Raw genomic sequence first — 86367 nt, 5'->3', positions numbered from 1 at the left:
CTGGCGGTCCGGGCATCATCCCCTGTCGCGACGTGAATCGCACCGACCAAGCTAGCGGCAAGCCCGAGGGTGCCGCAACCGAACTATCGGCTTGACAGGTGCTTTGGTCCGCGAATCTGTGGCAGGGATGCATCTCTTTTATGAACTCAATGAAATCAATATCTTATCAGGAATCGTGACGCTGCGGTGCAGAATGACAAAGGGCGCCCCGAAAGCCGGAGCGCCCTTGCAGAGCCATGCGGTTCGTGCCTGATCAGACGGCCGACAGCGCCTTCACCCGCGCCGCCAGGCGCGACACCTTGCGCGCCGCGGTGTTCTTGTGGACGACGCCCTTGGTGACGCCGCGCATCAGTTCCGGCTGGGCTGCCTTCAGCGCCTCGGCCGCGACCTGCGGATCGCCGCCAGCGATCGCTTCCTCGACCTTCCGCAGATAGGTGCGGATGCGCGAGCGGCGGGCTTTGTTGATGGCAGTGCGGCGCTCGGTCTGGCGGGCGCGTTTCTGGGACTGGGGCGTGTTGGCCATGTGTGTTTGTCTCTATCGGTCAGTTGCGTTCATGTCGTCGCGCAAAAGACCCAAGACAGCCGATCCCCGGAAGGATCGGTCCTGATTCTTGCCTAAGCGGGCCCACGCGCATGTAACCGTGGGCCTATAGAGGCAAAGAACAGAAAGGGGAAGCCCCGATCAGCGGTCGCGGAACTGCGCCTCGCGCTTTTCGGCGAATGCGCTCATGCCTTCCTTCTGGTCCTCGGTCGCGAACAGCGCATGGAAGGCGCGGCGTTCATAGAGCAAGCCTTCCCGCAGTGTCGTCTCGTAGCTGCGGTTCACGGCCTCTTTCGCGACCATCGTGGCGACGGCGGATTTCGAGGCGATCTTTTTCGCCGCGCCCATCGCCTCGTCGATCAGCTTGTCGGCAGGCACCACCCGGCTGACGAGGCCCGAGCGTTCCGCCTCGGCCGCGTCCATGAAGCGGCCGGTCAGGTTCATGTCCATCGCTCTCGACTTGCCCACGAAGCGCGTGAGCCTTTGCGTCCCCCCGATGCCCGCGATGACGCCCAGGTTGATCTCGGGCTGGCCGAACTTGGCGTTCTCGGCGCAGATGATGAAGTCGCACATCATCGCAAGCTCGCAGCCCCCGCCCAGCGCATAGCCCGCGACGGCGGCGATCACCGGCTTTCGGATGCGCTGGATGGCTTCGATCTCGGGGCCGAACAGGTCGTCCGTCAGCACGTCCACATAGGATTTCGACGCCATCTCCTTGATGTCGGCGCCGGCGGCAAAGGCCTTCTCGCTGCCGGTCAGCACGATGCAGCGGACGTTGTCGTCCTTGTCCGCCGCGGTCATCGCCGCGGCGAGTTCCGAGACCAGCTCGCCGCTGAGCGCGTTCAGCGCCTCGGGGCGGTTGAGGCGAATCAGCGCGACATGGTCGGCGATTTCGACGATCAGGGTCTTGTAGGCCATGTGAGCATGCTCCGCGCAGCGATTGCGATTTCACAATGGCTTAGCAAAGCGGCGGCCCCGGTTCCAGCGTCACCGCTGGCAGTCAGGGCAATACCAGGTGGATCGCCCCGATTGCACGATCCGCCGCACCGTTCCGCCGCAGCCATCGCGCAGACAGGGCTGCCCCTCGCGCCCATAGACGCGGAAACTGTGCTGGAAATAGCCAAGCTCGCCCGAGGTCTGGCGGTGATCGCGCAGCGATGAGCCGCCCGCCTCGATGGCGAGCAACAGCACCTCGCGGATCGCGACATGCAGCCGGGCGATGCGCTCGGGTCCGATGCGGCCCGAGGCCCGTGTCGGGTGGATACCCGCCCGGAACAGCGCCTCGCAGACATAGATGTTGCCCAGACCTGCCACGATCCGCTGATCCAGCAGCGCCGCCTTGATGGGCGCCTTCTTACCGGCAAGCGCCGACACCAGCCGCGCCGGCGTGAAATCCTCGTCGAAAGGTTCGGGGCCCAGTGCCGCCAGCAGCCGGTGGCTGCCCTCGCGCACAAGATCCACCGCGCCGAAGCGGCGGGCGTCGTTCAGGGTGATTGTGGTGCCATCCTCGGTCGTCAGCACCAGGTGATCGTGCCGCGTCAGGATCGAGGGGTCATGGTGGAAGCGGCCCAAGGCCTCGCCCTCGATCCTGATCCGCCCTGACATCCCCAGATGCAGCAGCAGGCTCGCGTCGCGGTCCAGATCGGCGAGGATATATTTCGACCGCCGCCGCAGGTCCGTCACAAGCGCCCCCGTCAGCACCTGCACGAGGTCCGGCGGCATCGGCCAGCGCAGGTCGGGGCGGCGCTGGTCCACCCGCACGATGCGGCGGCCCACCAGATGCGGCGCAAGACCGCGACGTACCGTTTCCACCTCTGGCAGTTCTGGCATTTCCCGCCCATCCGCTGCATGGTGCCGCCCTGACCGGCGACTGGATGCTCAGCTATGATCGACACCCCCCCGAAGCAAACCCATTTCGGCTTCCGCGACGTGCCCGAGGGCGAAAAGGCGGGGATGGTTCACGGCGTCTTCTCACGCGTGGCGTCCAAATACGACGTGATGAACGACCTGATGAGCGTGGGCGTCCACCGCCTCTGGAAGAACGCCATGATGGACTGGCTCGCGCCCCGCGACGGCCAGCACCTGCTGGACGTGGCGGGCGGGACCGGCGACATCGCCTTCCGCTTCCTTCAGCGGGCGCCGGGCGCGCGGGTGACGGTCTGCGACATGACGGAATCGATGCTGGTCGAGGGCCGCAAGCGCGCCGAGGCTGACCGTCTGGCCGACCGCCTGTCGTGGGTGACGGGCGATGCCATGGCCCTGCCCTTCGCGGACGCCAGCTTCGACCGCTACACGATCAGCTTCGGCATCCGCAACGTCACCCGCATCCCTGATGCCTTAGCCGAGGCCTTCCGGGTCCTGAAACCCGGTGGCCGCCTGATGGTGCTGGAGTTTTCCCAGCTTCCCGTGCCCATGCTGCAATGGGCCTATGACCGCTATTCCTTCAATGTGATCCCGCCCTTGGGGCAACTGGTCGCGGGCGACCGCGACAGCTACCAGTATCTCGTGGAATCCATCCGCCGCTTTCCCGACCAGGACAGCTTCGCCGGAATGATCCAAGACGCGGGCTTCGAGCGGGTTCAGTATCGCAACCTCTCGATGGGCATCGCCGCGCTGCATTCGGGCTGGAAGATCTGAGATGCGCGGCCCCCACAACATCTGGCGCCTGATCCGCACCGGCGCGACCTTCCAGCGCACCGGCGCCATGGGCGCGGCGCTGGACGCCATGAACGCCCCGCCCCGGCTGCGGGTGGCCGCGCGGCTGCTGGGCTGGCCCTTCGCCTGGCTGGGCTACAAGGGCGACCCCGCGCTGCCGCCGGTGACGCGGGCGATCACCGCGCTCGGCCCTGCCTATATCAAGTTCGGCCAGATCCTCTCGACCCGTCCCGACGTCGTGGGCGCCGAGATGGCGGGCCACCTGCGGATACTGCAGGACAGCCTGCCGCCCTTTCCCACCGAGTACGCCCGCCAGCAGATCGAGGAGGACCTCGGCGCTCCGGTCGAGACGCTCTTCACCGACTTCTCGCCCCCCGTAGCCGCGGCCTCGATCGCGCAGGTCCACAAGGCCCGCCGCGCCGATACCGGCGCTGAGGTCGCGGTCAAGGTCCTGCGCCCCGGCATCGCCGCCGCCTTCCGCCGCGACATCGACGCCTTCCACTTCGCCGCCGGCCTGATCGAGCGCCTGTCCCCCGCCAGCCGCCGCCTGCGCCCCCGCGACGTGATCGGCCATTTCGAATCCACCGTCATGGGCGAACTGGACCTGCGGCTGGAAGCCGCCTCGGCCTCTGAATTCGCCGAGAACACCCGCGAGGACCCCGGCTTCTCGGTCCCCCTGCCGCACTGGGATCTCAGCGGACGGCGGGTCATGACCAGCGACTGGGCCGAGGGCATCCCCATGGCCGACGTGCCCGCGATCCGCGCCGCCGGACACGACACCGCCCGCATCGCGGAACGGATGCTGCAGATCTTCCTCAGCCACGCGCTGCGCGACGGCTTCTTCCACGCCGACATGCACCAGGGGAACCTGCGCGTCGCCCCGAACGGCGACATCGTCGCCTTCGATTTCGGCATCATGGGGCAGATCGACGAATACACCCGCCGCGTCTATGCCGAGATCATCTACGGCTTCATCCAGCGCGACTACGCCCGCGTCGCCCGCGTCCATTTCGAGGCGGGCTACGTGCCGCCTGACCGCGACATGGCCCAGTTCTCGCGCGCCCTGCGCGCGGTGGGCGAGCCGATCTTCGGCGCCGACGCCAGCCGCATCTCGATGGCGAACCTGCTCGCCTATCTCTTCGAGGTGACGGAACGCTTCGGCATGGCCACCCGGACCGAGCTGATCCTGCTGCAGCGCACCATGGTCGTGGTCGAGGGCGTGACCCGCACGCTCGATCCCCAGATCAACATCTGGGCCGCTGCCCGCCCGGCGGTCGAGCTTTACATCCGCGACAACCTCGGCCCCCGCGCGGCGATCCGCGACGGGCTGAAGGTGGTGCAGGCGCTCGGCCGCCACGCCCCCCTGCTGCCCGAGGTCGTGGACCGCCAGTTCGACCGCCTGTCCCGCCCCCAGGCGACAACGATCATCGTCGAGCCGACAAGCCCGCGCTGGCCGCTTGCGGTCGCCCTGCTTGCAGCAGGCGCGGTTCTGGGTGCGCTGCTGTCATGACCGCACCGGCCATCGGTGCGGACCGCAAAGGCCACGTTGCTCCGCAGCGAACCCGAGCCGCAGCCCTGCAGCCGCCATCACCCTGACCGGCAGCCACGGCGCCGACAACCGGTTCCCGACCGCCGCGTCGTCCTCCCGGCGGCAGCACCGGCGCGTCCAGTGCTTGCAATGCGAGGTGCCCCGCAAGAAAGCGTAAAGCGCTAACCTCTCGTGACCACCATCAGAGCATGACTGGCAGTCGCTAACACCGACAGCCGGTTCTCGCCTGCAGCGTCGTCCTTCCCGAAGGCGCAGGTGCGTGAGATGCTTGCCTGGTGAAGTGCCCGGAAAGAACCAGAAAGGAGACGTGAAGCACTGCCGTCCCGCGGCCACCAGCAGAACCTGACCGGCGGTTCCTAACGCCGACAACCGGTTCCCGCCCGCAGCGTCGTCTTCCCCGAAGGCGCCGACGCTTGTGTTGTGAGGTGCCCTGAGAGGAGCCGTGAAGCGCCGCGTCATCTCTGCCTCGGGCTTGGGGAAGCGCAGCAATCCGATCCGCCCAAGCCCCCCCTCCGGCAACATCCAGCCCCCATGTCAGCCCTCCTCGGCCACTGACGCCAATCCCCGCCGATCTGACCCACCCCGCGGCATCGATGCGGCGAGACGGCTCGTTCACCTCCCGCTCGACAGCAGCACCAGCGCCGCGTTGTATGAGGATTGCGCCGGGCTGATAGCCTGCGCCCGGACCAGGAACCGCTGGATCAGCTTTTCCACGTTGGAGGCTTCGGCGAAGACCGAGGGCGAGTCGGACCCGAACAGCTTGCCGCTTCGTGTCTTCATCTCGGCAAGTTGCCGGTCGATCGGCAGCTTGCCGAAATCCGCTCCAAGCCCCAGCCCGCCTTCGACCACCTTCCGCAGCGGCGCCGAGCCAAGGATGTTGTACCATCGGGTGTTGTCAGATGATGCCGACGCCCCCAGGGCCTTCAGCTCGCGCTCGGCGCTCATTGCCAGGCGCAGGTTTCCGTCGATCGTGCCGACCCTGCGTTCCAGCTCGGCCGAAACATGGCGTCCGACGATCTCGCCGGCAAGATTGGCCGAAGGGCTGCCGCCCGAGCCGAAGCGGAATGCCTCGGCCATGGCGCGATAGCGCTTGTCGCTCAGCCGGTTGGCCAGGCTTTTCGGATCGCTCAGGTCCGATTCCAAGACCTTGCGGATGAAGAAGCGGTTGTTCGCATCCCCTTCCAGCCCGAAGGCGCTGAGAGAGGTCCGCAGCAGGCGGAAATCCGACACCAGCTCCTCGGCGCTGCCGACCTGGCCAAGCTTCGCGCGGACATGGGCGGTGTCGCGCGCCACTTGCGGATCGCGGGCGACCAGTGCCTTCTGCGCCTCGCCGGTCCGGGCGAGCAGCCGCCAGCCCGCATAGCCGCCCTGCCCCACGAGCGGCTGGAAGCTCATGCGATCTGCGCGAAGATCCGCGCCTCTCGGGGCAACAGGCTGCGAAGCTGGCGCAGCGCGCGATAGACATTGCCGCCGATCACATCGGCCGTTGCGCCGTCCAGCGCGGCCCGGCTGTCGCGATCGTCGAAGACCCGGGACAACTGCTCGATCCCGCGCAGCAGGTCGCGCCGCCCCTGCGCGGGATCGGCATCGCCCGACAGCAGAAGCTGCGCGTTGTAACAGACCCGCGCGACGGGGGACGCCACGTCGTCTGGGTGAATGGCGTCCTTGAGCCGCAGGATGCTTGCGTTCGGGGTCTTGATCGCGATCCTGCAACGGCGGTCGCCGTTTTCGATGACCGCGCCGTTGATCAGCACGCGCTCACCGGGTGCGAGCTTGAGGATGAGTCCGGTCATGGGATATCCCTGCTGGAGCCGCTGCCGGCGGCCTGATTGCGGAGGTCTGTCAGGCGGGTTTTTTGGGGGAAGCTGCGTCAGCCGGGCGGCTGTTCGAACAGCCCGCGGGCGACAGCGCGGTTGATCTCGACCAGCGCGGCGGCACTCGTCTCTCCGGCGAGGATGCGGGAGGTTTCCTTTTCAACAAAGCCGGCGATCGACAGAAGTTGTGCCCGCAGCGGCACCGGAAGGCTGTTGCCTTCGCTCGTAAGATCTTCAGCGGCTATGCGCCAGAACCTGCGGTTCTCGTGCACGGCGGCGGGCATGGCGGCAAAGCTGCTGCCGGGCTCCGAGGCGCGGATCATGCCGGCGGCCAGTTTCGAGAGGATGAGGGCCTCGGCCCGGCGGGGGTCGGCCTCGACCGAGGCGGCAGTGCCATAGCCGTATGGAACCTGTGCGTTCACGAACGCTCCTTTCCAGATCGCGTGAGGTCAGTCGGAAGGTTGAACCGGGGCCTTGCAGCCCCGGTCCGTGTCATCAGCCGCGGAACAGCGACAGCAGCGACTGCGGCGCCTGGTTGGCGATCGACAGCGACTGGGTGGCCAGCTGCTGCTGGACCTGCAGGGCCTGCAGGCGGGCCGAGGTCTCCTCCATGTCGGCATCGACCATCGAGCCGATGCCGGATTTAAGCGAGTCCGCCAACTGGCCGACAAACTCGGATTGCCCCGTGATCCGCTTGCCCGCAGAACCCAGCGATGCCGCGCCTTCGACCGCAGTGTTGATCAGTGCCTCGATCTGGCCGATCGCCGTTTGCGCGGATGCCTTGTCGGTGATTGCAGCGACTGTGCCACCGACGATGTCAGCCTCGAAATCGACAGAGGTCACATCGATCATCCTGGCCGTCGTCGTCGCGGCGGTGCCGCGGTCAAGCGATGCCAGGACCGAGAAGGTGGGGCCGCCATTCCCGATATCGGTTTTCAGCAGGTTGATCCCGTTGAACTGCGAGGCATTGACGATGGACTCGATCTCGGCCCGTTTTCCGAGGATGTCGGTGTTCACCTTGCCATGGTCTGCCGTGTCGTTGGACGCCGAGGCCGCCAGGTCGCGCATCTCGCCCAGCAGCTTGGTGATCTTCTCGGCGCCTGCGCGGCCCGTGGCGACCGTCGACTCGGCGACGTTCAACTGGCTGCGGATGGCCTTGAAGGACGATTCGTCGGTTTCCATGATCTTGGCCGTGGCCCAGATCGCGGCATTATCCTTGGCATTGGCGACCGACTTGCCGGTTGAGATCTCGCTTTGGGTCTTGGCCATGTTCGAGTTGATCCCCTTCAGGGTCTGCAACGCGACCATTGCGCCATTGTTGGTCAGAATGCTGGACATTTTATCCTCTGGTGTTTCGGGACGGATCATTCCGTCCCGCGTTTCAGATATTCCGGCCTTCTGACCAGCGGGCTATTCCCGGCGTCCTCTTGACGCGATCACCTTCCTAATCGGCAACGTCTAAGTGTCACATCCCGTGTGATTATACGGCTGTTTCCTGAATAGCTCTGGTCTTTCGTGATGCCAGACCTTGAGGGCATCGATGGGTGTTCGACCTTTGAGGACAGACTGGGGCAGCTGGCCGTTGTAGAGGCGGACATAGCGCAGGATGGTCTGCTCCAGGTCCTCGCCACTGCGGAAGCGGTGGCTCTGCAGGATGTCCTCGATCCGGCCATTGAACCGCTCGACCATGCCATTCGTCTGCGGTCGCATCGGCGGCGCCAAGCGGTGTTCGATGCCGAACTCGGCGCAGAGCCGGTCGAACTCGTGGTTGCCGGTGGCGGCGCGGCGGCGCAACCCGAAGAGCCGGTCGGTGAACTCCTTGCCATTGTCGGTCAGCACCCGGGCGATCTTCATCGGCGCCGCGCGCTCCAGATCACGAAGGAAACGGCGTGCGTTGGCAGCCGTCTTCGCCGGGTAGACGCGCACGAAGACCCATCGGGTGGCGCGGTCGATCGCGACGAAGAGGTAGCGCCGGCGGTCCTCGTCGGCCATCTGCGGCAGGTATTTGACGTCGATGTGGAGGTAGCCGGGCGCATAGGCCTTGAAGGGCTTGTGCGCGGGCTGCGGCGCGGCAGGCTTCAACTCGCGCAGGTTGCCCGCCCCGTGCCGCCGCAGGCAGCGGTCCAGCCCCGAGCGCGAGACGTCCGGGTTGAGGAACTCGCGCACCACCGAGAGCAGGTCATCGAGCGGCAGCAGCAGGGACCTGCGCAGCGCCACCGCCACGGCCTCCTGCGCCGGCGTGAGCGTGGTCTGAAGCCGGTGCGCCGTGTGGCTCAGGTCATGGACGCTGTCGCGCTTGCGCCATTTCCAGACCGTCTGCTCGGAGATGCCGTAGCGCTCCGCCACTATCCAGGCCGGCTCGCTGCTCGCCTGGATCGCAGCCCGGATCCTCGGTGTCGTCGTCGCCTGCTTGTGCAGAGAGATCAGCATGCTCGCCTCCCGTCCCGGACGTCTCGCAGGATCGATCTTGCCATGAAGAGGGCGGTCCGGCGAGGGTCTATGTGATCGTCCGGGATGGGACATCTAAGGAATAGTGAACGCGGCCCCGCCCGGCAAAACGACAATCGGCAGCATTTTACTAAAACCGGTGCGTGCGGGCGGAGAGATCGGTTCCGACCCGGTGCCGCCCCGCGCGGTCGTAAACGTCCAGCCCGCCCAGCACCGCCGACAGGTCGCGCATCCAGTTGCGCGCCTGATCCAGCCCTTCAAGCGCGGACTGCGCCAGCTCGCGCAGATGCGAAAGCTGGCGTTCGCAGGCCGCGCGAAGCGCATCATCGGGCGGGTTCGCGGCGATTTCCTTGTGGAAGATGTCCAGCATGGCCTGGCAGGCCTCGGGTTCGCCGCGAATCATGGCGCGGCAGGCATCCCGCAGGATCGCTTCGGGATCACGCATGGTCGGCCAGCCGGGTCACGAGGTTCAGGTCCAGACGCGAGGCCATGGCGGCCGCGTGCCGCTCGGTCAGGAAAGAGGCGAACTGCGACTCTCCGATCCCGCCGCCGAATGCGTCCCCGCCGCCGTCCGGCATTGCGATCTTCAGCATTTCGGCCAGAAAGGCCGCTTCAAGCTTGTCGGCGCTGCGTGAAAGATCAGTTCGAAGGGGTGGATGCAGGCGCGCTCCCTCGACGTTCACGATCATCTCCATTTTGACCCATTTTTTCTCGTATATCGGCTGGCGGTAAATATTCGGTAACCGGATGCGCCTATCCCGAAGAAGGTGATTCCGAAGGTTCATGTCGATGCAGGTTCAATCGCACAACTGGCCGGTGGCCTGCCCCCCGGCTCTCGCATCGGGCGGGGGAAAGCCCGCTGCTGCAGAGGGCGGGCTGTTCGAGGCGGTCCTTGACGCGCCCGACTGCGAGCCGCCACCGCCCGGCACGACCCCAAAGGAACCTGCAACCGAGCCTTCGTCAGCCGCCGGGAACGAGGAACCGGCCGAGGACGAGCCGGATGTCCCCGCCGGGTCCGAGGCATGCGGGATGACGCTTCCTCCTGCCGTGAACGAAGCCTTGCCGCGCGGGCGCGCAGCGGATGCCGCGCAGGCGGCCCTGTCCGAAGAAGGCGCTTCGCCGGGCAGCGTGTCCGGCCTGCCCGCCCCCGGTCCGGTGCCGCAGCAGGACCGGGCGCCGCCTTCGCAATTCGATTCGGACCGGCAGAAGCAGGGGGCGGCCAGCTTCGACGAGGCCAGCCGACCGCAGACTGTTGAACGCTTGGAAACGCAGGTGCAGCCGGGTGCAAGGCGGCCGCGGCCGGCTGATGTCGGGCCACGGGCAGTCTTCTCCCCCGCCGAGGGCATCGGCCCTGACAACGCGCCCGAAGGAACGGCATCGCCGGTCCCTTCCGCATCCCCTCGTCCGCCCGGCGCGGAAGCGCCGCCGCCTGCCCCTTCCCCGGATGCCATCACGCTGCCACCGGAAACCCTGCAGCCCAGCGACACCCGACTGCCCGAGGCGCTGGTCCCGCCCGCCGAGATCCGCGAGGCTCCGCTGCGCATCGCCGAGGCCCCCGCCCTGCACCGTCCCCCGCCTGCCGAGCCGCACCGTCAGATCGCCGATGCCATTGTCCGCACGCGCGACGGACAGGTCGAACTCATCCTGAACCCGGTCGAGCTTGGCCGCGTCACCGTTCTTCTGGGGACCGAGGGGAACCCCGGCCATCTGGCGATGTTCGTCGAGCGGCCCGAGACGCTGGACCTCATCCGCCGCCACGGCGAGCAACTGCTGCGCGAGTTGCGCGATGGCGGGATGTCCGATCCCAGTCTCGACATCCTGCAGCAGGACAGCCACGATTCTCCCCAAGACAGGAACCGGCGCAGCGGAGAGAACCGGGCCGCCGCCGGCCTGCGCATCCCCGAGGGCCTGCAAGAGGCCGCACCCTGCGCCGTCCCGCTTTCCCGCCTCGACATCCGGCTTTAGGAGCATCCCTTGACCAGCATCGCCCCGACCGCCGCCGCCACCGCTCCCTCCCCCGGTCCGGCGCCTGCCGCCGCGGCCTCCTTCGCCGGCGGCGATTTCGAGACCTTTCTCAAGATGCTGACGACGCAGATCAGGAACCAGGACCCGCTGAACCCGATGGAGGGGTCAGATTTCGCCGTGCAGCTTGCGACCTTCTCGGGGGTCGAGCAGCAGGTGCGGACGAACCAGTTGCTCGAACAGCTTGCGGGCGGGCAGCTTGGGGGCCTGGGGCAGCTTGCCGACTGGATCGGGAAGGATGTCCGCACCACCGCCCCGGTCGCCTTTGACGGCCAGCCGATCACGCTGGACATCCGGCCCGAGAACGGTGCGGACAAGGTCGAGTTGGTGGCGCTGGACCGGAACGGACGCGAGGTGCTGCGCGAAAGCATCGGCCTTGGGGCGGGCGAGGTCGACTGGGCAGGCCGGACGGCCGAGGGGCCGCTCGCCCACGGCATCTACAGCTTCAAGCTGGTCAGCCACCGCGGAGAGGAGGTGCTTTCGACGACAGCCGTGGGCGCCTTTGCCCGCGTCACGGGGGCCGAACTGACCGCCGAGGGCGTCAGGCTGTCGCTGCCAAGCGGGGCAAGCGCGTTGGAAAGCGAGGTGACGGCGCTGCGCGAATCGCGCTGAGTTCACGCCGCGTCCGGCCCGCGCGCCCTTGCGGAAGCGCCGTCGCTGTCTATAACCCCCGACGATTTGCACGCCGACAATCGCCCGGGGGAAAGCCATGCCGAAAAGAACCGATATCTCCTCGATCCTCATCATCGGCGCCGGACCCATCGTCATCGGCCAGGCCTGCGAGTTCGACTATTCCGGCGCCCAGGCCTGCAAGGCGCTGCGCGAGGAAGGCTACCGGGTCATCCTGGTGAACTCGAACCCTGCCACGATCATGACCGATCCCGGCATGGCGGATGCCACCTATATCGAGCCGATCACCCCCGAGATTGTCGAGAAGATCATCGCCGCCGAGCGTCCCGACGCGCTGCTGCCCACCATGGGCGGGCAGACCGCGCTGAACACGGCCTTGGCGCTGGCCGACATGGGCGTGCTGGAAAAATACAACGTCGAGCTGATCGGCGCCCAGCGCGCCGCCATCGAGATGGCCGAGGACCGCAAGCTGTTCCGCGAGGCGATGGACCGGATCGGGCTGGAGAACCCCCGCGCCACCATCGTCGCCGCGCCGAAGCTGGCGAACGGCAAATACGACATCGCCGCAGGCATCGCCCAGGCGATGGAAGCGCTGGAGGACATCGGCCTGCCCGCCATCATCCGCCCCGCCTATACGCTGGGCGGGACCGGGGGCGGCGTCGCCTACAACCGCGACGACTACGAGGCCATCGTGCGATCCGGCCTCGACGCCAGCCCCGTCGCGCAGGTGCTGGTGGACGAAAGCCTGCTCGGCTGGAAGGAATACGAGATGGAGGTGGTCCGCGACCGCGCCGACAACGCCATCATCGTCTGCTCGATCGAGAACGTGGACCCGATGGGCGTCCACACCGGCGATTCGATCACCGTGGCGCCCGCGCTGACGCTGACCGACCGCGAATACCAGCGGATGCGCTCGGCCTCGATCGCGGTCCTGCGCGAGATCGGGGTGGAAACCGGCGGTTCGAACGTCCAGTGGGCCGTGAATCCCGCCGACGGCCGCATGGTCGTGATCGAGATGAACCCGCGCGTGTCGCGCTCCTCGGCACTGGCGTCCAAGGCCACCGGCTTCCCCATCGCCAAGATCGCGGCGAAACTCGCCGTCGGCTACACGCTGGACGAACTCGACAACGACATCACCAAGGTCACGCCGGCCAGCTTCGAGCCGTCCATCGACTATGTGGTCACGAAGATCCCCCGCTTCGCCTTCGAGAAATTCCCCGGCGCCAAGCCCGACCTGACCACCGCGATGAAGTCGGTGGGCGAGGTCATGGCCATCGGCCGCACCTTCCACGAATCGCTGCAAAAGGCGCTGGCCTCGATGGAAACCGGCCTTTCCGGCCTCGACGAGATCGCCATCGAGGGCGCGGCCGAGGAAGGCAAACCCGCCTTCATCAAGGCCCTGTCGCGCCAGACCCCCGACCGCATCCGCGTCATCGCCGAGTCCATGCGCGCCGGCCTGTCGGACGATGAGATCCACCGCGTCACTAGCTTCGACCCCTGGTTCCTCGCCCGCATCCGCGAGATCGTCGAGGCCGAGCACGAGATCCGCCACCACGGGCTGCCCTCGGACGCCCATGGCCTCAGCCGAGTCAAGATGATGGGCTTCACCGACGCCCGACTTGCCCACCTGACCGGCCAGACGGAAACCGCCATCCGCCGCGCCCGCCGCGGCATGGGCGTCCTGCCCGTCTTCAAGCGCATCGACACCTGCGCGGCCGAGTTCGAGGCCCAGACCCCCTACATGTATTCGACCTACGAGACCCCCGCGATGGGCGACGTGGAAGACGAGGCCCGCCCCTCGGACCGCAAGAAGGTCGTTATCCTCGGCGGCGGCCCCAACCGCATCGGCCAGGGGATCGAGTTCGACTACTGCTGCTGCCACGCCTGCTTCGCCCTGACCGACGCGGGCTATGAGACCATCATGGTCAACTGCAACCCCGAGACCGTCTCGACCGACTACGACACCTCGGACCGCCTGTATTTCGAGCCGCTGACGCTGGAGCACGTCCTGGAAATCCTGCGCGTCGAACAGGAAAACGGCACCCTCCACGGCGTCATCGTCCAGTTCGGCGGCCAGACGCCCCTGAAGCTGGCGCAGGCGCTCAAGGACGAGGGCATCCCGATCCTCGGCACCACCCCCGACGCCATCGACCTGGCCGAGGACCGCGAACGCTTCCAGAAGCTGCTGAACGACCTGCGGCTAAAGCAGCCCGTCAACGGCATCGCGCGCAGCGTCGACGAGGCCCGCGAGATCGCGCAGCGCGTGGGCTTCCCGCTGGTCATCCGCCCCTCCTACGTCCTCGGCGGCCGCGCGATGGAGATCGTGCGCGACACCGACCACCTCAACCGCTACATCACGACCGCCGTGCAGGTCTCCGGCAAGAACCCCGTGCTGCTCGACAGCTACCTGTCCGGCGCCATCGAGGTGGACGTGGACGCGCTGTCCGACGGCCACACCGTCCATGTCGCCGGCATCATGGAGCATATCGAGGAAGCCGGCGTCCATTCGGGCGACTCGGCCTGCTCGCTGCCGCCCCACACGCTGGACGCGGCCACCATTCAGGAACTCAAGGTCCAGACCACCGCCATGGCCCTGGCGCTGAACGTCGTCGGCCTGATGAACGTGCAGTTCGCCATCAAGGACGGCGAGATCTTCGTGCTTGAGGTCAACCCCCGCGCCTCGCGCACCGTGCCCTTCGTCGCCAAGGCCACCGACAGCGCCATCGCCTCGATCGCCGCGCGGCTGATGGCGGGCGAGCCGATGGCGAACTTCCCCCTCCGCCCTGCCTATCCCGCGGGCGTCGGCCCCGACACGCCCCTTCCTTACGCCGACCCGATGACGCTGGCCGATCCGGTCACACCCTGGTTCTCGGTCAAGGAGGCCGTTCTGCCCTTCGCCCGCTTCCCCGGCGTGGACACGCTGCTGGGGCCGGAGATGCGGTCCACCGGCGAGGTCATGGGCTGGGACCGCAACTTCCCCCGCGCCTTCCTCAAGGCGCAGATGGGTGCGGGCACGCATCTGCCGGAAGGGGGCCGCGTCTTCGTCTCGGTCAAGGACGCCGACAAGACGCCCGAGATGGCCGCCGCCATGCGCGACCTTTCCGCCATGGGCTTCACCCTGATCGCCACCCGCGGCACGGGCGATTTCCTGCGCGGCGCCGAGGTCCGGGCCGAGCTGGTCAACAAGGTCTACGAAGGCCGCCCGAACATCGTGGACCGCCTGAAGAACGGCGACATCGCGATGGTCCTGAACACGACAGAAGGCGCGCAGGCCATCGCCGATTCCCGCGACATCCGCTCGGTCGCGCTCTACGACAAGATCCCCTATTTCACGACCGCGGCGGGAGCGATCGCCGCCGTGGCGGCGATCAAGTCACGCGAGGAGGGGGACGTGGGGGTCAGGACGTTGCAGGGGTGAGAAAATTTCGCCTTTTGCACTTGCAACCTCATCCTGCAGCCTTAACTCAACTCTGCCCGACGCGCGAGGCGTCGGTGAGTAGTGTTAAGGACCGCAAGCGCTATTCGCGCCCAGCGGCACCGGGTCGGGATCGGCATGATCGCCATCATCTCGCCTCCATTGCACGACGTGGTCACAGCGTACCACGCCAGGTTGAATCCCGCGCCCCTTGTAGAGAGGGTGAAGTTAGGTAACATAAGTCCGGACATTAGACGAACGGAGTCACAATGTCCGGACTAGACCTACTTCGCGAAGGGGAATTTGACCCCTCAACTAGCGATCTAGTTCATAAGTTTCAGGCTCGCGAGAGGAAGTACCTTCACTTCGACAATCGGTTAACTGAACGTCGAAGAGAGATTAGTTATGACTTCGAGATTGAGGAAACCCCTCACCGGTTTTATCCTTTGCTCGGGTATACCAAGCTTGTTCGCCGGGTAACGTTGAGCGCATCAGGCGAACCGCAGGTCGTTCCTAAGCCTAGGGAAATAAAGTACGCCTCCCATCGAGACTCTGCCTATCTCGAGGCATATTCCTCTTGGCTGTCGCTCGCATATGAAGCTGAGCTAAAGAAATCCAACCTTGATAGGTGCGTGCTTGCGTACCGCAAAGGAAATGCTACCAATATCCATCATGCAAAGGCGTTGTTCGATGAGGTCGCCCATCGCGCCGACTGCGTTGTGACGGCCTTGGACATCAAAGGGTTCTTCGACTCTCTTCTCCATCAGCACCTTAAACACGAGTTACTTGAACTATTGGATGCTGGGCGCTTGGAGGGACATCATTGGACGATATTTAAGAACGTCACTCGCTATTCATGGGTGGAGCAAGAGGCACTAGAAGTTGCCCTTGGACCCAAAAGGAAAAAGAAAGGACGCATTTGCACTGCGGAAGAGTACGTCACAAAGGTCCGCGGAAAAGAACATAACTTGATAAGAGTAAATAAAAACCCTTGGGGGATTCCACAAGGCACCCCTATATCGGGCCTTTACGCCAACATCTACCTTCTTTCATTTGACCGGCGTATGCTCCGGTATGCCAATTCAATCGGCGGAACCTATCGAAGGTACTCGGATGACATAGCCGTTGTAGCACCACCCCACATCAGACCAGAGGACGTGGTACAAGAAATCGAACGTGCTATTTCCAGCTATGGCCTTCAACTATCAACTCATAAGACTGAGCTTTCAGTGTTTTCCCGAGGCCTATGCCAAAACGAAAACCGGCCACTTCAGTACCTCGGATTCACGTACGATGGCAGAAAAGTCTTTATTCGCACCGCGTCAATGCTTCGCTATCAAAAAAAGATGCGGCAGGGCATAAGAGCAAAGCTGATTGCAGCGAAGGCCCAAGGAATACCTTCGAGAAACGTCTACCAGAGACAGCTACTGAGTCGATACACTCACCTTGGAAAAGGCCGAAACTTTGTGAAGTATGTGTCCCATCCCGGACGATCACATAGACCCTCGCCGGACCGCCCTCTTCATGGCAAGATCGATCCTGCGAGACGTCCGGGACGGGAGGCGAGCATGCTGATCTCTCTGCACAAGCAGGCGACGACGACACCGAGGATCCGGGCTGCGATCCAGGCGAGCAGCGAGCCGGCCTGGATAGTGGCGGAGCGCTACGGCATCTCCGAGCAGACGGTCTGGAAATGGCGCAAGCGCGACAGCGTCCATGACCTGAGCCACACGGCGCACCGGCTTCAGACCACGCTCACGCCGGCGCAGGAGGCCGTGGCGGTGGCGCTGCGCAGGTCCCTGCTGCTGCCGCTCGATGACCTGCTCTCGGTGGTGCGCGAGTTCCTCAACCCGGACGTCTCGCGCTCGGGGCTGGACCGCTGCCTGCGGCGGCACGGGGCGGGCAACCTGCGCGAGTTGAAGCCTGCCGCGCCGCAGCCCGCGCACAAGCCCTTCAAGGCCTATGCGCCCGGCTACCTCCACATCGACGTCAAATACCTGCCGCAGATGGCCGACGAGGACCGCCGGCGCTACCTCTTCGTCGCGATCGACCGCGCCACCCGATGGGTCTTCGTGCGCGTCTACCCGGCGAAGACGGCTGCCAACGCACGCCGTTTCCTTCGTGATCTGGAGCGCGCGGCGCCGATGAAGATCGCCCGGGTGCTGACCGACAATGGCAAGGAGTTCACCGACCGGCTCTTCGGGTTGCGCCGCCGCGCCGCCACCGGCAACCACGAGTTCGACCGGCTCTGCGCCGAGTTCGGCATCGAACACCGCTTGGCGCCGCCGATGCGACCGCAGACGAATGGCATGGTCGAGCGGTTCAATGGCCGGATCGAGGACATCCTGCAGAGCCACCGCTTCCGCAGTGGCGAGGACCTGGAGCAGACCATCCTGCGCTATGTCCGCCTCTACAACGGCCAGCTGCCCCAGTCTGTCCTCAAAGGTCGAACACCCATCGATGCCCTCAAGGTCTGGCATCACGAAAGACCAGAGCTATTCAGGAAACAGCCGTATAATCACACGGGATGTGACAAGTATGCTTATAGAGCAGCAGAGATCATGAACGCCCCCAGCATACGTCATCAGATCAAGAACCATCCCCGGTGGTTTCAGCGAGCTTGGCACAAAGAGGTGATAAGAGCTTACGGCGACTTGGTTACTTCCGCATGAAGTCCTTGCGGTAGTGCCTTTATGCACTGCAACACCGCCCGCTACCTCCCCCTCAGCCACGCCATCGTATCCGCCCGAGCCGAGCGCTTCTCCTCGTCCAGCGGCACCCCCGGCTCCTCGCTCATCAGCCGGGCGGCGTCAGGGCCGAGGTCCTCAAAGTCCTTCTGCGCCTCGCCCCAGCCCGGCTTGCGGCCGTCCAGCCCCTCGCCCTCGCGCCGCGACAGGTAGTCCATCGTCTCGCCCCCGCGCAGCAACCCCGCCAGCCGCGCGTGCATGAAGGCGCGCAGCACCGCGTTCATGCGCGGGCCATAGCCCTCGCCCATGCCGCGGAAGAAGCGGACCACGTCCTCCTCCAGCGCGATCGTCACCCGGATGCGCTTGGCCTCGCCGCGCTCCCGCGCGATCTCGTGCCAGGCCTCGGGGATGCGCCCCTCGGTCAGGACCTTCTGGTGCAGGTCCCATTCCAGCCGCCGCATCGCGTCGGCCATGTAGTGATAGTTGATCCGCCTTGCCGTTTCGGCCTTCGTCTCGCCCATGCGCGCCTCCTGCCCTTTGGCCGCAGTCTGGCGGAACGGGGTTAACGCCCCCTCAACGGGGCGTTCGCACGGGTTGTGCATGGATCGTGCATCCCCCGTGCATCGGATGTGCAGGGCGTTCTCCGGGGAAATCCCGCCCCGGACAGGCAGGGGCCGGAGTTCCGAAAGCGCGCCCCGTTGCGCCCCGCACGCGGCCCCCGTATGCCGTCGCAAAGGGGTTTTCCGCATGAGCGTCAACAGCTTCGGCCGCATCTTCACCGTCACCACCTGGGGCGAAAGCCACGGCCCCGCGCTCGGCGCCACCGTGGACGGCTGCCCCCCCGGCATTCCCCTGAATGAGGCCGCGATCCAGCCCTTCCTCGACCGCCGCCGCCCCGGCCAGTCGAAGATGACCACGCAGCGGCAAGAGCCTGATTCCGTTCGAATTCTTTCGGGCGTTTTCGAGGGCCGCACCACCGGCACCCCCATCCAGCTGACCATCGAGAACACCGACCAGCGCAGCCGCGATTACGGTGAGATTGCCCATGCCTTCCGCCCCGGCCATGCCGACATCACCTATCACCTGAAATACGGCCACCGCGACTATCGCGGCGGCGGCCGCTCCAGCGCCCGCGAAACCGCCGCCCGCGTCGCCGCCGGGGGGGTCGCCCGTGCGGTCCTGCGCGAATTGGCGCAACACCTGACCATTACAGGTTATATGGTGCAGATGGGCGATCTCACGGTCGACCGCGCGCGCCTTGACCTGAACGAAATCGACCGCAATGACTTCTTCCTTCCCGATCCTGCGGCAGTCCCCGAATGGACCGACTACCTGTCCCGCATCCGCAAGGAACAGGACAGCGTCGGCGCGGTCGTCGAAGTGCTGATCCAAGGCTGCCCGCCGGGCCTCGGCGCGCCGGTCTATGGCAAGCTCGACACCGACCTTGCGGCGGCGATGATGTCGATCAACGCGGTGAAGGCGGTCGAGATCGGCGAGGGCATGGGTGCCGCCCGCCTGAAGGGAACCGAAAACGCCGACGAGATCCGCATGGGTCCGAACGGGCCCGAGTTCCTGTCGAACCACGCCGGCGGCATCTTGGGCGGCATTTCCACGGGGCAGGACATCGTGCTGCGCTTTGCGGTCAAGCCCACAAGTTCGATCCTGACCCCGCGCCGGACGATCAACCGGGCGGGCGAGGAGATCGAGCTTGTCACCAAAGGCCGCCACGATCCCTGCGTCGGCATCCGCGCGGTGCCGGTGGCCGAGGCGATGGCGGCCTGCGTGATCCTCGACCACCTGCTGCTGGACCGTGCCCAGACAGGCAGCAAGCGAGGGGTGATCGGCTGAACGCCCGCCGCATGGCGCCGCCTAAGCGGCCTCGCGCAGCGGCTCGACGACAAAGGGCGTGATGGTCACGGCCTCGCCCTCGAAGACGCAGAAGGAGCCGGGCGGCACTTCCAGCCAATCCGCCTCATCCGCCTCCAGCGGTTCGGAGACAATGGCCCGACCCTGCCGCGTATCCGACCATCGATGATACAGGGTCGGCGCGAGGTCATCGGTCGCGTAGCGCACCGCATAAAGCCGCTCGCCATCCGAAAAGGCGCAAGTGAGCCGCACATGAGGAGTCGTGCCCCGCTGGCGCGCAAGATCCTGGAATCGCGCCGTGGCGCGAGCGAGCGCGGCATTCGGATCATGATCGAGCCCCTCGCCCAGGGCGCAGAGAAACAGCGCCTCGCTGTCGGTCGCGCCCTTTCGATGCGGGTAAAGCTCGTCGGGAATCAGCACCTCGGCCGCGCGGCGCCATGTGTTGTAGCCGCCGAACTGGCCGTTGTGCATGAAGGACCAGGGGCCGACCGCAAAGGGGTGGCAGTTGTTGCGGCTGGTCGCGGTGCCGGTCGAGGCGCGGACATGGGCCATGAACAGATGCGAGCGCACCGTGGCGGTCAGGCTGCGCAGGTTCGGGTCGGACCACGCGGGCATCACGTCGCGATAAAGCCCCGGCTCGTCCCGCTCACCATACCAGGCGAGGCCGAAGCCGTCGGCGTTGACCGGATTCTGGCAGCGGATGGCGCCATGGCTTTGCCGGACCAGCGAATGGCCGGGAAGGCTGACGATATCCTCAAGATAGATCGGCCTGCCGAGATAGGCCGCCCAGCGACACATTCTTGTCCCCCGCATTGGTGTTTGCGGGGAAACTAGCAGCAGCCGGGCGGAATATCAGCAGATTCCTTTGGCCTCGCGCGAGGCAGTTGATCACAATCCGCGCCAGGCTGTCGGTTAAGCAGCGTCGGCGATCACCTTCTCAACCGCCGCAATGGCCTGATCGAGCGCATCGAGCGAAGGTGCCCCGCCCTGCGCCCGGTCGGGACGGCCGCCGCCGCCCTTGCCGCCAAGGGCCGCGACCGCCGCCTGCACCAGCGAGACCGCGCTGACCCGCTCCGCCAGATCGGGCGTCACCGTTGCCGCCACCGTGGCCTTGCCGTTGTCCTCGGTCATGACGACCACAGCCCCGGTCGAAAGGCCCGAGCGCATCTGGTCGGCCAGCGCGCCCAGTTCCTTGCCCGAGACGCCCTCGACCCGCCGCGCGATCACCTGCACGCCGCCGATGTCCTTCGGCGCGGCCTCGGACCCGCCGCCCATCGCCAGTTGGCGCTTGAGTTGCGCGATCTCGTTCTGCATCGCCTTGCGGTCGTCAGCCAGCGCCTTGACCCGGCCCACCACGTCGCCCGACTGCGCCTTGAGCAGCCCCGCGATCTCGGACAACTGCCGCTCGGCCTCGCGCAGATGCGCCAGCGCCGCCTGGCCGGTCAGCGCCTCGACCCGCCGCACTCCGGCAGACGACGCGCTGTCCCCCAGCAGAACGAAAGCACCGATGTCGCCGGTGCGGCTGACATGGGTGCCGCCGCAAAGCTCGATCGAGTAGATGTCGCGGCTCAACCCCTTGCCCGAGCCCTCGCGCCGGCCCATCGAGACCACGCGCACCTCGTCGCCGTATTTCTCGCCGAACAGCGCCTGCGCGCCCATGTCGCGCGCGTCGTCGGGCGCCATCACCCGCGTCTCGACAGGCGAGTTCTGGCGGATGACCGCGTTCACCTCGGCCTCGATCCGCGCCAGTTCCTCGGGCGTCAACGCCTTCCCGTGGCTGAAGTCGAAGCGCAGCCGGTCCTCGGCATTCAGGCTGCCCTTTTGCGCGACATGCTCGCCCAAGGCATTCCGCAGCGCCTCGTTCAGCAGGTGCGTGGCCGAGTGGTTGGCCTGGATCGCCCCCCGCCGGTCGATGTCCACCGACAGCGTGGCCCCCTGCCCGCGTGAAATCTGGCCCAGTGTGACTTCCGCGAAGTGGACGAACAGGCTGCCGGATTTCTTCGTGTCCGTCACCTGCGCCGCGCCGGTCTCGGTCTTGATGAGGCCGGTGTCGCCCACCTGACCGCCGCTCTCGGCATAGAAGGGCGACTGGTTGACGACGATCTGGACCTGCTGGCCCTCGCCCGCCGTCTCGACCTCGGAACCGTCCTGCACCAGCGCCAGAAGCGCGCCCTCGGCAGCTTGGGTGTCATAGCCCAGGAACTCGGTCGCGCCGTGACGTTCGGCCAGGTCGAACCAGATCGCGGCGTCCCTGGTCTCGCCCGAGCCAGCCCAGGCGGCGCGGGCCTTGGCCTTCTGCTCGGCCATGGCGGCGTCGAAGCCCGCGACCTCGACGCCCCGGCCCTGCTCGCGCAGCGCGTCCTGCGTCAGGTCCAGCGGGAAGCCGTAGGTGTCGTAAAGCTTGAAGGCCGTCTCGCCCGGAAGGTTCGCCCCTTCGGGCAGGCGGCCGACCTCGTCCGACAGCAGCCGCAACCCTCGGTCGAGCGTCTGCTTGAAGCGCATCTCCTCGCCCCGCAGCGTTTCCTCGATCATCGCCTGACCGCGGCTCAGTTCCGGGTAGGCCGCGCCCATCTGTTGCACCAGCGCGGGCACCAGCCGGTGCATGACCGGATCCTGCGCGCCCAGCATATGCGCATGGCGCATGGCACGGCGCATGATGCGGCGCAGGACATAGCCGCGCCCCTCGTTCGAGGGCATCACGCCATCCGCGATCAGGAAGCTGGTGGACCGCAGGTGGTCGGCGATCACCCGGTGATGCACCTTGCCCGGCCCGTCGGGGTCCGAATTGGTGACATTGGCCGAGGCCTCGATCAGCGCCCGCATCAGGTCGGTGTCGTAGTTGTCGTGCTTGCCCTGCAGCAGCGCGCCGACCCGTTCCAGCCCCATGCCGGTGTCGATCGAGGGGTTCGGCAGCGGCTTCATCGAGCCGTCCTCGAACTGCTCGAACTGCATGAAGACAAGGTTCCAGATCTCGACGAAGCGGTCGCCGTCCTCCTCGGCGGAACCGGGCGGGCCACCCCAGATTTCCGGCCCGTGGTCGTAGAAGATTTCCGTGCAGGGGCCGCAGGGTCCGGTCGGGCCCATGCGCCAGAAGTTGTCGTCGGTCGGAATGCGGATGATGCGGTCGTCGGTCAGGCCCGCCACATTCTTCCAGATCTCCGCCGCCTCGTCGTCGGTGTGATAGACGGTGACCAGCAGCTTGTCCTTGGGCAGGCCGAAGTCCCTGGTCAGCAACTCCCAGGCATAGGGGATCGCGTCTTCCTTGAAATAATCGCCGAAGCTGAAATTCCCCAGCATTTCGAAGAATGTATGATGCCGCGCCGTGTAGCCCACGTTGTCGAGGTCGTTGTGCTTGCCCCCCGCCCGCACGCATTTCTGCGCGGTGGTCGCGCGGGTGTAGTCGCGCGTCTCAAGGCCCGTGAACAGGTTCTTGAACTGGACCATCCCCGAGTTCGTAAACATCAGCGTGGGGTCGTTGCGGGGCACGAGGGGCGAACTGTCCACGCGCCGGTGGCCGTTCCGTTCGAAGAAGTCGAGGAAGGTCGAGCGGATGTCGTTCAGGCTGGCCATGGCGTCTATCCCGGGGAAATGCTGCCGCGCAGAGATAGCGATGCCCCCGCCCGCTGTCCAGAATGACACAAGACGCGCGGCGCGCCCCTGAACAAGCAAACGGCCGCCTTGCGGGGCGGCCGTCCTGTCAATTGACGCTTACTCCTCGGTCAGCGCGTCGTCGCCATCCTCGGTCGCGGTGAACTCCAGCCCATGACTGGCGCGGATTCGGTCCTCGATGGCCAGCGCCACCTGCGGGTTGTCGCGCAGGAACTGCTTGGCGTTCTCGCGCCCCTGCCCGATCCGCTCGTCGCCATGGGAATACCAGGCGCCTGACTTTTCCACCACGCCGGCCTTGACGCCCAGATCGATCAGCTCACCGACCTTGGAAATCCCCTCGCCATACATGATGTCGAACTCGACCTGCTTGAAGGGCGGCGCGACCTTGTTCTTGACGACCTTCACCTTGGTCGAGTTGCCCACCACTTCGTCGCGGTCCTTGATCGAGCCGGTGCGGCGGATGTCCAGGCGCACCGAGGCGTAGAACTTGAGGGCATTGCCGCCCGTCGTCGTCTCGGGGTTCCCGAACATGACCCCGATCTTCATGCGGATCTGGTTGATGAAGATCACCATGCAGTTCGACCGGCCAATCGAGGCGGTCAGCTTCCGCATCGCCTGGCTCATCAGGCGGGCCTGGCTGCCCATCTGCATGTCGCCCATGTCACCCTCGATCTCGGACTTGGGCGTCAGCGCCGCGACCGAGTCGATCACAACCAGGCTGACCGCGCCGGACCGGACCAGCGTGTCCACGATCTCCAGCGCCTGCTCGCCCGTGTCGGGCTGCGAGATCAGCAGCTCGTCCAGGTTCACGCCCAGCTTGCGGGCGTAAAGCGGGTCCAGCGCGTGTTCCGCGTCCACGAAGGCGCAGACGCCGCCCTTCTTCTGTTCCTCGGCCACGACATGCAGCGTCAGCGTGGTCTTCCCCGAGCTTTCCGGCCCGAAGATTTCGATGATGCGGCCCTTGGGCAGGCCGCCAATCCCCAGCGCGATGTCCAGCCCCAGCGAGCCGGTCGAGGTCGACTCGATCTCGGCCACCGGATTGTCCGCGCCGAGCTTCATGATCGAGCCCTTGCCGAACTGGCGTTCGATCTGCGCAAGGGCGCTGTCGAGCGCCTTCTGCCGGTCCGCGCTGCGTTTGTCGTCCATCTTCAGGATGCTCGCCCCAGACATTTTCACCTACTCTATTGCAGCGCGGGACCGTGCACAACGATGCAGCGCAGCCATTCTTTGTTCACCTGATGTTCTGCACGCCATCTGGTGATTTTGGTGCCTGACCACAAGGACATGCCGCCCTCGAATCGCACTCTGCAGAAAGAATCTTAACAAACCGTTGAGTGGCTTCTGCAGGCCCGCTTGTGGCCGGATTTCGGCGCGGTATTCTCGCGCCATGCACCTTCCACCGCCCCTGCCCGCCGGGTTCCGGCGATGACCCCCGCCGCCCGCGCCGCCGCGGCCATCCAGATCCTCGACGCGATCCTGCAGGGAGAGCCTTCCGAGGCGCAACTGACCCGCTGGGCCCGTGCCAGTCGCTTCGCCGGATCGGGCGACCGCGCCGCGGTGCGCGACATCGTCTATGACACGCTGCGGCGCCGGCGCAGCCGTGCTGCCTTGGGAGGCGCGGACAGCGGACGTGGCTTGGTCCTCGGCGCCCTGCGCGAGACCGGCACCAATCCCGACACGATCTTCACCGGCGAAGGCCACGCGCCCGCACCCCTGACGGTGGCGGAACGGGCGGGCGGGCGGGCGCCGACGGAAGCAGAGGTGACTGACCTGCCCGACTGGATCGCCGAGACAATGAAAGCCGATCTCGGCAGCGGGTTCGTTCCGGTCGCGGCGGCGCTGCGCGACCGCGCGCCCGTGTGGCTGCGCGCGAACCTTGCCCGGACGACCGCGGCCGAGGCCCGGCAAGCGCTCGCAGCCGACGGCATCGCCGCCGAACCCGATCCCCGCTGCGGCACGGCCCTGCGGGCGACGGAGGGCGAGCGGCGCATCCAGGGCTCGGCCGCCTACAGGGAGGGGCTGGTCGAGCTGCAGGACCTGTCGCCCCAGATGGCCTGCGCCGCGCTGCCGATCGCACCAGGGACCACCGCGCTTGATTTCTGCGCCGGGGGCGGGGGCAAGGCGCTGGCGCTGGCGGCGCGCGGCGCGCGGGTGACGGCATGGGACGCCGCGCTGGGACGGATGCGCGACCTTCCGGCCCGCGCGGCCCGCGCCGGGGTGAGAGTCAGGATCGCGGAGGTGCCGGATGGCCTTCATGATCTCGTGCTGACGGACGTGCCCTGTTCCGGCTCGGGAACGTGGCGGCGGACGCCGGAGGCGAAATGGCGGCTGACGCCCGCGGATCTGGACAGGCTGGCCGAGACGCAGGCCGCGATTCTCGACCGCGCCGCGCGTCATGTGCGGCCGGGCGGGATGCTGGCCTACATGACCTGCTCGCTTTTCGCCCGCGAGAACGAGGATCAAGTCGCGCGTTTCCTTGAAACGCATCCTGATTTCACGCTCAGGCGCGCGGCGACCCTGACGCCGATTTCCGCAAGCGACGGTTTCTTCCACGCGCTGCTTGTCTGTTAAACGACGGTTAACCTCCGGCCCGCTATGGTCGGGCGCGAATCGGGTGACGAGGCGGGAATGAAGCAGGGCGGGCTTTTGTCCTCGGGCAGGCTGGCGGCGGTGCCGGTCCTGATGCTGCCGGTGGTGCTCGGGGCGCTGTGGCTGGCGCTGGCGCCGGCGGCGGTGCCCCCGCGCGTTCTCGTGATTGCAGGCACGGTGGCAGTCGCCTGGTATCTTCTGGGCGGGATGATCGCGGGGCGGCGGCTGCTGGATCAGCTTTCGGTCGCCCGGCAGGTCCGGGCGGCGCGTGTCACCCTTGCGGACGAGCCGGGCTGCGCTTGGATCGTCGATTCCGAGGGCGCGATCCGGGGCCAGTCAGCACCGGCCGGACGGCTGCGGGACCTGACGGGGCGCGATGCGGCGGCGCTGCTGGCCGGCCACCGCGCGAACCCCGCGGCGGCTGCGGCGGCGCTGCTGGCGCGCGTCGCCGACGGCAGGCCCGTGCAACTGCCACTTGGCGATGGCTTGATCCTGGACGCGCGGCGCATTCCCGACAGCACGCTGCAGTTCTGGCGCATCGAGACGCCGCAACCCGAACCTGCCGCGACGGCTGCGGGCATCGGCCTCGATTACCGCACGGTGCCCATTGCCCTCCTCGACCTCGACCCGGATGGCCATGTGCTGACCACCAATCTGGCGGCCGAGGCGCTGCTGGGTCCGATCGCCCCCGGAACCTTTCTCGGGGACCTGCTGGAGGGGCCCGGCCGTCCCTTGGGGGACTGGCTGGCCGAGGTCCGCGAGGGCCGCGACACCGGGCGCGGCGAGGTGCTGCAGACCCGCACCGGCGATGTCGAACGCGCGCTGCAGGTGACGCTTGCCTCCAGCCCCGGCATCGACCGGATCGTCGCGGTGCTGACGGACGTGAGCGCGCTCAAGACGCTGGAAGCGCAGTTCGTGCAAAGCCAGAAGATGCAGGCCATCGGCCAGCTTGCCGGCGGCATCGCGCATGACTTCAACAACCTTCTGACCGCGATCACCGGCCATTGCGACCTGTTGATGCTGCGGCGCGACAACACCGATCCCGATTACGCCGACCTGCACCAGATCTCGCAGAACGCCAACCGCGCGGCGGCGCTGGTGCGGCAGTTGCTCGCCTTCTCGCGCAAGCAGACGCTCAGCCCCGAGATCATCGACCTGCGCCATGTCCTGTCGGACCTCAGCCACCTGCTCAACCGCCTGGTCGGAGAGCGGATCATCGTCACCGTCACCAACGACCCCTCGCTGCGGCCGATCCGGGCCGACGGGCGGCAGTTCGAACAGGTGCTGATCAACCTCGCCGTGAACGCCCGGGATGCCATGCCGAAGGGCGGCGAGATCGCGATCCGCAGCGAGAACGTCAGGCTCCGCACCGGGCTGACGCTGGAAGGGGCCAGCATCCCCCAGGGCGAGTATGTCCGCATCACCGTCTCGGACCAGGGCTGCGGCATCCCGCCCGAGACGCTGGACAAGATCTTCGACCCCTTCTTCACGACCAAGAAACAGGGCGAGGGCACTGGCCTTGGCCTTTCGACCGTCTATGGCATCGTCAAGCAGACCGGCGGATACATCTTCTGCACAAGCACTCCGGGCGAAGGCACGATCTTTGCGCTGTATTTCCCGGCCCAGCGGCCGCGTCCGGCGGAAAGGCCCGCGCCGGCCGCGGCAAGCCCGGCGTCCCCGCGCAGCGGCGAGGACCACCGCCGCACCGTGCTGCTGGTCGAGGACGAGGCCCCGGTGCGCGCCTTCGCGGCGCGCGCCCTGCGGCTGCACGGCTTTGACGTGATCGAGGCGGACAGCGGAGAACGGGCGCTTCAGATCCTGTCGGATGCGGCGCTGCGGGTGGACATCTTCCTCACCGACGTGGTCATGCCGGGCCTTGACGGCCCCGGCTGGGTCCGTATGGCCCTGCAGGCGCGCGAGGGCACGCGGGTGATCTTCATGTCGGGCTACATGGACGCGACCCTGTCGGACAACAACATGGCCATTCCCAACGCCCTGTTCCTGCCGAAGCCCTTTTCGCTGTCAGAACTCGTCGCAACCGTGGAAAGTCATCTCGCCGGCAGCATGGCCCCGGCCCGGCCCACCGATGGCGCCCCTCCCGACGCCTAGGGAGCCAGCCGGTTCAATGCGGGGCTGCGATCACTGCGGCCAGGCAGGACGGCTGTTGGCCGGGAACGGCGCGGCCGCTCAGAAGCCGCTGGACAGGTTCCCCGCCCCATCGTAGGGAAGGGCAAAGCCGCCGCTGGCTTATCCGCGAGGCCCTGTCGCATTCCTGGATCGGCCTTCGCGTTCTGAACATACCATGACAACCACGCGCCAGACCTTGCTGATGTTGTGCGCGGTTTTCGTGACTCTGACGCTTGGCATCGGCCTGACCGCCTTTACTGTCCGGCTGGAAAACCGGGCGGCCGTGCTTCGTTTTGAACGGCTTGCCGATCTGGTGTCGGGCCGGATCGAGCAGCGGATGATCCAGCATGTCGCCCTGTTGCGGGGCACGCGCAGCTACTTCGACGCGCAGGACCAGCCGGTTTCCGTGGAAGAATTCCGCCGCTATGTCGAAGGGCTGGAACTGCAAAGCGATTATCGCGGCATCCAGGGGATCGGCTTTGCCGCGCTGCTGCCGGCGGACCTCCAGCGCCCGGCCCTTGAGCGGATCTCTGCCAACCACGGCTGGCCGGCGGTTGCGCGTCCGGGCAGCGACCAGCCGCTTGTCGGCCCCATCACCATGCTCGAACCCATGGACGCTCGGAACCGGCAGGCGATCGGCTATGACATGTTCGCCGAATCCGTGCGCCGCGAGGCAATGATCGCCGCCCTTGAAAGCGGCGAGGCGCAGGCGACCGGGCCGGTGGAACTGGTGCAGGAGATCACCGCCGAAAAGCAGGCGGGTTTCCTGATCTACATCCCCACCCGGATCGGGCTGTTCGGGATGCGCGAGGGCCGGGACGGCGGCTGGGTCTATGCGCCCTATCGCGCCGGCGACCTGCATCACGCGGTTCTGGCCGAACTGCCGGACCTGCCCTTGTCGCTGCGGACGATGGACCGGCAGGCGCCCGGCCAGCCGCTGTTCGACAACATCCCCGAGGATGCGCCCGCCCGCCTGCTGAACCGCGCCGCCACGCGCGAGATCGCCATCGCCGGGCGGAACTGGCAGTTGACGATGGTTCCCGCCCCCGGCTTTCTGGGGCTGGACGATCGCACGGCCAGCCTGATGGTCGGGGCATTGTCGCTGCTGCTGCTGATCGCGGTGACCGGCGCCACGCGCAACTTCATGCGCGCGCTGCGCGAGGCAGAGTTGCGCGCCGTTCAGTCCGCCCGCGAGGCCGATGAGCGCACGCTGCTGCTGCGCGAGATGCAGCACCGGATCAAGAACCACCTGGCCCGCATCCAGGCGATTGCCCGGCAGACGATGCGCTCGGCCCCGGACCTGCAGGAATTCGGGCGCGTGTTCGGGGCGCGGCTGTCGGCGATGGCCAAGGCGCAGGATGCCGTGAACCGCACCGATCAGGGATCTGCGGAACTTGCCGGACTGCTGCGGGCCGAGGTCGGCGGCGTCGTTGCCGCCGCGCAGGCCGAAGGGATGCTGAACGGCCCGCCGGTGCGGCTGAACGGGCGCGAGGCGCAGGCCTTGGGGCTGGTCGCCTATGAGCTCAGCACCAACGCGATGAAATACGGGGAAAACTCGGACGACCTGACGATCCGCATCGACTGGACGGTTGAACGGCGCGCCGGCGCCGACTGGCTGGTGCTGAGGTGGAACGAACCGGACGCCAGCCCGGCGCCCGGCCGTGAGGACCAGAACGGAAATGGCGGCTTCGGGTCGCAACTGATCCATGCGCTGATCGAGGGCGACCTGAACGGCGCGTTCGCCCGCGCCTTCGGGTCCGACGGCATGGTCGTCACCATCGCCTTTCCCCTGGCGCTGGCGGGTCACAGCGGCTCGGATGGCGCCTCGGCCTTTGGTTCCTCCGGCCCCTGACCCATGGCCAGCAGGCTGCCCCGGCTGCTGCCGATCAGCGGGCCGCGCCCGCGCCCCACCACCGCCAGCGATCCCGGCGAGCCGGTCCTTTCCGACCCCACCGGCGCGCCCAGCAGCGTCAAGCGTTGCCGCGCCCGCGCCACCTTTTCCGGCGCGACCGGCGCGGCCATGGCGAAGCTGTTGTAGGTTTCCGGCGCGCCGGTCATCCCCTGGAACCCCTGCGCCTTGAATGTCGCCCGCAACTCGTCGAAGCGGGCGAGATAGCGGTTCGCATGGACCGTCGTGCGCGAATGGAACGCGCCCGCCGCCCGCCGCCAGTCGCCCGTCTCGGCATGAAGGTCGCGGACGAAGCGGGCGGCGTAGCGGGCGTTTTCCAGCGGGTCGAACATCTCGACCACGGACGGGAAGTTCTCGCCGTGCCAGCGGTAGTTCAACTGAAAGCAGCCGATGTCGAGGTTCACCCGCCCCTGCTCGATGCGGTCCTGCGCGAAGGCCAGCGCCTCGGCCGGATCGTCGAACCAGCTTCCCGCGCCTTCGGCATTCACGCTCCAGGCCCAGGGGCGGACGAGGTCGCCGCGCCGCCGCCCCGTTTCGGTCAGGGTCAGCGCGCCGAGGATGTCGGGCGGCACCCCCATCTCGGCCGCCGCCGTCATCGCCGCCCATTCGCAGACCGCCGCCGGCTGATCTGCCGGGCCGGGCGCGGCAAGCGCCGGCGCTGGCAGGAACAGCAGCGCAAGAACCCAACCCAACCGCATCAGCCACCCCCGAATATGAGGAGGGGATAGCAGGGCAGGCTTAAGAAACCGTTGTCAGGCGAACAGCTCGCGGCAGAATTCCAGCCCCGAAACGAGGGCGTCCACGTCCTCGCGGGTGTTGTACATGGCAAAGCTGGCGCGCGCCGAGGCGGCAAGGCCGTAGTGCTGCATCAGCGGCATGGCGCAATGCGTCCCCGCCCGCACCGCGATGCCGCGCTGGTCGAGGATCGTGGCGATGTCATGGGCATGCGCCCCTTCCATGGTCATGGAAAAGATCGCGCCCTTGCCCGGCGCTGTTCCCTGAATCTGCAGCCAGTTCAGCCCGCCCAGACGTTCCACCGCATAGTCGCGCAAACCTGCCTCATGCGCGGAGATGTTGTCCATCCCCAGGCCCATCAAGTATTCCAACGCCGCGCCAAGGCCGATCTGGTTGACGATGCCGGGGGTGCCGGCCTCGAAGCGCAACGGCGGGTCGGCGTAGCTGACCGCATCGCGCGACACCTCGCGGATCATGTCGCCACCGCCGAAGAAGGGGCGCATCTCGGCCTGCCGCTCGGCCCGTATCCAGATCGCGCCGGAACCCGAGGGGCCGTAAAGCTTGTGCCCGGTGATGCAGTAGAAATCGCAGCCGAGCGCATCCACGTCCACCGGCATATGCACCGCCGCCTGACTGCCATCGACCAGCACCGGCACGTCCGTCCCCCGCGCGATGGCGCCCACGTCCACCACCGTGCCGGTCACGTTGGACATATGGGTGACGGCGATCAGCCGCGTCTTCGGTCCCACCGCCGCCAGCACCTTTTCGGGCGGAAGGCTGCCGTCGGGCTCGGGTTCGACCCAGCGCAGGACGACGCCCTGGCGTTCGCGCAGGAAATGCCAGGGGACGATATTGGCGTGGTGTTCCAGCACCGACAGCAGGATCTCGTCGCCGGGCTGCAGGCGCGGCGCGGCCCAGCCGTAGCTGACGAGGTTGATCCCCTCGGTCGAGCCGCTGGTGAAGACGACCTCGCTTTCATCCCGCGCGTTCAGGAAGCGGGCGATGATCCCGCGCACCCGTTCATAGTTGTCAGTCGCGAGGTTCGACAGGAAATGCAGGCCACGGTGGACGTTGGCGTATTCGCCCGCATAGGCCGCCGAGATCGCGTCGATCACCACCTGCGGCTTCTGCGCGCTGGCGCCGCTGTCCAGGTAGACCAGAGGCCGCCCGTTCACCTGCCGCGACAGGATCGGGAAATCGGCGCGGACGCGGGTGATGTCAAAGCTCATGTGGGCGCTCCCGGCAGGACCCCGAGGGTGGCGGCGAGGATGGACAGAAGAAAGCTGGTCAGCATGATCGTGCCAAGAATGCCCATCACCACCATCAGCGCATTGCGGAAGCCGTGCACCGCCATCGTCAGGGCCACCATCAGATAGGCGGCCAGCAGCAGCGTCGCAATGCCGACCAGCGCGCCCAGCGGCGGCAGGATCAGGGTGACGGCAAGCTGGATGGTCTGCAGGGCGACCATGATCGCCTCGATCCAGCCGACGGCCAGCAGCGCGTCGGCGAACTTGCCGGTGCCGCCGAAGATGCGGCCGACCTCGGCCAGCAGATAGGCGCCGAAGGCGGCCGAGACGACCTGCACCGAGGCCATCGAGATCGGCGAGGCCGTGAGCATCCCCAGCACCCCCGCCCCGCCCTCGGGTCCCGACATCAGGGCCGCGCCCATCCAGGACAGCACGGCCGAGGCCGCGGCGGTCGCGAAGACCAGCGCCCAGCGGTCGCCCGGCCCCCAGGGCCTGGCTTGCAGCATCCGGAATCCCGTCTGCGGGTCGCGGACGGTCAGCCTCATCAGTTCTATCATGCAGGGTGCCTTTTGCGGGACAGGGCGCGAAGCCCGGCGATCCAGAACACCAGAAACGCCGCGCCCGCCAGCAGGTTCACCACCGTCAGGGCGGGCCCCGGCCCCACGAACCCCTGCGTCAACCCTTGCAGCAGCATGACGGGCGAGGCCGCGGCCAGCGCCCAGACCAGCGCAAGGCGGGATTCGAAGCCCTCGATCCGCGTGCCGAAGGCGCGGAGGAGAAGCTGCACCACCAGCGCCGCCGTCATGACGACCAGCGGCATCAGGAACAGCGTCGCCAGCAACGCACCGCCCAGCCGCGCCTGCAGCGGCACCGATGGGTCCAGCGCCGCCGCCCGCGCGTGCGCCGGCCATTGCGCGACGAAATAGACCGCCATCGTGCCCAGCAGCAGCGCCAGCAGGCCCGCTTCGGAAATGCCGGCCATCCCGCGCACCGCCGCGCCGGGCCTGCGCCAAGTCTGCAGGATGCGCGGGACCAGCGCCACCTCAGCGCGCCTTCGCGGTCAGCCAGTCTTCGAGCCTGCCGGAGATCTCGGCGCGCAGCTCGTCGTTCTCGACCTCTTCCAGCGCGTCGGCAAGGAAGCTGAGGACCAGCAGCACCACCGCCCGTTCCTGCGGAATCCCGCGCGAGCGCAGGTAGAACAGCGCGGTTTCGTCAAGCGCCCCGGTGGTCGAGCCGTGCGAGCACTTCACGTCGTCGGCGTAGATTTCCAGTTCGGGCTTGGCGAGGAACTGGCTGGTTTCATCCAGCAGCAGGGCCTGGCTGATCTGGTAGCCATCGGTCTTCTGCGCCCCCGGCTTCACGAGGATCTTGCCTTGGAAGACGCCGGTCGCGCCGTTCTTCAGCACCTTCTTGAAGACCTGCCGGCTTTCGCCGCGCAGACCCCCGTGGGTGATGAACACGGTGTCGTCATGGCGCAGGTTGTCACCATCGCCCAGCACGGCGGCGGCGACATGGGCCACGGCATCGTCGCCCGCAAGCTCGATCACCGATTCCGACCGCATGTGGCGGCCGTCGACCGACAGCTCGAAGCTTTTCAGCGAGGCGCCCTCGGCCACGCGCGAGAACAGGTGGCTGTTGAAGACGCGGGCGATCCCGGCGCGGTGGGCCGAGATGTGGTGCAGCTTCGCGCCAGGGGCGAGGTCAGCCTCGATCACCACGTTGCCGCGCGCGCCGACAAGGCCATTTTCCAGCAGCGTCAGGTCCGCGCCTTCCTCCACCCGCAGGATGTGATGCACGATCACATCCGCCGCCGGGTCCGAAACGCGGTAAAGGACCTGCACCGGCCGCGCAGCCTGTCCGGTGACGCGGATCACCACACCATCAGTAGCCACAGCCGTGTTCAGCGCGGCGAAGGCACGCGCGACGGGCTTTTGCCCCTGCGCTTCCAGCTTGCCGTAAGCCTCGCCAACCCAGTGGCCGGGCTGCGCGTCGGCCTGGGCCAGCGTGGCGATCTCGATTCCCGACAGCTTCAGGTCGTCCGAGGCGGCGGCGTCGAAGCGGCCATCGGTGAAGACCAGCCGCAGCTTGTCCACATCGGCGAACAGCGTCGGCTCGCCGCCGATGGCCTCGGCCGGCAGAGGCTCGGGGAGGGCAGCGTTGAAGAGCGCGGGGTCGGTATAGCGCCAGTATTCATGGCGCGGGCCGGGCAGGCCCTGCGCCTTCAGTCGCGCCAAGGCATCGGCGCGGGCAGCGGCAGTGGTGCCGGTCATCGGCGCAGGCGCGGCGTCAAGCCGGGCGGCGAGTTGAACGTCGGCGGGCGCGGAACGCGGCGCGCCCTCGATCACGGGGGTCTGGATGGTCATGGTCGCGGCCTCAGGCATCCGCCACCTCGGCGAGGATGTCCCCGTAGCCGTTGCGTTCCACTTCCAGCGCCAGTTCCGGGCCGCCCGACTTCACGATCCGCCCGTCATTCATGATATGCACCACGTCCGGCACGATATGGTCCAGGAGCCGCTGGTAGTGGGTGATGACAAGGAAGCTGCGCTCGGGCGAGCGCAGCGCGTTCACGCCATCCGCCACCAGCCGCATCGCGTCCACGTCGAGACCCGAGTCCGTCTCGTCCAGGATACACATGCGGGGTTCCAGCATGGCCATCTGCAGGATCTCGTTGCGCTTCTTCTCGCCGCCCGAAAAACCCACGTTGACCGGGCGCTTCAGCATCTCGGCGTCGATGTCCAGCGCCTTGGCTTTCTCGCGCACCAGCTTGAGGAACTCGCCCGCCGACAGCTCCTCCTCGCCGCGCGCCTTGCGCTGGGCGTTCACCGCCGTCCGCAGAAAGGTCATGTTGCCGACGCCGGGGATTTCCACCGGATACTGGAAGGCCAGGAACAGGCCGGCAGCGGCGCGTTCTTCCGGCTCCATCTCCAGCAGGTCCTTGCCGTCCAGCGTGGCAGTGCCACCCGTGACCTCATAGCCTTCGCGGCCCGCAAGCACATAGGAGGTCGTGGACTTGCCCGAGCCGTTGGGGCCCATGATCGCATGAACCTCGCCCGCAGGCACGGTCAGCGTGACGCCCTTGAGGATCGGCTTGCCCTCTTCCTCAAGCTGCACGTGAAGGTTTTCGATTTCCAGCATGTTCATCTCCTTTATTCTTGTTGGGCCAGACTAGAGCTGGACGGCACTGCTGACAGCTTCTGGCAAGGTGTGACTGGCAGTTGCTTGACGGAGTTGAGTAATGGCGCTCTGCAAAGCCTGGTTCTGTGCATCGCTGACCCCGAAAATCGCCATGAGACGCTCGATTTCCGCCGAGACAGCAGCCTCGTGCTTGAGGATGCTTTGATCCTCGCAGTCATTCCGGTTCATCTGCTGGTAGAACTCGGCATTGTGCCGCTTGTTGGCCTCCCCAGTCTGCGACGCCGCCCATCCGCGACCTCTGATACGCTTCATAGCGAAGTATTCCGGGGTTCTGACGCAATAATGGTTGATCTGTGCAACTTCATAGCTCAGTTCATTTGCCGGAATTCTGGATGCCCGTGATCGATTCAGACCTTCGACCCACTTTCGGTGAACCCTGTTATGCACCGGCAGGCTCTGTCCATCGCATCCGGCGAAACTCTGGATAGGCAGAGATCCTGCCAGAAGCGGCCGATGAACAGAGTGACCTGACAAACCAACGACAGCATCACTCATTCTGAAGAATGTCTTGACCTTCAGATTGACTTCCGAGTCTTGGCTTGCCGCCAGCATGAAGCTTTCAGAAATGAAACGTCCGGGAAAGGTTTCATTTCCTCCATCCCCAAAAATGCGCCACGGAATGATGATCGCTTGGCGTGGGCCGAGATGATTGACCAGATCAGCGACGGTGCCGTCGCCGATATGGATGTTCAGGAACTCGTCCGCATCCAGCCAGATTGCCCAATCTCCGGAGCGGATATAATTTTCCGCATTTGCGATTTCGGCAGCGGCAGCCTGCGGAGCTACGCCATCCGAAACCGCAGTCACGGTGTGAATGATCTCGCCGGCAGCAGCGAGGCAGTCCAACAGCTCATTCGTCATGTCGTTCGAAGGATTGGAGACTATAGCAATCCTGTCAAAGCCGATGACCTTGTGGTAGGCAATCCATTCCAGAAGGAACGGTGCCTCATTCTTTACGGCCGTGAACAGCGTAGCGTGCAGCTTATCATCCGCATCGACTTCCTGCGTCACCCCACCGAACCTTCCAGCGAGATCGCGACCAGGCTCTGCGCCTCCATCGCGAATTCCATCGGCAGGGCCTGCAGCACGTCGCGGCAGAAGCCGTTGACGACCAGGGCTACCGCTTCTTCCTCGTCCATGCCGCGGGCGCGGCAGTAGAACAACTGGTCCTCGTCCACCTTGGAGGTGGTGGCCTCGTGTTCCACGCGCGAGGAGCTGTTCTTGACCTCGATATAGGGCACGGTATGCGCCCCGCACTGGTCGCCGATCAGCAGGCTGTCGCACTGGGTATAGTTGCGGCTGTTGGTGGCGCGCGGGTGCATCGTCACCAGACCCCGATAGGTGTTCTGGGCCTGACCGGCGGAGATCCCCTTGGACACGATCCGCGAGCGGGTGTTCTTGCCGAGGTGGATCATCTTGGTCCCTGTGTCGGCCTGCTGGGCGTTGTTGGTGATGGCGATCGAGTAGAACTCGCCCTGCGATTCATCGCCGCGCAGGATGCACGAGGGATATTTCCAGGTGATCGCGGACCCGGTTTCCACCTGCGTCCACATCACCTTGGCGCGGGCCTCGCGGCAGTCGGCGCGCTTGGTGACGAAGTTGTAGATGCCGCCCTTCCCTTCCTCGTCGCCCGGATACCAGTTCTGGACGGTGGAGTATTTCACCTCGGCGTCTTCCAGCACGACGATTTCCACCACCGCCGCGTGCAACTGGGCCACGTCGCGCTTGGGCGCGGTGCAGCCTTCCAGGTAGCTGACGTGGCTGCCCTTGTCGGCGATGATCAGCGTGCGCTCGAACTGGCCGGTGTTTTCCGCGTTGATGCGGAAATAGGTGGACAGTTCCATCGGGCAGCGGACGCCCGGCGGGATATAGACGAAGGATCCATCCGAGAAGACGGCCGAGTTCAGCGTCGCGAAATAGTTGTCCGAGGGCGGCACGACCGAGCCGAGGTATTTCTTCACCAGTTCGGGATGCTCGCGGATCGCCTCGCTGATCGAGCAGAAGATCACGCCGGCCTTCGCCAGCTCGTCCTTGAAGGTCGTCCCCACGCTGACCGAATCGAAGACGGCGTCCACCGCGACCCGGCGCGCGTCGGCGGGCGTCGCATCAGCCCCTTCGACCCCGGCCAGGATCGCCTGTTCCCTCAGCGGGATGCCCAGCTTTTCATAAGTTGCCAGCAACGCGGGATCGACCTCGTCCAGCGACTTCGGTTTCACCGCCATGCTTTTCGGGCGGGCGTAGTAATACTGGTCCTGATAGTCGATGTCGGGATAGTTCAGCATCGCCCAGCGGGGTTCGGTCATGCCCTGCCAGCGGCGGAAGGCGGCCAGACGCCACTCGGTCATCCACTCGGGCTCGTCGTTCTTCTGGCTGATCAGCCGGACGATGTCTTCGTTGACGCCCTTGGGGGCGTATTCCATCTCGATCTCGGTTTCCCACCCGTATTTGTAGGACCCCATGTTGGCGACGGTCTCGACCGTCTCACGGTCGACGCCTTCGCGGACTTCGATCTCGGGCATGTCCAGAGCGGCCATCGGTTACCTTCTTCCCTGCTTGCTTCGCCATCGGTCGCGGGCGGCAAGCCACGCTTCGGCAAAGCGGTCCAATTCCTCAACCGTCGTCGTTCCCCCGAACGAGACGCGCAACGCGCAAGCCGCATCCGCCTCGGCCACGCCCATCGCGCGCAGCACCCCGCTGGACCGGACCTTGCCGGAACTGCAGGCCGACCCGGCAGAGACGGCAAAGCCGGCCAGGTCCATCTGCATCACCTGCGTCTCGCCCTTCCACCCCGGCGTGAGGATGGACAGCGTCTGCGGCAGGCATCGGGATACGCGCCCCGGAAACATAGTGTTTCCCTCGGCATCTTCCAACCTCTCGCGCAGATGTTCTCGCATCCCGGCAAGTCTTTCGGGGATTCCGGCGGCAAGATCACGCTGCGCGGCCTTCGCGGCGGCAGCAAAACCGGCGATGGCGGCAAGGTTTTCCGTGCCTGCCCGGCGTCCGCTTTCCTGCCCGCCACCGCGCAGACGCGCGGGCCGATCCTCGCCCTCGGCAAGGATCAGCGCGCCGATACCGCGCGGACCGCCCAGCTTGTGGGCGGTGACGAAACCCGCCCGCACCCCCAGCCAGTCGAAGGCCATCGGGATCTTCCCAAAGCCCTGCGTCAGGTCGCTGACCGCGAGCCCCTGCGGCAGGTCCTGGATCACCCCCGTCTCACTGTTGGCTAACTGCAGCGTCGTGCGGGCCGGATCGTGCACGGTCACGCGGCCACTTGCGTCAACCGCCAGCTCCTCCTCGCCCCATGCCCGCACACAGTCATGCTCGACGCCTGCGCAGGCAAGCCCCTGCCCTTCCAGCGCCAGCGCGGCGGCCTCGGTCGAGCCCGAGGTGAAGACGATATCGGCGCGGGACGCGCCCAGCGTCTCGGCCAGTTCCTCGCGCGACCGTTCCAGCAGCATCTTGGCGGCCCGCCCCTCGGCATGGACGCTCGACGGGTTACCGATGATGTCGAAGGCCCCGGCCATTGCCGCCCGCGCGTCGGGCCGCAGCGGCGCGGTGGCGTTCCAGTCCAGATAAACGCGGCTCATTCGCTGCCCGCGCCGCTGCCCAGCCGGTCGGCGATGCGGGCGGCCAGACGGCGGCCGACCTCCTCCTTGGGCAGTTGCGGCCAATGCTCGGTGTTCGTCTCGGTGACGAGGATCACGCTGTTCTCGGTCCCGCCCATCACCCCGGTCGCGGGGCTCACGTCATTCGCCACGATCCAGTCGCAGCCCTTGCGGCGGCGCTTGGCGGTGGCATTCGCGACCACGTCATCCGTTTCCGCCGCGAAACCCACGACCAGCCGCGGACGCGCCTGGGCCCGGCTGATCCAGGCGAGGATATCGGGGTTCTCGGCCATCTCAAGCGCCGGCGGACGGCCCGAGCCGTCCTTCTTGATCTTGCGGTCCGAGGGGCTGGTCACCCGCCAGTCGGCCACCGCCGCCGCCATCACCGCCGCATCGGCGGGCAGAGCCGCCTCGACCGCGGCGCGCATCTCTGCCGCGGTTTCCACCCGCACCACCTGCACCCCCGCAGGCGGCGGCACGCTCGCCGGTCCCGTCACAAAGGTCACGCGCGCGCCCAGATCGCGCAAACCCGCCGCAACGGCTGTGCCCTGTGCCCCCGAGGATCGGTTCGCGATATAGCGCACCGGGTCGATCGGCTCATGCGTCGGCCCCGAGGTGACGACGACATGCCGCCCCGTCAGCGGCCCCGCCGTCAGACCCGGCACCACGACCGCCTCGGGCGGAAGCCGCAGCACCCCCGTCAGCCGCAGCGGCCGCTCGGCATCCGCATCCTCCAGCGCATTGCGGATCGCATCGAAAATCGCCTCCGGCTCGGCCATCCGGCCCTCGCCCCATTCGCCGCAGGCCATGTCGCCCTCGTCGGGACCGACGAACAGCACCCCGTCGCTGTCCAGCGCCACGCGGTTGCGCTGCGTCGCCGGATGCTCCCACATCCGCACGTTCATGGCGGGCGCGATCAGCACCCGCTTGTCGGTCGCCATCAGCAGGGTCGAGGCAAGGTCGTCCGCGTGCCCCCCCGCCATCTTCGCCATCAGGTCGGCGGTCGCCGGCGCCACCACCACCAGATCGGCGGATCGCGACAACTGGATATGCCCCATCTCGGCCTCGCGGGTCAGGTCCCATAGGGCGGTGTGGCAGACCTCGTTCGACAAGGCCGACAGCGTCAGGGGCGTCACGAACTGCGCGCCTCCTTCAGTCAGAACCGTGGCGACGCCCATGCCTGCGCCTTTCAGCAGCCGCACAAGCTCGGGGATCTTGAAGGCGGCGATGCCGCCCCCCACGATCAGCAGAACGCGCTTTCCCTGCATCCCTTGTTCCTCGTCCCTGACTTGGCTGGCAGTTGCGACGAGACTTAGAAGACCGGACCCCACGGGGCAAGGAAGCCCGCAACATACGACCTTCCAGAAAGCAGCCTCCGGCAGCTTCTTTCTGGTTCAAATACCTATGCGGCAGCGACGCTCGCGTGATCCCGCCGGTTACGGCACAGCCGCAAAGCCGGCACCTGATGGGTCCTGCGACCCGGAACCATGCCCATCCGACCCTTGGCGGGATCTTTCCTCACACCCCTGCCGCAAACGGCAGCCGATACCCGATCGCCTCGGCGATGTGCGGCGCGCGCACATCCCCGGAATGGTCGAGATCCGCGATGGTGCGGGCCGTCCGCAACACGCGGTGATAGCCGCGGGCGCTCAGGCCCAGCCGCTCGGCTGAACGATGCAGCAGGCTGCGCCCCTCGCCGTCGGGCGCGGCGATCTCCTCCAGCACCGGGCCCGAGGCATCCGCGTTCACCCGCATTCCGGGATGCCGGGCAAAGCGATGCGCCTGCCGCTCGCGCGCCGCTTCGATCCGCGCCGCGACAGTGGCCGAGGTCTCGCCTCCGGGCTGCCCTTCAAGATCGCTGACGGCCACCGCGGGCACCTCGATCCGCAGATCGAAGCGGTCCATCAGCGGCCCCGAGAGTTTGCCCATGTAATCCGCCCCGCATTGCGGCGCCCGCGCGCAGGCCCGCGCCGCATCCGCCAGATGCCCGCAGCGGCAGGGGTTCGCCGCCGCGATCAGCAGGAAGCGGCAGGGATAGCGCACATGGGCATTGGCCCGCGCCACCACGACCTCGCCCGTTTCCAGCGGCTGGCGCAGGGTTTCCAGCACCTGCCGGGGAAATTCGGGCAGTTCGTCCATGAACAGCACGCCGTTATGGGCAAGGCTGATCTCTCCGGGCTTTGCCCCCCGCCCGCCGCCGACGATGGCGGCCATCGAGGCGGTGTGATGCGGATCACGGAACGGCGCCTCGCGCGAAATCCCGCCTTCGGTCAGCATCCCCGCCAGCGACTGGATCATCGAGGTTTCCAGCGCCTCGACCGGCGTCAGTTCCGGCATCAATCCCGGCAGCCGGGCAGCGAGCATCGACTTGCCCGACCCCGGCGGGCCGACCATCAGCAGATGGTGCCTTCCGGCAGCGGCGATCTCCAGCGCCCGCTTGGCGCGTTCCTGTCCCTTGACGTCGGCCATGTCGGCCAGCCGGGGCGTGCGCACCACCCGCCCCGGCTCGGAGGGCGCCACCGGCGCGCGGCCGGTCAGGTGATCGACGACCTGCCGCAGCCCCTTGGGCGCGATCACCGGCACCGCGCCGACCCATGCCGCCTCGGGTCCGCAGGCGGGCGGGCAGATCAGCACCCGCTGCTCTTCGGCGGCAGCCATCGCGGCCGGCAAGGCGCCCGCGACCGAAACCAGCCGCCCGTCCAGCGCAAGTTCCCCCAGAGAGACAACGCCCTCAAGCTCATCCGCCGGCAGCACCTCCAGCACCGCCAGCACCGCAAGCGCGATGGGCAGGTCGAAATGCGAGCCTTCCTTGGGCAGGTCGGCAGGCGACAGGTTCACCGTCACCCGCTTGTTCGGCATCGCCACCGACATGGCGCCGAAGGCTGCGCGGATACGTTCCCGCGCCTCGCTGACCGCCTTGTCGGGCAGGCCCACGATGGTGAAGGAGGGCAGGCCGGGCGAGACCGCCGCCTGCACCTCGACCAGTCGCGCCTCGATCCCGTCGAAAGCGACGGTATAGGCGATCGCGACCATTTTCCCTCCGTCCGGTTCGGAACCGGCTTAGGGACAAAGCCTTTCAAAATCGTTAAAGGCCGGCGTTGATCGGCAAGAATCGCCTGAAAATCATCGAGGCTCGTCAGCGTCGGCCCGGTCACGATCTGCCCGCTGGGCCGGAAAGCAGAGATGCCGCCGCGGCAATTCCGATGTCGCGTGGGGACGGACACGGATGTGGCGGGTGATGACCCGCCCTTCGCACGAAGCTCACGTTGGCCTCCATGGGTTCTGCCATCCACGCGCTGACCTTGTGCACACCACGATAACGCGGCCGGGCGGGCAGAAAGGCGTCAAGGCGCGGTGTCGGGCCGGTGGCGGCAACCATCCGCTTGAACAGTGCGGAGCAATGGCGCCGCGACCTTTGTTACCTTTCAGATCAGGCGGCGTCATCGCCGGAGCGCCGGGAACCCCCGATGCCGGCTGGCGCCTTTGCGTTGATCCCCGTCAGCCGGCCGGGACGCCATGCCGATCACGGCGCGGCTGGGTCTGCACCACCCCGCATCCTCGTCCGGCGAGTCGTCAGGCTTGCCGCGCAGAGGCGCGGCGGCGCTCGATCGCCTCCCAGATCAGGGCGGCGGCGTTGATGCCATCGAAACGCTCAAGCTCCTGGATGCCGGTGGGCGAGGTCACGTTGATCTCGGTCAGCCAGCCGTCGATCACGTCGATGCCGACGAAGATCAGCCCCTTCTCACGCAGGACCGGGCCGATGGCGGCGCAGATCTCGCGTTCGCGCTGTGTCAGGCCCACCTTCTCGGGGCGGCCGCCGACATGCATGTTGGACCGCGCCTCGCCCTCGGCCGGGATGCGGTTGATCGCGCCGACCGGTTCCCCGTCCACGAGGATCACGCGCTTGTCGCCCTTGACCACGGCGGGCAGGTATTTCTGCACGATCACCGGCTCGCGGCTGAGGCCGCCGAAAAGTTCGAGCAGCGCCGAGAGGTTGGCATCGGCCTGCGGCAGGTGGAAGACCCCCGCCCCGCCGTTGCCGTAAAGCGGCTTGATGATGATCTCGTCATGGCGCTGGCGGAAGGCGCGGATCGCCTCGACGTCGCGGGCGATCATGGTGGGGGGCGTCAGGTCGGGGAAATCCAGCACGAACAGCTTTTCCGGCGAGTTCCTGACCCAGAAGGGATCGTTCACCACCAGCACGTCAGGGTGGATGCGGTCCAGCAGATGCGTGGTGGTGACATAGCCCATGTCGAAGGGCGGGTCCTGGCGCAGCCAGACGACGTCGAACTCGGTCAGGTCGGCCGTGCGCCATTCGCCGAAGGTGACGTGGTTGCCCTGTTCCCGCCGCAGGGTCACGTCGCGGCCGCGCGCGGACAGCCGCCCTTCGTCGAAGATCAGCGCGTCGGGCGTGTACTGGAACAGGCTGTGGCCCCTCGCTTCGGCTTCCAGCCCGATCCGGAACGTCGAGTCGGCCGAGATCGAGACATTCTCGATCGGGTCCATCTGCAGGGCGACCTTGAGGGGCATCGTCGGCTCCGGGGCTGGGGTTGAACTCGCCCGGTTCTGGCGCGGGCGTCCGGGCGATGCAAGCACAGGGTCAGTTCAGGCCGAAGGCGTTCTCGACGATCTCGACCCGGCCGGAGGCATCCACCAGGGCCGCGTCGAAGCGCATCTCGGTCAGCGATCCGCCGGGCAAGCGGTCGGAATACAGCAGCGCAGCCCGGCAGATCCGGTCCATCTGCCGGCGCGAGATGCGCTGGGCGGCGATGTCATGGGTTCCGGATTTCTTGACCTCGACAAAGACGATGGCGGCGCCGTCGCGCAGGATCAGGTCCACCTCGCCCGCCGGGCTGCGCCAGCAGCGTTCCAGGATCTCGCAGCCGCGCCCGGCATAGCGGTCTGCCACCAGACGCTCGGCCGCATGGCCGCTGGCCTGGGCGGCGATCCCGCGCGCCACGCGGCCATGAGCGGAACGGCGCGGCGCAGGCCTTGCGGCATCAGTCCAGGGCATCAGCACCGTCATCGTCCCGTTCCTCCTGCATGGCCAAGGCCATGCGATACACATCCTTGCGCGGGCGTCCGACCGCAACTGCCACCTCGGCCGCTGCGTCCCGCATGGTCATCCTGCCCAGCCGACAGGCAAGCGCGGCACGAACCGCCTCGTCGCCCGCTACCACCTCGCCAGCCGGCGCCATCACCACCACGACCTCGCCCCGCAAACCCTCCTCGGGGATCGCCTCCATCACCGTCCGGGCGGGTCCGCGCAGAACCTCTTCGAACTTCTTCGTCAGTTCCCTGCAAACCGCGATATCACGGTCCCCGTCGATCTCGCAGAGATCTTTCAACATATCCTTAACGCGCCGCGGGCTTTCGAATATCACCACCGTCGCATCCAGTCCCGCCTGCCGTTCCAGCCAGCGCCGCCGCGCCCCCTTCTGCGACGGCGCGAAGCCCGCAAAGAGAAAGCGGTCCGTCGGCAGCCCCGCCACCGTCAGCGCCGCCAGCAGGGCCGAGGCGCCAGGAACGGCATGGACCCGCCCCCCTGCCTCCGCCACGTCCCGCGACAGCCGGAACCCCGGATCGGCCACCAGCGGTGTGCCCGCGTCCGAGCAATAAGCGACCGAAAGCCCCTCATTGATCGCGGTCAGAATCGAGGGCCGGGCGCGGTCGGCATTGTGGTCGTGATAGGCAAGGATGCGCCGCCCGCGCAGCGGAACCCCGTGGATCGACATCAGGTGGCGCAGGGTGCGGGTGTCCTCGGCCGCCAGCAGGTCGGCGGCGTTCAGCACGTCGAGCGCCCGCAGCGTAATGTCCCGCGCGGCCCCGATGGGCGTTGCGACAAGGTAAAGCCCCGGATCAAGTCGCGAGGCGAGGACCGAGGCCGCGAGAACGCGCGCAGGCTCGGCCCCTGGAGGAACCGCCTCGTGGCGGCCGGATCGTTCGTCTTCGCGCATCAACGGCCTTTCGTCCGGTCGGGGCGTCAGGTTGCCACGGCGGAAGGACTGTGGCTACCCTTCCGCCCGAACCGGCATTCCAGAACAAGGGAATCACCCGATGGTCTCCATCCCCCTGCGGCCCGCCTCGGCGTCTTGGCGCCGCCCTCTGATGCGCGTGGCGGCGCTGGTCTCGGCACTGGCACTTGCCGCCTGCGAGCCGGTGCAGGAGCAGGCTTCCGGCCCGCAGACCGGCCCGGTCATCGACCCGTCACAGCCGGTGCAGGTCGCGCTGCTGGTGCCGGGCGGCTCGGGCGATCCGAACTACGACTACATGGCGCGGTCGATGGCGAATGCGGCGCGGATGGCGGTGGCCGACGCGCAGGGCGCCCGCATCGACCTGCGGGTCTATGAAAGCGGTGACGACGCGGCCCGCGCGGTGCAGGAAGCGAACCGTGCGGTCGGCGAGGGCGCCAAGGTCATCGTCGGACCGTTGCATGCGGAGTCGGCCAATGCAGTGGGCAATGCGGTGCGCGGGCGGGTGAACGTCGTGTCATTCTCGAACAACGCCGACATCGCCGGCGGCAACCTGTTCGTGCTGGGCAACACCTTCGCGAACACCGCAAACCGGCTGGTCTCCTATGGAGTGGACCGGGGCCTCAGCCGCTTCCTCATCGTCCACGAGACGGATGTCGCAGGCCAGATCGGCGGCAATGCCATCGAGGGCGCCATCGCCCGCAACCGCGCGACCACCGTCGGCAAGACCGGCCACGGGCCGACGCGGGCCGAGATGGACCGCATCGCCCCCACCATCGCCCGGGCGGCGGCCGCCAACCAGGCGCAGGCGATCTTTCTGACCGGCAACAACGTGGCCGTTCTGCCCGAGATCACCGGCGCGCTGGCGGATGTCGGGCTGAGCGGGCAGTCGATCCAGTTGATGGGCCTGACCCGCTGGGACATCCCGAGCGACCGTGCCGGCCTGCCGCAACTCCAGAACGGCTGGTTCGCGGTCCCCGACCTGCCTCGCATCGCCGAGTTCAACGCCCGCTACCGCGCCGCCTTCGGCGAGCAGCCGCATGAATTCGCGACGCTGGCCTATGACGGGGTTTCGGCCATCGCGGCGCAGGTCCGCGCCGGGCGGCGCGATGCCGTGACCACCGCCGGGCTGACCCGCGGCAGCGGATTCGCCGGCATCCAGGGCGCCTTCCGCCTGCTGCCCGACGGCGGCAACCAGCGCCAGCTTGCGGTCGCCACCCTGCGGAACGGGCAGCTTGTCATCATCGACCCGCCCAGCCGCAGCTTCCGCGGCGCCGGTTTCTGATCTTGATCCGATCCGCAGAGGACGGCGCCGCCGTTCAGCCGATCCAGAGCGCCCCGGCCCTGCCCGGGGCGCATCCGTTGTTCGACAGCGAATCCGCGATCATCGGGCTGGACGCCGCGCTGCAGGGGTTGACCGACCCGCGCGAGATCCGTGCCCGCACCGTGGCGCTGCTGTCCACCGCCCGCGCCGAGGCGATGGCCGACATCGTCGCGGGCCTTGCCAGCCACCCCCGCAAGGGGCGAGAGACGGTCCGCGCCATCGCGCAGCTGACCGATGCCACCGTCCGCGCCATCCACCATGTCGCCACCGTGCGCCTGCATCCGAACCTCGCGCCGACCGAGGGCGAGCGGCTGGCGGTGCTGGCCGTCGGCGGCTATGGGCGTGGCGAGATGGCGCCCCATTCCGACGTGGACCTGCTGTTCCTGCTGCCCTGGAAACCCACCGGCTGGATCGAAAGCGTCATCGAATCGATGCTCTACATGCTGTGGGATCTCAAGCTGAAGGTCGGGCAGGCCACGCGGTCCATCGACGAATGCATCCGGCTGGCCGAGGCCGACATGACCATCCGCACCAGCCTGCTGGAACACCGGCTGGTCTGCGGCGACGCCCTGCTGGGGCAGACCCTGCGCGAACGCCTGTGGCCGGAACTCTTCGAGCGCACGGTGCCCCAGTTCATCGAGGCCAAGCTGGAGGAGCGGAAGGAGCGCCACCGCCGGCAGGGCGGCCGACGCTATGTGCTGGAACCCAACGTCAAGGAAGGCAAGGGCGGGCTGCGCGACCTGCAGACGCTTTACTGGATCGCCAAATACATCCACCAAGTGGACCGCGCGATCGAGCTGGTGGACGCCGGCCATTTCACCCGCGCCGAGCACACGACCTTCTGGGCGGCCGAGGATTTCCTGTGGGCCGTCCGCTGCCACATGCATCTGGTCGCCGGCCGCGCAGTCGAAAAGCTCAGCTTCGACATGCAGGTCGAAGTGGCGGGCCGCATGGGCTACCGCGACGCGGGCGGGCGGCGGGGGGTCGAGATCTTCATGCAGGATTATTTCCGTCAGGCCACCCGCGTGGGCGAGTTGACCCGCGTCTTCCTGACCGGGCTGGAACAGCGCCACCTGTATCGCGCAACCCTTCTGGAACGGTTCCGCAAGCCAAGGGTCGCCGCAGGCTTCAGGGTGGAAACCGGGCGCCTTGCCATCGCCGATCCTGACAGCTTCTTCGCCGATCCCCTGAACATCCTGCGCGTCTTCGAGGAAGCCCTGCGCAGCGGCATCCTGATCCACCCCGAGGCGATGCGGCTGGTGGCGCAGAACCTTTACCGCATCGACGAGCCCATGCGCGCCGACCCCGAGGCCGCGCGCATCTTCCTCGACCTGCTGCTGAAGCACGGCAACCCGGAACGCGCCCTGCGCCGGATGAACGAACTGGGCGTGCTGGGCGCCTATATTCCCGAATTCGAGCGCATCGTCGCGATGATGCAGTTCAACGTCTATCACCACTACACGGTGGACGAGCACCTGATCCAATGCGTGGCGGCGCTGGCGCAGATCGAGCGGGGCGAACTGGTCGAGGACCTGCCCATCGTCAGCGCCGTCATGGCCGAGGGCAAGCTGGACCGGACGGTGATCTACCTCGCCACCCTGCTGCACGACATCGGCAAGGGACGCCCCGAGGATCACTCGATCATCGGGGCGCAGATCGCCCGGCGGGTGTGCCAGCGCCTGGGGCTGGACCCCGCGCGGATCGAACTGGTCGAATGGCTGATCCGCAACCACCTGCTCATGTCGGACGTGGCGCAGAAGCGCGACATCTCGGACCCGCGCACGCTGCGCGATTTCGCCAAAGCGGTGCGCTCGCGCCAGAGGCTGGACCTGCTGGCGGTGCTGACCGTCTGCGACATCCGGGGCGTGGGGCCGACCACCTGGAACAACTGGAAGGCCGAGCTTCTGCGCAAGCTGCACCGGCTGACGGCGGACGTGCTGGAAAACGGGCTTGAGGATGTCAACCGCGAGCAGCGCGTGGACGAGGCGCGCCGCAGCCTGCGCCACCTGCTGACCGCCCAAGGCTGGGCGCCCGCCGACATCCGCGCCGAGGTCAGGCGGCATTACGACAGCTACTGGCAGGGGCTGCCCACGGACACGCAGCAGGTCTTCGCCCGGCTGCTGAAAGGCATCTCGGCCGACGAGATCCGCATGGACCTGGACCCCGACCTGCGGCGGGACGCGACGCGGGCGGCCTTTGTCATGGCGGACCATCCAGGGCTGTTCTCGCGTCTGGCAGGGGCGCTGGCGCTGGTCGGCGCCAACGTGGTGGACGCGCGGACCTATACCACGCGCGACGGCTATGCGACCGCCGTGTTCTGGGTGCAGGATGCCGAAGGGCGGCCCTATGCGTCCGACCGCCTGCCCCAGCTCAAGCGCATGATCTTCCGCACGCTGGCCGGAGAGGTCGTGCCCCGCGACGCCCTGACCGAGCGCGACAAGCCGAAAAAGCGCGACCGCGCCTTCCGCTTCCCGACCCATGTCACCTTCGACAACGAGGGGTCCGAGATCCACACGATCATCCAGGTGGACACCCGCGACCGGCCCGGGCTGCTTTACGACCTGACGCGGACGCTGGCCGCGAACCACATCCAGATCGTCAGCGCCGTGATCGCCACCTACGGCGCGCAGGTGGTGGACAGCTTCTACGTCAAGGACGCCTTCGGGCTGAAGCTGACCCAGCCCGCGAAACGAGAGGCCCTTGAACGCAGGTTGCATCAGGCGATACGCGAAGGCGCGGAACGAGCGGAGGCCTGAATTCATGCGTGGCGGACTGGTGCGGGGGTTCATCTCCGTGGGCCTCTGGACCTTCATGTCCCGGCTGACGGGTTTTGTGCGCGACATCCTGATGGCCGCCTGGCTGGGCACCGGCGCCCAGGCTGAGGCCTTTCTGGTGGCCCTGTCGCTGCCCAACATGTTCCGCCGCTTCTTCGCGGAAGGGGCCTTCAACACCGCCTTCGTGCCGATGTTTTCCAAGAAGCTGGAATCGGGCGAGGACCCCCGGCGCTTCGCCGCCGACGCCTTTGCCGGGCTGGGCTTCGTGGTCGCGGTGTTCTCGGCGCTCGCGATGATCCTGATGCCGGGGCTGGTCTGGCTGATGGCGGCGGGCTTCGCGGGCGATGAACGCTTCGGCCTTGCGGTGGAATACGGGCGGATCACATTTCCCTATATCCTGCTGATCTCGCTGGCCTCGATGATCTCGGGCGTGCTGAACGCCCATGGCCGTTTCGGGGTCGCGGCCGCCGCACCCGTGCTGCTGAACCTGCTGTTCATCCTGGCCATGCTGCTGGGGCGCTGGCAGGGATGGGATCTGGGGCTGACGCTTTCCTGGGCGACGCCGCTCACCGGGGTGGCGCAACTGGCGCTGGTCTGGTGGGACGCTTCGCGCACCGGCTGGCGCTTTGTGCCCGGCAGGCCGAGGCTGACCCCCGACATGCGCCGGCTTCTGTCGATCGCGCTGCCGGCGATATTCGCGGGCGGCGTCGTGCAGGTGAACCTGCTGGTGGGGCGGCAGGTCGGGTCCTTCTTCGAGGGCGCGATCGGCTGGCTCAGCTATTCCGACCGGCTGTATCAACTGCCGCTGGGCGTGGTCGGGGCGGCGGTGGCGGTGGTGCTGCTGCCGGAACTGTCCCGCCGCCTGCGGGCGGGCGACGAGACGGGCGGCCAGTCGGCCCTGTCGCGGGCGACCGAGTTCGGGATGTTCCTGACCCTGCCCGCCGCCTTCGCCATCGCCGTGATCGCGGTGCCCATGGTGGCAACGCTGTTCGAGCGCGGCGCCTTCGACGCCCATGACACGGCAATGACCGCGCGGGCGCTGGTCGTCTATGCCTTGGGCCTGCCCGCCTTCGTCCTGCAGAAGATCCTGCAGCCCCTATATTTCGCGCGCGAGGATACGCGGACACCCTTCCGCTATGCGGTTCATTCGATGATCGTGAACGCGGTTGTCGCGGTGGGGCTGATGCCGCTGATCGGCTTCGTGGCGGCCGCGCTGGGCACGACCGTGGCCGCCTGGGTCATGGTCGGACAGCTCTGGTGGGGCACGCGCGGCATGGGCCTTTCGGCGCGGCTGGACCAGCGGCTGCGCGCCCGGCTGCCGCGGATCATCCTGTCCTCGGCGTTGATGGCGGCAGGGCTGTGGGTGGTGCGAGGGTGGCTGGCGCAGGACGGCGAGGGCGACATACCCGACCTCGCCATCCTCGTTTTCGGGGGTGCTGCGGGTTATTTCGCGCTGAGCTTCCTGACCGGCGCAATCAGCCCGGCCGAGTTGCGCGCCAATGTCCGGCGGCGGCGCTGAGGATCAGTGTCGGGCCGGGGTTCTGCCCCATCGTCGTATAAGACGATCCCAAGATAGCCGGACGAAGAAGAACCAGCGCGAACAATCTCCGCAAGTTCTTCTTCGTCGAAATATCCCACGGGGGCGCGGGGGTGTGAAACCCCCGCTGGCGACGGTGCAGCCGCAGCAGCGCGACATGATCTACCGCTGGCGGATGCGCCGACGCACTCGCCCCACGCCGCCAGGGATCAGCACAAAGGACAGCCCGAAGCCGATCACGAAGCCCGAGACCTCGGCGATCCAGTTCTTGCCCGCGCCGCCAAAGGCGATGCCGAACACAAGCTGGAACAGCAACAGCACCCCGATCAGGGTGAAGGCGCGAAGCTGGTTGGCGTTCTCCTGACCCAGCCGGGTCCACAAAAGGAAGGTGAAGGCGCCGAGCAGTCCGTAGACCGGCGCATAGCCCCCCACCAGGGGGTCGAAGCGGAACAGCGGCAGCATCCCCGCGGCAACCGAATAGACCGCCGCGCCGCCGATGGCCGAGGCGAAGAACAGCGCCAGCACCGCCCAAGGCCGGAACGACCGCGCCACCATGTTGCCCAGCGCCAGCAGGAACACCACGACGAAGATCGCGTGGGTCAGAGAGTAATGGACGAAGGGATAGGTGAGCAGCCGGTAAAGCTCGGCCCCCGCGACCGAGGAGCGGCCGAAGGCGCGGACCAGGAACTCGGGGGCGAAGGCGGTCTGCTCGACCATGATCTGGCGCGCGGCCTGACCGGCGTTGACGCCGCCCGCAAGGAAGCCCAGGCGGCCGAGGCCGAAATACGCCTCGGCCGCGGCGATGGGGGCCACCAGCATCCACAGCACGGCGGGCAGGCTGTTGACGGGGCTTTCGTTCATTCCGACGCGCATCGCGGTCCTTTCCGGCGCGGTTGCGCCTGTCAGGGGCAAGGGGTATCCCGACGCCGACGGATTTTCCAGCAGGCAGCAGCATGGCACGCGTTCACACTCCGCGCATCTTCTCGGGCATCCAGCCGTCGGGCGGTCTGACGCTGGGCAACTACCTCGGCGCCCTGCGCCGCTTTGCCGAAAAGCAGGGGCAGGTCGAGACGATCTACTGCCTCGTGGACCTGCACGCGATCACCGTCTGGCAGGAGCCCGAGCGGCTGCGCCAGCAGACGCGCGAGGCGGCGGCGGCCTTCCTTGCCGCGGGGATCGACCCGGCGCAGTCGGTGCTGTTCGTGCAAAGCCATGTCCCCGCCCATGCCGAGCTTGGCTGGATGCTGTCCTGCGTGGCCCGCTTGGGCTGGATGAACCGCATGACCCAGTTCAAGGACAAGGCGGGCAAGAACGCCGAGGCCGTCAGCCTTGGCCTTTATGCCTATCCCGCGCTGATGGCGGCGGACATCCTTGCCTATCACGCGACCCATGTGCCGGTGGGCGAGGACCAGAAGCAGCACGTGGAACTGACCCGCGACATCGCGGCCAAGTTCAACCACGACTACGGCACTGATTTCTTTCCCGCACCCGAGCCGGTGATCGAGGGCGCTGCGACCCGCGTCATGTCCCTGCGCGACGGGACGAAGAAGATGTCCAAGTCCGACCCCTCGGACGCCAGCCGCATCAACCTGACCGACGACGCCGACGCCATCGCCCAGAAGATCCGCAAGGCCCGCACCGATGCCGAGCCGCTGCCCGGCGCGATGGAGGGGCTGAAGGACCGGCCCGAGGCGCGGAACCTCGTTAACATCCACGCCGCCCTGTCGGACGAGACGCCCGACGCGGTGCTGGCACGCTTCGAGGGCCAAGGCTTCGGCGCCTTTAAGCCGGCGCTGGCCGACCTTGCGGTGTCGGTGCTGGCGCCGATCACCCGGCGGATGAACCAGTTGATGGGCGATCCTTCCGAGATCGACCGCATCCTGCTGGAAGGGGCCGAAAGGGCAAATGCCATCGCCTCGCCCATCGTGGCGGAAGCGCGCGAGATCATGGGAATGATCCGCGGGGCGCGCTGAGGCCGGGGCTGCCGCCCCCGCTGCGTTCCGCAGCTCCCCCGCGGATATTTGAGCGAAGAAGAACGGGCAGCCAAGCGCCCTGCAGCGTCAGGCGGGCGACCCGCCATCCTGCGTCGAAGGCGCGGGCGGGTTGGCCATGATCTCGAAGACGCGCTCGGGTGGACGGCAGAGGCGGGTGCCGAGCGATGTCCGCACGAAGGGACGTTCCAGCAGGATCGGATGCGCCACGATCGAATCGAGAAGCTGGTCGTCGGTCAGTTCGGGATCGCCCAGGCCGAGGTCGTGATAGGGGGTGTTGCGCTGCCGCAGCCCCTGCCGGACCGTCAGCCCGGCGTTGGCTGTCCATTGCCGGATCGTCTCGCGGTCGGGCGGGGTCTTGAGATATTCGATCACCTCGGGATCGTCGCCGCTTTCGCGCAGCGCGGCCAGCACCTTGCGCGAGGTCGAACAGTTCGGGTTGTGCCAGATCACCGTCATGTCTTCAGCCTGCCCTGACTGTCAGAACAGCGCAAGCTGGTCGCCGGGGCGCGGCGGCGGGGCGAAGCGGCTGGCGTCCAGCGGCGGGCTTTCGCCGTCATAGCCCAGGCGCCTGCGGGCAAGGCGGAAACGCTGGTGCATCAGGTCGGCCTCGGGTCCTTGGCCGCGCATCCGGTGGCCGAAGCGGGGATCGTTGTCGCGCCCGCCGCGCATGGCCCGGATGCGGGACATGACATGGGCGGCGCGCCCCGGATGGTGGCGGTCCAGCCAGTCGCGGAACAGGGGCGCGACCTCGTGCGGCAGGCGGATCGGGATCATGCTGGCGGTGGCCGCACCCGCAGCCCGCGCGGCGGCAAGGAGCGATTCGATCTCGTGATCCGTCAGGGCGGGGATCATCGGCGCCAGCATCACCCGCACCCGCACGCCCGCCTCCGCCAGCGCCCGGATCATCTTCAGGCGCGTTGCGGGGGCAGGCGCGCGCGGCTCCATCAAACGGGCAAGCGCGGGGTCGAGTGTGGTCAGCGAGACGCCCACGAAGACCTGCCCCCGCGCCGCCATCGCCCCGATCAGGTCAAGGTCGCGCAGGATGGTACGCCCGCGCGTTACGATGCTGAGCGGGTGGTTCCAGTCGTGCAGCACCTGCAGGCAGCCGCGCATGATCCCCAGGCCCGCCTCCGCCGGCTGATAGGGGTCGGTGTTGGTACCGAAGGCGATGGGGGCCACGGCATAGCCGGGCCGGGCGATCTCGGCTTCCAGCAGCCTCGGCGCGTCCGGCTTAGCGATGATGCGGGTTTCGAAATCGAGGCCCGGCGACAGACCCAGCCAGGCGTGACTGGGCCGGGCGAAGCAGTAGATGCAGCCATGCTCGCAGCCCCGGTACGGGTTCACCGAACGGTCGAAGGGCACGTCTGGCGAATCGTTGCGGGTGATGATCCGGCGCGGCACCTCGGTCGTGACCTCGGTCCGCAGCAGGTTTTCGTCAGAGGTCGTGTTCCAGCCGTCATCCTCGTGCACAAGCCGGTACGGCTCGAACCGGGCGGCGGGGCGATGCGCGGCGCCACGGGCCTTGAGGATCTCGTCCGGGTTGCGGGGCGGCAGCATGGGCGAAGATTGGAACACAACAGGAACATTGGCAAGCCCGCGCATGGGAACAATTCGCGCCATTCGCGGCTTTCCATTTCAGGCAGCGCGCCACATATTCAGGCCGTGAAGGAGAAAGCGATGCCCCTGCCCCATTTCCTGATGCTGGTCCTGGCCGTGATCGTGGCGGCGGGCGTCACGCTGGTCGTGGCCGTGTCGCTGGGGATTCCCCTGCCGGTGCTGGCGCTTGGCACGGTGATCGCGGCGGCGGTCGCGCATCTGTCGGCGCGCATCGGCAACGGGCCGCGCCATACGCCGGACGCCTGAGCTTCAGCTTTCCAGCTCGGCGTCCCAGTAAAGATAGTCCATCCAACTGACATGCAGGTGGTTCGGCGGAAAGCGCCGGCCCATGGCGTGCATTTCCTCGGAGGTAGGGCGGCGGGGCGCACGGGCCAGCCGCAGGCCCGAGGCGCGCAGGCTCTTGTTCGCCTTTCGCAGGTTGCAGGGCGAACAGGCGGCGACGACGTTTTCCCAGCTTGTCACGCCGCCGCGCGACCGGGGCACCACGTGGTCGAAGGTCAGGTCGCCCCTGGACCCGCAATATTGGCAACAGAAACTGTCCCGCATGAAAAGATTGAAGCGCGTGAATGCCACGCGCTTCCTGGGTCTGACATAATCCCTCAGCACCACGACCGAGGGGATGCGTATCGCTTCCCTCTGGCTTCGCACGACCTCCTCGTATTCGGCGAGGATGGTGACGCGGTCCAGGAACACCGCCTTGATGGTTTCCTGCCAGGGCCACAGCGACAGGGGATAGTAGCTGAGGGGCCGGTAGTCCGCGTTCAGGACCAGCGCCGGGTTGCGCCGCAATGACGCAGGGTCGCGCACGAACTGGGTGCGGAAGTCAGTCTCGACATGTGGGTCGTCAAGCATCCGGGTGTCCCCGCCATCACGCCTCAGGACTCGCCGCCGACTATATTGGGCGGCGCGACCATGACAAGGCTCTACATGTGGCGGGGTATCGGGGATGCGCGTAAATGCGGCATGACGGCAAGGCGACGGTTCAGCGACGCCGCGGATTTCACTTCGCGCCCAGTACCTTGCGGATAAAGCTCAGCGCCGCGCCAAGGCCATCGGGCGAGATGCCATGGCCGGTGCCAGGCATCACATGGGTGGCAATGTCGAAGCCGGCCCCCGCCAGCGCCCGTTCCGCCAGCCCCATGTCGGCAAAGGGCACCATCGGATCCTGGTCGCCGTGCAGCAGCAGGACCGGGGGGCGAACCCTTGCCTCGCCCACCAGTTCCGGCGCCAGAAGCCGGCCCGAGAAGCCGACGATCCCCGCCACGGCCTTGTCCCGGCGCGGCAGGACATGCAGCGCCATCATCGTCCCCTGCGAGAAGCCGACGACCACCATGCGGTCGGCCTGCAGCCCCTCACGCGCCAGCACGTTGTCAAGGAAGGCGTTCACATCGTCTATGGACTTCTCCATCGAGGCGCGGGCCTGCGCCTCGGTCGAGCCGTCCAGCCAAGGAATCGGAAACCACTGGAAGCCGAAGGGATTGTTGACGCAGGGCTCGGAGGCGTTCGGGGCATAGAAGACGGTGTCGGGCAGGTAGCGGCCCAATGGCTCGGCCAGACCCAGCAGGTCGGCGCCATCCGCGCCGTAGCCGTGCAGGAAGACGATGACGGAACCGGCTTTCTCAGGCCCCCGGCGATCCGATTGCAACTCGCGCGTCATGTCACCCCCTCGCGTCCCTTGGCGTGGTGGTAATAGGCCCAGAGCCCGCGCGCGGCAACCGCGCGCCACGGTGCCCAGGGCCGCGCGAGTTCGGCCAGCGCCTTGCCACGCGGGCGTTCCGGCAGCCCATACATGATCCGCGCCGATTCCTGCAACGCAAGGTCGTCGGGGGCAAAGGCATCGGCGCGGCCGAGGGCGAAGATCAGATACATCTCGGCCGTCCAGCGGCCGATGCCGGGCAGCGCGGTCAGGGTGGCGCTGACCTCCTCGTCGGGCATCTGCCGCAGGGCGGCGAAGTCGATATCGGCCCCGGTCAGCGCCCGCAGGTAGCGGACCTTCTGGCCCGACAGCCCGCAGGCGCGCAGGGCCGCGTCCTCGGCCGCCGCGATGGCATCCGGCCGATCCAGCCCCGCCGCAGCCAGCCGGGCCGAGATGGAGGCAGCCGCCGCGACCGAGATCTGCTGCGAGACGATGGCCGACATGAGCGCGCCGAAGCCGTCCTCGCGCCGGCGCAGCGGCAGGGGACCAAGCTCGGGCAGGACACGCGCCCAGACGGGGCAGACCGCCGCCAGATGCGCCACGCCCTCGGCGATGTCGCCCTCGGCCTCGATCAGGCGCAGGCTCACTTGCGGCCCTGCTCGATGGTGCTGGCCCAGGCGCGGGCGGATTCCATCAGCCGCGTCTCGAAGGCGGTCGAGATGTGGTTGCGCAGCGCGTTTTCCGCCGCGTCCCCGTCGCCCGAGGCGATGGCCTCGACGATCTCGCGATGCTCGGTCAGCGACCGCTGGCCCCGCCCTTCGGCGGCCAGCGAGGTCCGCGCCATCAGCGCCATGGTCCGGTGCACGATGTCGAGTTGCTGCACGAGATAGCGGTTGTGGGATGCGAGGTGGATCTGGTGGTGGAAGCGCCGGTTCGCGCGGCTGAGCGCCTGCGGGTCGTCCACGATGCGCAGGTCGTCGTCCACCATCTGGCCCAGCACCCGCACCTCCTCGCGCGTGGCATGGCGGGCGGCAAGGCGGGCCGCCAGCGCCTCAAGCTCGGTGCGGACGGTGTAAAGCTCGGCCAGCTGGTTGTGGTCCAGCGTCGCCACGATCAGGCTGCGGCCGTCGCGGGTCAGCATCGACTGGGTTTCCAGTCGCTGCAGCGCCTCGCGCACGGGGGTGCGGCTGACGCCGAAGCGTTCGGCCAGTTCCGATTCGACCAGCCGGTCGCCGGGACGGTAGGTGCCGTCGTCGATCGCTGACAGGATCAGGCTGTATGCGTCTTTCATCGGGGCAGAGTTGGACGGGCCTCCCGGCGATTGCAAGGCCGCGCCGCCCGCGCTACCCGTCGCTCATGGATATGCCCCCACGCCCCCTGCGCGACATCGACACGGTGGCCCTGCAAGCGGAGTTTGCGGACGTCGACGCCTGGATCTTCGATCTGGACAACACGCTCTATTCCGCCGACCTGCGGCTGTTCTCGCAGATCGAGGCGCGGATGACGGGTTATGTCCAGCGCCTGCTGGGCGTTGACGCGCCCGAGGCCGACCGGCTGCGCGCCCATTACTGGCGCGAACACGGCACCACGCTGGCGGGCCTCATGGCCCATCACGGCATCGACCCCGAAACCTATCTGGCCGAGGTCCATGACATCGACTTCACCGCCCTGACGCCCGAGCCTGCCTTGGCGGAGGCGATCCGGGCGCTGCCGGGGCTGAAGATCATCCATACCAACGCCGATTCCGCCTATGCGGGGCAGGTGCTGGCGCGGCGCGAACTGGCGGTCTTCGACGCGATCCACGGCATCGGAGAGGTCGGCTACCACCCCAAACCCGACCCGCGATCCTTTGCCGCAGTCCTTGAGGCGCACCGCCTCGACCCCGCCCGCTGCGCCATGTTCGAGGACGACCCGCGCAACCTGGAAGTGCCGTTTTCCTTGGGAATGCGGACGGTTCTGGTCGGCGCGGGCCGCCATGGCCCCGACGAGCTGGCCGAGGACCACAGCCACGGCAGCCATATCCTGTGGCACACCCGCGACATCGCGTCCTTCGTCGCCGCGCTTGCCGCGGCCCTTGCGGACGTGGCAGACTCGGGGCCGACCCTGACAACAGCCGAGGCCCGATCATGAGCCGCACCGACACCTCTGCCGACGACGGCATCGCCAGCGCACTCAGCGGCGATGCCGAACTGCAGACCCGGAAGGAACGCATCCTCGCCGCCCGCATCCTTGTCATCCTCGCCATGGTGGTGGTGCTGGTGATCGTGGTGGTGGCGCTGTTCGGCCTGCCCGCGCTGACCATGGTCGCGCTGCTGGCGACGGTGGTCGTCATGGGCCTGCTGATCGCCTACGCGGCCGGGTTCTAGGTCCCTGATGCCGGATCGCGTGGATGTGCTGGTCTCCGGTGGCGGCGTCGCCGGGCTGACGGCGGCGGCGGGTTTCGGCGCCCGCGGCTTCAGCGTCCTCTGCGTGGACCCTGCGCCTCCGGTGACAGAGGAGGGCGGCGCGGGCGCCGACCTGCGGACCACGGCCTTCCTTCAGCCCTCGGTCGATCTGCTGGCCCGGATCGGGCTGTGGGACCGGCTTGCGCCCCATGCAACGCCCCTGCAGGTCATGCGGATCGTCGATGCGGGCGGGGCCGGGCCGGTGGCGCGGCTGACGCGTGCCTTCGACGCCTCGGAAATCTCGGACAAGCCCTTCGGCTACAACCTGCCCAACTGGCTGCTGCGGCGCGAAATATCGGCCCGTCTGGCGGAACTGCCGAATGTCGAGTTCCGCCCCGGCACCGGCACCGCCGGCCTGACCGTCCGCGACGACGCAGCACTTGTGGACCTGTCGGACGGCGGCCGCATCCGTGCCCAGCTGGTCGTGGCGGCGGACGGGCGCAACTCGCCCGTGCGCGAGGCTCTGGGGATCGGCACCCGCACCATCCGCTATGGTCAGAAGGCGCTGGCCTTCGCCGTCACCCACGAGATCCCGCACGGGAACGTCTCGACCGAGATCCACCGCTGGGGCGGCCCCTTCACGCTGGTCCCCCTGCCGGACCGTGAGGGCAAGCCGTCCTCGGCGGTCGTCTGGCTGGAACGCGGGGCCGAGATCGCCCGCCTGCGCGCGCTGCCCCGCGAGGCTTTCGAGGTCGAACTGAACGCCCGTTCCGCCGGCATCCTCGGGCACCTGACCCAAGCCACAGGCCTGACCGAATGGCCGATCATCAGCCAGATCGCCGACCGCTACACTGGTCCCCGCACGGCGCTCATCGCCGAGGCCGCCCATGTCGTCCCGCCCATCGGCGCGCAAGGGCTGAACATGAGCCTCGCGGACCTCTCGGCGCTGCTGGACCTGATGGGCACCGATCCCGGCGATGCAACGGCGCTGGAACGTTACGCCCGCGCCCGCCGCCCCGAGGCGCTGGTCCGCCTGATGGGCATCGACGCGCTGAACCGCGCCAGCATGTTGACGCCGCGCCCCCTGCGCGACCTGCGGGCGATGGCGCTGGGGGGGCTTTACGCGCTCGCCCCCGTGCGGCGGACAATGATGCGCGCCGGGCTGGGGATGCGCTGAGCGGCTGATCCCGCCCGGCGGAAAGCCCCGGTTTTCCCGAGATTGCGCGGGCCGGCGTTCTGGACACCCAAAGATGCGCGGTGTAGGCCCTTGCGCGAAACATCGGGAACCACGAGGGCAGAAAAGATGCGCGTGTATTATGATCGCGATTGCGACGTCAATCTGATCAAGGACAAGAAGATCGCGATCCTCGGCTATGGCAGCCAGGGCCACGCGCATGCGCTGAACCTGCGCGATTCCGGCGCGAAGAACCTCGTCGTCGCGCTGCGCGAGGGCTCGCCGTCGGCGGCCAAGGCCGAAGGCGAGGGCCTGAAGGTCATGGGCATCGCCGAGGCCGCCGCCTGGGCCGACCTCATCATGTTCACCATGCCCGACGAACTGCAGGCCGAGACCTACAGGAAGTATGTCCACGACAACCTGCGCGACGGCGCGGCGATCGCCTTTGCCCACGGCCTGAACGTCCATTTCGGCCTGATCGAGCCGAAAAAGGGCGTCGATGTCATCATGATGGCGCCGAAAGGCCCCGGCCACACCGTGCGCGGCGAATATGTCAAGGGCGGCGGCGTGCCCTGCCTTGTCGCGGTCCACAACGACGCTTCCGGCAAGGCGCTGGACCTCGGGCTGTCCTACTGCTCGGCCATCGGTGGCGGCCGTTCCGGCATCATCGAGACCGACTTCCGCGAGGAATGCGAGACCGACCTGTTCGGCGAGCAGGCGGTCCTGTGCGGCGGTCTGGTGGAACTGATCCGCATGGGCTTCGAAACGCTGGTCGAGGCGGGCTACGAGCCCGAGATGGCCTATTTCGAATGCCTGCACGAGGTGAAGCTGATCGTGGACCTGATCTACGAAGGCGGCATCGCCAACATGAACTACTCGATCTCGAACACCGCCGAATATGGCGAGTATGTCTCGGGTCCGCGCATCCTGCCTTATGACGAGACGAAGGCCCGGATGAAGGAAGTCCTGCGCGACATCCAGACCGGCAAGTTCGTCCGCGACTTCATGCAGGAGAACGCCGTCGGCCAGCCGTCCTTCAAGGCGACCCGCCGCATCAACGACGAGCACCAGATCGAGCAGGTCGGCGCGAAGCTGCGCGAGATGATGCCCTGGATCTCCAAGGGCAAGATGGTGGACCGCGCGCGGAACTGATCGCGCTTGCGGCGCGGTTGCGCCGGGGGCTTCGCGCCCCCGGCCACTGCCGTGGCCTTCCTCGCTGAAAACAGTCCCCCGGACTGTTTTCCGGGCGCTCGGAAGCCCGCGGGATATTTCGACGAAGAAGAACGAGGGGCGCCCTGCTGCAGCGCCCCTTTCCCGTTACAGGTCGTTGTGGCTGTTCAGCAGATCGGCGGCGCGGACGGTGCGGCCGTCCGGCATCCGGCACAGATCGGCGCGCCGCCCGCCTGCGGTCGCGGGGATGACCGTTCCTCCGGTGCCCGCGCAATAAAGCGCCGCCGGGTCCACCAGCGTCGCGGCGGGCTGCCCACCACCTGCCTGCCGAGCGGGCGGAGGGCTGCCGCAGGCGGCCAGCAGCAGAAGGCTCGTCGGCAGGGCAATGGCCAAAGCGGGGGACAGGCATCGGATCATGCGCGGCGCTCCTGTTGCGGAATGGGCAAGGTTCCGCCTACCCTGCCAAGCGCGCGTCGCCGGGGCAACCATGCAGCGCTATTCCTCGGTCACGTCGATCACGCCCTCGACCGCCCGCAGGGCCTGCCGCATCTTCGGCGTCACGGGAACATCCGGCGCAACCTCGACGTCATAGACGGTGTTGCCCTCGCGCACCCGCATCAGCAGGGGACCGCGGCCCTTGGCCGAGACCGCGATCTCAGCCGAAACCGTCCGCAGCCGGTCCAGCACCGCAACGGCCGTGCGCGCATCCGCGACCTCGACCGCCAGCAGGCCCGAGCCTGCGTCGGCCACGGCGTTTTCCAGCGCCTCGACGGAACGCGCGAGCATCTTGACCTGATCGCCCGAGGGTTCCGCGTTGACCGTCAGCAGGACGTTCATGCCGGGTTCCAGAAGCGGACGGTGGGCGTCCAGCACGTCGGAAAACACCGTGGCCTCGTAAAGCCCGGTGGGGTCGGACAGGGTAACAAAGGCATAGCGCGTGCCCTTGGCCGATTTCTTTTCCGCCCGCGCCGCGACCGTGCCCGCGATCTGCGCGACCATGGGCCCGTCTGCGCAGGCAGCCTGCACCTCGGCCAGCGTCATCGCGCCCTTGCGCTTCAGCGCGGGCACATAGTCGTCCAGCGGATGGCCCGAGAGGTAGAAGCCGATGGCTACGCGCTCCTCGGCCAGCTTCTCGGCGGGCATCCAGACGGATGCGAGGGCGGGACGCGGCGGCGGCAGGTCCTCGCCGCCCCCGAACAGCGAGGACTGACTGGACTGCGCGGCCTCCTGCACGGCGGTGGACCATGCCACCAGCGCGTCGAGCGATTTCAGCACCCGCGCGCGGTTCGGGTCGAGTTCATCAAAGGCCCCTGCCCGTGCCAGCATCTCCAAGGCCCGCTTGCCGATCTGGCGCATGGGCACCCGGCGGGCGAAGTCGGTGAGGTCGCGGAAAGGCTGGTCGCCACGCGCGGCCACCAGCGTCCTCATCGCCTCGACGCCCACGTTCTTCAGCGCGCCCAGCGCATAGGAAATGCGGCCATTGTCCACGCTGAAGCGGGGCTGGCTGCGGTTGACGCAAGGCGGGATCACCTCGATCCCCATGCGGTCCACCTCGCGCCGGTAGATCGCCAGCTTGTCGGTCAGGTGGATGTCGCAGTTCATCACCGCGGCCATGAATTCGACCGGGTGATTCGCCTTCAGCCATGCCGTCTGGTAGCTGACCACCGCATAGGCCGCCGCGTGGGACTTGTTGAAGCCGTAGTTGGCGAATTTTTCCAGCAGGTCGAAGACCTCGCCTGCCTTCTTGTCGTCCACGCCATTGGCCTTGCAGCCCTCGACGAACTTGGGGCGTTCCTTCGCCATTTCCTCGGCGATCTTCTTGCCCATCGCCCGGCGCAGCAGGTCGGCGCCGCCCAGCGAATAGCCCGCCATGACCTGCGCGATCTCCATCACCTGTTCCTGGTAGACGATGATGCCCTGCGTTTCGGCAAGGATATGGTCGATGGTCGGGTGGATGGATTCCAGCGGCCGGACCTTGTTCTTCACGTCGCAATAGACCGGGATGTTCTCCATCGGCCCCGGACGATACAGCGCGACCAGCGCCACGATGTCCTCGATGCAGGTCGGACGCATCCGCCGCAGCGCGTCCATCATCCCCGAGCTTTCGACCTGGAACACCGCGACCGTGCGGGCACTGGCGAACAGGCGATAGGTTGCCTCGTCGTCCAACGGGATCAGGTTTATCTCGTCCACTGCCCCTGCAGGCGGGTCGTAAAGCTGGCGGCCGTCGGCGGCGATATGCAGGTGTCGCCCGCCCGCGCGGATCAGGTCCACGGCGTTCTGGATCACCGTCAGGGTCTTGAGGCCGAGGAAGTCGAACTTCACCAGCCCGGCCTGTTCCACCCATTTCATGTTGTATTGCGTGGCCGGCATGTCCGAGGCCGGGTCGCGGTAAAGCGGCACCAGTTGGTCCAGCGGCCGATCCCCGATCACCACGCCCGCCGCGTGGGTGGATGCGTTGCGGTAAAGCCCCTCGACCTGAGCCGCATAATCGAGCATCCGGGCCACGTTTTCCTCGGCGTCGCGGGCTTCGCGCAGGCGGGGTTCGTCGGCCAGTGCCTTGGTAATCGAGACGGGCTTCACGCCTTCGACCGGGATCATCTTCGACAACCGGTCGCGCTGCGGGAAGCCCATGCCCAGCACCCGGCCCACGTCATGGACGGCGGCCTTGGACAGCAGCGCGCCGAAGGTGATGATCTGGCCCACCTTCTCGCGCCCGTATTTCTGGCAGACGTAGTCGATGACCTCCTCGCGCCGGTCCATGCAGAAGTCGATGTCGAAGTCGGGCATCGAGACGCGTTCCGGGTTCAGGAATCGCTCGAACAGCAGCGAATAGCGCAGCGGGTCGAGGTCGGTGATCGTCAGCGCATAGGCCACGAGGCTGCCAGCACCCGAGCCCCGGCCCGGCCCTACCGGGATGCCGTTCTGCTTGGCCCATTTGATGAAGTCGGCCACGATCAGGAAGTAGCCGGGAAAACCCATCTGCTCGATGATCCCCAACTCGAAGTCGAGCCGGGCATTGTAGTCCTCGACGCTGACCGCATGGGGGATGACGGCGAGGCGCGCGGCAAGCCCCTCGCGGGCCTGGCGACGCAGTTCCTCGACCTCGTCATCGGCGAAGCGGGGCAGGATCGGCTTGTGCTTGCTGACGGCAAAGGCGCAGCGCTGGGCGATCTCGACCGTGTTGGCGGTGGCTTCCGGCAGGTCGGCGAAGAGGACCAGCATGTCCTTCGCCGACTTGAAGTCGTGGTTCGCCGTCAGGCGGCGGCGCGGCGTGGACTGGTCCACCATCGCGCGCTCGCGGATGCAGATCAGCGCGTCATGGGCGCCGAACATTTCGGGTTTCGGGAAATAGACGTCGTTCGTCGCCACCAGCGGCAGGTTCAGCGCATAGGCGAGGTCGATCATCCCGCCCTCGCTGGCGATCTCGGCGGGCATCAACTGGCCATTGTCCTGCATATGGCGCTGCAGTTCCACATACAGCCGGTCGCCGAAGATCCCCGCCAAGTCGCGCAGGTGCGATTCGGCATCCGCCATCTTGCCCGCCGCCAGCATCAGCCCCAGAGGCCCGCAGGCACCGCCGGTCAGGCAGATCAGCCCGTCGGCGTGCTTGCCGAGTTCCGCCATCGTCACATGAGGAAACTCGCGCGGCGGCGTCACGTAAAGGCAGGTGGAGAGCGCCATCAGGTTCATCCAGCCTTGGCTGTTCTGCACCAGCAGCACCACGGGGCCGCACATCGGGCCTGCGTCCAGCGTCATCTGGCAGCCGACGATAGGCTGCACGCCCTCGTCCATGGCGCGCACGGAAAACTCCAGCGCCGCGAACAGCGCGTTGGTGTCGGTCAGCGCGACGGCGGGCATCCCCTGCTTGGCCGCAAGGCCCGGCAGCTTCTTGACGGGGATCGCGCCTTCCAGAAGCGAGTGTTCCGAATGGCAGCGCAGGTGGATGAATCGGGGCTGGTCTTGGGGCATGCCGACGAACTAACGAAGTCGGCGCCACGCCGAAAGGCCCAAGAACTTTATAGCCTCAACTACAATCTCGACAACGATAGTCTTGAAGATTTCAGTAAGCATATCGCGGATCATGGCTCGCCTCAGAAGCTGAAGTTTGAGCCGCATCCTGCGGGTCGGTTGTTAACTACTGATATCCTAAGTGTGCGTTGGTGACTAGACACCTTGTGCAGTACTCCCGCACAGAGATTGCCGTCGGGTTCGCGAAGACAGTCTCAAGCCGGGCCGCTATAATCCGCGACCGGAAGGATGATTGTGTGAGCGCCGAAACCGGCTAACGTGCGAAAAAGACAACGGGGATGGCGTGACGCAAGCCGAATTGTTCCGGGCCGATGGCCTGTCGAAATCCTATCCGGGCGTGCGCGCCAATGACGATGTGTCCTTCTCCGTCGCACCGGGGGAAATCCACGCGCTGCTGGGGGAAAACGGCGCGGGCAAGTCCACACTGGTCAAGATGATCTACGGGCTGGTGCGCCCCGATCAAGGGCGGATGGCCTTGGGCGGCCAGCCCCATGCGCCGGCGGACCCTCGGGCCGCGCGGGCGGCGGGCGTGGGCATGGTGTTCCAGCATTTCAGCCTGTTCGACGCGCTGACGGTGGCGGAAAACATTGCGCTGGGGATGGACGCGCCCCCGCCCCGCGCGGACCTGTCGCGCCGCATCACCGAGGTGAGCAGCGCCTATGGCCTGCCGCTGAACCCCGCCCGCCGTATTGCCTCCCTTTCAGCGGGCGAGCGCCAGCGGGTCGAGATCGTGCGCTGCCTTCTGGGCAATCCGCGCCTTCTCATCATGGACGAGCCCACCAGCGTCCTGACCCCGCAGGAGGCGGAAATCCTCTTCGCCACCCTGCGCCAGCTGGCCGCGCAGGGCACCGCGATCCTGTATATCAGCCACAAGCTGGACGAGATCCGCACCCATTGCGACCGCGCCACGATCCTGCGGCAAGGGCGGGTGGTGGGCACCGTGAACCCGCGCGACCATTCCGCCCGCGAACTCGCCGCGATGATGGTCGGGGCCGAGATGCGTCTCGTGGACCGTTCCGGCCGGCAGGCGGGCGAGGTCGTGCTGACGGTCGCCGGGCTGACCTCGGCTGCGGGGCTGGAGGGGACGGAACTGAAGGACGTGGGCTTCCAGGTCCGCGCGGGCGAGATCCTCGGGATCGGCGGCGTCGCCGGCAACGGGCAGGAGGAACTGATCGCCGCGTTGTCCGGCGAAACCACTGGCAAGCCCGGCACCGTGGTGATGGACGGCCGCGACCTTTCAGCGCAAGGCCCCGAGGCGCGCAGGCGGGCGGGCCTGCTCGCCGCGCCCGAGGACCGGCTGGGCCATGCCGCCGTCCCCGAGATGAGCCTGACCGAGAACGCCATCCTGACCGGCGCGACAAGGCAGAGGCTGGAGAAGAACGGCGTCATCGACCACCGCGCCGCCCGCAGCTTTGCCGAAAGGATCATCGCGGCCTTCGATGTCCGCACCCCCGGTCCGGGGACGGCGGCAGGGGCGCTGTCGGGCGGCAACCTGCAGAAATTCGTGATCGGCCGGGAAATCCTGCAGGAGCCCCGCGCGCTGGTCGTGAACCAGCCGACCTGGGGCGTCGATGCGGGCGCGGCCACGGCGATCCGGCAGGCGCTGCTGGACCTCGCCGGCCGGGGTGCTGCGGTCATCGTCATCAGCCAGGACCTCGACGAGCTGCTGGAACTCTCCGACCGCTTCGCCGCGCTGAACAACGGCGTGCTGTCGCCGCCGGTCCCGACCGAGGGGCTGACCCTGGAGCAGGTCGGCCTGATGCTGGGCGGCGCCCACGGGATGGAGGTCGCCCATGTTGCGGCTTGAGCCTCGTCCCAGCGCCCCCTGGTGGCTGGGCATCGCCTCGCCCGTCTTGGCGGTGGTCGCCACGATGATCGCGGGCGGCGCGCTGTTCGCACTGATGGGCTTCGATCCCGTGGCCGCGATCCGCACCATCTTCTGGGACCCGCTGTTCGGGCCGGCCTCGGGCTATTCGCGCCCGCAACTGCTGGTCAAGGCCGGGCCGCTGATCCTGATCGCCTCGGGTCTCGCCATCGGCTTCCGGGCGGGCATCTGGAACATCGGGGCCGAGGGGCAATACATCATCGGCGGCATCTGCGGCGCGGCCGTGGCGCTGGCCGCCTATCCCGCCGAGGGCTTCTGGATCTTCCCCGCAATGGTGCTGGCGGGCGCGGCCGGGGGCTGGGCCTGGGGGATGATCCCGGCCACCCTGCGGAACTGGACAGGCGCCTCGGAAATCCTTGTCTCGCTGATGCTGGTCTATGTGGCGCAGCGGGTCGCGGCGTGGATGGCCTTCGGCCCGATGCGGAACCCCGAGGGCTTCGGGATGCCCGGCTCGCGCAACCTGCAGCAATATCCCGCCGCCTCGAACCCGGAACTGATCGCGGGGACCGGCATCCACTGGGGGGTGTTCGCGGCGGTGGTGGCGGTCGTGGCGACGTGGTTCCTGATGAGCCGCCATATCCGCGGCTTCCGCATCCGCGTGGCGGGCCTTGCCCCCCGCGCCGCGCGCTTCGCGGGCGTCAGGCCCGAGGCATTGGTGGCCTTCTGCCTCGGCCTTTCCGGCGCGCTCGCGGGCATGGCCGGGCTGTTCGAGGCCGCGGGGCCGGGTGGGCAGATCACCGACAGCTTCGGCTCGGGCTACGGCTTCACGGCGATCATCGTGGCCTTTCTGGGCCGCCTGCATCCGCTGGGAATCCTGCTCGCGGGGCTGCTGCTGGCGCTGACCTATATCGGCGGGGAACTGGCGCAGCTTATGCTGTCCCTGCCCGTCGCGACGGTGCAGGTGTTCCAGGGGATGCTGCTGTTCTTCCTGTTGGCCTTCGACACGCTGACCCGATACCGCCTGCGCTGGGGGACCAAGCGATGATCGAATGGACGACCTTCCTGCTGCTTCTCTCCGCCGCGACCCCTATCCTCTTTGCGGCACTGGGAGAGGCCATTGCCGAAGGATCTGGCGTGCTGAACCTCGGCGTCGAGGGGATGATGATCACCGGCGCGCTGGCGGGCTTTGCCGCCGCCCATGCGACCGGCTCGCCCACCGTGGGCTTCGTCGCGGGCGCGCTGGCGGGGGCGGCGATCTCGCTGATCTTTGGGGCGCTGACGCAATACCTGCTGACCAATCAGGTCGCCACCGGCCTTGCCCTGACCATGTTCGGGCTGGGCCTGACGGCGATGTTCGGCAAGCCCTATGAAGGGGTCAAGGCCCCGTCCATGCCCGCAGGCCCCTTCGGCATCAACTGGGTGATCTGGTTCGGCCTGATCCTCGTCCCCGTCATCTGGCTGGTCCTGAACCGCACCCGCCCCGGCCTGATCCTGCGGGGTGTGGGGGAAAACCACGACGCCGCCCATGCGCTCGGCTACAAGGTGCGCGGTGTCCGCATGGCGGCCATCGCCATCGGCGGCGCCATGGCCGGAATCGGCGGGGCTTACATCTCGATCGCCACCGTTCTGCAATGGACCGAAGGCATGACCGCCGGCGCGGGCTGGATCGCGCTGGCCATCGTCGTCTTCGCGGGGTGGAGCCCCTGGGGCGTCTTGGCAGGTGCATGGCTGTTCGGCGGCGTGACCGTTCTGCAACTGCGCCTGCAGGCGGCGGGGGTGGCGGTGCCGGTGCAACTTCTCAGCATGGCCCCCTACCTTGCCACGATCATCGTTCTGGTGATCATATCGGCGCGCCACAAATACGCAGGCGGCGGCGGCACCGCGCCCGGTTCGCTGGGCCGGTCCTTCCACGCGCTGCGATAACAAGAACCCGACAGAGGAGAGACACATGAACCGCAGAACCCTTCTGGCCTCGGCCGCCGCACTGGCGCTGGTCGCCATGCTGCCCAGCTTTCCGGCGATGGCACAGACCCCGATCCCCGAAGGCGAAAAACTGAAGGTCGGCTTCATCTACGTCGGTCCGGTGGGCGACGGCGGCTGGACCTACCAGCACGACCTCGGGCGGCAGGCGATCGAGGCCGAATACGGCGACCGGATCGAGACAACCTTCATCGAAAGCGTCCCCGAGGGCGCCGACGCCGAACGCGCCCTGACCCAGCTTGCCCTGTCCGGCTGCAAGCTGATCTTCGCCACCAGCTTCGGCTTCATGGATGCGGTCATCAACGTGGCCGCCAAGTTCCCCGACATCAGGTTCGAGCACGCGACCGGCTACAAGCGCGCCGAGAACGTGGCGACCTATGATGCCCGCTTCTACGAAGGCCGCGCGGTCCTGGGCACCATCGCGGGCCGCATGACCAAGTCGAATAAGATCGGCTACATCGGCTCCTTCCCGATCCCCGAGGTGATCCAGGGGATGAACTCGACCTTCATCCACGCCCGCAAGGTCAACCCGGATGTCGAGCTGCGCGTCGTCTGGGCCTACACCTGGTTCGACCCCGCGAAAGAGGCCGACGCCGCATCCGCCCTGCTGGCCGAGGGCGTGGACGTGATCCTGCAGCATACCGACTCCACCGCGCCGCTGGCCAAGCTGCAGGAACGCGGCGGCATCGGCTTCGGGCAGGCGTCCGACATGGCGGCCTTCAAGCCCACGCCGCGCGTCAGTTCGATCATCGACAACTGGAACCCCTATTACATCCGCCGCGTGGGCGAGGTGCTGGACGGCACTTGGCAATCGCACGGCGTCTGGCTGGGGATCGGCGACGGCGAGGTCGAGATCGGCGAGATCACCGAGGCCGTCCCCGCCGAGGTCAAGGCCGAGGCCGAAGCCCTGCGCGACCAGATCGGCTCGGGTGCCCACCACCCCTTCACCGGCCCGCTGAACAAGCAGGACGGCTCGGCATGGCTGGCCGAAGGGCAGACGGCCACGGACGAGGAACTGGCGTCGATGGACTTCTTCGTGGAAGGAATCGCCGCGCAGATCCCGCGCTGAGCGGTTCCAGACACCACAAAGGGCGGGCCACAGGGTCCGCCCTTTCCTTTTGGCGCGCGCCCTGCACGCACCCTTTGCTTCTGCATCACCTGTGAATGATGCGTGCATCGGATGCACGCTGCGGACCGGCCGGACGCGGAAGCCCGGCGCTGGTCCCTGCGCCCGCGTCAGCCGCGATGCGCCTCGATGAACCACAGGTCCTTGTCGGCCTGCTTCGAGGCTTCGGTCAGGATGTCGGCGCTGTCGGCATCGCCCGCCTCGTCCACCGTGTCGATCCCCTTCCGCACCCGCTCGCCATAGGCACGCAGCCGGTCGGCGACCTCCCGCAGATGATCCTCGGTGGCGGTCAGGTCGGTAGGATAGGGCGGCAGCGCGGTCGCGCGGGCCACTTCCTCGACCGTGCCGACGGCCATGCCGTCGAGTTGCTGGATGCGCTCGGCCATGTCGTCGATGTTGGGGTCGAGCCGCGCCTTGATCCCGTCCAGCAATTCGTGGACGGCAATGAAGTTCGGTCCCTTGAGGTTCCAATGCGCCTGCTTCAGTGCCAGCGACAGCGACAGCCCGTCGCTCATGCAGGCTTGCAGTTCCGAGATCGCGGTCTTCCGGGCGTTATCCTCCAGCCCCTGCAGGTTCACAGGCATGGTGTTCTCCTGATGTTGTTGATTTGCAGATCAACGAACCGCCACGGGCCGGGGTTCCAGCCCGCGTCCTTCCGCCGCAGCCGCAAAAGGAAACGGCGCCCCGCAAGGGACGCCGTTTACAAAATGTCGAACCAGCCGAAGGTCAGGCGGCGGTGGCCTGGTCGATGAACTTGACCGCGTCGCCGAAGGTCTGGATCGTCTCGGCGGCGTCGTCGGGGATCTCGATGCCGAATTCTTCCTCGAAAGCCATGACCAGCTCGACGGTGTCCAGCGAATCCGCGCCCAGGTCGTCGATGAACGAGGCGGTCTCGGTGACCTTGTCCTCTTCGACGCCCAGATGCTCGACGACGATCTTCTTCACGCGATCAGCAGTGTCGCTCATGTCTCGTTCCTTAGTTACGGGCACTCCGCCCGGATGCAACCGGGGCGCACCCGGCAACAAGCCGCGGGCGGGTCCCTGCGGCCTTGATGCCGGGATATAGCAACGCCAACGTGATCCGCAACCGCTTTCGCCGCCTTCAAATCATGGCCATGCCGCCGTTGACATGCAGGGTCGCGCCGGTGACATAGCCTGCCTCGGGGCTGGCCAGATACAGGACCGCGGCCGCGATCTCGTCCGCCTTGCCCATGCGCCCGGCCGGGATCTGGGTGAGAATGCGCGTCTTCTGGTCCTCCGTCAGCTTGTCGGTCATCGCCGTCTCGATGAAGCCGGGCGCGACGCAGTTGACCGTGATCCCGCGCGAGGCGACCTCAGAGGCAAGGCTTTTCGACATCCCCACCAGCCCGGCCTTGGCGGCGGCATAGTTCCCCTGCCCCGGATTGCCCGTGGTTCCCACGACCGAGGTGATCGACACGATCCGCCCCCAGCGGGCCTTCATCATGCCGCGCAGCACCCCGCGGGCCAGCCGGAAGGACGAGGTCAGGTTCACGTCCAGCACCTGCGCCCATTCCTCGTCCGACATCCGCATGAACAGGTTGTCCCGCGTGATCCCCGCATTGTTGACGAGGATGTCCACGGACCCCATCGCCTCGACCGCCTGTTTCGGCAGCGCCTCGACCGCGGACGGATCCCCTAGGTTCGCCGTCACCACATGCGCCCGCTCGCCCAGGCTGGCGGCGAGTTCCTGCAAGGGCGCCTCGCGCGTCCCCGACAGGGTCACGGTTGCGCCCGCCGTGTGCAGCGCCGCCGCCACGGCTCCACCGATGCCGCCCGAAGCGCCGGTGATCAGAGCGTTCTTTCCGGTCAGGTCGAACATCGCTGTGTCTTTCTTCTTTGCAAGAATATCCTGGGCTTTTGAGCGCCCGGAAAACAGTCCGGTGAACTGTTTTCAGCGAAAAAGGCCGCAGCAGCGGCGAGCGGGGCAGCGCCCCGGTCCGGCCTCAGCCACGCAGCGCCGCAATATCCTCGGGCATCCCGACCGCACGGGTTTCCACCCCCGGCGCGATGCGCTTGATCATCCCCGACAGGGCCTTGCCCGCGCCGATCTCCCAGAACTCCGTCACGCCCTGTTCGGCCATGAACTGCACGGATTCACGCCAGCGAACCGGGCCTGTGACCTGCTCGACCAGGAACTGCCGGATCGCGCCGGGCATCGTCACCGGCTCGGCGCGGACATTGGCGATCAGCGGCACGACTGGCTCGTGGATGTCCACGCCCGCCACCGCGTCGGCCATCACGCTTGCCGCAGGCTGCATCAGCGCGCAATGGAACGGGGCCGAGACCGGCAGCATCAGCGCCCGCTTGGCGCCGTGTGCCTTCGCCAGTGCCGCCGCCCGCTCCACCGCCGGTTTGTGGCCCGAGATCACCACCTGCGCCGGGTCGTTGTCATTCGCCGCCTGGCAGACCTCATCCTCGGCGGCCTCACGCGCGATCTCGTCCACCGTCGCAAAGTCCAGCCCCAGGATCGCGGCCATGGCGCCGACGCCGAGCGGCACCGCCTCCTGCATGGCCGTGCCGCGGATGCACAAAAGCCGCGCCGTGTCCGACAGGCTGATCGCCCCCGCCGCGCAGAGCGCCGAATATTCCCCCAGCGAATGCCCCGCGACGAAAGCCGCGTCCGTCACGGCGAAGCCTTCCGCCTCAAGCGCCCGCATGGTCGCGACCGAGGTCGCCATCAGCGCGGGCTGGGCGTTGCGGGTCAGGGTCAGGGTCTCGATGTCGCCCTCCCAGAGCAGCGCAGACAGGTTCTCGCCCAGCGCCTCGTCCACTTCCTGAAAGACCGCGCGCGCGGCGGGATAGGCATCCGCCAGCGCGCGGCCCATGCCGATGGTCTGGGCGCCCTGGCCGGGAAAGACGAATGCGCGCATCTTGAGCTTCCTCCATGCTTTGGGTTGGGATAGCCCGAGGACAGCGATCCCGCAACGGCAGGAGAGAGCCATGCCCGCAGCCAACACCACCCGCGCCTATGGCAGCGTCCACCGCTTCCTGCATTGGACCATCGCCGTCCTGATCCTGGCGGCCATCGGCCTCGGCCTTTATGCCGAAAGTTTCCGCGCAGGCGGCGCGGCAACACTAGCCCGGATGGTCGAGGTCTTCTCGATCCACAAGACCGTGGGCATCACAGTGCTGTTCCTCGCGCTGGCCCGCATCCTCTGGGTGCTGGTGCAAGGCCATCCGAGGCCCCTGCACCCGGAATGCAGGCTGGAAACCTTTGTCGCCTCGGCCGTCCACTGGGCGCTTTACGGCGGCATGGTGCTGATGCCGCTGGCGGGCTGGCTGCTGCATACGGCGGCACCCGGGGCAGGTTTTGCCGACATCCTCTGGCCATTCGGCCAGCGCCTGCCGGGCGTGCCGCAAGATACGGAATTGTCCGAACGCTTCACCGCCTTCCACGTCAACGGCTGGTGGCTTCTGGCGGTGCTGATCCTGCTGCATGTCGGCGGCGCGTTGAAGCACACGGTCATCGACCGCGACGCGACGCTGGCCCGCATGGCGGGGAACGCCGCAAAATTGCCCGAGCCGCCACGCGACCCGCGCCCGAACCGCTGGGCGCCGCCGCTGGTGGCGCTGGCGCTGTGGGGCGGGCTGGCCGTTTGGGCCGCCACGGCCGAGCGCCCGCAGGACGCGGCCCCGCAGGAAATTGCCGGCCAGTCTGCCGCGCCTGCTGCGACAGCGGCGCAGCCCGGTTCCACCTGGACGGTGCAATCCGGCACCCTCGGCCTGTCGGTCACGCAGGCAGGCGCCCCGGTCGAGGGCCAGTTCGGCACCTGGACCGCCGCCATCACCTATGACGAGGCCACCGGCACGGGCGAGGTCGTGGCCGAGGTCAACATCGCCTCGCTGACCCTGGGCGCGGTCAGCGGCATGGCGACCGGGCCGGACTTCCTGAACGCGAGCGCCTTCCCGACCGCCCGCTTCGAGGGCGCGATCACCCGCGCCCCCGAGGGCGGGACCGCGCATCAGGCCACCGGCACCCTGACGGTCGCGGGCCAGTCGCAGCCCGCCGCCCTGCCCTTTGACCTGACGATCGAAGGCGATCAGGCGACGGCGACGGGAACCCTGACGCTGGACCGCCGCGATTTCGGCGTGGGGGCGAACTATGCGGATGAAAGCATGGTCTCGTTCCCCGTGGCCGTGGCCGTCGATCTGACGGCCGCCCGCAGCTAGGCGCACGGACGAAAAAGGGCCGCCCCGAAAGGCGGCCCTTGTCATTCCTGCGGCGAATGGATCAGCCGACCAGTTCCAGCCCCGAGAAGAAGAAGGCGATCTCTTCCTTGGCCGTTTCCGGCGCGTCCGAGCCGTGGACCGAGTTCTCGCCCACCGACAGCGCGAATTCCTTGCGGATGGTGCCTTCGTCGGCATTGGCGGGGTTGGTCGCGCCCATCACCTCGCGGTTCTTGGCAATGGCGTTCTCGCCTTCCAGCACCTGCACGACAACGGGTTCCGAGGCCATGAACTCGACCAGCTCGCCATAGAAGGGACGGTCCTTGTGGACCTCGTAGAACTTGCCGGCCTGGGCGGGCGACAGGTGGATGCGCTTCTGCGCGACGATGCGCAGGCCCGCCTCCTCGAACTTGGCGTTGATCTTGCCGGTCAGGTTGCGGCGGGTGGCGTCGGGCTTGATGATGGAAAGCGTGCGTTCGGTGGCCATGATATCCTCGGACTCCGGGAGTTGTCTGATCGGCCGGGCGGCTAGCACGAGGCTTCCGCGAAGGAAACCCCGCCCCGACGACCACGCGCGAACGGAAAAGGGCGGACCCGCAGGTCCGCCCTTTCCGATTCACGTCGCTGGAATGCGATCAGGCGAAGCGGACGTTGATCGCCGATTCGCGGCCATCGCGGCCTTTTTCCAAGTCGTAGCTGACCTTCTGACCGTCGGCGGGGGCCTGCAGGCCGGCGCGTTCCAGCGCCGAGATGTGCAGGAACACGTCGCGGTTGCCGTCGTCCGGCTGGATGAAGCCGAAGCCTTTGGTCGAGTTGAACCATTTCACGGTGCCGTTGGCCATCGTGAGATCTCCTGTCATGTTGCCATCCGCGACATGCGATGGCCCGGCGCAGTCAGTCATAGCAGCATACTGAAGCCGGTAGACGGAGACAGAGAGCAGTAGAAAAACGTTGCCAAGCCCATATAGCCCGGATCGATCCTCCCGGCAAGGGCAATAGCCGCGTTGACGCCGCCGCGCCGCTGCTGCAATCCCGCGCCCATGCTGCGGATCGACGACATCTCTTATTCCATTGCGGGCAGGCCGCTGTTCCAGAACGCCTCGGCGGTGATCCCGACGGGGCACAAGGTCGGCCTTGTCGGCCCCAACGGGGCGGGCAAGACGACGCTGTTCCGGCTGATCCGGGGGGAACTGACGCTGGACGGCGGCGCGATCAGCCTGCCATCCCGCGCCCGCATCGGCGGCGTCGCGCAGGAATCGCCTGCAAGCGGCGTTTCGGTGCTGGACACCGTGCTTGCCGCAGACACCGAGCGTCACGCCCTGCTGGCCGAGGCGGACACCGCCGCCGACCCCCACCGCATCGCGGAAATCCAGACCCGGCTGGCCGACATCGACGCCTGGTCGGCGGAAGGCCGGGCAGCCTCGATCCTGCAGGGCCTTGGCTTTTCCACCGAGGACCAGTCGCGGCCCACGGCCGACTTCTCCGGAGGCTGGCGGATGCGGATGGCGCTGGCGGGGGTGCTGTTCGCGCAACCCGACCTTTTGCTGCTGGACGAGCCGACGAACTACCTCGACCTCGAAGGCGCGCTGTGGCTGGAGGGCTATCTCGCCCGCTATCCCCACACGGTCATCGTCATCAGCCACGACCGGGGGCTGCTGAACCGCGCCGTGGGCTCGATCCTGCATCTGGAAGACCGCAAGCTGAACCTCTACGCGGGCGGCTACGACAGCTTCGCCCGCATCCGGGCCGAGCGCCGGGCGCTGCAGGCCGCCGAGGCGAAGAAGCAGGAGGTCCGCCGCGCCCATTTGCAAAGCTTCGTGGACCGCTTTCGCGCCAAGGCCACCAAGGCCGCGCAGGCGCAGTCGCGCCTGAAGGCGCTGGCGAAGATGGAGCCGATCACCGCCCCCGAGGAAGCGAAGTTCCACCGCTTCACCTTCCCCCAGCCCGACCAGTTGTCGCCGCCGATCCTCGCGCTGGACGGCGTGTCGGTCGGCTATGGCGACCGCGCCGTGCTGAAACGGCTGAACCTGCGGATCGACCAGGACGACCGCATCGCCCTGCTGGGCCGCAACGGGCAGGGCAAATCCACCCTGTCCAAGCTGCTGGCCGACCGCCTGCCGGCGATGGATGGCCGGATCGCACGATCGTCCAAGCTGCGCGTCGGCTACTTCGCCCAGCATCAGGTGGACGAGCTGCATCTGGACGAGACCCCTCTGGACCACGTCCGCCGCCTGCGCCCGGACGAGGCCCCCGCCCGGCTGCGCGCGCGGCTGGCAGGCTTCGGGCTGATGGAGGCGCAGGCGGAAACCAAGGTCCGCGCCCTCTCGGGCGGGCAGAAGGCGCGGCTCTCGCTGCTGCTGGCGACCATCGATGCGCCGCACTTGCTGGTGCTGGACGAGCCCACGAACCACCTCGACATCGAATCGCGCGAGGCGCTGACCGAGGCGCTGAACGACTATACCGGCGCCGTGGTGCTGGTCAGCCACGACATGCACCTGCTGGAACTGGTGGCCGAGCGGCTGTGGCTGGTAGCTGGGGGCGCTGTCTCGCCCTATGCGGATGATCTTGAGACCTACCGCAAGTCGCTGCTGACGGCCGAGGAACCCGAGCGGCCCAAGGAAGCCCCCAAGCCCCCGAAAAAGGCCGGCCGCGACGAGATCCTCGACCTGCGGGCCGAGGTGCGGCGCGGGGAAGAACGGGTCGGGAAGCTGACCGACATGATGGCGAGGATCAGCGAGAGGATGGCCGACCCTGCGCTTTACGACGACCCCGCCGAGGCCGAGAAATGGGGCCGCAAGCACGCCGAGGCGGCCGAGGCCTTGCCCCGCGCCGAGGCCCTGTGGCTGGACGCGCTGGAACGGCTGGAAGCGGCCGAACGCAACTGATCGCCCTTGCGCCGAACCGCGCGCCGGCAAATGCTTGTTCTGAACACCGGAGACATCCCATGCGCGCCAGCCTGCCCCTGCTTCTCGCCGCCCTTGCCCTGCCACTGGCCGCTCATGCCCAGGACGGCTGGGGCCTTGCCGCCGACATCGGCCTTGGCGCCGAGGTCGAGCCGGACTGGCTCGGCTCGGACGATATGGAGACCTCGCCCTGGGTCATCTTCCGCAACCTCGACGTGATGGCGCCGGGACAGCCCGCGACGCGGGACGGATCGTCCGACGGGCTGCGGGTGGTGCCGACGATCAACTGGCGCAGCGGGCGGGACGCGGATGATTCGGACGCGCTGACCGGGCTTGACGACATCGACCGCACCATCGAGGCCGGTGTCCGCTTCCGCTATACCCAGGGGCCCGCCAGCGGCTACCTGGTGGTCCGCAAGGGCTTTGACGGGCATGAGGGGCTGGTGGGCGCGGTCGGCGCGAAATACCGCATCGCCCCGAATGACCGCCTGACCATCTGGCCGGGGATCGAGGGCAAGTTCGGCGACGACCGCTTCACCCGCACCTTCTTCGGCGTGACCGGGGACGAATCGCTGCGCAGCGGCTATGCGGCCTATCGCCCCGATGGCGGCTTCTATGCGGTCGGCGCCAGCATCGAGGCGCGCTATGCCCTGACCCCGACCCTCGCCGTGGTGGGCGAGGCGGAATATTCGCGCCTGACGGGCGATGCCGCCGACGCCCCGTTCATCGAGGAAAAGGACCAGCCCGCCCTGCGGATCGGCCTCGTCAACCGCTTCAGCCTGCGCTTCTGATCCCTTCGGCCTTCCGTCCTGGGCACAAAGCCCCTATATCCGCCCGGAACCTGAGACGGGAGCCGATGCCATGTATCAGCCGCAGACGCAGCCGGGCGAGGGCGAGCCGCTGATCGCGCCCTCGACCACCGACCATCCGCTTTACGACGGGGTCGTGGAAGCCTGCCGGTCGGTCTACGACCCGGAAATCCCGGTCAACATCTACGACCTCGGGCTGATCTACACGATCGCCATCGACGACACGAACGCGGTCCGCATCCTGATGACGCTGACCGCGCCGGGCTGCCCGGTGGCCGGTGAAATGCCTGGCTGGGTCGCCGATGCCGTCAGTGCCCTGCCCGGCGTGCGGCAGGTGGACGTGGACATGGTGTTCCAGCCCCCCTGGGGGATGGAGATGATGTCGGACGAGGCGAGGCTGGAGCTCGGCTTCATCTGATGGCCTCCGAGCGGCAGAAGATGCTGGCGGGGCAATCCTACGACCCCGCCGACCCCGAGCTTGCCGCCATGCGGACCCGCGCTCAGACCCTGATGCGCGAGTTCAACCACACCATCGAGGGCGAGGATGCCGGCATCCTGTCCCGGCTGCTGGGCACCTGGAACGGTGCCGTGATCCGGCCGCCCTTCTACGTCGATTACGGCAGCCACATCCATTTCGGCCCCGGCTGCTTCCTGAACTACGGCTGCGTCTTCCTGGACGTGACCGAGATCCGCCTGGGCGCCCGCGTCCAGATCGGTCCCATGGTGCAGGTCCTGACCGCCGACCACCCGCGCGAGGCCCATCGCCGCGCCGCAAGCGAAGAATGGGGCCGCCCCATCACGATCGGTGACGATGTCTGGATCGGTGCCGCCGCCCTCATCCTGCCCGGCGTCACCATCGGCGCAGGCGCCATCATCGGCGCGGGCGCCGTGGTCACGCGCGACGTGGCCGCCCTCGCGACCGTCGCCGGCAATCCCGCGCGTCCTGTCGGAAACCCGCGCCCTCTTTCACAATCCCCCGCCTAGGCTTCTTTCTGGCCCAAATACCCATGCGGCGGTGACGAAATCCTCAGCGCCGGGGCGGCCGCCAGCTTTGCGTCCAGCTTCGGAAACGCCCCCGCCCTTCGCGGGTGCCCGCGGGCGGCTGCCCCTCGGCCCCTGCCTCTGCACTGACGCGCCGGCGATGGACACGCCGCACGGCCGCGTCGATGCGCCGGTCGCGCAGCCGGTTCCACCAGCGCCAGAACAGCGCCAGCAGCAGCCCAAGGATGCCGAGAATAGTCAGCGCCTGCCAGTTCAGCGGCCGCTCGTTCGGACCCGCCACCGGCGTGATTGCGATGGCGTTCGGGAAGATCGTCACCAGGTCGTTGCGCCACCCGTAAGAGGTCACACTGACCCAGCGCGGATTGTCCGCCGTGGATCTCAGGTCCCCTGCGACGGCATGCAGGTTCGAGCTGTCGTATTTGAAATAGGGCGGCCAGATCAGCCCGGTATCCTCGTTGCGATAAACCCTCGGCTTGCCGTTCGGGCGCACCGTGTCGATGAAACGGACATCGCGCGACCCTTGCGCGTTCTCGACCGTGCCGGTCCTGGCCGAGGCATAGAAGATCCGGTTGCTCCAGTTCAGGTCAGTCAGCTTGTTGTAGGTGTTGGTGATCCGCACCGTCTCGCGCGAGGGCAGCGCGTAATCCAGGAACAGGAACACAGCGACGCCGAACAGCACCCCCAGAACGACCTGGACGTTACGCATGAACATGGGACTCTCCTGAGGCTGCGGCGGCTGGGATCATAGACGGGACCACGGGCGGGGGAAACGCCCGTCCAGCATGAAACGGCGGCGCGGCACCCACCGTTCCGCTTCGCGCGCCGACATGCGATAGGGGCGGAAAGACATGGGGCCATGACCGTGACCAGGAACCTGCCGATCACATCGCTGATCTACTTCCTCGCGACATTGCTGTTGTCGCTTTATTTCGCCTTCGCCGCCGTACAGGGCCCGTCCGGCATCCTGCGCCGCGTGCAACTGGAAGCCGAGACCGTCGATCTGATCGCCGAACGTGACCGGCTGACCGCCGAGGTGGACCGGATGCGCAACCTGACCCGGCGCCTGTCGGACCAGTATCTGGACCTGGAACTTCTGGACCAGCGCGCCCGCGACGTGCTGGGGCTGGTCCGCGCCGACGAACTGATCGTTCGCTGAATCGGCTTGCACCTGCGGAACCGGCCGCCGTAACATTGGTTCAACGCTGAACTATCCCGTGCCGGAGGATGCAGATGGCCAGAAAGCCGACCGAGACTGCCGCGCCAGCCCCGCCCGCCAATGTCTCGCGCGACGAACTGCTGAAATACTACCGCGACATGCTGCTGATCCGCCGGTTCGAGGAAAAGGCCGGCCAGCTTTACGGCATGGGCCTGATCGGCGGCTTCTGCCACCTGTATATCGGGCAGGAAGCCGTCGTCGTCGGGCTGGAAGCCTCGGCCAAGGAAGGCGACAAGCGCATCACCAGCTACCGCGACCACGGCCACATGCTCGCCTCGGGGATGGAGGCGCGGGGCGTGATGGCGGAACTGACCGGGCGTATCGGCGGCTATTCCAAGGGGAAGGGCGGCTCGATGCACATGTTCAGCCGCGAAAAGCACTTCTACGGCGGCCATGGCATCGTCGGCGCGCAGGTGCCGCTGGGGGCGGGCCTTGCCTTCTCCGACAAGTACAAGGGCAACGACAACGTCACCTTCACCTATTTCGGCGATGGCGCGGCCAACCAGGGCCAAGTCTACGAGACCTACAACATGGCGGAACTGTGGTCCCTGCCGGTCGTCTTCGTGATCGAGAACAACCAGTATGCCATGGGGATGAGCGTCCAGCGATCCACCAAGTCCACCACCTTCTTCGGCCGGGGCGAGGCCTTCGGCATCCCCGGCGAGCAGGTGGACGGCATGGACGTGCTGGCGGTGAAAGCTGCCGGGGGAAAGGCTGTCGCCCACTGCCGTGCCGGGAACGGGCCGTATATCCTCGAGGTGATGACCTACCGCTATCGCGGCCATTCGATGTCCGACCCCGCGAAATACCGCACCCGCGAGGAGGTGCAGAAGATGCGCGAGGAACGCGACGCCATCGAGCACGTCCGCCAGCTTCTGCTGCAGGGCGGCCACGCCTCGGAAGACGATCTCAAGTCCATCGACAAGGAGATCAAGGACATCGTCAACGACTCGGCCGACTTCGCCCGCGAAAGCCCCGAGCCTCCGGTCGAGGAGCTTTGGACCGACATCTATGCCGACGACGTGCCGCAGAAGACGGCCGAAGACGTGAACGTGTGAGGGCTGACGCATGGCAACCGAAATCCTGATGCCCGCCCTGTCCCCCACGATGGAGGAAGGGACTCTGGCCAAATGGCTGGTCAAGGAAGGCGATACGGTGAAATCCGGCGACATCCTGGCCGAGATCGAGACCGACAAGGCCACCATGGAATTCGAGGCGGTCGATGAAGGCACCGTCGGCCGCCTGCTGGTGTCCGAAGGGACGCAAGGCGTGAAGGTGAACACCCCCATCGCCGTGCTGGTGGCCGAGGGCGAATCCGCCGATGCCGCGCCGCAGGGCGACAGCGGCGGCACCGTCCCCCATGCTGCCGAGCCTCTGGCCCAGCCCGGCAAGGGGGAAGCCAGCAAGGACGAAACCGGCGAGGCCCCTGAACGCGCCCCCGCCGCCGCGAAATCGGCGGTCGAGGCGGTGAACACCCCCGAGCCCGACGACTCCCCCGACTGGCCGGAATGCACCGCCGTCAAGCAGATGACCGTCCGCGAGGCGCTGCGCGAGGCCATGGCCGAAGAGATGGACCGCGAGGAGACCGTCTTCCTGATGGGCGAGGAAGTCGGCGAATACCAAGGCGCCTACAAGATCAGCCAGGGGCTGCTGGACAAGTTCGGCCCCCGCCGGGTCGTGGACACGCCCATCTCGGAAATGGGCTTTGCCGGCATCGGTGTCGGCGCGGCCTTCGGGGGCCTGCGCCCCATCGTCGAGTTCATGACCTTCAACTTCGCCATGCAGGCGATGGACCAGATCATCAACTCGGCGGCCAAGACCCTGTATATGTCGGGGGGCCAGATGGGCTGCCCCATCGTCTTCCGCGGCCCGAACGGCGCCGCCGCCCGTGTGGGCGCGCAGCATTCGCAGGACTTCGCCGCCTGGTATGCCGCGATCCCCGGCCTCAAGGTGGTGATGCCCTACACGGCCGCCGACGCCAAGGGGTTGCTGAAGACCGCGATCCGCGACCCCAACCCAGTGATCTTCCTCGAAAACGAGATCCTCTACGGCCGCAGCTTCGACGTGCCGCAGATGGACGACTTCACGGTCCCCTTCGGCAAGGCCCGCGTCGCCCGGAAGGGCAAGGATGTCACCCTCATCAGCTTCGGCATCGGCATGGCTCATTCCTTGGAAGCGGCCGAAAAGCTGGCGGCGGACGGCATCGACGCCGAGGTGCTGGACCTGCGGACCCTGCGCCCGATCGACTATCCGGCGATCCTGAAGTCCGTGCAGAAGACGAACCGCGTGGTGACGGTCGAGGAAGGCTTCCCGGTCGGCGCGATCGGCAACCACCTGTCGGCCTGGATCATGGAAAACGCCTTCGACTGGCTCGACGCCCCGGTGATCAACTGCACCGGGAAGGACGTGCCCATGCCCTATGCGGCGAACCTGGAACGCCTTGCGCTGATCACGGCGGACGAGGTGGTCGAGGCCGTCCGCAAAGTGACCTATCGGTAAGAGGACAGACAGATGGCAACGCAGATCCTGATGCCCGCCCTGTCCCCGACGATGGAGGAAGGGACGCTGGCCAAGTGGCTGGTGAAAGAGGGCGACGAGGTCAAATCCGGCGATATCCTTGCCGAGATCGAGACCGACAAGGCCACGATGGAGTTCGAGGCGGTCGACGAGGGCGTGATCGGCAAGATCATGATCGCCGAGGGCACGCAAGGCGTGAAGGTCAACACCCCCATCGCCGTGCTGGTCGAGGAAGGCGAAAGCGTGGAGGACGCGGCAGGGGGGGCAAGTCCCTCGCCCGCCAGTTCCCAGGCCAAGGCCGACGCGCCTGCCCCGGAAGAAAAGGCCGCTGCTGAAAAGGGTTATGGCGGACCGATCGGCGCTCCGGTCGCAGGTGAAGCCAGCGCAGGCAACGGCAAGCAGCCCGCGGCGGCCCCGGCGAAGAGCAAGGGCGAGCGCATCTTCGCCTCGCCCCTCGCCCGCCGCATCGCGGCGGAACGTGGCCTCGACCTGTCGGCCATCACCGGCAGCGGGCCGAAGGGCCGGATCGTCAAGGCGGATGTGGAAAAGGCCCAGCCCGGCGCTGCCAAACCCGCGGCTCAGCCCGCAGCCGCGCAGGCCCCCACGCAACCTGCCGCTGAAGCGCCCAAGCCTGCCGCCGCTGCGCCGCAGGGCATGGGCTACGAAACCGTCAGGAAGATGCTGGACGGCCGCGAGTTCGAGGAGGTCGCGCTGGACGGGATGCGCCGCACCATCGCCGCGCGTTTGTCCGAGGCCAAGCAGACGATCCCGCATTTCTACCTGCGCCGCTCGGCCAAGCTGGATGCGCTGATGGAGTTCCGGGGCACGCTGAACAGCCAGCTCCAGTCGCGGGGCGTCAAGCTTTCGGTCAACGACTTCATCATCAAGGCCTGCGCACTGGCGCTGCAGCAGGTGCCGGATGCCAATGCCGTCTGGGCGGGCGACCGGATCATCAAGCTGAAACCCTCGGACGTGGCGGTGGCCGTCGCCATCGAAGGGGGGCTGTTCACCCCGGTCCTGAAGGACGCCGACAAGAAGACGCTGTCGGCGCTGTCGGCCGAGATGAAGGATCTCGCCAATCGCGCCAAGACCAAGAAGCTCGCGCCGCATGAATACCAAGGCGGCAGCTTCGCCATCTCGAACCTCGGGATGTTCGGGATCGAAAACTTCGACGCCGTGATCAACCCGCCCCATGGCGCGATCCTGGCCGTGGGCGCGGGCATCCAGACCCCGGTGGTCGAGGACGGGGAAATCGTCATCCGCAACATCATGTCGATGACGCTGTCGGTCGATCACCGGGTCATCGACGGGGCGCTGGCAGCACAACTGCTGCAGGCCATCGTCGGGCACCTGGAAAACCCGATCGGGATGCTCGCCTGACCCCCCGCAAGACCGCATTGGAAAAGGGCGCCCCGGAAGGCGCCCTTCTTCTTTCCCAGGTATTTTTTTTTCTGGCCCGGATACCGTGAGGAGGCGCAACGCGCCGGGGGGCGAAGCACCCTACTCCGCCGCGGCAGGCGCGGCCCGGTTCAGCCCCAGCCGGCGCCGCAGCCAGCCGCCGACCCGCTCCTGCCCGCCATGCAGCAGAGAGAAAAGCGAAGGCACGAACAGCAGCGACAGCATCGTGGACAAAAGCAGCCCACCGATCACCGCGATCGCCATGGGGGAACGGAACTCGGACCCCTCGGCGGTCGAGATCGCCGAGGGCAGCATCCCCGCCGCCATGGCGATGGTCGTCATGATGATCGGCCGCGCCCGCTTGTGGACGGCGTCAAGGATCGCCTCGCGCTTGGGCGCCCCCCGCTCCATGGCCTGAACGGCGAACTCGACCAGCATGATCGCGTTCTTGGTCACGATCCCCATCAGCATCAGGAAGCCGATGACCACGGCCATGCCGATGGCGTTGCCGGTGACGAACAGCGCGAGGATCGCGCCGCCGATGGCCAGCGGCAGCGACAGAAGGATGCTTATCGGGGTCACGAAGTTCTGGAACAGCAGCACCAGCACGACATAGACGAACAGCACCCCCGCCCCCATGGCGAAGCCGAAGGCGCCGAAGACCTCGCCCATGATCTCGGCATCGCCCGATGTCTGGAACTCGGTCCCCGGCGGCAGTTCGATCCGGTCCTGCAACGCCTGCACCTGGGCTGCGACCGGCCCCAGCACCGCGCCATCGGCAAGGTTCGCCGACACTGTCGTGCGATAGCGCTGATCATAGCGGGAAATCTGCGTGGCCCCCGCCGACAGCGACACGTCGGCCACCGCCCCCAGCGGCACCTGCCCCACTGACGAGGGCACCCGCAGGTTCCGCAACTGCATCAGATCCTCGCGCGCGGGTTCGTTCAGTCGGACCATGATCGGCACCTGCTCGTCGCCGGCATTGAACTTTGGCAGGTTCGCCTCGGCATCCCCCAGCGTCGCCACCAGCAGGGTCTGCGCCATGGCCGCCGTGGACACCCCAAGCTGCGCCGCGATGTCGGTGCGGGGCGTGATCTGAATCTCGGGCCGCTGCAGCGCCGAGGAGGAGGTGACGCTTTCCAGTTCCGGCATCTGCCGCATCTGCGCCACCAGCAGATCGGCCGCGCGTGCCGCCCCTGCCTCGGTATCGCCCATCACGCTGATGGTCAGGTCGTTGCCGCCCGCCTCGTTCTGGAAGTTCAGGCGCACGTCGGGCGTGTCGGCCAGCAGCAGCTTCAACTGCTCCTCGATCTCGAACTGGCTGCGCTCGCGGCTGGCCTTGGTGCCATAATTGATCATCAACCGCGACTTGGTGGGTTCCGAGGTGCCGCCCATGACAAAGACCGACTGGACCTCGGGGATGACGGCGACGCGGGCGGTCAGGGCGCGCGTGATCCCTTCGTTCTGGTCCACGGTTGATCCGGGGGGCAGTTCGACCTCGATCTGGCTGCGGCCGACATCGCCCGAGGCGATGAACTCGGTCGGCAGCAGGGTCGCCGACCAGATCGAGCCCGCGAAGACGCCCACCCCCAGCAGCAGCGTCAGGCCGCGATGCCGCATGGTCCAGGCCAGCACGCCCATCAGCCCCCGCATGGCACGGCCATCGCGCGGCTCTTCGGGGTGGCCGGTGCCGCGGATGAAATAGGCCGACAGCATCGGGGTGATGATCCGCGCGACCAGCAGCGAGAACAGCACCGACACCGCGACAGTCAGGCCGAACTGCTTGAAATACTGCCCCGCGATCCCGCCCATGAAGGCCACCGGCGCAAAGACCGCGACGATGGAAAAGCTGATGGCGATGACGGTCGTGCCGATCTCGTTCGCGGCTTCCTCGGAGGCCTGATAGGGCGACGAGCCCATGTGCATGTGCCGGACAATGTTCTCGATCTCGACGATGGCGTCGTCCACGAGGATGCCCGTCACCAGCGTGATCGCCAGCAGGCTGATCCCGTTCAGGGTGAAGCCGAGCCATTGCATGACGAAGAAGGTCGGGATCACCGACAGCGGCAGCGCGATGGCCGCGATCACCGTCGCTCGCCAGTTGCGCAGGAACAGCAGCACCACGATCACCGCCAGCGCCGCGCCTTCATACAGCGTGTGCATCGCGGTCTCGTAGGACTGTTCGGTATAGGTCGTGGTGTCATCGACCAGCGTGATCGTCAGGTTCGGATAGCGTTCGGCCATCTCGGCCAGCCGCTCCTTAGCATTGTCGCCGGCCATCAGGTCGGATTCGCCGGTCGCCCGATAGACGCCGAAAGCCACCACGGGCTTTCCGTCCAGCAGGGCGAAGCTGCGCTCGTCGCTGGGGCCGTCGGTCACGGTCCCCAACTGGTCCAGCCGCACGGTCTTGCCATCCGCGATGGAAATGGGCGTCGCCGCAAGCTGCGCCACCGTGTCGGCTGAGCCGAGGGTGCGGATGGAATATTCCGTCCCCGCCAGATCGCCGCGCCCGCCGCCGGCGTTCAGGTTCTGCGAGCGCAGCGCGTTCGAAACCTCGGCCGCCGTCAGCTCATGGGCGAGCAGCCGGTCGGGGTCCAGCGCGACCTCGATCTGGCGGTCGGCGCCGCCGATGCGGCTGACCTGCCCGATACCCCGCAGGGTGGTCAATTCGCGGGCGATCACGTCGTCCACGAATTTCGACAAGCCCTCGATGGACCGCGTCGGGTCGCCCACCGCATAGGTCAGGATCGGCATCCCCGTCACGTCAAGGCGGCGGACACGCGGTTCGGTGATCGACTGCGGCAGGTCGGAACGAACGCTCGCCACCGCGTCCTTGACATCGTTCAGCGCCCGGTCGCTGTCGGTTTCCAGCTCGAACTCGACGGTCAGGCTGGCGGCGCCGTCCGAGGCCGTCGAGGTCACATGGCGCATCCCTTGGATGTTGGATATCTGGTCCTCGATGGGCCGGACGACCTGCGAGATCAGCTCGGTCGGCGCGGCGCCGGGCTGGCCGACCGTGACCTGGATGATCGGCAGGTCGATGTTCGGCATCGCCGTGACCGGCAGCCGCATGAAGCTGACCAGCCCCAGCACCAAGAGCACAAGGAAGATCGCGATGGGCGGGACCGGGTGGCGGATGGACCAGG

The 86367-nt window shown here is 67.4% G+C and carries 77 protein-coding genes and 2 pseudogenes (1 of these 79 cut by a window edge); 33 read left to right on the top strand and 46 right to left on the bottom strand.

From position 1 onward, the window contains the following. Positions 1-253: 253 nt before the first annotated feature. From rpsT to mutM, 3 genes are all read right to left on the bottom strand, one after another. Positions 254-523 carry a 30S ribosomal protein S20 gene (gene rpsT / locus JGR78_RS16340; RefSeq protein ID WP_182792271.1) on the bottom strand — a complete coding sequence of 90 codons (270 nt, stop codon included), beginning with the start codon at positions 521-523 and terminating at the stop codon, positions 254-256. 159 nt (positions 524-682) lie between these two features. Next, the gene (locus JGR78_RS16335; protein WP_182805547.1) at positions 683-1459 is read right to left on the bottom strand and encodes an enoyl-CoA hydratase; all 777 of its coding nucleotides are present in this window, start codon (positions 1457-1459) and stop codon (positions 683-685) included. A 69-nt stretch (positions 1460-1528) separates the two neighbouring features. Further along, positions 1529-2371, bottom strand: coding sequence for a bifunctional DNA-formamidopyrimidine glycosylase/DNA-(apurinic or apyrimidinic site) lyase (gene mutM / locus JGR78_RS16330; protein ID WP_182805545.1), 843 nt, complete (start codon positions 2369-2371; stop codon positions 1529-1531). A 54-nt stretch (positions 2372-2425) separates the two neighbouring features. Between mutM and ubiE the strand changes: the two genes are divergently transcribed. After that, positions 2426-3178 (top strand): bifunctional demethylmenaquinone methyltransferase/2-methoxy-6-polyprenyl-1,4-benzoquinol methylase UbiE, encoded by a 753-nt coding sequence (gene ubiE / locus JGR78_RS16325; protein ID WP_182792274.1) that lies wholly within the window; start codon positions 2426-2428, stop codon positions 3176-3178. Position 3179: 1 nt separating this feature from the next. After that, positions 3180-4706 carry a 2-polyprenylphenol 6-hydroxylase gene (ubiB, locus tag JGR78_RS16320; protein ID WP_182805543.1) on the top strand — a complete coding sequence of 509 codons (1527 nt, stop codon included), beginning with the start codon at positions 3180-3182 and terminating at the stop codon, positions 4704-4706. Positions 4707-5357: 651 nt separating this feature from the next. Here ubiB and JGR78_RS16315 read toward each other — a convergent pair. From JGR78_RS16315 to JGR78_RS18280, 7 genes are all read right to left on the bottom strand, one after another. Next, entirely contained in the window at positions 5358-6140 is a 783-nt protein-coding gene (locus JGR78_RS16315) for a DUF1217 domain-containing protein (protein WP_182805541.1), read from the bottom strand. Next, positions 6137-6538 carry a flagellar biosynthesis repressor FlbT gene (gene flbT / locus JGR78_RS16310; protein WP_182805539.1) on the bottom strand — a complete coding sequence of 134 codons (402 nt, stop codon included), beginning with the start codon at positions 6536-6538 and terminating at the stop codon, positions 6137-6139. The genes JGR78_RS16315 and flbT overlap by 4 nt, the downstream gene beginning before the upstream one ends. 77 nt (positions 6539-6615) lie before the next feature. Next, positions 6616-6981: a flagellar biosynthesis regulator FlaF gene (locus tag JGR78_RS16305; RefSeq protein ID WP_182792278.1), complete on the bottom strand. Its 366-nt coding sequence runs from the start codon at positions 6979-6981 to the stop codon at positions 6616-6618. 73 nt (positions 6982-7054) lie between these two features. Continuing rightward, positions 7055-7897, bottom strand: coding sequence for a flagellin (locus JGR78_RS16300; RefSeq protein ID WP_182792279.1), 843 nt, complete (start codon positions 7895-7897; stop codon positions 7055-7057). 120 nt (positions 7898-8017) lie between these two features. After that, on the bottom strand, positions 8018-8989 hold the full coding sequence (locus JGR78_RS16295) for an IS481 family transposase (protein WP_200559367.1): 972 nt from the start codon (positions 8987-8989) through the stop codon (positions 8018-8020). Between the two features lie 148 nt (positions 8990-9137). Further along, positions 9138-9452 carry a hypothetical protein gene (locus JGR78_RS16290; protein ID WP_182792280.1) on the bottom strand — a complete coding sequence of 105 codons (315 nt, stop codon included), beginning with the start codon at positions 9450-9452 and terminating at the stop codon, positions 9138-9140. Continuing rightward, positions 9445-9702, bottom strand: coding sequence for a chemotaxis protein chel (locus tag JGR78_RS18280; protein WP_234450791.1), 258 nt, complete (start codon positions 9700-9702; stop codon positions 9445-9447). Before JGR78_RS18280 ends, JGR78_RS16290 begins: the two co-directional genes overlap by 8 nt. A gap of 94 nt (positions 9703-9796) precedes the next feature. Between JGR78_RS18280 and JGR78_RS16280 the strand changes: the two genes are divergently transcribed. The 5 genes and pseudogenes from JGR78_RS16280 to JGR78_RS18270 all read left to right on the top strand — a co-directional run. Beyond that, positions 9797-10972: a flagellar hook-length control protein FliK gene (locus JGR78_RS16280; protein ID WP_182792281.1), complete on the top strand. Its 1176-nt coding sequence runs from the start codon at positions 9797-9799 to the stop codon at positions 10970-10972. 9 nt (positions 10973-10981) lie between these two features. Continuing rightward, positions 10982-11641 carry a flagellar hook capping FlgD N-terminal domain-containing protein gene (locus JGR78_RS16275; protein WP_182792282.1) on the top strand — a complete coding sequence of 220 codons (660 nt, stop codon included), beginning with the start codon at positions 10982-10984 and terminating at the stop codon, positions 11639-11641. Between the two features lie 97 nt (positions 11642-11738). After that, on the top strand, positions 11739-15077 hold the full coding sequence (carB, locus tag JGR78_RS16270; protein WP_182792283.1) for a carbamoyl-phosphate synthase large subunit: 3339 nt from the start codon (positions 11739-11741) through the stop codon (positions 15075-15077). A 266-nt stretch (positions 15078-15343) separates the two neighbouring features. Continuing rightward, positions 15344-16498, top strand: a pseudogene (locus tag JGR78_RS18660) (reverse transcriptase domain-containing protein); the annotation flags it as partial. Between the two features lie 144 nt (positions 16499-16642). Further along, positions 16643-17608 (top strand): annotated as a pseudogene (locus tag JGR78_RS18270) (IS481 family transposase); the annotation flags it as partial. A 179-nt stretch (positions 17609-17787) separates the two neighbouring features. On the opposite strand, the gene JGR78_RS16260 reads toward JGR78_RS18270, so the two are convergent. Continuing rightward, entirely contained in the window at positions 17788-18282 is a 495-nt protein-coding gene (locus JGR78_RS16260; protein ID WP_182790874.1) for a BrnA antitoxin family protein, read from the bottom strand. A 226-nt stretch (positions 18283-18508) separates the two neighbouring features. Between JGR78_RS16260 and aroC the strand changes: the two genes are divergently transcribed. Beyond that, complete coding sequence (aroC, locus tag JGR78_RS16255; RefSeq protein ID WP_182790875.1) at positions 18509-19609, top strand: chorismate synthase; 1101 nt, start codon at positions 18509-18511, stop codon at positions 19607-19609. A gap of 21 nt (positions 19610-19630) precedes the next feature. On the opposite strand, the gene JGR78_RS16250 is transcribed toward aroC, so the two are convergent. The 3 genes from JGR78_RS16250 to recA form a co-directional block, all read right to left on the bottom strand. After that, the gene (locus tag JGR78_RS16250; RefSeq protein WP_182790876.1) at positions 19631-20425 is read right to left on the bottom strand and encodes a class II glutamine amidotransferase; all 795 of its coding nucleotides are present in this window, start codon (positions 20423-20425) and stop codon (positions 19631-19633) included. A gap of 114 nt (positions 20426-20539) precedes the next feature. Further along, positions 20540-23197, bottom strand: coding sequence for an alanine--tRNA ligase (gene alaS, locus JGR78_RS16245; RefSeq protein ID WP_182790877.1), 2658 nt, complete (start codon positions 23195-23197; stop codon positions 20540-20542). Positions 23198-23335: 138 nt separating this feature from the next. After that, positions 23336-24406: a recombinase RecA gene (recA, locus tag JGR78_RS16240; RefSeq protein WP_182790878.1), complete on the bottom strand. Its 1071-nt coding sequence runs from the start codon at positions 24404-24406 to the stop codon at positions 23336-23338. 255 nt (positions 24407-24661) lie between these two features. On the opposite strand from recA, the gene JGR78_RS16235 reads away from it, so the two are divergent. The 3 genes from JGR78_RS16235 to JGR78_RS16225 all read left to right on the top strand — a co-directional run bounded on the left by JGR78_RS16235 (position 24662) and on the right by JGR78_RS16225 (position 29804). Beyond that, on the top strand, positions 24662-25807 hold the full coding sequence (locus JGR78_RS16235; protein ID WP_182790879.1) for an RsmB/NOP family class I SAM-dependent RNA methyltransferase: 1146 nt from the start codon (positions 24662-24664) through the stop codon (positions 25805-25807). Between the two features lie 24 nt (positions 25808-25831). Then, entirely contained in the window at positions 25832-27934 is a 2103-nt protein-coding gene (locus tag JGR78_RS16230; protein ID WP_182790880.1) for a PAS domain-containing sensor histidine kinase, read from the top strand. Between the two features lie 238 nt (positions 27935-28172). Beyond that, positions 28173-29804: a CHASE domain-containing protein gene (locus JGR78_RS16225; protein WP_182803380.1), complete on the top strand. Its 1632-nt coding sequence runs from the start codon at positions 28173-28175 to the stop codon at positions 29802-29804. Here JGR78_RS16225 and JGR78_RS16220 read toward each other — a convergent pair. The 14 genes from JGR78_RS16220 to rsmI all read right to left on the bottom strand — a co-directional run bounded on the left by JGR78_RS16220 (position 29756) and on the right by rsmI (position 44600). Beyond that, complete coding sequence (locus tag JGR78_RS16220; RefSeq protein WP_220495364.1) at positions 29756-30559, bottom strand: hypothetical protein; 804 nt, start codon at positions 30557-30559, stop codon at positions 29756-29758. The two genes, JGR78_RS16225 and JGR78_RS16220, sit on opposite strands and share 49 nt — an antisense overlap. Positions 30560-30613: 54 nt before the next feature. Beyond that, on the bottom strand, positions 30614-31825 hold the full coding sequence (locus JGR78_RS16215; RefSeq protein WP_182790882.1) for a cysteine desulfurase: 1212 nt from the start codon (positions 31823-31825) through the stop codon (positions 30614-30616). Further along, positions 31822-32400 (bottom strand): YIP1 family protein, encoded by a 579-nt coding sequence (locus tag JGR78_RS16210; RefSeq protein WP_182790883.1) that lies wholly within the window; start codon positions 32398-32400, stop codon positions 31822-31824. The genes JGR78_RS16215 and JGR78_RS16210 overlap by 4 nt, the downstream gene beginning before the upstream one ends. Continuing rightward, positions 32397-32885, bottom strand: coding sequence for a hypothetical protein (locus tag JGR78_RS16205; protein ID WP_182790884.1), 489 nt, complete (start codon positions 32883-32885; stop codon positions 32397-32399). The genes JGR78_RS16210 and JGR78_RS16205 overlap by 4 nt, the downstream gene beginning before the upstream one ends. 1 nt (position 32886) lies before the next feature. Then, complete coding sequence (locus JGR78_RS16200; protein WP_370576348.1) at positions 32887-34206, bottom strand: SufD family Fe-S cluster assembly protein; 1320 nt, start codon at positions 34204-34206, stop codon at positions 32887-32889. A 10-nt stretch (positions 34207-34216) separates the two neighbouring features. Further along, positions 34217-34978, bottom strand: a complete 762-nt coding sequence (gene sufC, locus JGR78_RS16195; RefSeq protein ID WP_182790886.1) for a Fe-S cluster assembly ATPase SufC — start codon at positions 34976-34978, stop codon at positions 34217-34219. Positions 34979-35008: 30 nt separating this feature from the next. After that, positions 35009-36049 carry a glycosyltransferase family 2 protein gene (locus JGR78_RS16190; protein WP_182803382.1) on the bottom strand — a complete coding sequence of 347 codons (1041 nt, stop codon included), beginning with the start codon at positions 36047-36049 and terminating at the stop codon, positions 35009-35011. After that, complete coding sequence (sufB, locus tag JGR78_RS16185; protein WP_182803384.1) at positions 36046-37572, bottom strand: Fe-S cluster assembly protein SufB; 1527 nt, start codon at positions 37570-37572, stop codon at positions 36046-36048. Before sufB ends, JGR78_RS16190 begins: the two co-directional genes overlap by 4 nt. 3 nt (positions 37573-37575) lie before the next feature. Continuing rightward, positions 37576-38625 (bottom strand): cysteine desulfurase family protein, encoded by a 1050-nt coding sequence (locus tag JGR78_RS16180; RefSeq protein ID WP_182803387.1) that lies wholly within the window; start codon positions 38623-38625, stop codon positions 37576-37578. Then, positions 38622-39911, bottom strand: coding sequence for a phosphopantothenate--cysteine ligase family flavoprotein (locus JGR78_RS16175; protein ID WP_182803389.1), 1290 nt, complete (start codon positions 39909-39911; stop codon positions 38622-38624). Before JGR78_RS16175 ends, JGR78_RS16180 begins: the two co-directional genes overlap by 4 nt. 250 nt (positions 39912-40161) lie before the next feature. Then, positions 40162-41676, bottom strand: a complete 1515-nt coding sequence (locus JGR78_RS16170) for a YifB family Mg chelatase-like AAA ATPase (RefSeq protein ID WP_182803391.1) — start codon at positions 41674-41676, stop codon at positions 40162-40164. 540 nt (positions 41677-42216) lie between these two features. After that, positions 42217-43173 carry a glutathione synthase gene (gene gshB / locus JGR78_RS16165; RefSeq protein WP_182790892.1) on the bottom strand — a complete coding sequence of 319 codons (957 nt, stop codon included), beginning with the start codon at positions 43171-43173 and terminating at the stop codon, positions 42217-42219. 70 nt (positions 43174-43243) lie between these two features. Further along, positions 43244-43669 (bottom strand): YraN family protein, encoded by a 426-nt coding sequence (locus JGR78_RS16160; protein WP_255434703.1) that lies wholly within the window; start codon positions 43667-43669, stop codon positions 43244-43246. After that, positions 43644-44600 (bottom strand): 16S rRNA (cytidine(1402)-2'-O)-methyltransferase, encoded by a 957-nt coding sequence (rsmI, locus tag JGR78_RS16155; protein WP_182803393.1) that lies wholly within the window; start codon positions 44598-44600, stop codon positions 43644-43646. Before rsmI ends, JGR78_RS16160 begins: the two co-directional genes overlap by 26 nt. Before the next feature lie 100 nt (positions 44601-44700). Here rsmI and JGR78_RS16150 point away from each other — a divergent pair, with 100 nt between their 5' ends. Genes JGR78_RS16150 through murJ form a run of 3 tightly spaced genes read left to right on the top strand, consistent with a single transcriptional unit; the run spans position 44701 to position 50232 of the window. Then, positions 44701-45900 (top strand): penicillin-binding protein activator, encoded by a 1200-nt coding sequence (locus tag JGR78_RS16150; RefSeq protein ID WP_182803395.1) that lies wholly within the window; start codon positions 44701-44703, stop codon positions 45898-45900. Positions 45901-45902: 2 nt separating this feature from the next. Next, entirely contained in the window at positions 45903-48695 is a 2793-nt protein-coding gene (locus JGR78_RS16145) for a [protein-PII] uridylyltransferase (protein ID WP_182790896.1), read from the top strand. Positions 48696-48699: 4 nt separating this feature from the next. Then, positions 48700-50232: a murein biosynthesis integral membrane protein MurJ gene (gene murJ / locus JGR78_RS16140; RefSeq protein WP_182790897.1), complete on the top strand. Its 1533-nt coding sequence runs from the start codon at positions 48700-48702 to the stop codon at positions 50230-50232. 180 nt (positions 50233-50412) lie between these two features. On the opposite strand, the gene JGR78_RS16135 is transcribed toward murJ, so the two are convergent. Further along, complete coding sequence (locus JGR78_RS16135; protein WP_182790898.1) at positions 50413-51123, bottom strand: rhomboid family intramembrane serine protease; 711 nt, start codon at positions 51121-51123, stop codon at positions 50413-50415. An 80-nt stretch (positions 51124-51203) separates the two neighbouring features. Here JGR78_RS16135 and trpS point away from each other — a divergent pair, with 80 nt between their 5' ends. Beyond that, a complete protein-coding gene (gene trpS / locus JGR78_RS16130) occupies positions 51204-52223 on the top strand; it encodes a tryptophan--tRNA ligase (protein ID WP_182790899.1) in 1020 nt (339 codons plus the stop codon). 87 nt (positions 52224-52310) lie between these two features. Here the strand turns inward: trpS and arsC are convergent, their stop codons facing one another. Then, positions 52311-52700: an arsenate reductase (glutaredoxin) gene (arsC, locus tag JGR78_RS16125; RefSeq protein ID WP_182790900.1), complete on the bottom strand. Its 390-nt coding sequence runs from the start codon at positions 52698-52700 to the stop codon at positions 52311-52313. Between the two features lie 21 nt (positions 52701-52721). Continuing rightward, positions 52722-53801 (bottom strand): PA0069 family radical SAM protein, encoded by a 1080-nt coding sequence (locus JGR78_RS16120; protein WP_182791098.1) that lies wholly within the window; start codon positions 53799-53801, stop codon positions 52722-52724. A gap of 120 nt (positions 53802-53921) precedes the next feature. Between JGR78_RS16120 and JGR78_RS16115 the strand changes: the two genes are divergently transcribed. After that, positions 53922-54107 carry a hypothetical protein gene (locus tag JGR78_RS16115; RefSeq protein WP_182790901.1) on the top strand — a complete coding sequence of 62 codons (186 nt, stop codon included), beginning with the start codon at positions 53922-53924 and terminating at the stop codon, positions 54105-54107. Between the two features lie 3 nt (positions 54108-54110). Here the strand turns inward: JGR78_RS16115 and JGR78_RS16110 are convergent, their stop codons facing one another. The 4 genes from JGR78_RS16110 to JGR78_RS16095 form a co-directional block, all read right to left on the bottom strand. Then, the gene (locus JGR78_RS16110; RefSeq protein WP_182790902.1) at positions 54111-54713 is read right to left on the bottom strand and encodes an HNH endonuclease; all 603 of its coding nucleotides are present in this window, start codon (positions 54711-54713) and stop codon (positions 54111-54113) included. Between the two features lie 148 nt (positions 54714-54861). Then, positions 54862-55518: an alpha/beta hydrolase gene (locus tag JGR78_RS16105; protein ID WP_182790903.1), complete on the bottom strand. Its 657-nt coding sequence runs from the start codon at positions 55516-55518 to the stop codon at positions 54862-54864. Next, positions 55515-56138, bottom strand: a complete 624-nt coding sequence (locus tag JGR78_RS16100; protein ID WP_220495366.1) for a DNA-3-methyladenine glycosylase — start codon at positions 56136-56138, stop codon at positions 55515-55517. The genes JGR78_RS16105 and JGR78_RS16100 overlap by 4 nt, the downstream gene beginning before the upstream one ends. A 2-nt stretch (positions 56139-56140) precedes the next feature. Then, positions 56141-56788 (bottom strand): GntR family transcriptional regulator, encoded by a 648-nt coding sequence (locus tag JGR78_RS16095; protein ID WP_182790905.1) that lies wholly within the window; start codon positions 56786-56788, stop codon positions 56141-56143. Positions 56789-56859: 71 nt separating this feature from the next. Here JGR78_RS16095 and JGR78_RS16090 point away from each other — a divergent pair, with 71 nt between their 5' ends. From JGR78_RS16090 to ilvC, 4 genes are all read left to right on the top strand, one after another. After that, positions 56860-57627: a pyrimidine 5'-nucleotidase gene (locus JGR78_RS16090; protein WP_182803507.1), complete on the top strand. Its 768-nt coding sequence runs from the start codon at positions 56860-56862 to the stop codon at positions 57625-57627. Beyond that, positions 57624-57863 (top strand): hypothetical protein, encoded by a 240-nt coding sequence (locus tag JGR78_RS16085; protein ID WP_182790907.1) that lies wholly within the window; start codon positions 57624-57626, stop codon positions 57861-57863. Before JGR78_RS16090 ends, JGR78_RS16085 begins: the two co-directional genes overlap by 4 nt. 7 nt (positions 57864-57870) lie before the next feature. After that, on the top strand, positions 57871-59058 hold the full coding sequence (locus JGR78_RS16080) for a UbiH/UbiF family hydroxylase (RefSeq protein WP_182790908.1): 1188 nt from the start codon (positions 57871-57873) through the stop codon (positions 59056-59058). A gap of 126 nt (positions 59059-59184) precedes the next feature. Then, complete coding sequence (gene ilvC, locus JGR78_RS16075; RefSeq protein WP_182790909.1) at positions 59185-60207, top strand: ketol-acid reductoisomerase; 1023 nt, start codon at positions 59185-59187, stop codon at positions 60205-60207. A 165-nt stretch (positions 60208-60372) separates the two neighbouring features. On the opposite strand, the gene JGR78_RS16070 is transcribed toward ilvC, so the two are convergent. Both JGR78_RS16070 and dnaE read right to left on the bottom strand, forming a co-directional pair. After that, on the bottom strand, positions 60373-60642 hold the full coding sequence (locus JGR78_RS16070) for a DUF333 domain-containing protein (RefSeq protein ID WP_182790910.1): 270 nt from the start codon (positions 60640-60642) through the stop codon (positions 60373-60375). A 78-nt stretch (positions 60643-60720) separates the two neighbouring features. Further along, complete coding sequence (gene dnaE / locus JGR78_RS16065; protein ID WP_182803399.1) at positions 60721-64197, bottom strand: DNA polymerase III subunit alpha; 3477 nt, start codon at positions 64195-64197, stop codon at positions 60721-60723. Between the two features lie 343 nt (positions 64198-64540). On the opposite strand from dnaE, the gene JGR78_RS16060 reads away from it, so the two are divergent. From JGR78_RS16060 to JGR78_RS16045, 4 genes are read left to right on the top strand one after another with little or no spacing between them, the layout of a single operon-like run. After that, positions 64541-66064: an ABC transporter ATP-binding protein gene (locus tag JGR78_RS16060; RefSeq protein ID WP_234450789.1), complete on the top strand. Its 1524-nt coding sequence runs from the start codon at positions 64541-64543 to the stop codon at positions 66062-66064. Further along, positions 66051-67127, top strand: coding sequence for an ABC transporter permease (locus JGR78_RS16055; RefSeq protein ID WP_182790912.1), 1077 nt, complete (start codon positions 66051-66053; stop codon positions 67125-67127). The genes JGR78_RS16060 and JGR78_RS16055 overlap by 14 nt, the downstream gene beginning before the upstream one ends. Further along, positions 67124-68005 carry an ABC transporter permease gene (locus JGR78_RS16050; protein WP_182790913.1) on the top strand — a complete coding sequence of 294 codons (882 nt, stop codon included), beginning with the start codon at positions 67124-67126 and terminating at the stop codon, positions 68003-68005. The genes JGR78_RS16055 and JGR78_RS16050 overlap by 4 nt, the downstream gene beginning before the upstream one ends. A gap of 25 nt (positions 68006-68030) precedes the next feature. Next, positions 68031-69131, top strand: coding sequence for a BMP family ABC transporter substrate-binding protein (locus tag JGR78_RS16045; RefSeq protein ID WP_182790914.1), 1101 nt, complete (start codon positions 68031-68033; stop codon positions 69129-69131). Between the two features lie 167 nt (positions 69132-69298). Here the strand turns inward: JGR78_RS16045 and dps are convergent, their stop codons facing one another. The 4 genes from dps to fabD all read right to left on the bottom strand — a co-directional run bounded on the left by dps (position 69299) and on the right by fabD (position 72079). Further along, positions 69299-69772, bottom strand: coding sequence for a DNA starvation/stationary phase protection protein Dps (dps, locus tag JGR78_RS16040; protein ID WP_182790915.1), 474 nt, complete (start codon positions 69770-69772; stop codon positions 69299-69301). A gap of 142 nt (positions 69773-69914) precedes the next feature. Beyond that, the gene (locus JGR78_RS16035; protein ID WP_182790916.1) at positions 69915-70154 is read right to left on the bottom strand and encodes an acyl carrier protein; all 240 of its coding nucleotides are present in this window, start codon (positions 70152-70154) and stop codon (positions 69915-69917) included. Between the two features lie 136 nt (positions 70155-70290). Beyond that, positions 70291-71028 carry a 3-oxoacyl-ACP reductase FabG gene (gene fabG, locus JGR78_RS16030; RefSeq protein WP_182790917.1) on the bottom strand — a complete coding sequence of 246 codons (738 nt, stop codon included), beginning with the start codon at positions 71026-71028 and terminating at the stop codon, positions 70291-70293. Positions 71029-71152: 124 nt separating this feature from the next. Beyond that, positions 71153-72079 carry an ACP S-malonyltransferase gene (fabD, locus tag JGR78_RS16025; protein WP_182803401.1) on the bottom strand — a complete coding sequence of 309 codons (927 nt, stop codon included), beginning with the start codon at positions 72077-72079 and terminating at the stop codon, positions 71153-71155. Positions 72080-72149: 70 nt separating this feature from the next. Here fabD and JGR78_RS16020 point away from each other — a divergent pair, with 70 nt between their 5' ends. Then, positions 72150-73379, top strand: a complete 1230-nt coding sequence (locus JGR78_RS16020) for a cytochrome b/b6 domain-containing protein (protein WP_182803404.1) — start codon at positions 72150-72152, stop codon at positions 73377-73379. Between the two features lie 61 nt (positions 73380-73440). Here JGR78_RS16020 and ndk read toward each other — a convergent pair whose 3' ends face one another. The 3 genes from ndk to JGR78_RS16005 all read right to left on the bottom strand — a co-directional run bounded on the left by ndk (position 73441) and on the right by JGR78_RS16005 (position 74436). Then, positions 73441-73863, bottom strand: a complete 423-nt coding sequence (gene ndk, locus JGR78_RS16015; protein WP_182790920.1) for a nucleoside-diphosphate kinase — start codon at positions 73861-73863, stop codon at positions 73441-73443. Between the two features lie 148 nt (positions 73864-74011). Next, the gene (locus JGR78_RS16010) at positions 74012-74218 is read right to left on the bottom strand and encodes a cold-shock protein (protein ID WP_182791100.1); all 207 of its coding nucleotides are present in this window, start codon (positions 74216-74218) and stop codon (positions 74012-74014) included. Positions 74219-74274: 56 nt separating this feature from the next. After that, a complete protein-coding gene (locus JGR78_RS16005) occupies positions 74275-74436 on the bottom strand; it encodes a hypothetical protein (protein WP_182790921.1) in 162 nt (53 codons plus the stop codon). On the opposite strand from JGR78_RS16005, the gene JGR78_RS16000 reads away from it, so the two are divergent. The 4 genes from JGR78_RS16000 to JGR78_RS15985 all read left to right on the top strand — a co-directional run bounded on the left by JGR78_RS16000 (position 74417) and on the right by JGR78_RS15985 (position 78072). Then, the gene (locus JGR78_RS16000; protein ID WP_182790922.1) at positions 74417-76261 is read left to right on the top strand and encodes an ABC-F family ATP-binding cassette domain-containing protein; all 1845 of its coding nucleotides are present in this window, start codon (positions 74417-74419) and stop codon (positions 76259-76261) included. The two genes, JGR78_RS16005 and JGR78_RS16000, sit on opposite strands and share 20 nt — an antisense overlap. 59 nt (positions 76262-76320) lie before the next feature. Next, positions 76321-77070 (top strand): MipA/OmpV family protein, encoded by a 750-nt coding sequence (locus JGR78_RS15995; protein ID WP_182803406.1) that lies wholly within the window; start codon positions 76321-76323, stop codon positions 77068-77070. Positions 77071-77140: 70 nt separating this feature from the next. Further along, the gene (locus JGR78_RS15990; protein ID WP_182803408.1) at positions 77141-77506 is read left to right on the top strand and encodes an SUF system Fe-S cluster assembly protein; all 366 of its coding nucleotides are present in this window, start codon (positions 77141-77143) and stop codon (positions 77504-77506) included. Further along, positions 77506-78072: a sugar O-acetyltransferase gene (locus JGR78_RS15985; RefSeq protein ID WP_182803410.1), complete on the top strand. Its 567-nt coding sequence runs from the start codon at positions 77506-77508 to the stop codon at positions 78070-78072. Before JGR78_RS15990 ends, JGR78_RS15985 begins: the two co-directional genes overlap by 1 nt. Before the next feature lie 43 nt (positions 78073-78115). Here JGR78_RS15985 and JGR78_RS15980 read toward each other — a convergent pair whose 3' ends face one another. After that, the gene (locus JGR78_RS15980; protein ID WP_234450788.1) at positions 78116-78802 is read right to left on the bottom strand and encodes a DUF1523 family protein; all 687 of its coding nucleotides are present in this window, start codon (positions 78800-78802) and stop codon (positions 78116-78118) included. Positions 78803-78946: 144 nt separating this feature from the next. Between JGR78_RS15980 and JGR78_RS15975 the strand changes: the two genes are divergently transcribed. The 4 genes from JGR78_RS15975 (at position 78947) to JGR78_RS15960 (ending at position 83203) form a co-directional block, all read left to right on the top strand. Next, a complete protein-coding gene (locus JGR78_RS15975) occupies positions 78947-79246 on the top strand; it encodes a septum formation initiator family protein (RefSeq protein WP_182803413.1) in 300 nt (99 codons plus the stop codon). A 74-nt stretch (positions 79247-79320) separates the two neighbouring features. Next, positions 79321-80364, top strand: coding sequence for a pyruvate dehydrogenase (acetyl-transferring) E1 component subunit alpha (gene pdhA / locus JGR78_RS15970; protein WP_182790927.1), 1044 nt, complete (start codon positions 79321-79323; stop codon positions 80362-80364). A 10-nt stretch (positions 80365-80374) separates the two neighbouring features. Further along, positions 80375-81805: a pyruvate dehydrogenase complex E1 component subunit beta gene (locus JGR78_RS15965; protein WP_182803415.1), complete on the top strand. Its 1431-nt coding sequence runs from the start codon at positions 80375-80377 to the stop codon at positions 81803-81805. Positions 81806-81817: 12 nt separating this feature from the next. Then, the gene (locus JGR78_RS15960) at positions 81818-83203 is read left to right on the top strand and encodes a pyruvate dehydrogenase complex dihydrolipoamide acetyltransferase (protein WP_182803417.1); all 1386 of its coding nucleotides are present in this window, start codon (positions 81818-81820) and stop codon (positions 83201-83203) included. 120 nt (positions 83204-83323) lie between these two features. Here the strand turns inward: JGR78_RS15960 and JGR78_RS15955 are convergent, their stop codons facing one another. Next, on the bottom strand, positions 83324-86367 hold the 3' portion of the coding sequence (locus JGR78_RS15955) for an efflux RND transporter permease subunit (protein WP_182803419.1). Its footprint extends 13 nt past the window's final position; 3044 of the gene's 3057 nt are visible here — the last part of the coding sequence; the start codon falls outside the window, past its right edge; the stop codon is at positions 83324-83326.

Source organism: Paracoccus sp. MC1862 (assembly GCF_016617715.1).
GTDB lineage: Bacteria > Pseudomonadota > Alphaproteobacteria > Rhodobacterales > Rhodobacteraceae > Paracoccus.
Note: the sequence above shows the minus strand (reverse complement) of the source record. Positions and strands in the feature narration are given on the sequence as shown.

Coding starts and splice junctions, on each gene's coding strand:
- rpsT (WP_182792271.1), bottom strand. CDS start 523: ATGGCCAACACGCCCCAGTCCCAGAAACGCGCCCGCCAGACCGAGCGC.
- JGR78_RS16335 (WP_182805547.1), bottom strand. CDS start 1,459: ATGGCCTACAAGACCCTGATCGTCGAAATCGCCGACCATGTCGCGCTG.
- mutM (WP_182805545.1), bottom strand. CDS start 2,371: ATGCCAGAACTGCCAGAGGTGGAAACGGTACGTCGCGGTCTTGCGCCG.
- ubiE (WP_182792274.1), top strand. CDS start 2,426: ATGATCGACACCCCCCCGAAGCAAACCCATTTCGGCTTCCGCGACGTG.
- ubiB (WP_182805543.1), top strand. CDS start 3,180: ATGCGCGGCCCCCACAACATCTGGCGCCTGATCCGCACCGGCGCGACC.
- JGR78_RS16315 (WP_182805541.1), bottom strand. CDS start 6,140: ATGAGCTTCCAGCCGCTCGTGGGGCAGGGCGGCTATGCGGGCTGGCGG.
- flbT (WP_182805539.1), bottom strand. CDS start 6,538: ATGACCGGACTCATCCTCAAGCTCGCACCCGGTGAGCGCGTGCTGATC.
- JGR78_RS16300 (WP_182792279.1), bottom strand. CDS start 7,897: ATGTCCAGCATTCTGACCAACAATGGCGCAATGGTCGCGTTGCAGACC.
- JGR78_RS16295 (WP_200559367.1), bottom strand. CDS start 8,989: ATGCTGATCTCTCTGCACAAGCAGGCGACGACGACACCGAGGATCCGG.
- JGR78_RS16290 (WP_182792280.1), bottom strand. CDS start 9,452: ATGCGTGATCCCGAAGCGATCCTGCGGGATGCCTGCCGCGCCATGATT.
- JGR78_RS18280 (WP_234450791.1), bottom strand. CDS start 9,702: ATGGAGATGATCGTGAACGTCGAGGGAGCGCGCCTGCATCCACCCCTT.
- JGR78_RS16280 (WP_182792281.1), top strand. CDS start 9,797: ATGCAGGTTCAATCGCACAACTGGCCGGTGGCCTGCCCCCCGGCTCTC.
- carB (WP_182792283.1), top strand. CDS start 11,739: ATGCCGAAAAGAACCGATATCTCCTCGATCCTCATCATCGGCGCCGGA.
- JGR78_RS16260 (WP_182790874.1), bottom strand. CDS start 18,282: ATGGGCGAGACGAAGGCCGAAACGGCAAGGCGGATCAACTATCACTAC.
- aroC (WP_182790875.1), top strand. CDS start 18,509: ATGAGCGTCAACAGCTTCGGCCGCATCTTCACCGTCACCACCTGGGGC.
- JGR78_RS16250 (WP_182790876.1), bottom strand. CDS start 20,425: ATGTGTCGCTGGGCGGCCTATCTCGGCAGGCCGATCTATCTTGAGGAT.
- alaS (WP_182790877.1), bottom strand. CDS start 23,197: ATGGCCAGCCTGAACGACATCCGCTCGACCTTCCTCGACTTCTTCGAA.
- recA (WP_182790878.1), bottom strand. CDS start 24,406: ATGTCTGGGGCGAGCATCCTGAAGATGGACGACAAACGCAGCGCGGAC.
- JGR78_RS16235 (WP_182790879.1), top strand. CDS start 24,662: ATGACCCCCGCCGCCCGCGCCGCCGCGGCCATCCAGATCCTCGACGCG.
- JGR78_RS16230 (WP_182790880.1), top strand. CDS start 25,832: ATGGTCGGGCGCGAATCGGGTGACGAGGCGGGAATGAAGCAGGGCGGG.
- JGR78_RS16220 (WP_220495364.1), bottom strand. CDS start 30,559: ATGCGGTTGGGTTGGGTTCTTGCGCTGCTGTTCCTGCCAGCGCCGGCG.
- JGR78_RS16215 (WP_182790882.1), bottom strand. CDS start 31,825: ATGAGCTTTGACATCACCCGCGTCCGCGCCGATTTCCCGATCCTGTCG.
- JGR78_RS16210 (WP_182790883.1), bottom strand. CDS start 32,400: ATGATAGAACTGATGAGGCTGACCGTCCGCGACCCGCAGACGGGATTC.
- JGR78_RS16200 (WP_370576348.1), bottom strand. CDS start 34,206: ATGACCATCCAGACCCCCGTGATCGAGGGCGCGCCGCGTTCCGCGCCC.
- sufC (WP_182790886.1), bottom strand. CDS start 34,978: ATGCTGGAAATCGAAAACCTTCACGTGCAGCTTGAGGAAGAGGGCAAG.
- sufB (WP_182803384.1), bottom strand. CDS start 37,572: ATGGCCGCTCTGGACATGCCCGAGATCGAAGTCCGCGAAGGCGTCGAC.
- JGR78_RS16180 (WP_182803387.1), bottom strand. CDS start 38,625: ATGAGCCGCGTTTATCTGGACTGGAACGCCACCGCGCCGCTGCGGCCC.
- JGR78_RS16175 (WP_182803389.1), bottom strand. CDS start 39,911: ATGCAGGGAAAGCGCGTTCTGCTGATCGTGGGGGGCGGCATCGCCGCC.
- JGR78_RS16170 (WP_182803391.1), bottom strand. CDS start 41,676: ATGGTCGCGATCGCCTATACCGTCGCTTTCGACGGGATCGAGGCGCGA.
- gshB (WP_182790892.1), bottom strand. CDS start 43,173: ATGCCCCTCAAGGTCGCCCTGCAGATGGACCCGATCGAGAATGTCTCG.
- JGR78_RS16160 (WP_255434703.1), bottom strand. CDS start 43,669: ATGACGGTGCTGATGCCCTGGACTGATGCCGCAAGGCCTGCGCCGCGC.
- rsmI (WP_182803393.1), bottom strand. CDS start 44,600: ATGCGCGAAGACGAACGATCCGGCCGCCACGAGGCGGTTCCTCCAGGG.
- JGR78_RS16150 (WP_182803395.1), top strand. CDS start 44,701: ATGGTCTCCATCCCCCTGCGGCCCGCCTCGGCGTCTTGGCGCCGCCCT.
- murJ (WP_182790897.1), top strand. CDS start 48,700: ATGCGTGGCGGACTGGTGCGGGGGTTCATCTCCGTGGGCCTCTGGACC.
- JGR78_RS16135 (WP_182790898.1), bottom strand. CDS start 51,123: ATGCGCGTCGGAATGAACGAAAGCCCCGTCAACAGCCTGCCCGCCGTG.
- trpS (WP_182790899.1), top strand. CDS start 51,204: ATGGCACGCGTTCACACTCCGCGCATCTTCTCGGGCATCCAGCCGTCG.
- arsC (WP_182790900.1), bottom strand. CDS start 52,700: ATGACGGTGATCTGGCACAACCCGAACTGTTCGACCTCGCGCAAGGTG.
- JGR78_RS16120 (WP_182791098.1), bottom strand. CDS start 53,801: ATGCTGCCGCCCCGCAACCCGGACGAGATCCTCAAGGCCCGTGGCGCC.
- JGR78_RS16115 (WP_182790901.1), top strand. CDS start 53,922: ATGCCCCTGCCCCATTTCCTGATGCTGGTCCTGGCCGTGATCGTGGCG.
- JGR78_RS16110 (WP_182790902.1), bottom strand. CDS start 54,713: ATGCTTGACGACCCACATGTCGAGACTGACTTCCGCACCCAGTTCGTG.
- JGR78_RS16105 (WP_182790903.1), bottom strand. CDS start 55,518: ATGACGCGCGAGTTGCAATCGGATCGCCGGGGGCCTGAGAAAGCCGGT.
- JGR78_RS16095 (WP_182790905.1), bottom strand. CDS start 56,788: ATGAAAGACGCATACAGCCTGATCCTGTCAGCGATCGACGACGGCACC.
- JGR78_RS16090 (WP_182803507.1), top strand. CDS start 56,860: ATGCCCCCACGCCCCCTGCGCGACATCGACACGGTGGCCCTGCAAGCG.
- JGR78_RS16085 (WP_182790907.1), top strand. CDS start 57,624: ATGAGCCGCACCGACACCTCTGCCGACGACGGCATCGCCAGCGCACTC.
- JGR78_RS16080 (WP_182790908.1), top strand. CDS start 57,871: ATGCCGGATCGCGTGGATGTGCTGGTCTCCGGTGGCGGCGTCGCCGGG.
- ilvC (WP_182790909.1), top strand. CDS start 59,185: ATGCGCGTGTATTATGATCGCGATTGCGACGTCAATCTGATCAAGGAC.
- JGR78_RS16070 (WP_182790910.1), bottom strand. CDS start 60,642: ATGATCCGATGCCTGTCCCCCGCTTTGGCCATTGCCCTGCCGACGAGC.
- dnaE (WP_182803399.1), bottom strand. CDS start 64,197: ATGCCCCAAGACCAGCCCCGATTCATCCACCTGCGCTGCCATTCGGAA.
- JGR78_RS16055 (WP_182790912.1), top strand. CDS start 66,051: ATGTTGCGGCTTGAGCCTCGTCCCAGCGCCCCCTGGTGGCTGGGCATC.
- JGR78_RS16050 (WP_182790913.1), top strand. CDS start 67,124: ATGATCGAATGGACGACCTTCCTGCTGCTTCTCTCCGCCGCGACCCCT.
- JGR78_RS16045 (WP_182790914.1), top strand. CDS start 68,031: ATGAACCGCAGAACCCTTCTGGCCTCGGCCGCCGCACTGGCGCTGGTC.
- dps (WP_182790915.1), bottom strand. CDS start 69,772: ATGCCTGTGAACCTGCAGGGGCTGGAGGATAACGCCCGGAAGACCGCG.
- JGR78_RS16035 (WP_182790916.1), bottom strand. CDS start 70,154: ATGAGCGACACTGCTGATCGCGTGAAGAAGATCGTCGTCGAGCATCTG.
- fabG (WP_182790917.1), bottom strand. CDS start 71,028: ATGTTCGACCTGACCGGAAAGAACGCTCTGATCACCGGCGCTTCGGGC.
- fabD (WP_182803401.1), bottom strand. CDS start 72,079: ATGCGCGCATTCGTCTTTCCCGGCCAGGGCGCCCAGACCATCGGCATG.
- JGR78_RS16020 (WP_182803404.1), top strand. CDS start 72,150: ATGCCCGCAGCCAACACCACCCGCGCCTATGGCAGCGTCCACCGCTTC.
- ndk (WP_182790920.1), bottom strand. CDS start 73,863: ATGGCCACCGAACGCACGCTTTCCATCATCAAGCCCGACGCCACCCGC.
- JGR78_RS16010 (WP_182791100.1), bottom strand. CDS start 74,218: ATGGCCAACGGCACCGTGAAATGGTTCAACTCGACCAAAGGCTTCGGC.
- JGR78_RS16000 (WP_182790922.1), top strand. CDS start 74,417: ATGCTGCGGATCGACGACATCTCTTATTCCATTGCGGGCAGGCCGCTG.
- JGR78_RS16005 (WP_182790921.1), bottom strand. CDS start 74,436: ATGTCGTCGATCCGCAGCATGGGCGCGGGATTGCAGCAGCGGCGCGGC.
- JGR78_RS15995 (WP_182803406.1), top strand. CDS start 76,321: ATGCGCGCCAGCCTGCCCCTGCTTCTCGCCGCCCTTGCCCTGCCACTG.
- JGR78_RS15990 (WP_182803408.1), top strand. CDS start 77,141: ATGTATCAGCCGCAGACGCAGCCGGGCGAGGGCGAGCCGCTGATCGCG.
- JGR78_RS15985 (WP_182803410.1), top strand. CDS start 77,506: ATGGCCTCCGAGCGGCAGAAGATGCTGGCGGGGCAATCCTACGACCCC.
- JGR78_RS15980 (WP_234450788.1), bottom strand. CDS start 78,802: ATGTTCATGCGTAACGTCCAGGTCGTTCTGGGGGTGCTGTTCGGCGTC.
- JGR78_RS15975 (WP_182803413.1), top strand. CDS start 78,947: ATGACCGTGACCAGGAACCTGCCGATCACATCGCTGATCTACTTCCTC.
- pdhA (WP_182790927.1), top strand. CDS start 79,321: ATGGCCAGAAAGCCGACCGAGACTGCCGCGCCAGCCCCGCCCGCCAAT.
- JGR78_RS15965 (WP_182803415.1), top strand. CDS start 80,375: ATGGCAACCGAAATCCTGATGCCCGCCCTGTCCCCCACGATGGAGGAA.
- JGR78_RS15960 (WP_182803417.1), top strand. CDS start 81,818: ATGGCAACGCAGATCCTGATGCCCGCCCTGTCCCCGACGATGGAGGAA.